104 protein-coding genes, 1 tRNA gene and 4 pseudogenes (1 of these 109 cut by a window edge) are annotated in these 115343 nt (G+C 38.5%); 50 read left to right on the plus strand and 59 right to left on the minus strand.

All coding sequences use genetic code 11. The features are described 5' to 3' along the window. The coding region (locus F777_RS16320) for an FMN-binding glutamate synthase family protein (RefSeq protein WP_201767591.1) at window positions 1-1244 on the minus strand (1244 nt) is incomplete at its 3' end. Between the two features lie 272 nt (window positions 1245-1516). On the opposite strand from F777_RS16320, the gene ric reads away from it, so the two are divergent. The 5 genes from ric to F777_RS0109365 are packed head-to-tail and all read left to right on the plus strand — an operon-like array spanning window position 1517 to window position 5339. Further along, on the plus strand, window positions 1517-2497 hold the full coding sequence (ric, locus tag F777_RS0109345) for an iron-sulfur cluster repair di-iron protein (protein ID WP_026751809.1): 981 nt from the start codon (window positions 1517-1519) through the stop codon (window positions 2495-2497). Continuing rightward, window positions 2491-3291, plus strand: coding sequence for a DUF2249 domain-containing protein (locus tag F777_RS0109350; RefSeq protein WP_026751810.1), 801 nt, complete (start codon window positions 2491-2493; stop codon window positions 3289-3291). The genes ric and F777_RS0109350 overlap by 7 nt, the downstream gene beginning before the upstream one ends. A gap of 4 nt (window positions 3292-3295) precedes the next feature. Continuing rightward, window positions 3296-4600: a hypothetical protein gene (locus F777_RS16325; protein WP_037369326.1), complete on the plus strand. Its 1305-nt coding sequence runs from the start codon at window positions 3296-3298 to the stop codon at window positions 4598-4600. Beyond that, window positions 4581-4907: a metal-sulfur cluster assembly factor gene (locus F777_RS0109360; RefSeq protein ID WP_051408537.1), complete on the plus strand. Its 327-nt coding sequence runs from the start codon at window positions 4581-4583 to the stop codon at window positions 4905-4907. Before F777_RS16325 ends, F777_RS0109360 begins: the two co-directional genes overlap by 20 nt. Beyond that, window positions 4908-5339 carry an RrF2 family transcriptional regulator gene (locus F777_RS0109365; protein WP_026751812.1) on the plus strand — a complete coding sequence of 144 codons (432 nt, stop codon included), beginning with the start codon at window positions 4908-4910 and terminating at the stop codon, window positions 5337-5339. Here the strand turns inward: F777_RS0109365 and F777_RS0109370 are convergent. From F777_RS0109370 to F777_RS0109390, 5 genes are read right to left on the minus strand one after another with little or no spacing between them, the layout of a single operon-like run. Then, on the minus strand, window positions 5328-6851 hold the full coding sequence (locus tag F777_RS0109370; protein ID WP_026751813.1) for a sulfatase family protein: 1524 nt from the start codon (window positions 6849-6851) through the stop codon (window positions 5328-5330). The two genes, F777_RS0109365 and F777_RS0109370, sit on opposite strands and share 12 nt — an antisense overlap. Window positions 6852-6860: 9 nt before the next feature. Further along, window positions 6861-7313 (minus strand): NanQ anomerase/TabA/YiaL family protein, encoded by a 453-nt coding sequence (locus tag F777_RS0109375; RefSeq protein WP_026751814.1) that lies wholly within the window; start codon window positions 7311-7313, stop codon window positions 6861-6863. Between the two features lie 4 nt (window positions 7314-7317). Then, window positions 7318-9246, minus strand: a complete 1929-nt coding sequence (locus tag F777_RS0109380) for a gliding motility-associated C-terminal domain-containing protein (RefSeq protein WP_026751815.1) — start codon at window positions 9244-9246, stop codon at window positions 7318-7320. Window positions 9247-9280: 34 nt separating this feature from the next. Beyond that, on the minus strand, window positions 9281-11398 hold the full coding sequence (locus F777_RS0109385; protein ID WP_235785920.1) for an endonuclease MutS2: 2118 nt from the start codon (window positions 11396-11398) through the stop codon (window positions 9281-9283). A gap of 38 nt (window positions 11399-11436) precedes the next feature. Continuing rightward, complete coding sequence (locus F777_RS0109390; protein ID WP_152530900.1) at window positions 11437-11916, minus strand: hypothetical protein; 480 nt, start codon at window positions 11914-11916, stop codon at window positions 11437-11439. Window positions 11917-12093: 177 nt separating this feature from the next. Between F777_RS0109390 and msrA the strand changes: the two genes are divergently transcribed. From msrA to F777_RS0109405, 3 genes are all read left to right on the plus strand, one after another. Beyond that, window positions 12094-12750 (plus strand): peptide-methionine (S)-S-oxide reductase MsrA, encoded by a 657-nt coding sequence (msrA, locus tag F777_RS0109395; RefSeq protein ID WP_026751818.1) that lies wholly within the window; start codon window positions 12094-12096, stop codon window positions 12748-12750. Window positions 12751-12935: 185 nt separating this feature from the next. Then, entirely contained in the window at window positions 12936-14480 is a 1545-nt protein-coding gene (locus F777_RS16330; RefSeq protein ID WP_255326573.1) for a M1 family metallopeptidase, read from the plus strand. A 5-nt stretch (window positions 14481-14485) separates the two neighbouring features. Then, window positions 14486-15976: a polysaccharide biosynthesis C-terminal domain-containing protein gene (locus F777_RS0109405; protein ID WP_026751819.1), complete on the plus strand. Its 1491-nt coding sequence runs from the start codon at window positions 14486-14488 to the stop codon at window positions 15974-15976. A 27-nt stretch (window positions 15977-16003) separates the two neighbouring features. Here F777_RS0109405 and F777_RS17295 read toward each other — a convergent pair whose 3' ends face one another. Further along, window positions 16004-16702 (minus strand): C40 family peptidase, encoded by a 699-nt coding sequence (locus F777_RS17295; RefSeq protein ID WP_051408539.1) that lies wholly within the window; start codon window positions 16700-16702, stop codon window positions 16004-16006. 94 nt (window positions 16703-16796) lie between these two features. Here F777_RS17295 and dnaE point away from each other — a divergent pair, with 94 nt between their 5' ends. The 4 genes from dnaE to mqnE all read left to right on the plus strand — a co-directional run bounded on the left by dnaE (window position 16797) and on the right by mqnE (window position 23376). Then, window positions 16797-20471: a DNA polymerase III subunit alpha gene (gene dnaE / locus F777_RS0109415; RefSeq protein WP_026751820.1), complete on the plus strand. Its 3675-nt coding sequence runs from the start codon at window positions 16797-16799 to the stop codon at window positions 20469-20471. Between the two features lie 127 nt (window positions 20472-20598). Next, window positions 20599-20916 (plus strand): thioredoxin, encoded by a 318-nt coding sequence (gene trxA / locus F777_RS0109420; protein ID WP_026751821.1) that lies wholly within the window; start codon window positions 20599-20601, stop codon window positions 20914-20916. Window positions 20917-20961: 45 nt separating this feature from the next. Beyond that, window positions 20962-22191, plus strand: a complete 1230-nt coding sequence (locus F777_RS0109425; RefSeq protein WP_026751822.1) for a NupC/NupG family nucleoside CNT transporter — start codon at window positions 20962-20964, stop codon at window positions 22189-22191. Window positions 22192-22221: 30 nt separating this feature from the next. Continuing rightward, entirely contained in the window at window positions 22222-23376 is a 1155-nt protein-coding gene (gene mqnE, locus F777_RS0109430; protein ID WP_026751823.1) for an aminofutalosine synthase MqnE, read from the plus strand. 5 nt (window positions 23377-23381) lie between these two features. Here the strand turns inward: mqnE and F777_RS0109435 are convergent, their stop codons facing one another. The 4 genes and pseudogenes from F777_RS0109435 to F777_RS0109450 all read right to left on the minus strand — a co-directional run. After that, the gene (locus F777_RS0109435; RefSeq protein ID WP_026751824.1) at window positions 23382-23747 is read right to left on the minus strand and encodes a VOC family protein; all 366 of its coding nucleotides are present in this window, start codon (window positions 23745-23747) and stop codon (window positions 23382-23384) included. A gap of 3 nt (window positions 23748-23750) precedes the next feature. Then, window positions 23751-23999 (minus strand): hypothetical protein, encoded by a 249-nt coding sequence (locus F777_RS16340; protein ID WP_051408540.1) that lies wholly within the window; start codon window positions 23997-23999, stop codon window positions 23751-23753. Between the two features lie 38 nt (window positions 24000-24037). Continuing rightward, entirely contained in the window at window positions 24038-25474 is a 1437-nt protein-coding gene (locus tag F777_RS0109445) for an NADP-dependent isocitrate dehydrogenase (protein ID WP_026751825.1), read from the minus strand. Window positions 25475-25574: 100 nt separating this feature from the next. Further along, window positions 25575-26930 (minus strand): annotated as a pseudogene (locus tag F777_RS0109450) (L-serine ammonia-lyase); the annotation flags it as partial. Window positions 26931-27044: 114 nt separating this feature from the next. On the opposite strand from F777_RS0109450, the gene F777_RS0109455 reads away from it, so the two are divergent. Next, entirely contained in the window at window positions 27045-28271 is a 1227-nt protein-coding gene (locus tag F777_RS0109455) for a serine hydrolase (RefSeq protein WP_026751827.1), read from the plus strand. A 23-nt stretch (window positions 28272-28294) separates the two neighbouring features. Beyond that, window positions 28295-29485, plus strand: coding sequence for a pyridoxal phosphate-dependent aminotransferase (locus tag F777_RS0109460; protein WP_026751828.1), 1191 nt, complete (start codon window positions 28295-28297; stop codon window positions 29483-29485). A 60-nt stretch (window positions 29486-29545) separates the two neighbouring features. On the opposite strand, the gene F777_RS0109465 is transcribed toward F777_RS0109460, so the two are convergent. Together F777_RS0109465 and F777_RS0109470 are read right to left on the minus strand one after the other, a co-directional pair. Continuing rightward, a complete protein-coding gene (locus tag F777_RS0109465) occupies window positions 29546-31279 on the minus strand; it encodes a M14 family metallopeptidase (RefSeq protein ID WP_026751829.1) in 1734 nt (577 codons plus the stop codon). Between the two features lie 10 nt (window positions 31280-31289). Beyond that, window positions 31290-32864, minus strand: a complete 1575-nt coding sequence (locus tag F777_RS0109470; protein WP_026751830.1) for a M14 family metallopeptidase — start codon at window positions 32862-32864, stop codon at window positions 31290-31292. 96 nt (window positions 32865-32960) lie between these two features. Here F777_RS0109470 and F777_RS0109475 point away from each other — a divergent pair, with 96 nt between their 5' ends. Then, window positions 32961-33914 (plus strand): class I SAM-dependent methyltransferase, encoded by a 954-nt coding sequence (locus F777_RS0109475; protein WP_037370085.1) that lies wholly within the window; start codon window positions 32961-32963, stop codon window positions 33912-33914. A gap of 28 nt (window positions 33915-33942) precedes the next feature. Here F777_RS0109475 and coaE read toward each other — a convergent pair whose 3' ends face one another. The 3 genes from coaE to nusB form a co-directional block, all read right to left on the minus strand. After that, window positions 33943-34521 (minus strand): dephospho-CoA kinase, encoded by a 579-nt coding sequence (gene coaE, locus F777_RS0109480; RefSeq protein ID WP_026751832.1) that lies wholly within the window; start codon window positions 34519-34521, stop codon window positions 33943-33945. Between the two features lie 75 nt (window positions 34522-34596). After that, window positions 34597-34935: a preprotein translocase subunit YajC gene (gene yajC, locus F777_RS0109485; RefSeq protein ID WP_026751833.1), complete on the minus strand. Its 339-nt coding sequence runs from the start codon at window positions 34933-34935 to the stop codon at window positions 34597-34599. A gap of 36 nt (window positions 34936-34971) precedes the next feature. Further along, window positions 34972-35892 carry a transcription antitermination factor NusB gene (nusB, locus tag F777_RS0109490; RefSeq protein WP_026751834.1) on the minus strand — a complete coding sequence of 307 codons (921 nt, stop codon included), beginning with the start codon at window positions 35890-35892 and terminating at the stop codon, window positions 34972-34974. A 249-nt stretch (window positions 35893-36141) separates the two neighbouring features. On the opposite strand from nusB, the gene groES reads away from it, so the two are divergent. Further along, window positions 36142-36423: a co-chaperone GroES gene (groES, locus tag F777_RS0109495; RefSeq protein ID WP_026751835.1), complete on the plus strand. Its 282-nt coding sequence runs from the start codon at window positions 36142-36144 to the stop codon at window positions 36421-36423. A gap of 33 nt (window positions 36424-36456) precedes the next feature. Beyond that, on the plus strand, window positions 36457-38091 hold the full coding sequence (gene groL, locus F777_RS0109500) for a chaperonin GroEL (RefSeq protein WP_026751836.1): 1635 nt from the start codon (window positions 36457-36459) through the stop codon (window positions 38089-38091). Between the two features lie 45 nt (window positions 38092-38136). On the opposite strand, the gene F777_RS0109505 is transcribed toward groL, so the two are convergent. From F777_RS0109505 to F777_RS0109515, 3 genes are all read right to left on the minus strand, one after another. Continuing rightward, window positions 38137-38781: a response regulator transcription factor gene (locus F777_RS0109505; protein WP_026751837.1), complete on the minus strand. Its 645-nt coding sequence runs from the start codon at window positions 38779-38781 to the stop codon at window positions 38137-38139. 84 nt (window positions 38782-38865) lie between these two features. After that, the gene (locus tag F777_RS0109510; protein ID WP_026751838.1) at window positions 38866-39954 is read right to left on the minus strand and encodes an ATP-binding protein; all 1089 of its coding nucleotides are present in this window, start codon (window positions 39952-39954) and stop codon (window positions 38866-38868) included. Continuing rightward, window positions 39896-40543, minus strand: a complete 648-nt coding sequence (locus tag F777_RS0109515) for a tetratricopeptide repeat protein (RefSeq protein ID WP_026751839.1) — start codon at window positions 40541-40543, stop codon at window positions 39896-39898. The genes F777_RS0109510 and F777_RS0109515 overlap by 59 nt, the downstream gene beginning before the upstream one ends. Before the next feature lie 420 nt (window positions 40544-40963). Here F777_RS0109515 and F777_RS0109520 point away from each other — a divergent pair, with 420 nt between their 5' ends. Then, window positions 40964-41839, plus strand: a complete 876-nt coding sequence (locus F777_RS0109520) for a hypothetical protein (RefSeq protein WP_026751840.1) — start codon at window positions 40964-40966, stop codon at window positions 41837-41839. A 32-nt stretch (window positions 41840-41871) separates the two neighbouring features. Here F777_RS0109520 and F777_RS17300 read toward each other — a convergent pair whose 3' ends face one another. Beyond that, window positions 41872-42609 carry a lysoplasmalogenase gene (locus tag F777_RS17300; RefSeq protein WP_051408541.1) on the minus strand — a complete coding sequence of 246 codons (738 nt, stop codon included), beginning with the start codon at window positions 42607-42609 and terminating at the stop codon, window positions 41872-41874. Between the two features lie 95 nt (window positions 42610-42704). Here F777_RS17300 and F777_RS0109530 point away from each other — a divergent pair, with 95 nt between their 5' ends. The 3 genes from F777_RS0109530 (at window position 42705) to secDF (ending at window position 46659) form a co-directional block, all read left to right on the plus strand. After that, the gene (locus F777_RS0109530) at window positions 42705-43052 is read left to right on the plus strand and encodes a hypothetical protein (RefSeq protein ID WP_037370088.1); all 348 of its coding nucleotides are present in this window, start codon (window positions 42705-42707) and stop codon (window positions 43050-43052) included. 16 nt (window positions 43053-43068) lie between these two features. Then, window positions 43069-43533: an FKBP-type peptidyl-prolyl cis-trans isomerase gene (locus F777_RS16350; RefSeq protein ID WP_051408543.1), complete on the plus strand. Its 465-nt coding sequence runs from the start codon at window positions 43069-43071 to the stop codon at window positions 43531-43533. A gap of 66 nt (window positions 43534-43599) precedes the next feature. Continuing rightward, window positions 43600-46659: a protein translocase subunit SecDF gene (gene secDF / locus F777_RS16355; protein ID WP_037369333.1), complete on the plus strand. Its 3060-nt coding sequence runs from the start codon at window positions 43600-43602 to the stop codon at window positions 46657-46659. A gap of 137 nt (window positions 46660-46796) precedes the next feature. Here secDF and F777_RS0109545 read toward each other — a convergent pair whose 3' ends face one another. Further along, complete coding sequence (locus F777_RS0109545) at window positions 46797-47147, minus strand: HesB/IscA family protein (protein ID WP_026751842.1); 351 nt, start codon at window positions 47145-47147, stop codon at window positions 46797-46799. Between the two features lie 111 nt (window positions 47148-47258). On the opposite strand from F777_RS0109545, the gene F777_RS0109550 reads away from it, so the two are divergent. Then, window positions 47259-47759: a DUF7935 family protein gene (locus F777_RS0109550; protein ID WP_026751843.1), complete on the plus strand. Its 501-nt coding sequence runs from the start codon at window positions 47259-47261 to the stop codon at window positions 47757-47759. A 15-nt stretch (window positions 47760-47774) separates the two neighbouring features. Continuing rightward, window positions 47775-49337, plus strand: a complete 1563-nt coding sequence (locus tag F777_RS0109555; protein WP_026751844.1) for an acyl-CoA mutase large subunit family protein — start codon at window positions 47775-47777, stop codon at window positions 49335-49337. A gap of 16 nt (window positions 49338-49353) precedes the next feature. Here the strand turns inward: F777_RS0109555 and F777_RS18185 are convergent, their stop codons facing one another. Beyond that, the gene (locus tag F777_RS18185) at window positions 49354-49791 is read right to left on the minus strand and encodes a YqaE/Pmp3 family membrane protein (protein ID WP_201767592.1); all 438 of its coding nucleotides are present in this window, start codon (window positions 49789-49791) and stop codon (window positions 49354-49356) included. A gap of 115 nt (window positions 49792-49906) precedes the next feature. On the opposite strand from F777_RS18185, the gene F777_RS0109565 reads away from it, so the two are divergent. Together F777_RS0109565 and F777_RS0109570 are read left to right on the plus strand one after the other, a co-directional pair. Then, window positions 49907-51202 carry an amidohydrolase gene (locus tag F777_RS0109565; RefSeq protein ID WP_037369336.1) on the plus strand — a complete coding sequence of 432 codons (1296 nt, stop codon included), beginning with the start codon at window positions 49907-49909 and terminating at the stop codon, window positions 51200-51202. Window positions 51203-51204: 2 nt separating this feature from the next. Continuing rightward, on the plus strand, window positions 51205-53115 hold the full coding sequence (locus tag F777_RS0109570) for a S9 family peptidase (RefSeq protein WP_026751847.1): 1911 nt from the start codon (window positions 51205-51207) through the stop codon (window positions 53113-53115). Window positions 53116-53161: 46 nt separating this feature from the next. Here the strand turns inward: F777_RS0109570 and F777_RS0109575 are convergent, their stop codons facing one another. From F777_RS0109575 to F777_RS0109600, 6 genes are all read right to left on the minus strand, one after another. Continuing rightward, a complete protein-coding gene (locus F777_RS0109575; RefSeq protein ID WP_026751848.1) occupies window positions 53162-53836 on the minus strand; it encodes a YggS family pyridoxal phosphate-dependent enzyme in 675 nt (224 codons plus the stop codon). 25 nt (window positions 53837-53861) lie between these two features. Further along, window positions 53862-55016 carry an acyl-CoA dehydrogenase gene (locus F777_RS0109580; protein WP_026751849.1) on the minus strand — a complete coding sequence of 385 codons (1155 nt, stop codon included), beginning with the start codon at window positions 55014-55016 and terminating at the stop codon, window positions 53862-53864. 67 nt (window positions 55017-55083) lie between these two features. After that, window positions 55084-56148: a hypothetical protein gene (locus F777_RS0109585; protein ID WP_026751850.1), complete on the minus strand. Its 1065-nt coding sequence runs from the start codon at window positions 56146-56148 to the stop codon at window positions 55084-55086. A gap of 301 nt (window positions 56149-56449) precedes the next feature. Next, the gene (locus tag F777_RS16360) at window positions 56450-56986 is read right to left on the minus strand and encodes an N-acetylmuramoyl-L-alanine amidase (RefSeq protein WP_201767593.1); all 537 of its coding nucleotides are present in this window, start codon (window positions 56984-56986) and stop codon (window positions 56450-56452) included. Between the two features lie 34 nt (window positions 56987-57020). Beyond that, a complete protein-coding gene (locus F777_RS0109595) occupies window positions 57021-57311 on the minus strand; it encodes a hypothetical protein (protein ID WP_152530902.1) in 291 nt (96 codons plus the stop codon). Window positions 57312-57524: 213 nt separating this feature from the next. Then, on the minus strand, window positions 57525-59795 hold the full coding sequence (locus F777_RS0109600) for an aconitate hydratase (protein ID WP_026751852.1): 2271 nt from the start codon (window positions 59793-59795) through the stop codon (window positions 57525-57527). Window positions 59796-59944: 149 nt separating this feature from the next. Here F777_RS0109600 and F777_RS0109605 point away from each other — a divergent pair, with 149 nt between their 5' ends. After that, window positions 59945-60166 carry a PspC domain-containing protein gene (locus F777_RS0109605; protein ID WP_026751853.1) on the plus strand — a complete coding sequence of 74 codons (222 nt, stop codon included), beginning with the start codon at window positions 59945-59947 and terminating at the stop codon, window positions 60164-60166. A gap of 13 nt (window positions 60167-60179) precedes the next feature. On the opposite strand, the gene F777_RS0109610 is transcribed toward F777_RS0109605, so the two are convergent. From F777_RS0109610 to hutH, 5 genes are all read right to left on the minus strand, one after another. After that, window positions 60180-60554 (minus strand): hypothetical protein, encoded by a 375-nt coding sequence (locus F777_RS0109610; protein WP_026751854.1) that lies wholly within the window; start codon window positions 60552-60554, stop codon window positions 60180-60182. 67 nt (window positions 60555-60621) lie between these two features. Beyond that, on the minus strand, window positions 60622-60834 hold the full coding sequence (locus tag F777_RS0109615; RefSeq protein WP_026751855.1) for a hypothetical protein: 213 nt from the start codon (window positions 60832-60834) through the stop codon (window positions 60622-60624). Between the two features lie 71 nt (window positions 60835-60905). Beyond that, window positions 60906-62570: a glutamine--tRNA ligase/YqeY domain fusion protein gene (locus tag F777_RS0109620; RefSeq protein WP_037369342.1), complete on the minus strand. Its 1665-nt coding sequence runs from the start codon at window positions 62568-62570 to the stop codon at window positions 60906-60908. Between the two features lie 17 nt (window positions 62571-62587). Then, window positions 62588-63109, minus strand: coding sequence for a hypothetical protein (locus tag F777_RS0109625; RefSeq protein WP_026751857.1), 522 nt, complete (start codon window positions 63107-63109; stop codon window positions 62588-62590). A 3-nt stretch (window positions 63110-63112) separates the two neighbouring features. Further along, on the minus strand, window positions 63113-64615 hold the full coding sequence (hutH, locus tag F777_RS0109630; RefSeq protein ID WP_037369345.1) for a histidine ammonia-lyase: 1503 nt from the start codon (window positions 64613-64615) through the stop codon (window positions 63113-63115). A gap of 107 nt (window positions 64616-64722) precedes the next feature. Between hutH and F777_RS0109635 the strand changes: the two genes are divergently transcribed. Then, window positions 64723-64796: transfer RNA gene (locus F777_RS0109635), tRNA-Arg, on the plus strand. Between the two features lie 561 nt (window positions 64797-65357). Here the strand turns inward: F777_RS0109635 and F777_RS18190 are convergent. The 17 genes and pseudogenes from F777_RS18190 to F777_RS0109710 all read right to left on the minus strand — a co-directional run bounded on the left by F777_RS18190 (window position 65358) and on the right by F777_RS0109710 (window position 80232). Next, window positions 65358-65495 (minus strand): hypothetical protein, encoded by a 138-nt coding sequence (locus tag F777_RS18190; protein ID WP_201767594.1) that lies wholly within the window; start codon window positions 65493-65495, stop codon window positions 65358-65360. Between the two features lie 37 nt (window positions 65496-65532). Further along, window positions 65533-66306 (minus strand): annotated as a pseudogene (locus F777_RS18600) (recombinase family protein); the annotation flags it as partial. Window positions 66307-66813: 507 nt separating this feature from the next. Beyond that, complete coding sequence (locus F777_RS0109655) at window positions 66814-67095, minus strand: hypothetical protein (protein WP_152530903.1); 282 nt, start codon at window positions 67093-67095, stop codon at window positions 66814-66816. Between the two features lie 294 nt (window positions 67096-67389). Then, window positions 67390-68283, minus strand: a complete 894-nt coding sequence (locus F777_RS0109660; RefSeq protein ID WP_051408404.1) for an IS3 family transposase — start codon at window positions 68281-68283, stop codon at window positions 67390-67392. Beyond that, window positions 68280-68687 (minus strand): transposase, encoded by a 408-nt coding sequence (locus tag F777_RS0109665; protein ID WP_026750796.1) that lies wholly within the window; start codon window positions 68685-68687, stop codon window positions 68280-68282. Before F777_RS0109665 ends, F777_RS0109660 begins: the two co-directional genes overlap by 4 nt. Next, entirely contained in the window at window positions 68653-68967 is a 315-nt protein-coding gene (locus tag F777_RS16365) for a mercuric transporter MerT family protein (RefSeq protein ID WP_026751862.1), read from the minus strand. Before F777_RS16365 ends, F777_RS0109665 begins: the two co-directional genes overlap by 35 nt. Then, the gene (locus tag F777_RS0109675; RefSeq protein ID WP_026751863.1) at window positions 68964-69341 is read right to left on the minus strand and encodes an ArsR/SmtB family transcription factor; all 378 of its coding nucleotides are present in this window, start codon (window positions 69339-69341) and stop codon (window positions 68964-68966) included. Before F777_RS0109675 ends, F777_RS16365 begins: the two co-directional genes overlap by 4 nt. A gap of 72 nt (window positions 69342-69413) precedes the next feature. After that, a complete protein-coding gene (locus F777_RS16370) occupies window positions 69414-71336 on the minus strand; it encodes a heavy metal translocating P-type ATPase (protein WP_081720501.1) in 1923 nt (640 codons plus the stop codon). 10 nt (window positions 71337-71346) lie between these two features. Then, window positions 71347-71961 carry a hypothetical protein gene (locus F777_RS0109685; protein WP_026751864.1) on the minus strand — a complete coding sequence of 205 codons (615 nt, stop codon included), beginning with the start codon at window positions 71959-71961 and terminating at the stop codon, window positions 71347-71349. A 38-nt stretch (window positions 71962-71999) separates the two neighbouring features. After that, window positions 72000-72467: an MgtC/SapB family protein gene (locus F777_RS0109690; protein ID WP_026751865.1), complete on the minus strand. Its 468-nt coding sequence runs from the start codon at window positions 72465-72467 to the stop codon at window positions 72000-72002. A gap of 226 nt (window positions 72468-72693) precedes the next feature. Beyond that, the gene (locus tag F777_RS18200) at window positions 72694-73140 is read right to left on the minus strand and encodes an efflux RND transporter periplasmic adaptor subunit (RefSeq protein WP_201767595.1); all 447 of its coding nucleotides are present in this window, start codon (window positions 73138-73140) and stop codon (window positions 72694-72696) included. Beyond that, window positions 73137-73907: an efflux RND transporter periplasmic adaptor subunit gene (locus tag F777_RS18205; RefSeq protein WP_201767596.1), complete on the minus strand. Its 771-nt coding sequence runs from the start codon at window positions 73905-73907 to the stop codon at window positions 73137-73139. Before F777_RS18205 ends, F777_RS18200 begins: the two co-directional genes overlap by 4 nt. A 26-nt stretch (window positions 73908-73933) precedes the next feature. After that, window positions 73934-75199: a TolC family protein gene (locus F777_RS18380; protein WP_369792000.1), complete on the minus strand. Its 1266-nt coding sequence runs from the start codon at window positions 75197-75199 to the stop codon at window positions 73934-73936. A gap of 78 nt (window positions 75200-75277) precedes the next feature. Next, window positions 75278-78309, minus strand: a pseudogene (locus F777_RS16380) (efflux RND transporter permease subunit); the annotation flags it as partial. A 262-nt stretch (window positions 78310-78571) separates the two neighbouring features. After that, complete coding sequence (locus tag F777_RS18605; protein WP_369792001.1) at window positions 78572-78934, minus strand: DUF6660 family protein; 363 nt, start codon at window positions 78932-78934, stop codon at window positions 78572-78574. 40 nt (window positions 78935-78974) lie between these two features. Next, a complete protein-coding gene (locus tag F777_RS0109705) occupies window positions 78975-79760 on the minus strand; it encodes a hypothetical protein (RefSeq protein ID WP_026751866.1) in 786 nt (261 codons plus the stop codon). Window positions 79761-79860: 100 nt separating this feature from the next. Then, window positions 79861-80232 carry an HAD-IC family P-type ATPase gene (locus tag F777_RS0109710; protein WP_235785923.1) on the minus strand — a complete coding sequence of 124 codons (372 nt, stop codon included), beginning with the start codon at window positions 80230-80232 and terminating at the stop codon, window positions 79861-79863. An 8-nt stretch (window positions 80233-80240) separates the two neighbouring features. On the opposite strand from F777_RS0109710, the gene F777_RS0109715 reads away from it, so the two are divergent. The 10 genes from F777_RS0109715 (at window position 80241) to F777_RS0109755 (ending at window position 88041) form a co-directional block, all read left to right on the plus strand. Further along, on the plus strand, window positions 80241-80708 hold the full coding sequence (locus F777_RS0109715; protein WP_026751868.1) for a hypothetical protein: 468 nt from the start codon (window positions 80241-80243) through the stop codon (window positions 80706-80708). A 10-nt stretch (window positions 80709-80718) separates the two neighbouring features. Beyond that, window positions 80719-81405, plus strand: a complete 687-nt coding sequence (locus tag F777_RS0109720) for a PRTRC system protein B (RefSeq protein ID WP_201767597.1) — start codon at window positions 80719-80721, stop codon at window positions 81403-81405. 17 nt (window positions 81406-81422) lie between these two features. Next, a complete protein-coding gene (locus F777_RS0109725) occupies window positions 81423-82211 on the plus strand; it encodes a PRTRC system ThiF family protein (protein WP_235785924.1) in 789 nt (262 codons plus the stop codon). A 3-nt stretch (window positions 82212-82214) separates the two neighbouring features. Beyond that, on the plus strand, window positions 82215-82412 hold the full coding sequence (locus tag F777_RS0109730) for a hypothetical protein (RefSeq protein ID WP_152530904.1): 198 nt from the start codon (window positions 82215-82217) through the stop codon (window positions 82410-82412). Between the two features lie 263 nt (window positions 82413-82675). Then, a complete protein-coding gene (locus tag F777_RS0109735; protein WP_026751872.1) occupies window positions 82676-83071 on the plus strand; it encodes a plasmid mobilization protein in 396 nt (131 codons plus the stop codon). Further along, window positions 83056-84267: a relaxase/mobilization nuclease domain-containing protein gene (locus tag F777_RS0109740; protein WP_026751873.1), complete on the plus strand. Its 1212-nt coding sequence runs from the start codon at window positions 83056-83058 to the stop codon at window positions 84265-84267. Before F777_RS0109735 ends, F777_RS0109740 begins: the two co-directional genes overlap by 16 nt. A 16-nt stretch (window positions 84268-84283) precedes the next feature. Beyond that, window positions 84284-84895, plus strand: coding sequence for a YWFCY domain-containing protein (locus tag F777_RS18385; RefSeq protein ID WP_235785925.1), 612 nt, complete (start codon window positions 84284-84286; stop codon window positions 84893-84895). A gap of 32 nt (window positions 84896-84927) precedes the next feature. Next, complete coding sequence (locus F777_RS16385) at window positions 84928-86244, plus strand: type IV secretory system conjugative DNA transfer family protein (RefSeq protein ID WP_235785926.1); 1317 nt, start codon at window positions 84928-84930, stop codon at window positions 86242-86244. 375 nt (window positions 86245-86619) lie between these two features. Next, a complete protein-coding gene (ung, locus tag F777_RS0109750) occupies window positions 86620-87294 on the plus strand; it encodes a uracil-DNA glycosylase (RefSeq protein ID WP_026751874.1) in 675 nt (224 codons plus the stop codon). 9 nt (window positions 87295-87303) lie between these two features. Beyond that, complete coding sequence (locus F777_RS0109755) at window positions 87304-88041, plus strand: 1-acyl-sn-glycerol-3-phosphate acyltransferase (RefSeq protein WP_026751875.1); 738 nt, start codon at window positions 87304-87306, stop codon at window positions 88039-88041. A gap of 63 nt (window positions 88042-88104) precedes the next feature. On the opposite strand, the gene F777_RS0109760 is transcribed toward F777_RS0109755, so the two are convergent. Further along, the gene (locus F777_RS0109760; protein ID WP_026751876.1) at window positions 88105-90744 is read right to left on the minus strand and encodes a putative LPS assembly protein LptD; all 2640 of its coding nucleotides are present in this window, start codon (window positions 90742-90744) and stop codon (window positions 88105-88107) included. Between the two features lie 73 nt (window positions 90745-90817). Here F777_RS0109760 and F777_RS16390 point away from each other — a divergent pair, with 73 nt between their 5' ends. The 4 genes from F777_RS16390 to nhaA are packed head-to-tail and all read left to right on the plus strand — an operon-like array spanning window position 90818 to window position 95650. Further along, entirely contained in the window at window positions 90818-91753 is a 936-nt protein-coding gene (locus F777_RS16390) for an N-acetylmuramoyl-L-alanine amidase family protein (RefSeq protein WP_051408544.1), read from the plus strand. A 58-nt stretch (window positions 91754-91811) separates the two neighbouring features. Beyond that, window positions 91812-92819 carry an MlaD family protein gene (locus F777_RS0109770; protein ID WP_026751877.1) on the plus strand — a complete coding sequence of 336 codons (1008 nt, stop codon included), beginning with the start codon at window positions 91812-91814 and terminating at the stop codon, window positions 92817-92819. Beyond that, window positions 92820-94466 carry an OstA-like protein gene (locus F777_RS0109775; protein WP_026751878.1) on the plus strand — a complete coding sequence of 549 codons (1647 nt, stop codon included), beginning with the start codon at window positions 92820-92822 and terminating at the stop codon, window positions 94464-94466. It abuts the gene before it with no gap. Window positions 94467-94471: 5 nt separating this feature from the next. Beyond that, window positions 94472-95650: a Na+/H+ antiporter NhaA gene (nhaA, locus tag F777_RS0109780; protein ID WP_037369351.1), complete on the plus strand. Its 1179-nt coding sequence runs from the start codon at window positions 94472-94474 to the stop codon at window positions 95648-95650. Window positions 95651-95652: 2 nt separating this feature from the next. Here nhaA and F777_RS0109785 read toward each other — a convergent pair whose 3' ends face one another. Beyond that, the gene (locus tag F777_RS0109785; RefSeq protein WP_026751880.1) at window positions 95653-96762 is read right to left on the minus strand and encodes a sensor histidine kinase; all 1110 of its coding nucleotides are present in this window, start codon (window positions 96760-96762) and stop codon (window positions 95653-95655) included. A gap of 11 nt (window positions 96763-96773) precedes the next feature. Further along, complete coding sequence (locus F777_RS16395) at window positions 96774-99875, minus strand: hybrid sensor histidine kinase/response regulator (RefSeq protein ID WP_026751881.1); 3102 nt, start codon at window positions 99873-99875, stop codon at window positions 96774-96776. Between the two features lie 367 nt (window positions 99876-100242). Here F777_RS16395 and F777_RS0109795 point away from each other — a divergent pair, with 367 nt between their 5' ends. Genes F777_RS0109795 through F777_RS18210 form a run of 3 tightly spaced genes read left to right on the plus strand, consistent with a single transcriptional unit; the run spans window position 100243 to window position 103389 of the window. Beyond that, window positions 100243-102042: a BamA/TamA family outer membrane protein gene (locus F777_RS0109795; RefSeq protein WP_026751882.1), complete on the plus strand. Its 1800-nt coding sequence runs from the start codon at window positions 100243-100245 to the stop codon at window positions 102040-102042. A 39-nt stretch (window positions 102043-102081) separates the two neighbouring features. Next, entirely contained in the window at window positions 102082-102591 is a 510-nt protein-coding gene (locus F777_RS0109800; protein WP_026751883.1) for a DUF2911 domain-containing protein, read from the plus strand. A 6-nt stretch (window positions 102592-102597) separates the two neighbouring features. After that, window positions 102598-103389 (plus strand): DUF2452 domain-containing protein, encoded by a 792-nt coding sequence (locus tag F777_RS18210; protein WP_201767598.1) that lies wholly within the window; start codon window positions 102598-102600, stop codon window positions 103387-103389. Window positions 103390-103471: 82 nt separating this feature from the next. Here F777_RS18210 and F777_RS0109810 read toward each other — a convergent pair whose 3' ends face one another. From F777_RS0109810 to F777_RS0109820, 3 genes are read right to left on the minus strand one after another with little or no spacing between them, the layout of a single operon-like run. After that, entirely contained in the window at window positions 103472-104704 is a 1233-nt protein-coding gene (locus F777_RS0109810; RefSeq protein ID WP_026751885.1) for an NADP-dependent isocitrate dehydrogenase, read from the minus strand. 59 nt (window positions 104705-104763) lie between these two features. Continuing rightward, window positions 104764-106647, minus strand: a complete 1884-nt coding sequence (locus F777_RS0109815; protein ID WP_026751886.1) for an Nramp family divalent metal transporter — start codon at window positions 106645-106647, stop codon at window positions 104764-104766. Then, window positions 106634-107308, minus strand: a complete 675-nt coding sequence (locus F777_RS0109820; protein WP_026751887.1) for a metal-dependent transcriptional regulator — start codon at window positions 107306-107308, stop codon at window positions 106634-106636. Before F777_RS0109820 ends, F777_RS0109815 begins: the two co-directional genes overlap by 14 nt. A gap of 101 nt (window positions 107309-107409) precedes the next feature. Between F777_RS0109820 and F777_RS0109825 the strand changes: the two genes are divergently transcribed. The 4 genes from F777_RS0109825 (at window position 107410) to F777_RS0109840 (ending at window position 110741) form a co-directional block, all read left to right on the plus strand. After that, window positions 107410-107730, plus strand: coding sequence for a hypothetical protein (locus F777_RS0109825; RefSeq protein WP_152530905.1), 321 nt, complete (start codon window positions 107410-107412; stop codon window positions 107728-107730). Window positions 107731-107890: 160 nt separating this feature from the next. Beyond that, on the plus strand, window positions 107891-108370 hold the full coding sequence (locus F777_RS0109830; protein WP_026751889.1) for a hypothetical protein: 480 nt from the start codon (window positions 107891-107893) through the stop codon (window positions 108368-108370). A 70-nt stretch (window positions 108371-108440) separates the two neighbouring features. Further along, entirely contained in the window at window positions 108441-110093 is a 1653-nt protein-coding gene (gene glgP / locus F777_RS0109835) for an alpha-glucan family phosphorylase (RefSeq protein ID WP_026751890.1), read from the plus strand. An 81-nt stretch (window positions 110094-110174) separates the two neighbouring features. Next, window positions 110175-110741: a UbiX family flavin prenyltransferase gene (locus F777_RS0109840; RefSeq protein ID WP_026751891.1), complete on the plus strand. Its 567-nt coding sequence runs from the start codon at window positions 110175-110177 to the stop codon at window positions 110739-110741. Between the two features lie 132 nt (window positions 110742-110873). Here the strand turns inward: F777_RS0109840 and F777_RS18610 are convergent, their stop codons facing one another. Together F777_RS18610 and F777_RS16400 are read right to left on the minus strand one after the other, a co-directional pair. Further along, entirely contained in the window at window positions 110874-111155 is a 282-nt protein-coding gene (locus F777_RS18610) for a hypothetical protein (RefSeq protein ID WP_369792002.1), read from the minus strand. A gap of 117 nt (window positions 111156-111272) precedes the next feature. Next, window positions 111273-113422: pseudogene (locus F777_RS16400) on the minus strand (ATP-dependent Clp protease ATP-binding subunit); the annotation flags it as partial. An 87-nt stretch (window positions 113423-113509) separates the two neighbouring features. On the opposite strand from F777_RS16400, the gene F777_RS0109850 reads away from it, so the two are divergent. Next, window positions 113510-113923, plus strand: coding sequence for an STAS domain-containing protein (locus F777_RS0109850; RefSeq protein ID WP_026751892.1), 414 nt, complete (start codon window positions 113510-113512; stop codon window positions 113921-113923). A gap of 11 nt (window positions 113924-113934) precedes the next feature. Beyond that, window positions 113935-114576, plus strand: a complete 642-nt coding sequence (locus F777_RS17305) for a J domain-containing protein (protein WP_051408545.1) — start codon at window positions 113935-113937, stop codon at window positions 114574-114576. Window positions 114577-114675: 99 nt separating this feature from the next. On the opposite strand, the gene F777_RS0109860 is transcribed toward F777_RS17305, so the two are convergent. Further along, window positions 114676-115343, minus strand: the 3' portion of a protein-coding gene (locus F777_RS0109860; RefSeq protein WP_026751893.1) for a DUF4397 domain-containing protein. The gene runs 43 nt beyond the window's last position; the window shows 668 of its 711 coding nt (coding positions 44-711); its start codon lies off the right edge, out of view — the gene reads right to left on this strand; it ends in the stop codon at window positions 114676-114678.

Consider the following 115343-nt stretch of genomic DNA (forward strand, 5'->3'; position numbering starts at 1 on the left):
ATCCCTCTTGCGCTGTAACATATATCTGCCCCAAGGGATATTACTTTTAGTATATCAAACCCCGTGATGATTTTACCGGCTGCAATCAATCTGATATGTTTTTTCAGCCCCATTTTAGTAAGCGTAGTAGAGACAAAACTCAATGCTTCCATTAAAGGCATACCCACATGATCTGTAAACTCCAATGGAGCTGCACCTGTTCCTCCTTCTGCCCCATCAATAGTAATAAAATCCGGGACAATACCTGTTAGTTTCATTTGCTGACAGATATCAATAAATTCCTGTTTGCTACCAATACAAATTTTAAAGCCCACCGGCTTACCTCTCGATAATTGTCTTAATGTTTCCAGAAAATATATCAGCCCTTTTGCGTCTGAAAAAGCAGTGTGCGCCGGCGGTGATACAATGGTAGTATTTACCGGCACATTTCTGATGGAAGCAATTTCAGGGGTGTTTTTTGCAGCAGGTAAAATTCCTCCATGACCGGGTTTGGCTCCCTGAGACAATTTTAATTCTATCATTTTTACTTTTGGGTTGCTGGCATTCTTGCGAAAAAGATCTGCATCAAAATTTCCTACATGATTTCTACATCCGAAATATCCTGTTCCAATTTGCCAGATTAAGTCGCCTCCTATTAAGTGATAAGGACTAATGCCTCCTTCTCCTGTATTATGGGCAAATCCTCCCAATTGCGCTCCAGCATTTAAAGATTCAATGGCAGTTTTGCTTAAGGCACCAAAACTCATTGCTCCAATATTCAAAATACTGGCATTATAGGGTTGGCGGCATTGTTTATTACCAACGAGTACTCTAGGTGATTTATTCTTTATATGAACTGGATAAATAGAGTGTACCATCCATTCATATCCGACTTGAGTAGGATCTGTCTGCATTCCAAATGCTACGGTTTGTTTTACATTCTTGGCTCTCTGATATACAATCGATCTTTGCCTTCTATTAAATGGCTTTCCATCGGCATCGGATTCAAAAAAGTATTGGCGAATCTCCGGACGAATAGATTCAAATATATAGCGCAGGTACCCTAGCAATGGATAGTTGCGAAGAATAGCATGTTTTTTCTGAATTATATTGAAAATAATGATGCCCAATAACGGCATACTAATAATAAGCCACCAATAATAAGTGGGATTTAAATAGGCAGATCTTATGATTAGGGTATTGATAACCAAACTGGTTATTAAAATAGTACCACTAATCGAAATCGATGATTGATTTCGTGACATGGTGTAATAGAAATTGAAGTGGAATAAAATAGTATAAGTATTACCCCGGGTGATACCTACTATTATCAGGCCGGGGTGATCGTACCAAAGGCTTTTGGTCTGGAGATGCTATATGTACATATTATAATCACTTTGCAAAGGTAAGTAACTGTTTTGAATTCCCCCCTCTTTGTCTGTTAAATGTCATTTGTACAACAATAAAGGTATTTAAATACTTTTATTGTTCAAAAACAATACCTTTGAAGTATTCAATCACTTTTAAAACAAATCATATGTATCCAGAAACAGAAAATATTTTAGATGTAACAGTATTGGAACCCAAACAAAAGCATCCAACCATATTTGTCAGGTTTGATATGCTTGAACCGGGGGAACACTTAACCATTCACAATGATCATGATCCTAAACCTTTGTACTATCAGTTATTGGGAGAAAGAGGAAATGTATTTATATGGGAGTATCTAGAAGAAGGCCCTGAATGGTGGAAGGTTAAAATTACCAGAAGAGATGAAGGCGCAACCGAAGAGTCAGTAGGTCAGCTGGCTGCCAATGATATCCGCAAAGCACAGATATTTAAAAAATACGGAATCGACTTTTGTTGTGGAGGGAAAAAATCGGTTAAGGAAGCATGTAAAGCCAAGGGGATTGATGTTACAAAAGTAGAAAAGGAATTACAGGATGCTGATAAGAATAAAGCTGCCAATTTGGGTTCAAGACCTATTGATTTTACTAAATGGAACCTAGATTTTCTGATTGATTATATTGTGAATACACACCATAATTATGTAAAAACCAGTTTGCCAGAAATCATTGGTTTCTCTGAAAAAGTATTCAGGGTTCATGGAAAAAGGCACGAGGAATTGTTTCAGATTAATGAACTTATAAAAGCAATTAATGCTGAATTGACCTCGCATTTATTAAAGGAAGAGAAAGTGCTGTTTCCTTATATAAAGAAACTGGTTTCTCAGCAAAATGAAGAAATACAGCCCTTCTCCGAAAATTTTGGATCGGTGCAAAGTCCTATTGCTATGATGGAGATGGAGCATGAAGAAGTTGGGAATCATTTAGCAACGATTAGATCACTTACCAAAAACTATTTATTACCTGCTGATGCCTGCAATAGTTATGGAATTCTGTACAAATTCCTTGAGGAATTTGAAGAAGATCTGCACATGCATATTCACTTGGAGAATAATATTTTATTTCCCAAAGCATTGGATTTGGAGTCCAAACTAAAACAGGATCAATGCTAATTAATGCCAATACCAGATTGTCTGTTATTTTAAAAGAGAGGCCGGATGCGCTGGAAGCCATTGTTAGTATTTCTCCCAAGTTTCAGAAACTTAGAAATCCAATCTTGAGAAAAATAATGGCTTCCAGGACTACTATACAGATGGCCGCAAGTATTGGGAACTGCAGGGTTGAAGACTTTTATTTGCAATTGTCGGCCTTTGGTTTTCAGTCGGTAAATAATGACAACACAAATGAGCCTGCTGAGTCCAGGCCTTTGTACATGCAATCCATTGGAAACTATGAGATAATTGATTTTGATGTTAGGCCCATACTGGAACAGGGTAATGATCCTCTTAAATCTATAATGAATAAGATAATAGAGATTCAATCTACTCAGGTTCTTAGGATTATCAACAGTTTTAGGCCTACCCCACTGATGCAATTACTATCTGATAAAGGATTTGAATCTTATGCAGAAAGAATAGCGGATGATGTATTTCATATCTATTTTCACCAAGCCGAAAAAGCAAATGCCCCTATATTTAAAGAGTACGAGGAGTCAGTAGAATCGTGGGACAAAGTATGGGATGAGTTTCAAAATAATTTAGTGGAAATTGACGTGAGAAATTTGGAAATGCCAGGCCCGATGGAAGCAATTCTCTCTGCTTTGCAAACACTTGAAAAAGGGAAAGCTTTATATGTATACCATAAACGGGTTCCGCTATATTTATTACCTGAATTGGCTGAAATGAGTTTTAGGGTTTCTATTAATAAGCTCTCTGAATCTGATATACGTTTGTTAATTTATAAATGAATAAATGTCTGTAGTTAATCATACTCCACTTACTAAAACAACTCACTGGAAAGTAGTGATTCCTTTCTATGGTTATGGTGCTATTGCACTTTTGGTAAGTACAGTACTGCTTCTTTTATCTGCGAATAACTTACTGAATCATTATTTTTCCCCCGGTAATCTTGCTATTACACATTTGATGGCACTTGGATGGGGCACTATGATGATTTTAGGAGCGAGTCATCAGTTGATTCCCGTTTTAATTGAATCTGAATTATATAGTATTAAACTGGCAATGGTAACATTTTTGCTTGCAGGGATTGGTATTCCTTTATTGGTAGTTGGATTTTACGAGTTTAATATGGGAGCTCCTGCTAAATGGGGCGGAAGATTGATTGTTCTATCGGTAATAGTTTATCTATATAATTTGTATAAAAGTATTAAGAACAGCCAAAAGGAAAATGTACACGTCCTTTTTTTGTTTACAGCAACCGCCTGGTTGCTGGTTACCTCTGCTTTAGGCCTCATGCTGGTTTATAATTTTTCCTTTCCCTTATTTCAAAAGAATTCGGTTGATTATTTACCCTTGCATGCACATGTTGGAATTGTTGGATGGTTCCTGCTGACCATTATTGGGGTTGGATCAAAGCTGATTCCCATGTTTTTGATTTCAAAATACTTCAATAGCAACCTGCTTTGGCGTATTTATGGGTTAATCAATACCGGACTAATACTGTTTGTTTTACTTTTTTTGTATTCAGAATCCTTGCTCTACTTATTTATTCCCGTTGTATGTATTTTTTCGGGAATTGTGTTGTTTATTATTTATTGTTATAAATCATATAAACAAAGGATAAAGTTGAAAGTAGATGAACCCATGAAAATTTCTTTGGTTGCCATTCTGCTTAATTTATTTCCCGTTTTATTTCTAATTATCATAATAGTTCATGCTACATTTACCAATACCGTTAGTTTTTCAGTAGTAATGGGATACGGATTTGTCATTTTCTTTGGTTGGATTACAGCAATCATTTTTGGAATGACATTTAAAACACTGCCATTTATTGTCTGGAACAAAGTATTTCAATATAAGAATCAAATAACTGTAACAATAAATCCCAAAGACCTGTATAGTAAGTTAATTTACAAATGGATGATATTTTTTTACTGGACGGGTTTTTCAATTTTCTTAATAGGATTATTGATGAATAATGTCTTACTGATTTCTTATGGAGCTGGTTTATTGGTTATAGCTGCGCTGTTTTATGGTTGGAATATTATACGTCTAATTCTTTTTAAAGCACCTCTTGATGAATATAATAACCAATAACAATGCCATGTGTTCCTTCGCAATTGATGTTTTGCGTAGCGTAGAAGATCCTGAAATTGGCTTAAATATTATTGATTTGGGATTGGTTTATCAGATTGATTTTGATGAAGAGAGCAAAAAGATATTTTGTACCATGACGCTCACTACCCAGTTTTGTCCAATGGGGGAATCTATATTGAATACAGTTAAGCTTTCTTTGGAAAAGTTTTTTTCAGACTTTACAGCTGAAGTATATTTAACCTTTGAACCTTCCTGGAATAGTGATCGAATCAGTGAGATGGGTAGAATATTTTTAAATAGAAAATAGATGTTAAGTATTACCTGCAAAACTGCTATCAAAGCCACTATTTATCTGGCTTCAAAATTAGACTCAGAACAAAAAGCAAGTATTAAAGAAATTGCTGAATACATAGATGCCAGTGAGCATACGGTTGGGAAAATGTTGCAGACACTGGTTAAAGAGAATATTATCAAGAGTGCCAAGGGACCATCTGGCGGTTTTTATATTACAGCCAATCAAACCCAGTTGTCAGTTTTGAAAATTGTGCTTGCTATTGATGGTGAAGATCGGTTCAATGAATGTGGGCTTGGCCTGAGCAAATGCTCCTCAACTCACCCCTGCCCTATTCACAATGATTATAAAATAGTCAGGGATGGATTTAAAAAGATTTGTGTTCAGAATAAAATTGCAGATTTATGCGTCCCCTTTAATAAAGGCATCGCATTTTTAATGGGTTGATTCAGTAAATATTTTTTCTGCTTCATTGTCTTCGTATACTTTAATTAATTGCAGCAATTGCTTTTTCAGTTTCTCTGTAATTTTCTCGTATCCTTTCTGCCCATATATATTCTTCATTTCTCTGGGATCTTTCTCTAAATCAAATAATTCCCATCCTTCCACTCTGGTATAAAACCGGATCAATTTATACCTGCCTGTACTAATGCCAAAATGTGGGGAAACAGCGTGTTCGCCATTTTCATAATAATGGTAATACATGGCATCCCTCCCCTTTTTCTGATTCCTGTTTACCAATGGCAAAAAGGATTTTCCCTGCATATCAGTGGGTACTTGAATTTTTGCTGCATCTAAAATGGTAGGTGCAATATCCAGGTTCATGACCAACTGTTCATTGATGCTTCCGGCAGGAATAATCCCCGGATAGCGCATGACCATTGGGGTACGAAAAGATTCCTCATACATGAATCGCTTATCGAACCATCCGTGTTCGCCCATATAAAATCCCTGATCACTCACGTAAATAACGATGGTGTTTTTGGTTAATTGATGATTGTCTAGATAAGCAAGTGTACGACCGATATTTCTGTCTAATGAGGCAGCCGTTGCCAGATAGTCCTGCATGTATCGCTGGTACTTCCATTCCGTTAATGCCTTACCGGTTAAATTTCTTTGTTTCAGGTCGCTGTTTACTGAATCGTAGAATTCCATATACGCTTTCCGCTGAACCGGATTCATCCTTTTTATGGATAACTCCTTTTCTTCTTCTGCTTTGTTTTCAAACATTTTTAAGTCGTATCCCATTCGCATCGTTTTGTCGATGGTCATATCCTGCACCGCAGCAGCAGCCCTTGTTTCATAACTATCGTAAAAATTTTCGGGCAATGGAAATTGGGTTTTGGTGAAAAGTCTTAAATCACGGGTATCGGGCATCCAGGTTCGATGGGTGTTTTTATGTCCGATTACCAGGCAAAATGGTTTTGCCGTATCCCTTTTATTTAACCATTCTTCCGCCACATCTTCTACCACATCTGATGCATAGCCCTCGATTCTTTTTCTTTCACCATTCATCATTATAAAATCAGGATTGTAATAACTACCCTGACCAGGCAAAACCTGCCAAAAACTAAATCCTTCCGGGTTCGACTGCAGATGCCATTTCCCAATCCAAGCGGTTTGGTAACCTACTTTACCTAACTCTTTAATAAAGGAATTCTGTGCTCCATTGAAATTGGCACTTATATTGTCTTTGAATCCATTCTTATGGCTGTATTTGCCGGTTAAAATCACGGCTCTGCTTGGGCCACAAATACTATTCGTAACATATGCTTTGTTAAACCGAACTCCCTCTTTTGCTATACGGTCAATATTGGGGGTTTGCATAAATTTGCCGCCATAGGCACTAATGGTTTGATAAGCATGGTCATCGGAAACGATAATAACAATATTGGGGCGCTGTGCAGCCAACCCAAACTGGTTCATTAAAAGGAAAAGCAGCAGCCAATATTTTTTCATATCAACAAGTTAAACCAGCACTTTAACTACCATTTTCCTGATTATGCCATCCCCAATCATGGGTGCATGCACATCTTCCGGAAAATAAATGGCAAAATGTCCAGCCTTTAAATTAAAAAAGATTTCGGGGGAATCCTCATAAAACAGCACATCTTTTTCCGGACTGTATTCTCCTCTTGGGTTTAAACAGTTGTTGCGTGATTTCCATCCAACTTTCTCCATGCCCTCAAACACTATTTGAATATCTATGTAACGATTATGACATTCGAAATAATCAGTGGATTCCTTTTCACTTACCAATGATTCCTGAATTACGATGGCACGGATATTCTCTCCTTCCCATTGGGTTTCCCCAACAGGCATTTCATCTATCTTGCAAGCTGCAATGAATGCCATCGCTTTCTCAAACCTTGGATGCAGTTTTTGGTATTTTATCATTTGTGCTACTGAATCTACAATCATATAGTTATCTTATTAAGTATAAACTTCCCGATAAAAGGGGTTCACCATTCCCTCTGTTAATAATAAAATAATACACACCGGTTGGAACTTCTTTGCCGTTCAGCTTCCCGTTCCAGCCCCTGAAATAGGGCTTGGTCTGAAATACAACCTGTCCGTATCTGTTAAATACACTAACAGAACCATTGGGATAGGTTTCCAGTCCGGGGATAATCCATTCGTCGTGTATTCCATCTCCATTGGGTGAAAAGGAATTGGGGGGATTGATGCTGGCTAAAACCCTTACCAATGTGGTATCTGATTCTGAAGTACATCCATTCATTCCATAGGCTGTTAAAGTGTATTGCTGGGTACTGAAAGGACTTACCAATGGCGTTAATGAATTCGGAGGCATTAAATTGACCAATGGTTGCCAGGTAAATCCATTGTACTGTCCATCAATTTTACCCAATAAGGCAGTACTGTTTCCCTGCATAATTGTTTTGTCGGGACCCGCATCCACTTGCGGGGGTTTAATAACCTGAACTGGAATGTTAAGGGTATCTGTGCAAGCTTGTACATTTTTTATGATTACCTGATATTGAGTTGTATCAACTGGCTTTACCCAGAGCGAAGATCCACTATGAATGCTTGCTCTGCTATTATTGTACCAATCCTGTGTTGTGCCTCCAATGGCTGTGAGCAAGGTACTGTCACCCAGACAAATAACAGTATTGCCGGTGAAGCTTGCGTTTATGGCATTGAATGCTGTAACCCTAACAGTATCTGTGGATGAACATCCATTGGAAGTGGTAACCTTCACAATATACCTGCCGGTATCCGATCTGTTTACTGCTGCTAATTGAGGATTTTTCTCCGTTGAGCTGAAATTGTTTGGCCCTGTCCAGAGATACGATAAATTGGATCCGGAACCGGAAGCAGCAGCAAAATTCACCGCTCCTCCAAAACATTGGTTAATCACCTGGTTCCCAATTTGGGGAGCCTGTGAATTAATTTGAATGGTAATCGGCAGTGAAGCGGTCTGACAGGAAACAACGCCTGAATAAACAGATTCACTGGCCAACAACCGGTATTGAAAATTCCCGACATTCGTTGGTGTTCTGTTGAAATTGGTTTGATTGGCATTGCTCAGATTGTTCCAGCTGATTCCTGCATTGTTACTGATTTGCCATTGATACACCGGGTTGTTGTATCCCTGTCCTACTTCCATAGAAAGTAACATGGGATTCTGTTCGTTAAAACATACTGTTTTATTAAAAGTATTCACCCCATCAATTTTGGCTGACATGGTTGGGCCACAGGGTCTGAAAGTGATATCATCAATTGCCAGATCATTGCCACATCCGGCACCTGCGTTGCTGGTGATTTTCAATACTACGCTGTTGGTATTTAAAGGAGGCTTGAAAAGGAAACCAAACTGTTTAAAACTTAGAACACTGGTTTCATTGATATTCCCGGTACTATAGGTTTCCAAAACGTTACCATTACTGGTTTCTATTGTAAAAGTTAAATTGGGCTTTGTGCCATTGCCACCGCAGCTGGTAGGTTTTAAAACATTGGCTACCCAGGCGCCAAATTCATAAGTGGTATTACCACATAATCCTGTAATGGTTTCTACATAAAAAACACTGGGGGCATTGGTTGCATTAATGAGCATCATTTTCCCCTCTTCGTCACCCGTATGGTCTCTGGTTATGTCATGCCAGGTATTGGTAAAGCACCCCAATGCAGAACTGACTATGGAATAGTTGCCGTCATTCGGGCAGGAATTAGCAACATAACCCAGGTTGGTGATACCCGGTTGCAGTGGGCCCGTCGGATTGTTTTTATTTCCAAAACTAATATTTACAACAGGATTACCCAGACTGCCTGTACATAATTGTGCAGTAATCTCTGTAACAAAAAACGGAAGAATAATTAAGAATAAATATTTCACTTGCTTGCTTCGGTCTGTAAATTACAGAATCTGCTTAACTATTTTCTGTGGCTTCCTCAATTTTTGCTACTGCAATCAAATCGGTTAAATCAACATTTATTGGAAGTGCGCCTATTTGAACGATTGCTCTTTTTCCCCTTATCTCTTTTACTTCTCCAACCTGATAGTTTTTTTTGAGTTTAACCAAAGAGCCGGGCTCAATTTCTGTGTTTAATTCCCTGTACTTTTTATCTACTTTTTTGGCAAGCTTATTTACTACAATGGTTTCTTTTTGTTTGAAGAGCAGGTTTTGCAGATTTTTAACTACTTCATTTTTGTTCTCCGTTTTTTTCCAATCCAGCACAATTTGTTTGAGCTTGCGCTCCATGTCTTTCAGATACTGTAATCGCTCTTCAGTAATTTTATTCTGGTTCTTTAGTAATTCAACCTGTTGCAGGTGTTTTTCTTTATTCATTACCTGCTCCATTTCTCTTTTCAACTTTTCATTTTCTTTCAGAAGCCTGTGTAGTTCTTTTTTCTCTTTTTCCAATTGTTGCAGATCCTGTTCCGTTCTGTTTAGCAATCTATCCAGCTTAAAATGGTCTTCTTCTACCAGCTTTCTTGCCCTGTTGATTAAATGCTTGGGAAGCCCAATTCTTTCAGCAATTGCAAATGTGTAAGAACTCCCAGGTTTACCTATAATCAATTTATACATTGGTTGCAGGTTCACTTCATCAAATTGCATGGCACCATTCAAAATTCCCTGCGTGTGGTTGGCCATCACTTTCAAATTTAAATAGTGAGTTGTAACCACACCGAATGAATGTTTTCTGCCCAATTCTTCCATAATTACTTCAGCAAAAGCACCTCCTAAATTAGGATCAGATCCGCTTCCCAGTTCATCAATGAAAAACAAGGTTTTCCCATTGGCATTCTCCATGAAATGCTTCATATGCATTAAGTGGCTAGAATAGGTACTTAACTCAAATTGCAAACTTTGTGTATCGCCAATATGAATGTATAATTGTTTAAAAATCCCCATTACAGAATCGGGATGAACAGGCACCAGTAATCCGCTCTGAACCATCAGTTGATTCAGTCCAATGGTTTTCATGGTCACTGTTTTACCACCGGCATTTGGCCCGCTGATTACCAGAATTCGGTTTTTATCATCCAGGTGAATATTAACCGGGATGGTTTTTTTACCGGCTGTCTTATTATACAAGAACAACAATGGATGATAGGCTTCTATTAATTGCACCACTGCTTTATCCAATACGGTAGGCATATGGGCATTCATTTCTATGGCCAGTTTAGCCTTTGCTCTTACAAAATCAAATTCCCCGATAATTTGCAAATACTGCTGCAGCAAAGGAGCATATACCGATAATTGAGCGGTTAAAGCCCTTAATATTTTTTGAACTTCTTTTGCTTCTTCATTTTCCAGTGCAAAAACATCGTTATTAAGCTCAATGGTTTCCTCGGGTTCAATAAATGCTGTTTTGCGGCTATCACTTTCACCGTGTAAAATCCCCTTAACCTGTCTTTTGTATTCAGAGAAAACAGCCACCACTCTTCTGCCATTGCTGAAACTTTCTTCAATATCTGCAGTGTACCCGGCTTTGGCCATTTTCTGGACCATTTTTTCAAACACCCTCCTCAGCTCATTTCGCTTCTTATATAAATTCAACCTGATTTTCTGCAATTCAGGGGATGCATTGTCTAATACAACACCTGACTCATCCAGTACTTCATTGATGGCAATGACAATATTTTTTTCATAATAACTGTCCTGTAACACCATGGTTAAAGCCGGATAAGCCATTCTTCTTTCATTGTCGAACCAACGAAAAATAGTGCCCATACTTTCAGTAAGTCGCTTAATCATCATCCACTGCTCTCCGGTTAAAAGGGCTCCCGGAATGGATAATAGTTTTATATCCTTACTGATATTGGCTGTAAAATCGGCCGGAAAATATTGCTGTTGCTGTATGATTAATTTGTATTCAAAAGCCTGTCTCAGTTCTCTGTCAATAAATTCTTTGCGGGTATGAATCCTAAGATGTGCTGTCTTATTTTTAGAATAGTCTGTATGGCAAAATCCCGACAATGTCTCTTTCACTTTGTCAAATTCCAATTGAGTCAACGCCGATTCCGGGTACAAACGCATCATATTAGCCTTATTGAGAGCGCAAAGTTACATAGCGTCTTTCAATTAATGGGAATAACTCGGAATGGGCTGTTTTTGTTTGGCAGGAAATAAAACGGTAAGGGAATAAAAATAAAAGCAATCTGAAGCAGCAGTTGTGCTCCCAGAATTACATAAGTGGCCATGGTTGCTTCCATCCAGAGCTTATTTTCCGGTAAATCAAAAATGGGAGTACCTCTGTCCGGAGAAGAGGGTTGAATTACCTGGTAGGTAAACATAAGGGCAATCAGTAAAAAAATGGAAAGTGCCACATGCAGAAAGTTAACCAATACATGGCCCTTGTCCTGATCGCGCATGAAACGGTGCATTAAGTAAGGAATCAGAAAAATAGGAATATGGAAAATTAAAATATTGGTGCTCAAAATAAATGGAACCGAAACCCCGAAATAAGGATCAATGCTGAGCGCATCATAGAAGTGATATAGCACAAAAAAGAGCAACAGTGGCATAGCCAGTAGTAGCGACTCTATGCGCAGAGACATATACTTCCAAAATTGGGACTGAAAGCTCATAATAGGTTACGGTATCACAAATTTATCTTAAAATATCATTTTCTACTTATTAAGCGTTTAAATATCCTTGTTTCGTATGTAATGGTGAAGGAATTCAACAAAAATACCAAGCTGTTTGTAGTTATTATCTGTAGATAAATCAACAATATGAAAAAGACCTATTTATTCCTGACCTTTCTTTCTGCCTGGATAGTTGCCTGTGCTTTTACGGAAGATGGAAATCTGGTTACTGAAAATAAGACACCCAAAATGAATAGTATGAATGCAAAATTAGATACAGCCACATTTGGCGAAGGATGTTTCTGGTGTACGGAAGCTTTTTTTCAACGATTAAAGGGAGTAAAAGAAGTCATCAGCGGATACGGCGGAGGTTTTGTTGAAAATCCAACTTATGAGCAGGTCTGTGATAAAAATACCGGACATATTGAATTGGCCAGAATTGTTTTTGACCCTGCTATCATTACCTATGATGAATTATTAGAAGTATTCTGGAAAACCCATGACCCAACCACCTGGGATCAGCAAGGGAACGATATTGGCCCACAATACAGATCGGCCATTTATTATCATAATACAGAACAAAAGGAAAAAGCAGAAAAATATAAAGCAGCTTTGGATAAAAGCGGAGCCTGGGCAAATCCAATTGTTACCATCATTGAGCCTTTCAAAAATTTTTATCCGGCTGAAAACTACCATCAAAATTATTATAACAACAATAAGAATCAGGGATATTGCAGATTTGTCATTGCTCCCAAACTGGAGAAATTCGAAAAGGTATTTAAAGACAAATTGATAAAGCAATAGTCAAAATATATAAAATGCTACTTTTAGCAAATGAAACTCCTTCGTTTGTTATCAGTTAGTTTATCCCTTTTGTTGGCGCTGAAGAGTCAGGCTCAAAAAAACCGTCTGCGGCTTTTTCCAGGGCAGATACGCTCCGGGGTAGTATTACACCAGAACGGTCTTGGTGGAATCTCCTGCATTATGATATCAGGGTGCAACCCGACATAGCTGCACAGACCATTAAGGGCGCGGTAAGCATTCGGTTCAAAGCACTGAAAAAACCACAAAAGATGCAGGTGGATTTGCAGCAACCTTTGAAAATTGACAGTATTGTTTGGCAGAAAGGAAAAAAGGAAAAACTCATTTTCCAACGTTCCGGCAATGTGGCCATGGTAACCATGCCTGCCACTTTAAATGCAGGTATGGAGGGATTGCTAACGGTTTACTATCAAGGTGTACCAAGGGCAGCCGTGAGAGCTCCCTGGGACGGAGGAATCAGCTGGTCAAAAGATGAACTGGGAAATCCGTTTGTGGCCACTTCCTGTCAGGGACTGGGAGCCAGCGTATGGTGGCCTTGTAAGGATCATCAATACGATGAACCGGAACAGGGAGTAACCATTGGTGTAAGAGTTCCTGATACGCTAATGAATGTTTCCAATGGGAAATTAATAGAGACCATCCAGCACAAAGATGCTACTAAAACATGGGTATGGCAGGTTAAATTGCCGATTAACAATTATAGCGTAAGCATGAATATTGGAAAATATGTGCAGTTCAAAGACAGCTATAACGGTGAGGGGGGCAGATTAGATCTTACTTATTTTGTATTGCCACAAAATCTGGCAGGTGCCAAAAAACAATTCGAGCAGGTTAAACCCATGATCAAGTGTTTTGAAAACTGGTTCGGCCCCTATCCTTTTTATGCGGATGGGTTTAAACTGGTTGAGGTACCTTATCTGGGTATGGAACACCAGAGCAATGTAGCATATGGAAATAAATACCAGAATGGCTATTTAGGAAGGGATTTGTCTGGAACTGGCTGGGGGCTTAAATGGGATTTCATTATTATTCACGAAAGCGGACACGAATGGTTTGGTAACAATATCACTTCTGTAGATATTGCTGATATGTGGATACATGAAGGGTTTACCAATTATTCTGAAACCTTATTTACCGAATGCATGGATGGCAAAGAGGCAGGGAATGCTTATAACAAAGGAGCAAGAAGAAATATTAAAAATGATAAACCCATACTGGGTGTTTACAATGTACACAATACAGGTAGTGGTGATATGTATCCCAAAGCATCTGCCATGATTCATTCTATTAGAATGTCTATGAACAATGATGAAAAATTCAGACAATTGTTAAGACATTTAAATAAGCGCTTTTTTCACAAGCAGGTAACCACTGCTATGGTTGAAAAAGAAATGTCTGCGTATGCAGGGTACAATTTAAAAGCTGTTTTCAAACAATATTTAAGTACAACCCAGGTACCCGAATTCCAGTACCAGTTATCTGCTGATGGAAAACATTTAAAATACCGTTACGCTAATGCTATTCCTGACTTTAACTTACAATTACCTATTACAGCAGGGAATGAAACCTTAGTTTTGAAGCCGAAAGTAAACCAATGGCAATCAATTCAACTAACCCAGAAACAGGCTTTAGGTTTAGAGCTGGAGAAATTGGCTGATTATTTTTATATCGTGGTAAACGGACGCAAAGAAGCTCAGATTAAAATGAATTAGGGTAAATGGGAACCATTAGAAAACAAACCATCATTTCCAGCTTTCTGGTATATATAGGGTTCTTTATTGGAGCCATTAATATGTATATCTATACCAAGGATGGTTCCTTTACGCTGGAGCAATTTGCCCTTACCCGTATATTTTTCGACTTTGCACAAAACATGTATGCTTTTGGTGCTTTGGGGGTGATTCCCGTGATTTATAAGTTTTACCCTTATTACAAGGACAACCTGGAGAAGCACAGAATTGACTTGATGACCTGGGGAATGCTGGCAGCTTTCATTGGATTTATACTGGTATTAACTGCAGGATGGTATTTCAGGCCTTTTTTTGAATCTCAGTTCATTGAGAAATCCAAACTCATAGTTGACTACTATTACTGGATGTTTCCCTTTGCTTTGGGAATGTTGTTTTTCTCTGTACTGGAAGGTTTCTGCTGGGCTTTGCAACAAACCGTATTCTCTAATTTTTTAAAGGAAACCGGACTCAGAATCATCACGAGTATTTTCATTGCGCTCTATTATTTCAAGTTGATTTCATTTGAGTCCTTTGTATATTTCTTTGCTTTTTTATACCTGATTATTTTCCTGATTCTACTCAGTTATTTATACTATACCCGTCAGCTACATTTCCCTACAACCATCAGCAGGGTTACCAGAAAATTCTGGAAAAAAATGTTGGGAATGCAGGTGTTAATATACAGTGGAACTGTGATTGCATCCATTGCTGCAACCATTGATAGTTTCATTATTGCCAAGTTTCAGGGTCTGGCTGTGGTTGGTGTTTTCGGGTTGGCTCAATATGCGGCGAATCTGATACAGGTTCCTCAGCGAAGCATACAGGCCATTTCTGCAGGCGTTTTGTCCCGTGCCTGGAAAGACAAGGATATGAATGAAATCAAGCGGATTTACAAACGCTCCTGTATCAATTTATTAATCATGGCCCTGTTTATATTTGGCAATCTTTGGCTGAATGTAGCAGATGGCATGCGGGTGCTGCATATTCAACGGGAATACGAAGCCGGCATTGCTACGATTTTTATTTTAGGTATGGTCAGAATCATTGATGCAGGAACAGGCTTGAATGCAATGGTGATTAATACATCCACTTACTGGCGTTTTGATTTTATCAGTGGTGTAATTTTACTGGCTTTCCGTTTGCCGCTAACCTATTATTTAATTATGCATTACGGAATCATTGGTTCTGCTTTTGCTGAATTGTTTGCGTATAGCTTATATAATTTTATTCGCTTCGAGTTTCTACGCCGTAAATTCCGGATGCAGCCATTTGATCATAAAACCCTATTGGCACTTTTATCTGCAGCCATTTCTTTCGGCATCCCCTTCTTTATTTTCCAGGACAGGGAGGGATGGATTCCCATTTTTTTAAGAAGCATTCTTTTCTCGGGATTATTTATTTTTTCTGTATTTAAATTGGCTTTAACACCAGATGCGGGCCAACTATATCACAATTTTATGAAGCGCTTTGCTAAGTAATAACAGAGCCGAAGTCTAAGTTTTAATTTAACGCATTCTGCCGCCGCCTCTGAATTTGGGATTCCAGTATTTGTCGTTTAAATCGGATATGGTTACACCTTGAGAAGTAGAAGCGTGTAAAAATTTATTGTTCTGCATATAAACTCCAACATGCGAAATCCCTCTGCCACCGGTATTAAAAAAAACCAGGTCGCCTTCCTGTAGTTCATCAATGGGAATAGGTTGCATGATATTGAATTGCTCCTGAGAAGTTCTGGGTAATTGAATATTGTAAATTTCCTTCATGATGACCTGAGTGAAAGCAGAGCAATCAATGCAGTTCATGGTGCTGCCCCCAATGCAATAACGGGTACCCCACCATTTATCCATCAACTCAAGCAAGGGAATATTCGTTAATTCTTCCGCAGGCATATCCATTACAATGGCATATTTTAATTGTAACCAGCTGGCTTTTTCCAACTCGGCTTTGGTTGGTGGATTCCCATTGCCGCTGTTATTGGTTTTATTTTTTGTGGTTGTGGCAGAACTGGAAGTTTTGTGTTTGGTGGTAGTTACAGTACCCAGTGTCACTTCAATTCCATTGATAAATTCCCTTTTTTCTGTTCCGTATACTTTTGTAACCGTTTTTTGAGTTGAATTGTCTTTATTTACGAGGTTTCTTACTGTATTACAGCTACTCATCATCAGCACTGCCACCAATAAATTAATATATAATTTACGCTTCATATGGGCTGCAATTTACTGGGTTTATCCTAATGTGGAAAATTGACACTTTGTAATGGGGTGGCAAAGGCCGAACTTTGTAGACTATTTTCTTTCTATGGCCCAATTTTCACACTTACATGTACATACCCAATATTCCTTACTGGATGGCGCTGCTCCAATAGATGAACTCTACAAAAAAGCCGCTGCCCACCAAATGCCCGCCCTTGCCATAACCGATCATGGCAATATGTTCGGTGCTTTTGATTTTGTAAGCCAGGCCTGGAAAAATACTAAAGTGATTGGAAAGGATGCCAACGGAAAAGACATTACCACACCAGTAGTAAAACCAATTGTAGGCTGTGAGTTTTATGTAGTGAAAGACAGACATATCAAAACATTCACTAAAGAATCAAAAGACAATAGATTTCACCAGGTTTTGCTGGCAAAGAATGCCACAGGATACCAGAATTTGGTGAAGCTTACTTCACTAGGCTATATAGAGGGTATGTACAGCAAGTACCCAAGAATTGATAAAGAACTTATTGAAAAATACCACGAAGGATTAATTGCCACTACCTGTTGTATTGGCGCCTATGTGCCTCAAACCATTTTGCATCAGTCCGAAGAAAATGCAGAAAAGGAATTTAAATGGTGGCTCGATTTATTTGGTGAGGATTATTATATTGAAATTCAGCGACACGATATCAAAGAACAGGAATTGATTAATCAGACCCTGTTAAAATTTGCGAAGAAATACAATGTGCCGGTTATTGCTACCAATGATAGTCACTATGTTGAGAAGGATGATGCCAATGCGCATGATATTTTATTGTGCATTAATACGGGTGAAAAGCAAAGCACTCCAGGGTTTGATGATTTTGTGAATGATGAGGTACAGATAAAAAACCGAAGATTCAAGTTTCCCAACGATCAGTTTTATTTTAAGACACCGGATGAAATGGCTAAGCTGTTTCATGATATTCCGGAATCTTTGGATAATACCAACCAGATTGTTGACAAGGTAGAGGTTTTAAATCTAAAGAAAGACATACTCCTCCCTGCCTTCCCTATTCCCAAAGAGTTTCAAATACATGCAGATGCCAACCTGAACCAGTGGGAGTTGTTGAAACACCTTACGTATGAGGGCGCCAAAATCCGATACAATGAAATTACACCAGAAATACAGGAACGTATCGATTTTGAATTGTTTACCATTAAAACCATGGGATTCGCTGGCTACTTCCTGATTGTTAGTGATTTCATTAAGGCTGGCAGAGACATGGGGGTTTTCATTGGACCCGGTCGTGGTTCAGCTGCCGGATCCGTGGTTGCCTACTGCATTGGCATTACCAATATTGATCCCATTAAATACAATCTGCTTTTTGAGCGTTTCCTGAATCCGGATCGTAAAAGCATGCCCGATATTGATACGGATTTTGATGATGAAGGAAGACAGAAAGTCATTGATTATGTGGTACAGAAATATGGCAAGAGTCAGGTAGCTCAGATTGTTACTTATGGTACCATGGCGGCTAAAATGAGCATCAAAGACGTTGCCCGTGTGCTGGATCTTCCACTTTCAGAAAGTAATTTATTGGCCAAGCTGGTTCCGGATAAGCCTGGCACCGAATTGGGCCGCGTATTGAAAGCCCCAATTACGGTTAAGGAAGGTCCTAAATCACTGGAAGAGAAAGAAGGTTACCAGCAGGAAGACATTGACAATGTAAAGAAGCTTCGTGAAATTTATAATGGATCCGATTTAAGGGCACAGGTCTTAAAGGAAGCCGAAAGACTGGAAGGCTCTGTTAGAAATACAGGTATACATGCTGCAGGTATCATCATTGCCCCCAAAGACCTGACAGATTTGATTCCGGTTGCTACCGCCAAGGATTCGGATTTGTGGGTAACACAGATTGAAGGAAGTATTATTGAAGATGCAGGTGTAATTAAAATGGACTTTCTGGGCTTAAAAACCCTCTCTATTTTGAAGACGGCTCTTGAGTTGATACAATTAAACCATGGCGTAACCATCGACCTTGATAATATTCCACTCGATGATGAAAAGACATTCCAGTTATACCAAAGCGGTCAGACCAATGGGACATTCCAGTTTGAAAGTGTGGGTATGCAAAAATACCTGCGAGAACTGAAGCCGGATAAGTTTGATGATTTAATTGCCATGAACGCCCTGTATCGCCCTGGACCTATTGCCTATATCCCAAATTTCATTGCACGAAAACATGGAAGAGAAGCCATAAGCTATGATATTGAAGAAATGAAGGAATACCTGAGTGATACCTATGGTATTACTGTGTATCAGGAACAGGTAATGTTGCTGAGTCAAAGCCTTGCAGGTTTCTCTAAAGGCGATGCGGATGTGTTGCGTAAAGCCATGGGAAAAAAGCAGAAATCGGTGCTGGATAAAATGAAAGCACAGTTTGTTGAAGGGGCAAAGGCCAAAGGTCATCCTGCAGATAAGCTGGAAAAGATCTGGACCGACTGGGAAGCATTTGCACAATATGCATTCAACAAATCACACTCTACCTGTTATGCATTTGTGGCATATCAAACGGCCTATTTAAAAGCTCACTACCCCGCCGAATATATGTCTGCGGTGTTGAATCACCAGGGCAATATTGAAAAAATCACTTTCTTCATGGAAGAGTGTAAGCGAATGGGCATAAACGTACTAGGACCTGATATAAATGAATCTCTTAAAGGATTTGCGGTGAATGCCAAAGGAGAAATTCGCTTTGGATTGGGTGGATTAAAAGGCGTTGGTGAAATGGCAGTAGAAGCTATTATTGCAGAACGCCAGAAGAACGGTCCTTATCAGGATGTGTATGATTTTGTTCAAAGGGTGCTTCAAAAATCGGTCAATAAAAAGTCACTGGAAAGTCTTGTGTATTCTGGTGCATTTGATTGTTTTCCTGAATTGCACAGAGCGCAATATTTTAAAATGGCCGATGGTGAAAGATTAACCGGGTTGGAAAAAATTGTGAATTACGGTCAGGTACAACAGAGCTTAAGCACGGGGACCTCCAATACTTTATTCGGAGACCTCCCGACTGCGATGCATGTTCCCAAGCCCAAGATAGCTCCCTGCGAGCCCTGGACACTAACGGAGTTGCTGAATTATGAAAAGGAAGTAACGGGCATGTTCATGAGTGGCCACCCCTTAGATCATTTCAGATTTGAATTGAAGCACTATGAAATTACAGGAATTGCCGATTTTAACGAAGCCAGGGACGCGTTAACCGAAGGGGTTAGTCTGAATAAAATGTATCGGGTAGCAGGCTTAGTAACAGATGTACAACACAGGGTTACCAAGACAGGTAAAAACTTTGGTTCTTTTGTGATTGAAGATTATAGTGGTAAAACAGAGTTTACATTATGGAGTGAAGACTATATACGGTTCAAGGATTACTTGGAAAAAGGACAGAATATTCTACTTAACGGAAGTTTCCGAAACCGGTTTAATCAACCCAATGTATTTGAATTCAAAATATCGAGTATGTCATTACTCGAGACGGTAAAACAGGTATTGACCCGATCAGTGGAAATCAATATGCATCCTTCGGCAATTACCCCTGCCATGGTTCAGTTTATTGAGGAAAACCTGCGAAAGTTTCCCGGCAAGAGTACCCTGAAAATCAATATTTTCGAACCCAAGGAAAACCTGAAAATCAGTATGTATACTATTGAAAAGGGCTTTCAGATGAACGAAGAAATGGCAGGATACTTGATGGACAATTTAGATATTGACGTGAAAGTCGGCTTGGTTGGTTAAGTTCCGGACTGACCCATTGTCAGCAGCTGCCAGCCAAAACAACTAAATAACATTGGTGGAAAAGTCAAAGGGGCAGTCAAAAGCCTTTGGATGTAAATTTGATGAATAACGATATAAAATTTAAACTATGGCATTAGAATTAACAGACGCGAATTTTCAGTCGACTGTTTTAGACAGCGATAAATTAACAGTGGTAGACTTTTGGGCAGAATGGTGTGGACCTTGTCGTGCAATTGGACCAGTTATTGAAGAATTGTCTAAGGAATATGAAGGTAAAATCAATGTTGGTAAAGTAAACGTAGACCATAATCCTAATTTGAGTGTGAACTATGGTATTACTTCAATTCCTGCTATTCTTTTTATTAAGGGTGGACAAATTGTAGACAAGCAAATTGGTGCTGTTCCGAAATCTGTTTTAGACAAAAAAATTCAGGCTCATATGTAGTAATCCGTATCTTTCAAACCTAATCTGAATACTAAGTAATTGTATATGGAAAGGTTTCAAGGATTTATAGGGATTATTTTGATCTTGGGTATTGCTTTTTTATTCTCTAATAACAAGCGTAGAATTAACTACAGACTGGTTTTTAGCGGAATTCTGTTACAGATTTTTATTGCTGTAATGGTATTGAAAGTTCCACCGGTTACCCGATTTTTTCAATTATTGGGGCACGGAATGGAAAAGATTGAAAGGTTTGCGCGTGAAGGCGTTGCATTTGTATACAATGGCGTTATGGTTAATGCACCAGATGGTGTAAAAAACTTTAGTCAGGGTGGATTTGTATTTGCCTTCAGCGTTACTGCTACTATTATATTGGTTTGTGTACTGGTAGCCATCTTATATCATTTTGGGGTAATGCAGTTTATTGTATCTGTTATTGCCAAAGCCATGAATTTTATCATGCGCGTAAGCGGAGCCGAAGCACTCAGTAATGTTGCTTCGGCTTTTGTGGGTCAGGTAGAAGCCCAGGTAATGATTAGACCCTACCTGAATACCATGACCAAAAGTGAATTGCTGGCCAGTATGAGTGGAAGTCTGGCCTGTATTGCCGGTGGTATTCTGATTGTATATGCCAATATGGGTGCCAAGGCAGAATACCTGTTGACTGCCAGTTTAATGGCAGCACCCGGAGCCCTGGTGATTTCAAAAATTGTATTTCCAGAAACTGAAGAATCCCAAACCATGGGAAAAGTAAAACTGGAAGTAAAAAGTCCTTACAGTAATATCATCGATGCTATCTCTCATGGGGCAAGTGATGGAATGAAAATAGCTGTGAATGTAATTGCCATGTTGATTGGGTTTATTGCCCTAATCGCATTAATTAATTATTTAATTGGAATGATTGTGCCTGGTGTAACGTTGGATGTAATCTTCAGTAAAATATTTTATCCTATGACCTGGGCAATGGGGGTACCTCAGGTGGATGTGGCCAATGCAGCTTCTTTATTGGGTCAGAAATTAACCATCAATGAATTTGTGGCTTTTAATAATTTAACATCCAAAACCATCCCGATTGTCTCAGAAAAAGGCTTATTAATTGTAAGTATTGCCATTTGTGGTTTTGCCAACTTCAGTAGTGTGGGAATGCAAATTGGCGGAATCGGGGAATTGGCGCCAACCAGAAGAGCTGATTTGGCTAAACTGGGATTAAGGGCTTTATTGTGCGGAACACTTGCCTCCTATCTGTCTGCAACAATTGCGGGCATTCTGATGTTTTAAAGGTGTAATTTTGCACAAAATCTGGGAGAAATGAATACAGCCGCAGTGAAGGTATTGGTTGACGCCGAAAAAGACCAACAGTTACAATCCATCGGATATAAAATATTGAATCAGGAACGCATTTCTTTTGACGAAGGCGTATCCTTATTTGAGAAAGCTTCACTTTCCTACGTGGGCGCTTTAGCCAACTTGGTAAGAGAGAGCAAGCACGGTAACAAAACCTATTTTAACAGGAACTTTCATATTGAGCCAACCAATGTTTGTGTATTCTCCTGCGCTTTTTGTTCTTATTCTAAATTGTATGCGCACAGAGAAGAAGGTTGGGAACTAAGTATTGATCAAATGATGCACATTGTAAAAAGTTACGATGGCAAGCCTGTTACAGAAGTACATATTGTGGGTGGCGTTCATCCTAAAATGAATATGGATTTCTTTCTTGAATTGTTAAGAAGCATCAAAGCGCACAGACCCGATTTACATATCAAGGCTTTCACTCCCGTTGAACTGGATTATATGTTCCGTAAGGCCAAAGTATCTGTTGAAGAAGGAATGCGAATGGCGCATGAAGCAGGTCTGGATTCACTTCCAGGCGGAGGCGCTGAAATTTTTCATCCAGATATTCGTACAAAAATTTGTGCAGATAAAGTGGATGCAGATGGATGGCTGGCGATTCACAAAGCGGCCCATCAGTTAGGTATGCATAGTAATGCCACGCTATTGTACGGTCATATTGAGTCTTACTGGCATCGCATTGATCATATGGATCGTTTGCGCAGGTTGCAGGATGAAACAGGTGGCTTCAACACATTCATTCCTTTGAAGTTTCGCAATAAAGACAATGATATGCAGCATGTAGCTGAAAGTACCATTGTTGAAGACATGAAAATGTACGCGGTTTCAAGATTGTATCTGGACAATTTCTCTCACTTGAAAGCTTATTGGCCAATGCTGGGCAGAAAAAATGCACAGTTGACTTTGTCTTTTGGTGTAAACGATATTGATGGAACGATTGACGATACCACAAAAATCTACTCCATGGCCGGAAGTGAAGAACAAACACCAACCATGAGCACAGCAGATTTGGTTGCCTTAATCAAACAGGTAAAACGTCAGCCGGTTGAACGTGGTACTTTATACAATGAAATCAAGGATTACAGCGAAGCAACTTTAGAGACTTTACATTAGTTTAATTAGTTGTTAAAGCTTCCGAAATGCCAAAGTATCCCTGAAGGATCATGAACAAAGCATTCTGTTCCCCAGTCGAGGGATTTTGGAGCAACAATTTTTACTTGGGGGTATTTTTCCGTCAGACCTAATGATTGAAGGTTTTCCCAAAAGGCTGCAACATTCTCTACTTCAACAAAAACCATTGTATTGTCTACCCAGTCTTTCACATAGGCGTTCTGTAAGTAAAAAGAAATACCCTTAAAGTGAAAAACACTTAAAAGCTCATTAATTCTGTTTTCAGTAAATCCCAATTCCGCATAAAATGCCCGGCTCAAATCAAAATCTTTTGCGCCTATAAATGGTCGGATAGAAATAGGGTTATCATTCATGATTTAACTTTTTTCAATATTACAAACTGCTTCCAGATGGAATGAGCCTTCTTGTTGATGCATTTGTTTTCTGAAGCTAGCCAATTCTTCCTGAAGTCTTTTAATTTTTGTTTCCCTGAATTTAATCTCCTCTTCAGAAGAAAATACACTGATTTTATTCTCGTGAAAAGTGATTTTTATTTGAAGCATTTGTTCAATCAGTGCTGCAGTTTCTGCAGCACTGAATTGGCCTTGTATTAAGTTTATTTGCATACAATTATATGATTTAACGATTTTACTTGAGTTTGAATTTATTGCCCTTGCCCCAATGAAAATGCTTGTTTTCCGTCAAAAGCATAGAGATTCTCTGTTTTGATAATATCTATCCCATTTTCGTTCGCAGCCATTAAAAGGGAAGGTATTGCTGACTTTGACATTTGATTGCCATCAATCGGTTTAAATCTACATCTCCAGTGGTCTGTGCAAAAAGTTTCAGGAAAACCATCCGGCCAAACTTTAATGCCTCTATTGGTTATCATACTAAGTTGAATCTCTTTTTTATAAATGCTTTTTAGTTGTTGTGCAAGCTCATTGGCATCATGACCATTCCAGTGTACAAATACATCCACACCTTCAAGCGTTTTTACAGCGGGCGATCTTCTCTTATATTTGGGCAGGGAAAGCGCTGCATTATTGGCATAATTTACTGGCTGGAAGATAGACGGGGTTTTTCCCAGATTGGCAATTACGGCTGCTGCAAATGCTTTGGTTCCTACTTTTTCTTTACTGATACCCTCTTTATAAATGTCATAAGTATGAATGCCGTCTTCCAGTGTTTTTAACCAGGCATTTTGTACTTTTTCTGCAATGGCGGTTTGGCCAATATGGTTTAGCATCATAATGGCTCCTTGCAATAAACCAGACGGATTGGCTACATCCTGCCCTGCCCTTCTGGGTGCAGATCCATGAATAGCTTCAAACATGGCACATGATTCACCAATATTGGCTGAGCCGGCAAGTCCTACCGATCCGGTTATTTGTGCGGCTACATCACTGAGTACATCACCATATAAATTGGGCATTACAATTACATCAAATGCTTCCGGACTGTCTGCCATTTTTGCTGCACCTATATCAATAATCCAATGTTCATTTTCTATTTCTGGATATTCACTGGCAATTTCGTCAAACACTTTGTGGAACAGACCATCTGTCTGCTTCATGATATTGTCTTTGGTGAAGCAGGTTACTTTTTTGCGATTCTGTTGTTTTGCATATTCAAATGCATAACGGATAATCTTTTCACAGCCTGGTCTGCTAATCAGTTTTAAACACTGAACTACTTCATCTGTTTGCTGGTGTTCAATACCTGCATAAAGGTCTTCCTCATTTTCCCGGATAATAACTATGTCCATTACCGGGTGTTTGGTGCTTATAAAAGGGTGTAAACTTCTGCATGGCCTCACATTCGAATAAAGGCCAAGGAATTTTCTTGTGGTTACATTTAAGCTTTTGTAACCCCCTCCCTGAGGGGTGGTGATAGGTGCTTTCAGGAATATTTTATTTTTGCGGATAATATCCCAGGATTCTGCAGCAATGCCTGCTGAATTACCTGCCAGATATACTTTTTCACCTACTTCAATTTCTTCAATTTGCAGTTCTGCTCCTGCTGCAAGAATGATTGATAATGTGGCATCCATTATTTCAGGACCAATGCCATCGCCCTTTGCTACCGTAATTGTTGTCATAAAATGATTTTACGGAGCAAAATTGGTGAGTTTGTACGAATAGATTTTATTTATCTATTTGATGGTAAGTATAAATAAAATTTATGATTAACTAATGTAACTAACATTCACTCAGACCAAGTGGTACCTGAATGGCCAAACCTCCATCAGCTGTTTCCTTGTATTTGCTGTTCATGTCTAATGCAGTATTCCACATAGTAGCAATTACTTTGTCTAAACTCACCAGTGCAAAATCCGGAGTGCTTTGTAAAGCTAGTTGTGATGCAGTTATGGCTTTAATGGCGCCCATCGTATTGCGTTCTATGCAGGGGATCTGAACCAATCCTCCAATGGGATCACAGGTTAATCCCAGATGATGTTCCATGGCAATTTCAGCGGCCATTAATGCCTGTTGCTGGGTTCCGCCCATACATTCAGTTAAAGCGCCTGCGGCCATTGCAGATGATACCCCAATTTCGGCCTGACAGCCTCCCATGGCCGCTGAAATGGTAGCTCCCTTTTTAAAAATGGATCCAATTTCAGAGGCAGTTAGTAAAAACTGAATGATTTTGTCTTCCTTATTGCCATCACAGAAAGCAATAAAATACAATAATACCGCAGGAATTACTCCTGCTGCGCCATTGGTAGGTGCGGTAACAACTCTGCCAAAAGATGCATTTTCTTCATTTACAGCCAGCGCAAAACAACTTACCCAATCCAGTATATAATTGAAAGCCTGACCCCCATTCTGTATGGCATTTAACCATTCATCAAATGACTGATACGGATGCCCTTTCATTAATTTTTTGTTCAGTTCAAAAGCTCTTCTTCTTACCTGTAATCCACCGGGAAGCTCTCCTTTGGTATGACAACCCCTATAAATACAATCCCGCATAGTATGCCAGATTTGTATTACACCTTTCTTGGTTTCAGCTTCTGTTCTCCAAACGTGTTCATTTTCAAGTACCATTTCATGAATGGACATCCCTGTTTTTCTACACCAGTGCAATATATCGGCTGCATTATTGGTGGGGAAAGGAAGTTCAACCGTTGCTTTACTGGCCCCTGCTTCTTCTCCTTCTTTTACCACAAATCCCCCACCTACAGAGTAATAGGTTTCGCTTATTTCCTTGCCGTCTTCAAATTCAATTAAAAAGGTCAATCCATTTGGATGATAAGGAAGGGATTCGCTTGTAAGAAACAAAAGATTATCTTTATACGAAAATGGAATCCTATAGTTGCCTCCCAGCATCAACTGGTGCTCGGATTTAATTTTTTCAATGGTAAAATGTATGCTGTTCACATCAACAGTTACCGGATCTGCTGCGATAAGTCCCATTAAAACGGCAATATCTGTACCGTGCCCCTTGCCTGTTTTAGCCAGAGAACCATATAACAAAACGGTGATGGATTTTACCGTGTGTAAATTTGATTTTTCATGAATCGTTTCAAGGCAACGTAATGCAGCTCTCCACGGACCTAATGTATGAGAACTGGAAGGGCCAACCCCTATTTTAAACATGTCAAATACTGAAATTGCTTCGTGTGGCATGTTGTAAAGTTAATTATCAAATTTCATTAAGTTTGATAAATGAAGCATCTCTTTTTGTTAATTCTGCTTATTGTTCCGGGGTTAAATACCACTTCGTTTGCGCAAAATTTTGATGCGATTAACCCAATTCCTAGTATTCTACAAAATCACCCTGAATTCTTTAAAAGAATTAATAATAACCCAGATAGCTTTCGGGTTCAGATTGTGTACACACAGATTAACAGAAATAAAGAGAACAAACCCTCTTTTAAAGAATTCAGTTATCGGGTAAATAAGCAGGAATATTTTTATCCGGCCAGCACTGTTAAAATGCCAATTGCCTTTCTGGCGCTTGAAAAAATTAATGAGCTGGCTATTCCGGGTTTAACCATGAATAGCATCATGATCACAGACAGCGCTTCTGAAGCGCAGGATGTTGTTTACAATCAGCCCAATGCCATGGATGGCATACCCACAATTGCCAACTATATCAAGCAGATATTTCTGGTTAGCGACAATGATGCGTTCAACCGGTTGTATGAATTCCTGGGGCCTGATTATATTCAACAAAAACTAAAGTCAAAAGGATATCCAGATGCCATTATCCGTCATCGTCTTCAGGTGAACAAGACTCTGGAGCAGCAACTCAGAACTAACCCGGTTAAATTTTACGATACATCCGGTAATCTTATATATGAACAACCCGCACAGACAAGCAAGGGGCAATTTGCTGCAACACCATTTGAATTGGGTAAGGGTTACATGAAAGGAGGCAAACTGGTTGAATCACCTTTTTCTTTTTTAAACAAGAACAGGGTATATCTGCAAGACCTTCATCATATGCTTCAATCTGTCATTTTTCCGGAACGCACAAAAAAGAAGAATCGTTTCAGACTTACTGAAAAAGACTATGCTTTTGTGAAAAAGTACATGCAGATTTATCCTGGTGAATCTGATTCACCAGCCTACGATACCAGTTATTATTACGATACCTACTGCAAATTTTTATTACAGGGTTCCGAGCGAAAGACCCTTTTTCCACAGGTGAAAATGTATAATAAAGTGGGTGATGCTTACGGTTTTTTATTGGATGTAGCTTATATAGTAGACGAAAAGAATCAGGTTGAATTCATGCTGAGTGCCGTTATTTCCTGTAATACTGATGGCGTTTTCAATGACGACAAATATGAATATGATTCCCTTGGCTTCCCCTTTATGCGTGATCTGGGAATTGCTGTTTACAACCATGAGTTAATGCGAAAAGGGAAATTGCCAATAATTAAGTAAATTGTTGGCTTAAACTTTTATGAATGGAATTGTCTTCTTTATTGAATCGTTTTAGTGAACCAGAAACCTTAAAAATGGCCAAATTAGGCCGCGAGTTACGTGCAAAAGGGATTGATGTAATTGATTTGAGTTTAGGTGAACCCGATTTTGATACACCCCAACATATTAAGGATGCTGCTATAAAAGCCATTAATGATAACTGGAGTCATTATACCCCGGTGCCTGGTTTTTTAGATTTACGGGAAGCAGTCTGTACTAAGCTAAAAAGAGATAATAATCTTTCATACACACCAGAACAGATAGTGGTTTCTACAGGTGCAAAACAAAGTCTGGCCAATGCTATACTTGCACTGGTTGATGAAGACGATGAGGTAATTATTCCCACCCCCTACTGGGTAACTTATTCCGAGTTGGTAAAAATTGCCAGAGGGAAAGTAGTAGAAATCAGAACCAGCGTATCCAATAAATTCAAAGCAACACCTGAAGAAGTGGCAGCTGCCATCACACCGAAAACAAAAGTTTTTATGTTTTCTTCTCCGTGCAATCCTTCCGGCGCAGTGTACAGTAATGAAGAGTTGGCTGCTTTGGTAGCTGTTTTTGAAAAGCATCCACAGATTACGATTCTCTCGGATGAAATTTATGAGTATATCAATTTTGTTGGCAAGCATGAAAGTATTGCACAGTTTGATAGCATCAAAGACCGAGTGGTAGTTATTAATGGATTGAGTAAAGGCTTTGCCATGACGGGATGGAGACTGGGGTATACCGCTTCCGCAACACCTATTGCAAAAGCTTTTGAGAAACTTCAGGGACAGTTTACCAGTGGCACGTCCTCTATTACGCAAAAAGCAGCCGTAGCAGCACTTACCGGGAATTTGCAACCCTCGCTTGATATGACTGCTGAGTTTACCAGACGTAGAACCAAAACACTGGAATTGGTAAATGCAATACCAGGCTTTACCTGTTTTGCACCAGAAGGTGCATTTTATGTTTTTCCTGATGTGAGCTACTATTTTGGTAAATCGAATGGAACAGAAACAATTACAAATGCAGCTGATTTCAGTATGTATTTATTGAATACGGCCCATGTAAGTTCTGTGATGGGCGACGCATTCGGAGAACCCAAATGTGTTCGTTTTTCTTTTGCCAACAGTATGGAAAACATTGAAAAGGCCTGGGGAAGAATTGCAGAAGCACTTAAAAAATTATCTTAAGATTTTGTTTAATAAAAAGGCTGGTAATTTACCAGCCTTTTCTAATTATTAATGAACCATCTATTTCGTTCTGCTTGCTATTCCCCCCTTTTTGCTATCTACTGAAATGGTGTAATTCCCTTTCCCTTCCAATATCCATTTAACTTTTACGGTTCCTAAACCCGGGATATTCTCAACTTCTATGGTAGAAGGATTCATTTTTTGAATCGTAGAAATATTTAAATCTGTATCATTCATAACCATACCTGCCAATACTTTTGCATTGGTATTGATATTAATGTAATCAGGTCGTTCAATTTTATTTTTGATATCCTGACTGCTATGTGTTGGCATAAGTCTTTCATTCGATATGGTTGCTGTAACTTCTATCAAGCCATTGCCTAAATCTTTTTCTTTTATATCTGCAATAGTTAATTTAGGTGTATGATAACTATGATAAATAGTGAATGCCATATTTCTATGTGCATCGCTTTCCAATAAAAATCCTGGATGCGCTCTTCCGAAATTCTTTTTAAATCCGCCTATTTCTACTTTGCCATATTGGGGATGGTCGTATTCTTTCCAATCCACAAAGCCATCTTTAAACAATAAATACCTGTCAAAATTATAAGAGCTATTGTCAAACGGACTTCTGGTACTCTCTTTCATAAACATTAAATATGGAGTCCATAATTCATTGGAATAGGTATAAATCCCTCTGCCGGCATAGAACCAGTCTAGTTCTCCCCCATAGGCAGAATACAAATCTTTATAAACCACCAGGTATTTATATCCCGGCATTAATTCTTCCCCTTTTTTGGCAATTGCATCATAAATAGCTACATCCTGCGAATTATATGTGCCAATATCAGCAGAAGCTCCCGGCCCTCTCAGAATCATTCCACCCGCATTATGATAGGATTGTGCAGCTGCAATATTGGGATGCTTCATCACAAATTCCATAATGGCTCTGTTCTCAGGTATTGAGAAAGGATATTTGTATGCGCCGTTTTGAATATAATTAGGTTGCCATCCCCAGCCCCAGTCTCTATTGGGATCGTATTCAAAAGCGTATCCATCTTCATTTACTTTGCCATCTCCATCATTGTCAATTCCCTCCATGCCCAGTAATTCAAAATCTCCCTGTTCATCTGGTCCGGCAAGTATCATATTTCTGGGATCTTTCGGATCTATTTTATATCTGCCATGAATAGATTTTCTACGCATCATGGTAATATGCCCATCTCCATCTAAATCGTCATACCAATCTTCATTTACCAATCCATCTCCATCATTGTCCACTGGTTTAACCCCGGATCTTGGTGAACTGGAAGTATTGGGTTGATGCATATAACTATCTCTTCCATCCGGGTTTATACTAGGGACTATATAAAAAACTTTATCTGCAAGTAATTCCTGAATGAATTTGGTATCTGCAAAACTTTCCGATAAATACCAGGCTGTATACAAAGCAAATTCTGCTCCTTGTATTTCATTTGAGTGAATATTTCCGTCAATATACATGCCCGGCTTATTTAACTCATTTCCCTTTTTAAAATCTGTAATGGTTAAACACCATAAGTCTCGTCCTGCATATGATTTTCCGAGACTTGTTAATTTTACCAGTTCGGGATAAGCAGCGGCAATTTTTTTGCATAGTGCAGTAATACCGGCATGATCATAATAGCGGTTCCAGGTTGCCTGAACTTTTGGATTCACAGGGGTACCTGCAGCCTTAAAAACCTGATTGGGATCTTGTGCATTTACTGTTGCACATAGTAAAAATGGAATTGTATATAAAAGTATTTTTTTCATTGGAGTTGTTTTATTGTAGTGAAATTGTTTTTTTAGCAACACCAATTGACGGAGCCCCGGCTTCTACTGAAATGTCTCCGTTACCTTTCACAATCCAGCTAAATTTCTGCATTGTATTAGGATCCATGTTGTTGATTAATTCTAATTTTTTACCTCCAATTAACTGTTGCTTATCGTTCAATTGAATGGCAACTTTCAGTCTTTTTACAAAATAATTTCTATCTGCAAATTTACTATGCGTAGGTAAGAGTCCATTATTAATAACTTCAATGGAAATTTTAGTTAATCCATTTCCCAGCTTTTCAGCACTTACTTTTTGAATATTAACCTGTGCTCTAAGTTGTGCCATTTTAATTAGGAAATCTGTGTGCTTTTGTGCAATACTTTCTACTAATTGATAAGGAGGGTTAATCATTACAAATGGATCAATACCTCCTACTTCTACCAATTGCTCCGGATAATCCGGATGCGTAATAGTTTTCCATTCATTAAAATGAGAGAGACCTTGTTGGGCACTCCATCTTAAGTAATTGGCTGTTGGATCTTCAACGCTCAATGCCTTTTCCTTTTTAGATGTATCTGGTTTTGCTTTAGGTGTCCACCATCCGGGAGTACTAAAACTGTATCTGCCGTAATGCTGGTAAGCCCAACTTAAAAAATCGCCTCCTTCTGCATTTGTTTTAGGAGCGTCTTTGGTTCCCGTGATTTTATTGTAAAGATCACTAACAACAGTGGTTGTTTTATCCTCGTTATAACTTAAATTATTTAAACTACTAAAGCATACCACTGTATGCACATTAAATGCATCATAAAGGAAATCCAAAATTGCTCTGGTTTCAATTTCACTGGCTGGAAACTCACCGGCTCCAGGGGCGAAAGTCTTATGTTTATATGTAAGGTTTTTATTAAAATGTATCCCCCCGTTTCCATCTTCATTTAGAGATCCATCCTTGTCGTTATCAATGCCTTCTGAAAAAAGAAGGTATTTTCCTTTTTCACCTTTCGATAAATCTGCTTTAATTAATACCCGTGGATCATCCGGATGAACTTTGTATATTCCCACAGGGCTTTCTACTCTTATTTGAGTGATTTTTCCATTTCCATCTAAATCTTCAAATCCGTCTTCGTTTAATCGACCATCTCTATCATCGTCTGTCTGGCTGCTGTTGCCTAGTTTTTCAACAACTATTTTATCATGATAAGCAGACATTGCATCTGGGCTCATATTGGGAAACAGATAATAAGTATGTGTTGATAGAAGTTGCTGAATACTGTCTTTGTTAATTTGTTTCAGTATTTTTTCTGCAAATTGAATCACTAGTTCAGTTCCAATAAGATGATTGCCTTCTACCCCACCCACAACGGCAATTGCCGGCTTGTTCTCTGTTTTACCAGAGCCCAGGGTCATTACCCAGATATCTTTACCACCTGCTGTTTTGGCAAGTGATTGTAAGTTTACCCATTGTGGATGTGATTTTGCAAGTTGGGTCAAACGATTGTTTTGTTCGGTTAGTGTTGGATATTTTTGAGCATTTGCCTTACCGTAAATACAAAGGCAACTGACAATCCAAAAGAGTTTTTTCATGTGCAATCTTTAGTTACTAAATATAGTGGAATTCACCTTTTTCTTATCATTTTATGTATGAATGGCTTGTACCTTCGTGATTCAATTTTAGGTACGATGGATCCAATTAAAGCCGAGATGTTTGTAAACAGGCTTACAAAGGTTTTTAAACACAAAAGCAAACTAGCTAGAAGGCAGCAGGTTTCCTGTTACCGCGTGTACGATCATGACCTGCCTGAGTTCCCCTTCAGCATTGAATTGTACGAGGATCAGTTGTATATAGCTGAATATTTGCGAAAACATGGAATGGAGGACGAAGAACATGAAACATGGATGCAGGAGTGCAGACAAATGATTGCTACTGTTATTGGAATTCCCGAAGAGCGAATGCATTTTAAGCTTCGGAAAAGGATGAGTCATAAAGACGAACAGTACGAAAAGATTAATGAAGAAAAAGAATACCATACGGTACTGGAAGACGGATTGAAATTTCTGGTTAACCTAAAAGATTATTTAGATACCGGACTTTTTCTGGATCATCGTATTACCCGTAAAATGGTAAGAAACAGTTGCAAAGACAAGCGAGTACTGAACCTTTTTTGTTATACCGGATCCTTTTCAGTGTATGCCGCGGCAGGCGGGGCTTCCAGTGTTACTTCTGTAGATCTCTCTAAAACTTACCTGTCATGGGCAGAAGATAATATGGTAATTAATCTCTTTAAAAATAAGAGTGCTTATCAGTTCGTGCATGCAGATGTAAAACAGTATTTAAAAACATTGCAGCCCAATAGCTTTGATTTGGTCATCATGGATCCACCTACTTTCAGCAATAGTAAACGGATGAAAGATATATTGGATATCCAAAGAGACCATGCAGAATTAATCAATGATGTACTCTATGCTTTATCTCCAGGAGGTCAGTTGTATTTCAGTACCAATTTCGTCCGATTCCAGATAGATCTTGAAGCAATAAACGCTTCCTCTGTTAAAGACATAACCAAAGCTACTACCCCATTTGACTTTGAAGGAAAATTAAAGAGATGGTGTTATTTAATCACTAAGGCTATTTAATTTTTCAAAAGCTTGATTACAAATAAAATTATTGACTCAATTCTTCGTGTATTTTCAGAATTTGGGGGAGTAAAAGCGACTGCTCATCATTCTGGATTACATAGTCGCAAAGTTTCATTTTAAGAGACTGACTAATTTGATGTTGCATTCGCGAAATAACCTCTTCTCTGCTGAGCCCGTCCCTTTGCATCACTCTTTGAATCCTGAGTGCATCTGGTGCATACACGCCAATTATTTTATCCATACCTTCTGCGGAGCCAGCTTCAAAAAACAGGGCTGCTTCTTTTATGACGTATGGAGCCTTTTGTTGTGAGGCCCATATTTTACCCGCTTCAATAGTAGCTGGATGAACAATGGAATTCAGGACTTGTAATTGAAAAGGGTCATTAAAAACTACATTGGCAATAAATGTTCGATTTAATCCGCGCTCATTGTAAGATTCATTCCCAAATGCACTGATTATTTGAGATTTTACTTGATCATTTTCCTGCATGATTTTTTTGGCTAGCGCATCTGCATCCAGTATGGGGATACCGAGATTTGCAAAAATTTTTGCAACCACCGATTTGCCACTTCCAATTCCACCTGTTAATCCTATACTGAGCATAAAAAAGTCCTACAACTGAATTGCAGGACTTAAAATTAAGGTTTAACCTGTATGGGTTCTCCTAATAAGGCATTATTATTTTTTATCTTCTGTAGTTGCTTTGTTAATAGCAGCAGTCCACTCCATGCTCAAGGCAGATTTTTCAATCTTAAGGTAACTCCCTGGAGTAACTTCCAATTGTAAAGTACCGTCTTCGTTGATTTTGTTAACTACTCCGTGAATACCTGCAATGGTTACAATTTTATCACCTTTCTGAAGATTATCAATAAATTTCTTTTGCTCTTTTGCTTTTTTAGCCTGTGGTCTAATCATGAATAACCAAAAAACAAGAATGATGGCACCCATCATAATCAATTGCACTGTACCACCCTGTTTTGGGTCGGCTGCTAAAAGGGGTAACGCGTTTAATAACATAAAATATCTGTTTAAATGATTTGCAAATAAAAGGAATTACTTGAAACTAATTTTCTGGATTTTACCTTCAGCTACTAATTCTTTGTGAATATTATCCAGGATACCGTTCACGAACTGACCACTTTGTGGAGTACTGTATTCTTTGGCCAGATCAATATATTCGTTGATGGTTACTTTGGTTGGAATGGTTTCAAAATACAATAATTCACATAAGCCCATGCGCATTAATACCATGTCTAACTGGGCAATTCTTTCTGCATCCCAGTTTTTCAATTTTGGCTTAATAAGCTCAGCACAGTAATCTTTTTTCTCAATGGCAGTTTTCAGGAGCGTCCTTGCGAATTCCCACTTATCCGGGCTCATGATTTCATTGAACTTTATAGATTTGGGTTTTTGAATAAAAGTTAATACAAGCTGCTCCATCATTTCGGCATCATCATCCCAATTATTAAAATATTCTTCTATGTGAGAGATGAATAAATCATTGGGCAACATCAACTCACTGAATATAATTTTAATAATTTCCCTTTCTTTAGATTTTTCCCTACTTTCCTCGCCAATATAGGCAGTATAAACAGGGTGAGCTGTTAACTGCTGAAAAATCTGTGCAACAAGGGTTTTATCCAACATTTTTTCCGGATGATCCTGCTCCAGACAAATCTGGTAACCCTTGTTTTCAAGCAGGTTCCAGATAAAATCATTACCTGCAATTTTAATGTTTACGTTTAAGTCTTCCTGGCTGGGTAAATTTTTGGAAGCTCTTTTTTGAGCACTTACTTCTGCATATCTGGCAACTTCTGCAATAAAGTAAACCAGGTAAACAAAAAGCTCCCGGCTTTTGTCCATTTGTTTTTCTAATGTCTGTACGGGATTTTTAAACGAATTATTGGCATCCGCGGCTTCCATCATATAGAGCAATTGCATCACTTTAACGCGGATATTTCTTCTACTGATCATTCAATAAGAGCTTTTAAAACGCTGCAAAGCTAAGCTTTTTTGCCTATCCCGCCTGCATAAAAGCAACAAAGTGCAATTTTGGCATATTGGCACTTAATAATCAGACTAATTTTGATGGTTTCTGACAACAATTGGACTGATTTGTAAGAAACTTAGAGCCAGACTGAAAAATTGACTTATTTAAGGAAATGGCATAATTATGGTTTATTCAGATTAAAATTTTAAACAACTAACCAAAATTTATAACGTATGGCTAAGAAAATCAACGTTACTCCTCTGCACGACAGAGTTCTTGTAAAGCCTGCTGCTGCTGAAGAAAAAACAGCTGGTGGAATCATTATCCCTGATACTGCAAAAGAGAAACCACAACGTGGTGTAATTGTTGCTGCCGGAAAAGGTAAAGCGGATGAGCCTATGACCGTAAAAGTAGGTGATACTGTATTGTATGGAAAATACGCTGGTACAGAAGTTCAAATTGAAGGACAGGATTTACTGATCATGAGAGAAAGTGATCTTTTGGCTATTCTTTAATTCTAAACATTCTTAAAAAAACAAATAACAAATATGGCTAAGCAAATTTATTTTGACATCGAGGCTAGAAATAAAATGAAAAAAGGCGTTGACACTTTGGCCAACGCTGTAAAAGTTACTTTAGGACCTAAGGGTCGTAACGTAGTTATCGAGAAGAAATTTGGTGCACCTTCTGTAACAAAAGATGGTGTTTCTGTTGCAAAAGAAATTGAACTGGAAGACGCTATTGAGAACATGGGTGCTCAAATGGTAAAAGAAGTAGCTTCTAAAACTGCGGATATTGCAGGTGATGGTACTACTACCGCTACTGTATTGGCACAGGCTATCATCAGCGAAGGTTTAAAGAACGTAGCTGCTGGTGCGAATCCAATGGATTTAAAGCGTGGTATAGATAAAGCGGTTGCTAAAGTGGTTGATAGCTTAAGAGCCCAGTCTCAGACAGTTGGAAATGATACTAAAAAGATTGAGCAGGTTGCTACTATTTCTGCAAATAGTGACAATGAAATTGGTAAGTTGATTGCAACTGCAATGGCTAAAGTAGGTAAAGAAGGGGTTATTACTGTAGAAGAAGCAAAAGGTACTGATACAACTGTAGACGTTGTAGAAGGTATGCAGTTCGATCGTGGTTATATCTCTCCTTACTTTGTAACCAACAGCGAGAAGATGGAAGCTGAAATGCAGAATCCATACATCCTGATTTACGACAAGAAAATCAGTGCAATGAAGGATATCCTTCATATTTTGGAGAAAGTAGCGCAAACAGGTCGTCCTTTGGTTATTATTGCTGAAGACCTAGAAGGTGAAGCATTGGCTACATTAGTAGTTAACAAATTACGTGGTACCATTAAAGTAGCTGCTGTAAAAGCGCCAGGTTTCGGTGACCGCAGAAAAGAAATGTTAACTGATATTGCTACTTTAACAGCAGGTACTGTAATCAGCGAAGAGCAAGGTTTTAAATTAGAGAACGCAGACTTGACTTATTTAGGTCAGGCGGCTTCTATTACCATTGACAAAGACAACACCATTGTTGTTGGAGGTAAGGGTAAGAAAGCAGACATTGCTGCTAGAGTTAATCAGATTAAAGCACAAATTGAAAATACAACTTCAGATTACGACCGTGAAAAATTACAGGAGCGTTTAGCTAAATTAAGCGGTGGTGTTGCTGTATTATACGTTGGTGCTGCAACTGAAGTTGAAATGAAAGAAAAGAAAGATCGTGTAGACGATGCTTTACATGCAACCAGAGCAGCTGTTGAAGAAGGTATTGTACCTGGTGGTGGTGTTGCTTATATCCGTGCAGTTGAAAGTCTTGAGAAATTAAAAGGTGCCAACGAAGACGAAGCAACTGGTATCCAGATTGTAAAAAGAGCTATTGAAGAACCATTACGCCAGATTGTGGTAAATAGTGGTATCGAAGGTTCTATCGTGGTTCAGAAAATCAAGGAAGGTAAAGCGGACTTTGGATTTAATGCCCGTACAGAAGTTTATGAGAACTTATTTAAGGCTGGTGTAATTGATCCTACTAAAGTATCTCGTGTGGCATTGGAAAATGCTGCTTCAATTGCTGCGATGTTATTAACTACAGAGTGTGTAATTGCTGATAAGCCAAAACCTGAAGCTCCTCATGCGCACGGTGGTGCTCCTGATATGGGCGGCATGGGTTACTAATATTTTGAGTTAAAGCATAAAAAAGTCCCGGTTTCCGGACTTTTTTTATATCCATCGATTGTCAGTAGCCATTTTTACTGCGCTCATTTTGTTGTTGACCTGCATTTTTTTATAAATATTGTCAATATGCTTCCTCACGGTACCTTCACTGATAAAATACATATCTGCAATTTGTTTGTAGACATAGCCATCTTTAACCGCTTTCAGTAATTCCAATTCTCGTTTGGTTAATAAATTAGGAGCCATTTCTTCCGGTGATTTATAGGTCTCTTTTATATGATAAAGTGCTTTTAAGGCAATTCCTGCAGACATAGCTGCTCCCCCTTCCAGGATGTTTTTAATGGATTGTTGAATGATATGGGCCTGCTCGTCTTTTAATAAATAACCGGATGCTCCAGCCAGGATCGCTTTAAAAATCTTTTCGTCGTCGTCAAATGTGGTTATAATAAGAATTCTGGCATCCGGGTACTGATTTTTTATTAAAGTTGTTGTTTTGATTCCGTCCATTAAGGGCATTTCAATATCCATCAGAATTATATCTGTTGGACTACTGGAATATTTATCAATAAAATCTTCTCCATTGGTTGCAACAAATGCCAGCTCAAATTCGGTGAATCCCGCTAACTTGTTCTGTATTAATTTTAATTCGAAAGGATTGTCTTCTGCAATTGAAACGGTAATTTTTTCCATAAGAATGCTCTTGTTTACAAAATACCCTTATTAAATTAAGATTTCCGATACGGATTTATTCGTATTTATTTGATATGGGGCCAATTATAAGGAGAATTTTACCGTTATTATAGTACCCATTCCTGATTCGGATTCAATGATAAACTCCCCCCCTATTTCCTGTATATTCTGCCTCATATTCGCAAGGCCAAATCCATTGCTGACCTTGTTTTGATCAAACCCCTTTCCATTATCCCTGATAACTATAATCAAATGATTATTTTCTGTTTGAATAGATACTTTTACAAAAGAAGTGTTTGAATGTTTAATTGCGTTGTTGGTAGCCTCCTGAATAACCCGGAATAAATTGGTTGCCTGTTTGGAAGTTAATATACTCTCCTCATTCTCAATAATTGTAATACCAAGTTTTACCTCATTGATTTTCAAATAATATTCTCGAAGTTTTACTATCCATTCATCCAGTTTTACCGATGGCTTATTAATCAACCAAACGGTTCTTCTTAATTCAATTATTGTGTCATTTAAAAGACTTTGCAAATTTTTTACCTGTTGATCTTCATTGGGAATGCTTTGAACTGCATTATTGATATAGGTTAAATTGGCACCGATATTATCATGTAAGTCTCTTGAAATTCTAAGCCGGTCGTTCTGTAAAGTATTTTGTGCTTCTAATTTTAACTTCTCCTCTTTCAATCTTCTGGATCTGTAAAAGTAATAAGTAAAAATGCTAACGATAGCCAATAAAGACCCGATTAACAATATGGTAAGTTGTTGTTTTGCATTTTTATTTTCTTGTTGTAATAATTGATTGTCTTTTTCAGCTGTTTCATATTTCACATATAAATCGGCGATATTTTTTTGTGTGTTGCTATTGTAAAGACTGTCTTTTAGGGTAATATGTTCCTGGTAAAGGGCTAATGCTTTTTTGTAATCATTAAGACGGGCATAAATAGCAGATAATCTCCTGTAATTCTCCGATAACAAGTCTTTGTAATTAAAAGATCGGGCAATACTGTCGCTTAAGTTTAAATAAGCAATCGCTTTCTTGAAATCATTTTTTGTTTCATACATCAGGGCTAAGTCTGAACTTTGAATAGCAACTCCGAACTGATTTTTATTTTTCAAATATTTCCAATGAACGGATCCCCAGTTCTTCTGCTTTCTTAAAATCATTTTTATTTAAAGAGGCACTGGCTATATAACTGTAAGAATAGGCCATGCCTAATGAGTCATTGAATTTTACTCTGGTTTTTAGAGATTGTGTATAAAAGTCAATTGCTTTGTCAAAATCATTTTGAAATTCATATACAACGCCCCACTCATTTAATACGGTTGCCAAAGTACTTTCGTCTTTCAGTTCTCTGAATATTTTATCTGCTTTGGCATAGGTTTCAATGGCTTGAGGGAACATTTTTATTTTTCGGTAAAGTTTTGCCTGATCAATAAAAACAAAGCCTAGTTCTCTTTTAAAATTGCCTTTTTGAAGTATTTGAACTGCTTCATTATAGTCTTTTGCAGCCAAGTCATAATTTCCTTTAAAATAATGAGCCTTTCCTCTAATACTGGTAAACACCCCTTTCCAGGACACTGTAGAATTGATATTGGGAAGAATACTGTCACAAAATTCAACGCATTTTGAAAAATTGCTGGTAGATAAACTATCTGCTTTTTTTACCAGAAGTTCCCATGGTTCAGCACCCTTGCTTGAACTACAGATAAATACACCCATCATTAGGAATGCTACTCTAAATAATCCCTTCATACACTGATTTAAAATACTTTTAAGTTCCTGGGGGGGGGCTTAAAATCTTATTGAAAATACGGATTAATTCGTATTGGACAAGGTTGTATTAGGGAGGAATTTTAGGTAAAAATCAACTATGTCAAACTTATTTCTTAACCTGAAAGGAAATAGACTTCTAATAATGGCAGTCATGGCTGTGATTTGCGCTCAGCTTGTATCCTGTAAAAAAGCACTTCAAAATCGGATGCCGAAAATAGTGTTGAATACTGGGAAATTGTTCAGAATTTTCCTCAGGATAAAACCTTTGAAATCAATTCCTTAGCCGGACATAACAGTGAAATTGTTTATGCTACGTCTGGTCATAGGGTAACCAATAACTCTAGTACTTTCAACAATCAGTTTCAGGGAAGTTTTTATTTTAAACAAGCTTCGGGCTGGATGGTAAATCAGGTTAACAATATTGCTCCGGTAATTATTAAAGAATGGAATGGCGCATTGTACGGTATCAGGGAAAAAAGAACCATCCGGACAACTTTACCTGTAGTGGATTGGGAGCACACGTATATTCTCTTTAAATGGGAAAACGGAAATTATATCAATTTGGATACCCTGGAATACACCAATGCCAATCTGATTAATAAAGCTTCTTTGGGCACCCTATCTCTGTGGGTGAATCAGAACAAGTTGCACATGGTATCAATTGCTACCAATGTGGCCATCTGGGAAGTAGTCAACAATCAACTGGTTAAGAAGTCAGAGGAATTACCGGTGCAACCCACTTCGCTGGTGGCAACCGATAACAATGATATCAGTTTTACACAGGTGCGACAGTTAATTATCAGCCCAACCAGAACCCGATACATCATTACCGGATACTATTACAATGGAGCTGCTTTTACTCAGGGGAAAACCTACGAATTTATTGTAGAAGAGGATACGGGATTTTCCAACAAGGAAGCCAGTGTTTATAGGGCTGTAAAAGGAAATGTCTGGGGAATTGGCTTTCAGGGTAATAAACTCAAAAACCTTGACAACAATGCCGTACTTTCCGGATTAAGCACCGGTAGAATATTTCGCTCATCTCCTATCGTGACAAATAATGGGAAATTGTATATCATGTTAGGGACAGAAAAAGCACCGGAGTCCTGTGCAGGATTGGCTGTTTTTGATGGTGCCAATATCAGGGAGATGGAATTTAAACTGCCGCCGGTACTGGATCCCTGTTCAATTCTTAGTGCGGCTACTGAGTACAATGGCAAAACTTATCTCCTCCTGCTAAATAGAGGTCAATATGTGATTGTAAAGAATAAATAACAAGCTGCTTATTGGGTCAAGGGATTGGGTAGTTACGATCTAAGGAGGTAACTACAGAATCCTTTGGCTATTAAATATTGTGCTATACCGTAAGTGGCCATTACCCAAACGCCAAGAAAAGGATCTTTAAAGGCAAAAATATTTACCGCCAGCATCATATCAGAGAGTACAAAAAATGCTGCCCCGGGTGCAAAAAAATATTTACCCCAGTATTCAGTCTCTTTCACAGCCATGGTCATAAAAGCAAAAATTGCCATAGCGGTAATTACAAACATGTATAAGTATACGGGAATCAATAAATCACCCAGGTTGTCCATTATAATATACATAACATCGGTTCCAAGATGAAATACAAATGCACCCAGTAAAAAAGGATACAGCGCATTTTTTCTCCTGAATGGCTGAATCTGGTTAAATAGATAACAATAACTAATATGAGCGGTCATAAAGGAAACCATCCCAGCTATAAAAAGTCCCTGACCTTCAAACATCAGAAACAGATCTCCGGCCCAGGAAGCTGCAAATGCCAGGATAACAATCGATTTATTTATGGGCCTGGTAGATAGCGGATTGCCATTAGGATCGGTCTTTGGTATTAGTGTCTGCTGATGAAACGGGGCTTTAAGGGCGCCGTACAAATATATCAGCAGTAGCGGCATGAGTAAAGGCTTCGTGAATTTGGAGGCCAAATTCCATTCTAACCCTAAAAAAATACAATGAATCATCAATACAAGCAGATAGTATGGCGCGGCAATTTTCCTGAAATTCATTGCATATAATTTTAATACAAAATAGGTAGATTTTCAGTACCAGAAAAGTGGAGAACTTCTACTCAAAATTCCTTGAACCTGCTTACATTCGCGGGATGCAAATGGACGATGAGACATTTTTTGCCTTTTGGCAGGAAAACAGTGAGAAGGAAAAAAGCAGCCGGAAAGCCTTTATGCTGGGCTTGTCTTCCGGGTTTGCTATTGGCGTATTAGTCATTACCGTTATTCTTTCGGGCTGGTATCAGCGGGCTACCATGGAAGCCAACAGCAAAATGAGCGCATTTGTACTTTTTATGGCCATTCTGGGTTTATCCGTTTTTATCGCTTTTGCTTACAGAAAATTTAAATGGGAAATGAATGATCAGCGCTATCAGGAAATAGCAGCTAAAAAAAGAAAAATAAAGAACAATGATGCAGCCAACCAGCAAGGAACTGCGTCTTAAAAGACAAAAAATGAGCATGAGAAGCAAATTGATCGTATTAGGTTTTATGGCTATTTTAGCCATTTCTGCCATTTCCTGTGGTAAAACAGGGGATTCCGGCTGCACACCAGTTCCAGTTGCCAATGAAAAAGCTGCAATGGTTAAGTTCTGCACCGATAATAATATTACTTATACAGAACATCCCAGTGGCCTACTTTATCAGATTATGATACCCGGATCAGGGGCAGCTTTGGATGCTACCTCAATTGTAGATGCCATTTACACAGGTAAATTTTTGAATGGGGTTACTTTTGAAGCAAATGCTACACCCGCCAGATTTGGATTAAATCAGGTAATTGAAGGCTGGAGAATAGGTATTCCTTTGGTCAAGAGAGGGGGCAAAATAAGGCTGATAATTCCATCTGCCTTAGCTTATTCCTGTGTTGGCAAAGGCTCAATTCCCCCTAATACCCCTCTTTACTTTGAGGTTACTGTGAATTAATCTCTCATTCCCCTATCTTTGCCAACCTGAAAAAATCAGGATAAAACTTCGTAAACCGTTACTAATATGCAACTGAAAGGTTTAGTGCGTTTTTTTGCAATTGCACTTACGCTAATTTGTCTTTACCAGTTATCATTCACATGGTTCGTAAAAAGCCATGAGTCTGAGATGGAAAAGAAAGCCACTGAATGGGTTAAAAAGTTCCCAACTCCGGAACAACAATATCCCGGCAACAAAGAATTACAGGCAGCTTATGCTGATTCTTTGGAAGAATTGAAAAAAACAAGATTGTTCCGTTTGCTCGACAGCACCAAAGACACCAAGCTTGCTTTTGGTTTAACTACGTACCGTAGTGCCAAAGAAAAAGAATTAATGCTAGGATTGGATCTTCAGGGTGGTATGAGTGTAACCATGGAAGTAGGTCTGGACGGATTAATCAAGTCTTTGAGCAATTATTCTAAAGATGCCAATTTCAATAAAGCTTTGGATGCAGCTGTTGAAAGAAAAGCCAATAGTGGTGCTGATTTGATTACTTTGTTTTTAGAAGAGTTTAAAAAAGTTAGCCCTGATGGTAAACTGGCTCCACTATTTTCTGCAAAGAGTGCCAATGCTATTAAGATTGAAGATTCCAATGCTAAAGTTGAAAACTATCTGCGCAAGCAAGCAGAAGCGGCTTTCAATAACACATATAGAATTTTAAGAACGAGAATTGATCGTTTCGGGGTTTCATCTAACAATATCAACCCTGATCCTGCCAAAGGAAGAATCAATATTGAATTGGCAGGTGTGAACGATAAGGATCGTGTAAGAAACTACTTACAGTCTACCGCTAACCTTCAGTTTTTTGAAGTGTATACCTGGGAGAATAAAGATGTTCAGGCAGGGATTGTAGCTGCCGACAAAGCAGTTCAGGATTACCTGAACGGAACCACTCTTACTACTCCAAAAACAGATACAGCTGCTGCCGCTACTGTTAAAGCTGACACAGCTAAAACAGCAACCATTTCTTCCCTTGCAGGTAAAGCAACTGCTAAAGTGGACTCTACAGCTTTAAAAGCCAACGAGAATCCAATTTTACGTCTGATGCAGATGACTCAGCCTTATCAGGCGGAGAATGGTCGTCCTGTATTTCCTGCTGCATTAGGATATATTCAGTCTAAAGACACCGGTACTTTGAACGATTACCTTGCTTTGGAATCTGTTAAAACCAAATTCCCTTCCAATCTTGTTTTCATGTATGGTAAGGCGGAATTGGACGATCCAAAAGCCAAAGATATTTTGATGCTTTATGCTATCAAAACACTGGACAACGGTCAGGCAGAATTGGAAGGTGATAGAATTGCCAGCGCTTCTCAGGATTATGATGAGCGTGGAAGAATTGCCATCAAAATGAATATGGACAAAGTGGGTTCCAATATCTGGGCGAAAATGACTACCAGAAATGTGGGTAAACCTCTTGCCATTGTTTTGGATAATTTTGTTTACTCTGCTCCTAATGTAAATGATCCAATTACTACAGGTAATTCACAGATCAGTGGTAACTATACCATTAAAGAAGCACAGGATTTATCTGAAATTCTGGAGAGCGGTAAATTGCCAGCTCCTGCTAAGATTGTTCAGAGCCAGACAGTAGGGCCAACTTTGGGTAGCGAGTCTATCAAAGGTGGTGCATTATCTTTCGGTATCTCTTTCTTAGTGATTTTCGCTTTGATGTTGTTATACTTTAATACGGGTGGATGGGTTGCCAATATCGCTTTGATATTAAACTTACTGTTTACCATTGGAGTTTTAAGCGCATTAGGCTTTACTTTAACCGCACCAGGTATTGCCGGTTTGGTATTAACCATCGGTATGGCTGTGGATACCAACGTAATTATTTTTGAACGTATCAAGGAAGAAATTGCAAAGGGTAAAAACTACTCCGCTGCGGTAAATGAAGGATATAAGCGTTCTTTGGCTCCGGTATTGGATGGTCATATCACCAGCTTATTAACCGCGATTATTTTGGCTTACTTTGGATTAGGACCAGTTCTAGGTTTTGCAACTACACAAATCATCGGTATTCTTTTGTCTTTATTCTGTGGTATCCTGATTTCTCGTTTGATTTCTGACTGGTACACCAACAAAAACAGACATTTTGAATACTTTACCAATATTTCAAAAGTAATTTTCAACCATACCAATTTCAAATTCATTGAATACAGAAAGTATGCTTATGTATTATCTGCAATCATATTTGTTTTAGGAGTTGGTTCATTCTTCAATGGTTTTGATGAAGGGGTTGAATTTGCCGGTGGTAGAAGTTATACGGTGAAATTTGATAAAGCGGTAGATCCTGAAGTAATCAGAGAAGACCTGAAAGCAGTTTTCGGCGAAGCTCCGATTATTAAAACCGTTGACGTTAAAAATCAGGTAAACATTACTACTTCCTTTAAAATTAAAGAAACAGGTAATAATGTGGATGCTGAGGTTGAAAGAACTTTATATGAAGGATTGAAGAAGCATTTACCTGCAGGAACCAGCTTTGATACTTTCGAGAACACATACAAGCAAAGTTCTCAGACAGTATTGCCTACCATTTCTGATGATCTGAAGGCAGGTGCTACCAAGGCAACCTTACTGGCTGTTTTTGTAATCTGTATGTACATCTTCATCCGTTTCCGTGACTGGAGATATTCTCTGGGTTCCATCGTAGCATTGATGCACGACGTATTTGTAACCTTGATTGTATTCAGTTACCTGAAGAATTTCGTTCCATTCCCATTAGAGATTGACCAGCACTTTATTGCTGCTATTCTTACGGTAATTGGTTTCTCAATGAACGATACGGTAATTGTATATGACCGTATCAGAGAAGACAGTGCTTTAATGAAAAATGTAGATAACGGAACTATTATCAACAGAGCTATCAACGAAACATTAAGTCGTACTATCATGACTTCTGTTACTGTATTCCTAACCATCCTGATTCTATTTATCTTCGGTGGTGAAGTAACCAGAGGTTTTGCTTTCGCTATGTTGATTGGTGTTGCTACCGGTGTATACTCATCCGTATTTGTTGCAGCTCCTATCCTTGTAGATTTTGGAGGTGGAAGAGCGCTTGGTTCAAAATCAAAAACCAAATAGTGCTTAAAAGCCTTATCCATAAAAAAGCCCCGAGTAAAACTCGGGGCTTTTTATTTACAATTTTATTAGTTGTTCAATCAAATTTAGGAATTAAATGGGCCTATCAGGTTTAGCTTTTTGCTCCCTCCAAAATTGGATTACACCGCAAATGAAGTTCCGCATCCACAAGTCTTGCTTGCATTGGGGTTGCTGAAAGTAAAACCACGGCTGTTTAATCCTCCCTGCCAGTCTATTTCCATTCCATACAAATACAATCCATGGCTTTTATTCATGATACAGGGGATTCCCTCAATTTCAAACTGATCGTCTTCTTTTTCTTTCTGGTCAAAACCTAAAACATAAGTCATTCCGCTGCATCCACCGCCTTTCACTCCTACTCTTAAAAATTGAGTAGTATCAAAGGCGGGTTCATTCATGAGTCTTTTTATTTCTGTAATAGCACCTTCAGTAAGTGTTACTGGTATTGTGGCATTCATTGTTGTTTCCATACGCTTCGTTTATTTTACAAAATTACCAATTTGTCAGAATCCTGTATAGATTGGATTTACGATACAAGGAATTCCTTGCTCAACCCCTACCTTTGCAGAAAGTTGTGAAGAATGGATAATTCCATGATGATTACCGTTTTATTGGCTTGTTCAGTGGCTGCGATGGCTGGTTACCTGATTTATCTTCAACGTAGACTGGTTATTTATGAAAAGCAGCAATCTGCAAGAAACAATAGTCTGCCACTTCAGGCCTATGAAAGATTGATCTTGTTAACGGACAGAATCGCCCTTCCTAACCTGATCAGCAGAAACTCTGCAGATGCCATTTCCGCGAGAGAATTATGTGCTTTATATACAAAGACTATTAGAGAGGAATTCGATTTTAATGTTACTCAGCAAATGTATATTCAGCCATCATCCTGGAAAGCGGTTAAAAATCTGAAGGAGAAAAATCTTCAGATTATCAATCAGCTTACCCAGCAGTTACCCGAGCAGGCATCGGGTCTGGATTTGCAGAAAGCCATTTTGCAGTATTTAATGGCTAATCCAGCCGCAGCTTTGCATGAATTGGTTGCTGAAGCATTGAGTTATGAAGCAAAACAAGTCTTATAATTTTAATATTGATCTATGACAGATAATAAGAAGACAGACAGTGGTATTAACATTAAAACTGTTTATACTGCCGAAGATAGCAAGCATCTTTCAGGATTAAATAATCAACCAGGTCAATTCCCCTACACACGTGGTGTTCAGCCAGATATGTACAGGGGAAAGCTTTGGACCATGCGTCAATATGCCGGTTTCTCCACTGCAGAAGAAAGTAATAAACGTTATCATTACTTATTGAGCCAGGGTGTAATGGGATTAAGTGTGGCTTTTGATTTACCCACGCAAATTGGATACGACAGCGATCATCCACTGGCAGAGGGTGAAGTTGGAAAAGTAGGGGTTGCTATTGATAGTCTTGCCGATATGGAATTGTTATTCAAGGGCATTGAACTAGAGAAAGTAAGTACTTCTATGACCATTAATGCCACTGGCTTTATTCTGTTGGCGATGTATGTTGCTTTGGCAAAGAAGCAGGGAGCCGATTTAACAAAAGTGGCAGGCACTATTCAGAATGATATTTTAAAAGAATATGCTGCACGGGGTACTTATATCTATCCGCCCAAACCTTCTATGCGAATCATCACCGATATTTTTGAATGGTGCAGCAAGTCTGTTCCTAAATGGAATACCATTTCAATTTCGGGTTATCATATTCGTGAAGCAGGCAGTACAGCGGTGCAGGAGATTGCATTTACCTTAAGCAATGGGAAAGCTTATGTGCAGGCTGCACTTGCCAAGGGACTGGATATAAATGTTTTTGGGAAAAGACTGTCTTTTTTCTTTAATGCACACAATAACCTTTTTGAAGAAGTAGCTAAGTTCAGGGCTGCCAGAAGAATGTGGGCAACTATTATGAAAGACCTGGGGGCAACGGATAAAAAAGCCATGATGCTTCGCTTTCATACTCAGACAGGTGGTGCTACTTTAACGGCACAACAGCCATTAAATAATATCAGCAGGGTAACCATTCAAACCCTTGCAGCTGTATTGGGGGGTACTCAAAGTTTACATACCAATGGATACGATGAAGCTTTGAGCTTGCCTACTGAGGAAGCGGCCAGAATAGCTTTAAGAACACAGCAAATAGTAGCTTTTGAAAGTGGCGCTCCCGAAACGGTGGATCCACTGGCGGGTAGTTATTTTGTGGAGTCCCTTACCCATGAAGTAGAACAGAAAGCCTGGGAGCTCATGAACAAAATAGATGCATTGGGAGGCAGTGTAAGTGCTATAGAGGAAGGATTTATGCAGGATGAAATAGCCAGAAGTGCTTTTGAATACCAAAGGAATATTGAAAGTGGAGAGAAAATTATTGTTGGGGTTAATAAGTTTACGGTTGATGTGGAAAGTCCGGTTCCTGGATTCAAAATTGATGATTCCATACGCCAATTACAATCTTCCAGGATTGCAGAACTTAAAGCGAAAAGAGATACAGAAATTGTAAATCAATGCCTGCAAAATATTAAGCAAGCTGCAGAAGGAACCCAAAATATTATGCCATTTGTATTGGAGGCTGTTGAAGCCTATTGTACACTTGGCGAAATAGCTGATGTACTTCGCCAAGTGTATGGGGAACACAGATAAAATCTGTGTTATTCATTTACAATACGGTAATCAATGCAAATATCACTCCTGGTAGCCAAAACAAAAGGGTAAGTAATACACTTATCCAGAAAGTACTGTTGGTTGCACCCTGGTGCAAATAAACAGCAAGTGGGGGCAACAAAATGGCCAGTATTGCCAATAATACTTTGTCATTTGAACCTGTTGCATTAGCCGCATTGGCTTTATACTCCTTCAGGTATTTTTTTACTTCCTTTACTCTTGCCTTCCTCTCAACCCGGGATAAGCTTTTAAAATTTGACATGGCATCCGTTACCACAGCATCATCCCAGTTAGGTTGAGTACCTGAAATTTCGGCAGCCATATTTTTATTGGTCTCTTTGTTACTATTATTACTGATTTCCACGCTTGAAGCATGAATGGAAGAAAAAGAAAAGGAAGCTAAACAAAGGGTGCCTAACAGAATTTTTTTCATAAGAATAAGTTTCAGCAAAAATACAGTTTTGGAACTTTTCGTGCTTAATTAGTTATACAGTTCAGTTTTATTCCTCGTGGTGTTAGCGTATCTTCATTAGCTAATCGTTAACTGTATGAAAAAAATATGGGTAATTGCCCTGCTTATCTGCGGTACTGCATCCGCACAAAAATCCAATCTCCCGCTTGAGTCTCTTTTTACTGAAGTGAATCCGAAAGTGGTTGAATGGAGAAGGTATTTTCATGAATATCCCGAATTGGGTAACCGTGAGTTCAATACTAGTAAAAAGGTAGAAGAAACACTAAATCGGTTAGGTATCAGCACAAGAAAGGTAGCTAAGACAGGTATAGTTGGTGTATTAAAGGGAGGTAAACCCGGGCCAGTGGTTGCTTTAAGAGCAGATATGGATGGATTACCTGTGGAAGAAAGAAATGGACTTCCCTTTGCTTCCAAAGCCAAAGGTGAGTACAATGGTGCAACGGTTCCAGTTATGCATGCCTGTGGACACGATTCACATATTGCCATGTTACTGGGCGCAGCCGAAGTATTGAGTAAGATAAGAAGCGATATCAGTGGTACGGTGGTATTTCTTTTCCAACCTGCCGAAGAAGGACCACCCGGAGATGAAGAAGGTGGCGCTGCACTAATGATTAAGGAAGGTGCAATGGACAATCCAAAAGTGGATGCAGTATTTGGTATTCATATCAACTCCAAATATGATTTAGGAAAAATTTATTATAAGCCCGGTGCAACCATGGCATCATCTGATTGGTTTACCATTAAAGTAAAAGGAAAGCAAAGTCATGGAGCCTATCCATGGAATTCAATTGATCCCATAGTTGTCAGTGCAGAAATTGTACAGGCACTGCAAACCATTGTCAGCAGGAATATTGATATTACACAAGCCCCGGTAGTAGTTTCGGTGGGTAGAATTCAATCCGGTGTTAGGGCGAATATTATTCCGGAAGAAGCCATGATGGAAGGAACCATCCGTACTTTGGACGGTCAGGTTCAAAAAACGGTACATGAAAAAATAAAACTGATTGCACAGAAAATTGCTGAAGCAAATGGAACTACAGCAGAAGTAATGATTGATACCAAGACCTTGGTTACCTACAGTGATCCTGCATTGGTTACTCAGAGTTTATCTTCTCTTCAGAAAGCAGCTGGAGGTTCAGACAATGTGCAACTAACCAATTGGGTAACTGGTGCAGAAGACTTCTCTTATTTCGGAACCAAAGCCCCCTCCTTTTTCTTTTTCCTGGGGGCCAGAGACCCTAAGTTTTCTTCAGTAGCATCAGCCCCAGATCATCATACTCCCGGATTCATGATAAGTGATTCACGTCTGGATGTTGGCGTAAAAGCATTTGTGCATCTTGTTTTGGATTATGCCAAAACAGCAAAAAAATAAATATGCGAAAAATTTTCATAGGGCTTCTAGCTTTGGCGTTTCATCAATTGCCTGCCCAGGAAATACTAACCCCTGAGAAACTATGGCAGATTCAACGGGTCTCTCCCGTAGGTATCAGTAAGGATAAAAATTTTATTGTTTACACAGTTGCCACTCCGGATGTAACCAATAATAAAATGAATCGCAAACGATACAAGATTCCTTTATCGGGTGGAAGTCCCGTTGAATTGGCCGCCAATGAAAATATTACCAGCAATGACCGGATCTCTCCGGATGGCAAACATATTTTGTATAGCGATGAAGTAAAAATTGACAAAATAGAGGGTAAAGAGTTGTATCCTGATTTGCCCAAATCGGATGCTCAGATTTATACCTCATTGAATTACCGTCACTGGGATACCTGGGAAGATGGCAAATACAGCCATGTTTTTTTTGCGCCCTACCAGAATGGTAAATCAAGTGAGGGAAAAGATATTATGCCTAACGAGCCTTATGATGCACCCACCAAACCTTTTGGCGGGGATGAAGACTTTGTCTGGCATCCGGACGGCAAGCGTATTGTTTATGTGGCAAAGAAAAAGAAGGGAACAGCATATGCGGTTAGCACCAATACAGACCTTTATGAGTACAATATTGAAACAGGTGTCACGCAGAATTTAACTGCATTCAATAAGGGATACGATGTATCGCCGCAGTTTAATGAAGCAGGAACCCTTGCATGGATGCAAATGAAGAGAGATGGATTTGAGGCAGACAAACAGGATCTGGTAGTTCTAGTAAACGGGAAATTCCCGGTAAATCTTACTGCTCACAGGGATGATATTCATGTGGAGGGATTTAAATGGAGCGAAGATGGCAAGTTCTTGTTTTTCTGGGCACCCGTTAACGGTACACTTCAATTGTTTCAGGTAAATAATACTGGATTAACCAAAATGCTTCCCGTAATTCAACAATTGACCAGTGGTGATTTTGACATTACCGGTATTGTAGCACAAGCAGAAAATACATTGGTGGTTTCCAGAACGGATATGAACACTGCTGCTGAATTATTTACGCTGAATTTGAAAGACAAATCAATGAAGCAGTTGACGCATGTGAATGATGTGTTTTATCAAACCATTGCAAAATGTAAAACAGAAAGAAGATGGGTGCCAACAACGGATGGTAAAAAAATGCTGGTTTGGGTGATTTATCCACCCAACTTTAATCCTGCTAATAAATATCCTACCCTTTTGTATTGTCAGGGTGGGCCACAAAGTCCATTAACACAGTTTTATTCTTTCCGGTGGAATTTTCAATTGATGGCTTCTCAGGGATACATTGTTGTAGCGCCCAACAGAAGGGGTATGCCAGGTCATGGAACAAAATGGAATGAAGACATCAGTAAGGATCATGGCGGACAGGCTATGAAGGATTATTTGTCGGCTATTGATGCAATCAGTAAAGAATCTTATGTTGATAAAGACAGACTGGGGTGTGTAGGAGCAAGCTATGGCGGTTACTCTGTATTTATGTTGGCTGGTATACATAACAATCGATTTAAGACCTTTATTTCACATGATGGTATTTTTGATACCAGAAGTATGTACGGAACAACAGAAGAATTGTGGTTTGTGAATTTTGATTATGGCGGTGCTTATTGGGAAAATAATCCTGCTACCCAAAAAACCTATGGGGTGCAAAATCCAATCAATCATGTTTCCAAATGGAATACACCTATTATGATTGTTCAGGGGGGAATGGATTTTAGGGTTCCTATAGAACAGGGATTACAGGCATTTCAGGCCGCACAGCTACGTGGTATTAAAAGCAAATTACTTTATTTGCCAGGTGAGAATCACTGGGTTTCCACTGCTCAGAATGGGCTTGTTTGGCAACGTGAATTCTTCAAATGGTTGAAGGAAACTTTGTAAACTACTTTCAGTAATATAAAAAGGCGAATCATTCGATTCGCCTTTTTTATTTAGTATAATTTCTGGCCCCAAACAGCATACTGCCAATTCTAACCATAGTACTCCCCTCTTTAATGGCAATGGTATAATCTCCGCTCATGCCCATGGATAAAATTGGATTGGCCCCTGAATGTTCCTTAATCATGGATTGATATTTCTGTAATAACTGACTCAGATAGCGGAACTCATTTTGAATCACTCCGGAGTCTTCTGTAAAAGAAGCCATGCCCATGAATCCATGAATTTGAATATTCGGTAAAGATGATATTGTATCTAAAATTTCAACAAGTTCCCCTTCATCTAAACCGAATTTTGTTTCTTCTTTAGCAATATAAATTTGTAATAAACAAGGAATTACTCTATTGCATTTTGCTGCTTGCTTGTTAATCTCCCTTAGTAGTTTTAAACTATCCACCCCATGAATCAAATGAACAAAAGGGGCTATGTATTTTACCTTGTTCGATTGCAAATGACCAATAAAATGCCACCGGATATCCTTGGGCAAAGCACCTGCTTTATCTACCAATTCCTGCACATAATTTTCACCAAAATCCCTTTGTCCTAATTCATAAAGGGCTAAAATATCTTCGTTGGGTTTGGTTTTGCTCACAGCCACCAATGTAGTGTCTGTGAGCAAAAATTGATCAATAATTTCTTTGTATGCAACTGTGTTTACTGACATTGATACATCATTATTAATCACCCGATTATTTTAAAATACTTCTGCTGATTACAATTCTTTGTACTTCGCTGGTTCCTTCGTAAATCTGTGTGATTTTGGCGTCACGCATTAAACGTTCAACATGGTACTCTTTTACAAAACCATACCCTCCATGAATCTGAACAGCTTCGGTGGTAACCCACATAGCGGCTTCACTGGCATACACTTTAGCCATAGAAGAACTCAATGTATAATCTATTCCATTGTCTTTTTCCCAGGCTGCTTTTAAGCAAAGCAAACGTGCTGCTTCAATTCTGGTAGCCATATCAGCCAATTTAAACTGGATTGCTTGATGGTGCATAATTTCTTTACCAAAAGCTTTTCTTTGCTTACTATAAGCCAAAGCCAACTCATAAGCTCCGCTGGCAATACCCAATGCCTGGGATGCAATACCGATTCGACCGCCGGCTAATGTTTTCATGGCAAATTTAAATCCAAATCCATCTTCGCCTATGCGGTTTTCCTTAGGCACTTTTACATCGTTGAACAGAATGGTATGGGTATCACTACCTCTGATACCTAATTTATTTTCCTTGGCAGCAACAGTAACACCAGGCCAGTTTTTCTCAACTATAAATGCATTGATTCCTTTGCTTCCCTTAGCAGGGTCTGTTTGAGCAATTACCAGGTAAACGGAAGCCGTAGAACCATTGGTAATCCAGTTCTTGGTTCCATTCAGTAAATAATGGTCTCCCTTGTCTTCAGCAGTTGTTTGCTGACTGGTTGCATCACTACCAGCTTCAGGCTCACTCAGCAAAAACGCACCAATATAAAGCGAATCATCTTTTCTTCCCTGTGCCAAAGGCGTTAAATATTTTTTCTTCTGCTCCTCATTTCCAAATGTTTCCAATCCCCAGCACACTAAACTGTTGTTCACACTCATGCTCACACTAGTACTAGCGTCTACCTTACTAATTTCTTCCATAGCAAGCACGTAACTTAATGTATCCATTCCTGCACCACCGTATTCAGGACTTACCATCATACCCATAAAGCCTAATTCCGCTAATTTCATTACTTGTTCGTAAGGGTATTTCTGGTGTTCGTCTCTCTCAATAACACCTGGTTTACATTCATTCTGGGCAAAGTCTCTTGCCGCTTTCTGTATCATCAAATGTTCTTCGCTCAACTGGAATTGCATGGTTTTAAATTTTATGCCGCAAAAATAAGCTAACAAGCGTTAGGTTGTACTTTGTTGTTGAAAAAAATTACTTCTTGTTTTTTTTGGTAAACAAGTTATTGCTGCAGGAAAACAGGCCTTCCTTATTTTTAGTGTCCAGATTGAGATACTTGCCACTCAATACACTCTGTCCCATATAAGCAGGGTTATCTCCCCTTCCTAAAGGCCAGGGCCCCACGGTATCTTGAATTTCAATTGCAGCAATCTGCGCAAGGGTTAATGCAAAATCAGAGCAATTATAATGGCTAAGGTGATATTGATTAGAAATATTATGGTCAATATATTCCAATATCTGTTCAAACTGGGCCTTGCTTACCATTTTACCGAGTAGTTGATCCCAATCATGAAAAGAATCATCTTTAATGACTGATTTTGCTTTGGGCGCAATTGGATTTACCGGTATTAGAAGTCCAGATTCTGGATAAAATCCAAATGTTTTATTAACGGCTGATTGGTCTTCATTGTATTTGATTAAACTAATAAAGGAATGTCCTACTTCACCTAAACCGGTATTGGTCTTTTTTTGTCCGGCAATGGGTTGTTTAATCAAAATTAGTAGAGCATAATGGCTGGCTACCTTATTGTCTAAAAAAGCATCCACAATACTGAATGGATCAATGGGTTCAGATTCAATTTCTTCAGAAGGTTTAAGTGTCCGTTGGTTAATATGTGCCTGAATCATTATTTCCAGAATCTCATCACTAATAATACTTTCAGCCTCTGCTCTGGCATAGTTGACCTGGTAACTGAATTGAGAAATAAATCTTTTACCCCGCTTTTTATAATTATAGGTGGCTTCAATTTCCCCTGCTTTGTGAAAACAAGACATGGACCCTGTAAAATTGTTGTACCGAGCCAGAACAATAGCTATATTATTATACAAGTGCGACAATAAGGTATCACTCTCTGTTGTGTTTTTTAACTGTAATCCTTTATGTAAAGCAATTAATGCTTTTTGAGATTGTCCTGAAGCTATGTAGCGGTCGCTTTCTTCCAGCGCCCGGATAATTTCAATATTCGGTAGTAGTTGCGCATTTAACCCCTCTGTAAAAAACAATAAACTCCAACCCAGCAATATCAGTAATCGCCGCATAACTTATGATGATTTACATGTTAAAAATATTTTTTATGAAGGTTGAACAAAATCTCTCTGCCAATTGGGGTCATACCTTTGGTGGTGTCTTGTAAAAAATGTCTTTTAAAAGCCACGATTGCTGCACTGGTATCTTTTATATCATATCCTACAATTCTCAGGCCAGTTATATGATCAAAACTAGCAGGGACTGAATCTCTTTTCTCATCATACCAGTATCCGAACCCTTTTTCAGCCAGCAACTTCCAGGGAAATCTCCAGTTAGGATCATTCTTACGGGTAGGTGCAATGTCTCCGTGTCCTATAAAATTGGCGGTTGGTATTGCGTAGTCTTTTTTAGTTTACCAAGTACAACCAATAAACTGTTGATTTGTGCTTCTTCAAAATATTCAAATCCATTGTTGTCCAGTTCAATCCCAATAGATGCAGAGTTCATGTCTAACTGATTTCCCCATCTGCTCACACCTGCGTGCTGACCTCTGAAATAATCATTTAGCATCTGGTACACTTTGCCATCACTGCCAATTACATAATGCGCACTCACCGCTGTTCTGGGCAGCGTGAAGGTTTTTAAGGTTTGTTCTGTGGAATGCTGTGCGGTATGATGAATAATTACATAACTGGGTTTCCTAATCCCAAAATTGGTGGTTCCCACCCAATAAGGCGACGGAGGAATGGTATCAGATAAAAGGCTGGCTGGAGGGATGGCACCAATTTTACCGAGATAGTTTTTAACCTGTTTTTTATATACTTTATTAGTGGATCGGTAAGGATGTGAATTACAGGCAAATCCTATAATGGCTAGTAAAGCAGTTAAAAAATAAATTCCTTTTTTCATAATCTGGATTATTTAACTAAGTTATTCATTCGCATTAATCGTATTTGGTTTTTTTCTCCGGTTGATAGGCAAGTTGCTCCTTTAAAGATCCAGCACTGGGATTATTGGTAATAGAAACTGCTACCTGAAACAATACTATCAGGGCTACAATAGATCCGATTAATTCTTCCCAAAGTATCCAGTATCCCCAGAACCGATACACTTTTGCTTTAGTTGGATGTGCCGATTCAAAAATCACGGTAACTTTTTGCCCTGGCTGATAAGCAATCAATGGATAATGAGCTTCAACGCGATATTGATGAATTCCGATGGAATAAAATGCCATGGGAATGTTTTTCCCACTGGCAGAGTCCTGAACCAATTGAATGGTTGCCGGAGATTTTTCTCCGTCAAAAAAATCTGGCTGTCTTGTCCAGAGAATATAAGAACCAAAAATGATCAGGTATAATATGATTAATGATCGGGTCAGAACACAAAATAATAATTGAATAAAAAAGTCCCACTGAAACTCAGTGGGACTCGGGTATTTTTTCCGGAATTAGTTGCCGGCTACTTGTTTGCGAATAATATTCAACGCGCCACCTGCTTTGAACCACTCAATTTGCTGTGCGTTGTAAGTATGATTCACAACAATTGAATCCACTGATCCGTCCTTGTGTTGTAAAACAACTGTCAATGACTTACCTGGAGCAAATTCGGTAAGACCCTCAATGCTGATGGTATCATCTTCCTGAATTTTATCGTAATCGGCTTTATCATTGAAGGTTAAAGCCAGCATACCTTGCTTCTTCAGGTTGGTTTCGTGAATACGGGCAAAGGATTTAACTAAGATGGCACGAACGCCTAAATGGCGTGGCTCCATTGCTGCATGTTCTCTGGAACTACCTTCTCCATAGTTTTCATCACCTACCACTATAGAGCCAATTCCTGCTGCTTTATAAGCTCTTTGTGTAGCAGGAACAGGGCCATATTCACCAGTCAATTGATTCTTTACATTGTCTGTTTTTTCATTAAAGAAGTTCACAGCACCAATCAACATATTATTGGAAATATTGTCTAAGTGTCCACGGAATTTTAACCATGGACCTGCCATAGAAATATGGTCGGTCGTACATTTACCTTTCGCCTTAATCAACAGTTTTAATCCCTTTAGATCCGTTCCTTCCCATGCTGCAAATGGATCAAGCAATTGTAAACGTTTGCTGGTAGGGTCTACCTGTACATTTACCTTGCTTCCATCTTCTGCAGGTGCCTGATATCCGGCATCTTCAACTGCAAATCCCTTGGCAGGTAATTCCATGCCAGTGGGTTCATCCAGTTTTACCTGCTCACCCTTATCGTTGGTTAAAGTATCGGTGATTGGGTTGAAAGTTAAGTCACCCGCAATGGCTAAAGCAGTTACCAATTCAGGGCTCGCAACAAAGGCAAGGGTGTTAGGGTTACCATCCGCACGCTTGGCAAAGTTTCTGTTGAAGCTGTGTACAATGGTATTGCGTTCTTGCTTCTCAGCACCCATTCTGTCCCACATTCCAATACAAGGACCACAGGCATTGGCAAATACGGTAGCGCCAATTTTATCAAATACTTCAAGGAAGCCATCACGTTCAATGGTATAACGTACCTGCTCACTTCCTGGCGTAATAGTGTATTGTGCTTTGGGCGTTAAACCTTTTTCAGCTACCTGCTTGGCAAGACTTACTGCTCTGCTAATGTCTTCGTAAGAACTATTGGTACAGCTACCAATTAAACCCACTTCCACTTTCGTAGGCCAGCCATTGGCTGCTGCCATTTCTTTCATCTTGGAAATAGGCGTTGCCAAATCCGGAGTGAAAGGCCCGTTTAAATGGGGTTCTAATTCGCTTAAATTGATTTCAATAACCTGATCAAAATACTTTTCTGGTTCTGCATAAACTTCAGGGTCAGCATTCAAATAAGCTTTTACGCCATCCGCCATTTGCGCCACTTCTTCTCTTCCGGTCGCTTTCAAGTAACGGCTTATGCTTTCATCGTATCCGAATGTTGAAGTAGTGGCACCAATTTCGGCTCCCATATTACAAATGGTACCTTTGCCGGTACAGCTCATGGCTGCAGCACCTTCACCAAAATATTCCACAATAGCACCCGTTCCACCTTTTACGGTTAAGATACCGGCTACTTTTAAAATAACGTCTTTGGGAGCAGTCCAACCGCTTAATTTACCGGTAAGTTTAATGCCGATTAGTTTAGGCCATTTCAATTCCCATGGCAATCCTGCCATTACATCACAGGCATCTGCGCCACCCACACCTACAGCAACCATGCCTAATCCACCGGCATTTACTGTATGTGAGTCGGTTCCAATCATCATACCACCTGGGAATGCATAGTTTTCCAATACAACCTGATGAATAATACCCGCTCCTGGTTTCCAAAAGCCAATTCCATATTTGTTAGACACAGAAGCCAGGAAATCATATACTTCCTTACTTTCTGCATTTGCTACTTCAAGGTCTTTTTTGGCTTCGTTTCTAGCAGTGATTAAGTGGTCACAATGCACCGTAGAAGGTACGGCAGCTTTTGGACGTCCGGCCTGCATGAATTGCAACAAAGCCATCTGTGCGGTTGCATCCTGCATTGCCACACGATCAGGGGCAAAATCTACATAACTTTTACCCCTTTCAAAATTACTCAGTTGCTGATCTGCATGTAAATGGGCAAAAAGAATTTTTTCGGACAAGGTAAGTGGTCTGCCTAAGGTTTTTCTTGCATTATCTACTTTGGCAGGCATTTCTGCGTACACTTTTTTGATCATGTCTATGTCAAAAGCCATAAAGTGATGTTTTTTATGAGATGAATCTATTTCTAAGCCTCGCAAATTTACATCATTTCAGCTGTAGGCTATCAAAGGAATGCGAATAAATTTGCAAGGAAATGATAATTTTGTACGTAATTTCAATTATGGTAAAAAAATGGATTACAATGGATAAAATCAGAGAATTCCTGGAACTGCAGGCTTTTGGAGTTTGTTCTTCTATAGGTGAAAAGCTGGGCATTGCATCCACCAGAATCAGAATGTGGTTTATTTATATCTCCTTTCTGACGATGGGCTCCCCTATTATTTTGTACATGATTCTAGCATTCTGGAAAAACATCAAAAACTATGTTTTTGCAGCTAAGCGAAATCCTTTGAAATACTATTAGTGTTATTTGCCTTTTATTTCAGCAAATAGTTTATACCAAAACTCAGATTGTTTAGCGGTGCATTAAAGAACCCTGCACTGAAATTTACACCACTGGTTTTTGAGAGGACACCCGTATTGTCTTTTGTTGAACTGTATGAGTAATTTATATCCGCAAAACTAGTGTTGGGTTGTAAATTAACCACCAATCTTTCAGTTATTTGATAGCTAAGAACCGGAGCAATACCCAGGTTCATTCCATAAGAATTGGTTCTTAATGGGTTGGACACCAATTTCTGGGTATTGGTTTGAATGTTGAAACCGCCTCCGAAACTTAGTCCTATAAAGAGTTTTTTGGCAAGTTCTTTAAAGCGGACTTGCCGATATCCTACATTAAACCCATTACCCACATTTGATACTTCTTGATTGTTGTTGAGATTTTTGAAGTTACTGTAATTATACCCCAGACTAAAAAAGTTAAAATATTCTTTTTGTTAAAACGGCCATAGCCAAAACCAAGACCCAAAAAAGATTGTTCTGTTGATTGGTAAAATTGGGTTGGCTTTTGCTTGAATTTGGGCTTAATATAATTGAGCCATTAACTAATTGCTGATTTACAGAACCAAATTGCGCTTTTAATAACCCACTACATAAAGAGAGGGAGAGCGTTAGCAGCAGAGTTTTTTTCATATTGATTTTTAATCAAAAATGAATATTCCCCCTGAAACTATTGCACTCTGAAATGTTAATTTAAGTGGTAATTACCCTTTCTTTACTTCTTTAGCCCAGGCATCTTTCAGCGTAACCGTTCTGTTAAAGACCAGTTTGGCTGGATTGCTGTCAGGATCCTGTACAAAATACCCCTTACGCAAAAACTGGAAAGCCTGACCTGAAGGGTCATTTGCCAATGCTGGTTCAGCATAAGCACCTGAAATGATTTGCAAAGAATCCGGGTTGATATGGTCTTTGAAATCGCCTTCAGCATTAGCCACATCTTCCACTTTAAACAAGCGGTCGTATAATCTAACTTCCGCCTGGATGGCATGTGCTGCGCTAACCCAATGCAGGGTTCCTTTTACGTGTATGCCAGAACTGTCTGATCCACTTTTACTCTCTGGTATATATGTGCAATGAAGCGCCATTATATTTCCCTGATCATCTTTAATAACCTCCTCGCATTTGATAATATAGGCACTTTTTAGTCGAACCATCTGACCGGGTGCCAGTCTGAAATATTTCTTTGGTGGATTTTCCATGAAATCTTCGCGCTCAATCCATAATTCTTTACTGAACGGAACTGTTCTTACGCCACCATTGGGATTTTCCGGGTTGTTTTCACTGGTTAATGCTTCAGACGCCTGAGTATAGTTGGTAATGATTACTTTAATGGGATCAAAAACCACCATTCTTCTTAATGCAGTTTTGTTGAGTTCTTCCCTGACACAAAACTCCAGCAAACCCACATCAATCAGGTTGTCTCTTTTAGCAACTCCTATTCTGTCACAGAACTCACGAATGGCTGCTGCAGGATATCCTCTTCTTCTCATCCCGCTGATGGTACTCATGCGCGGGTCGTCCCAGCCATGTACTATTTTTTCATTTACCAGTTGCAATAATTTTCTCTTGCTCATGACCGTATAAGTCATGTTTAAACGCGCAAATTCATATTGTTTGGAAGGGAATGTATTTAAATTTTCAATACACCAATCATACAAAGGACGATGCGGAACAAATTCCAATGTGCAAATGGAATGTGTTATTTTTTCAATGGAATCACTTTGTCCATGTGCAAAATCGTACATGGGGTAAATGCACCATTTGTCTCCGGTTCTGTGATGCTTTGCATGTTTAATTCTATAAATAATAGGATCTCTGAGCAACATATTGGGAGATTCCATGTCAATTTTCGCTCTCAATACTTTTGCTCCATCCGGAAATTCTCCGGCTTTCATGGCTTCGAACAAAGTCCTGTTTTCAGCGGGTGTTCTTTCAGCATATATATTTCTGATTCCCGGTGTTGTAGGTGTACCTTTTTGCGCAGCAATTTCTTCACTCGTACTATCGTCTACATAAGCAAGTCCTTTATCAATCAGCTGCAATGCCATTGCATAGAGTTGATCAAAATAGTCGGAAGCATATAGTTCAAGCGCCCAGTTAAATCCTAGCCACTTTACATCATTCTTTATGCTCTCCACATATTCTGTATCTTCTGTAACGGGATTGGTATCGTCGAATCTTAAATTGGTGCTACCACCATATTTAAGTGCAAGACCAAAATTTAGTACAATGCTCTTCGCATGTCCAATATGCAGGTATCCGTTTGGCTCTGGCGGGAAACGGGTAGTAATTGATTGGTGTTTTCCGCTGGCTAAATCCGCTTCAATAATTTCTTCAATAAAATTCAAACTCTTCTCTTCGCTGCTCATTCCGTATTTTTTCTTAATTATTTTCCTATTTCAACACTATCGAAAAAAGCCTGCGCATCAGCTGCTTTGGCTTCCTTGTTACTGGAGTAATACAATACCTGATGTAAAACAGGCCCCATAAAGAAAATATAACCAAAAGCTTTTTTCCCTTTTAAGTTCTCATCTGAGGAGTTCGCTCCGTCAATTTCAATATAAAGACTGTTCTTGTCCTTGAATTTGGTGATCATGTCTTTATTGATATTTGCCCCAGCCATCTGACTGGACATGCCTGCTTTTAGTTGTTCCCAAAATCCATCACCCATCATTTCAATGGGATCTCCCATTAAACCCATGGCACTTAAATCAAATACCAAAGCACCGTAAGATTTTGTGCTGTCCTTATCTGTTGCAAAAAAAATGGTAGCACCATTGGCTGATCTTTCTGCCGGTTTTGTAGGGAATACAACGGTTACTTTTTCAGATAATTTTTGAGGAACATTTTGTCCGTTCGCTATTTGCACAGAAGCAAAAGCGATGAATGCAAGTATCAATTTTTTCATAATCTAGAGTTTCCCGGTTTCGTAACGGGCGATAAAATTAATTGAATTTACCATGTCTGTATGCAAAATTCTGTCTGCATCATTAAAAGGCACTATTTCTCTGAACTCTTTCATTATAGATTCTAGTATCGGAGAACTGCTGGAGGGTCTTCTGAAATCCAGGGCCTGTGCTGCTGTCATTAATTCTATGCCCAATACTTTTTCTACATTTTGAAGCAAACGGAAGCATTTGGTTGCTGCATTTGCCCCCATACTTACATGGTCTTCCTGATTATTAGAACTGGAAATACTATCAATCGACGACGGGGTACACAGTTGCTTATTCTCGCTTACAATGCCAGCCGCAGTGTATTGGGGAATCATAAACCCTGAGTTCAATCCTGCATTCTTCACTAAAAACAGTGGCAGGTTCCGCTGCCCAGAAATCAACTGATAGGTTCTTCTTTCTGAAATGCTGGCAATTTCACTCATGGCGATACATAGATAATCCAGATTGATAGCCAGGGGCTGTCCATGAAAATTCCCCCCGCTTAAAATTAGGTCGAGATCGGGAAATACGTTTGGATTGTCTGTAACCGAATTCACTTCTTGCATAAATACGGCAAGAATATGTTTGAATGCATCTTTACTAGCCCCGTGTACTTGCGGAATACAACGGAATGAATAAGGATCTTGAACCTGAGATTTGGTTTGCTGCGATATCGTGCTTCCTACTAAGTATTTTCTAATTTGCTGCGCAGTTTTTATTTGACCCTGATGGCCTCTAATCGCATGAATGGCTTCGTGAAAGGGTTCCATAACGCAATCAAATGCATCTATGGACAGTGCTGCAATCAGGTCGGCCATTTTCAATAAATGCTCAGCTTTTTTTAAGCAATACAAGCCATAGGCGTTCATGAACTGGGTTCCATTAATCAGTGCCAGTCCTTCTTTGCTTTGCAAGTGAATCGGCTCCCAGTTCATCAATCCAAGAGCTTCCGTTGCAGGCATTCTACTCCCTTTGAAATTCACTTCACCCAATCCCAGTAAAGGCAGACTCATATGGCTCAAGGGTGCCAGGTCTCCTGAAGCCCCTAATGAGCCCTGTGTATAAATTACCGGAAAAATCTGCTGGTTGTACATATCCATCAAACGAATAACTGTATTGATATGTACCCCGCTGTATCCATAGCTCAACTGTTTTATTTTGAGCATCATCATCAGTTTCACAATGGGTTCTGGAACCTCCTCGCCCAACCCGCAAGCGTGTGATACAATCAGGTTGTATTGAAGCTGTTCTATCTGATCGTTATTGATTTGTACATTCTGCAGGTATCCAAAACCGGTGTTGACCCCGTAATATTTTGATCCGGAGTCCTTCATTTTTTCATTTACAAAGTTTCTGCAGGCCAGAATTTTTTCATGAGCGTCAAAAGTGATAGAAACCTGCTGATCAAAGTCTAATAAGTGTTTTATTTGCTGGAAATTCAGTGGTTTGCTGTCTAAAGGAAGATAATTATAGCTCATGAAGTCAATCGTTTGCTGCAAAGTAAACAGATTTAGAATTTATCTGCCCAATTTGAAATGCAGTTTGATTTAGTAAAAAAAATCCTTTATTTTGCACCTCCAAAACTGGTTCGGTAGCTCAGCTGGATAGAGCAACTGCCTTCTAAGCAGTAGGTCATTGGTTCGAATCCAATCCGAATCACCCAAGTGGATAAATCGATTTTCTTATCGTTTTGTCCACTTTTTTTTTGCCCAAAACCCTCTCCTATATTGAATATTAGCTGAACAGCTTCGTTCACTTTTGTGGTTCGAAAATCCGAACCTTCAAAAACCAATTTTTCAGGGAATATCGAACCAATGGCTTTTCTCCTGTCCGAAACAGTTCCATTCTCAAAAATCTCATTCAAATTAGACAGGTTATGAATCGCTTTTCGTATTTGATCACTGATATTAATCCGTTTCTTGGAAAGCTCAAAAATTTCAGCTTCCAGTCGTTCTATTTCAGTTTCACACCCTTTCCTTACTTCGTGGTAATCTGTCTTATCAATTTCGTCAAGAATAAATTTGCCTCTCGCTTTATTTATCTGATCCTGTAGTTCAGAAACACGGGTATTCAATTTTTGGATCTCAATATTATTTGAAGATGAATTTTTCTTAAACAAGTCATTGACAACTTCAGCATAGATGTCTGCCATTCCAGGTTTAGGAATGAACTTTTTTAATTCAGAACTGAACTTTTCATTTACGTCCAGTGCCTTAAATCTTATTCCGCATTTACTATTACAATGGTAGTAATGGCTATAAGATGATCTGCCTTTTGAGGAACTGGCAGTAAGACTTTTTCTGCAACAGGGGCACTCCAAATATCCACGCAGGAAAAACCTCTCAGGAGTTTCTCCACTGGTTTTTCGAACCCGCTTGCCCCCATTTAATCTATCCTGAACATCAATAAAAAGTTTCTCAGAAATAATTGGATCATGATTACCCTTCACGATACAATCCGGCTCATCCTTGTAGCCCCTTAGAAAAATCTTACCATAATAGACCGGGTTCCGCAATACGTTCCAGAAATGATTCTTACCGCAGCTCAGCCCCTTTTCTTTTGCTAACCTATATACCTCTTCAATATGGAGCTGACGGTTTACAATCGTTTCAAATGCCCATTTAATGATTTCTGCTTTTGGAGGATCAACCGCAATGTATTTTTTCCCTTCAGGTGTGGTTCTGTTGATGTATCCAATAGGTGCCCCATTCATATACCTACCCTCTTTTACCGCCCTTCGCATACCGTTACGAACATTTATTGCACGTCTGTCATTTTCTACTTCGGGTGATGTTAGGTAAATGCCCAACATGATTTTGTTTTCAGGAATATCAAGGTCTAAAGGTTGTTCAATAGCACAGGGTTCAACGCCTAATTTGCGAAGTAGATTAATCATCTGGAAAGCATCCGCTGCATTTCTGCTGAACCGACCCCATTTGGTAAATAAAATCTGTTGGACTTGACCATGTTTTGATCGGTAAGATTCCAATATTTTTTTCCACGCTGGTCTCAGAAATGTCTTGGCAGAAAAATCCTCGTAAATAACGTTGCGGATCTGGATATTCTTGTAAGCGCAATACTTACGTAATCTTTCTTCCTGATCTCTTTGGGAATACCCTTTTTCTGCTTGCTCATCCGTGCTCACCCGGATGTATAAATCTGCCTTCATTTTCTACGATTTGATGTAAAGAAATGGAGGCCAAATTGGCAAGGAATGATAGAATTATCTCCGCCTCGGATAAGGTAACAAAATTACCATTTTTAGCTAAAATTTCCATAACCTTTTCAGGGGTCATGTAGATAAAGTTTCCCATAAAATTCACTTTTCATACTCACAAAAAAACCGGCAAAAAATCACCGGTTTTTATTTCCAGAAAAACTCAAAAGAAAGTCTATACCAAGCGCCTGAACTCTAACCAACTTTCACCCTTCGCTCTTTTTGGCAGGTAGTTGATATAGCGAAAAGCGTGGAGATCATGCATACATTTATCATAGGTCTGTCGGGCGTTTATCTTAGCGAGATACATCAATCTTGTTCTGTCAACGGGTATTCCAATGGGGCACCCCTGGATCTGCCATTCATTCACTAACGCAAGGTATAGGCTGATATGGGCAACAGTAATCCGCGTATCCTCAGAAACTACCGAGAAAAAGTCCTGCAGTTTGAAATCCGCATTCATGAATTGTTTGTATTTAGACGACGGTTATGGCGAAGCCGTTTCTTTAGCAGATGACCACCCTGTCTCCCGCTATTGCTTTTCAATAACAGTTTTCTATCAGCGTTCATCCTTCGCTCCAGCCACCGGCTTTGCAAAAAACGCATGGCATCCCCAAAATTGATGGGTGACTGTTGGTCGATCAGGTAAAACCGCTGATTGATTTCAAACTGTGTTTTCAGGTAGCCAAGATTGGGAACCATTTCCTCCAGAGATGTTCCTGACCAATGCTTATATCGCACCAATCCATCCTTATCAAAATTGATGGCTGTCTCGTCCTAAAAAAACCTTACACATTTAAAAATTAATCCGGATATTACTTTACATGTGTTTTTCTTAATCCTGGATTTTGTTTACAATCAAAGATAGTCATTTTATATCCTTGTATATTTTGATCTATTTATTAGCCTTAAAACGTTGGAAGAAACGTAAACAAGCTCTGCTGAGGGGCATCTTGTCAGGGATATTCCAACCAAATGAACACGATAATCGGCAAAATATTTTGCCGATTATTTTTAGTGTACTTCTGCTATGTCTTAAAAAACCTGTTTCTTTTTCCTGGGATAACTCTTCCAGCTTTTATTAATATCACCTGTCATTTGATGTGCTGACCGTGGTGTGAGATAGCCTAAACTTAAATGAGGTCGTTTAGAATTATATACCTCAATGTTAGAAGTTAAAACCTTGACAGCCTCTTTATGATTTTGATAAACTCGTTTGGGATAAAATTCGTTTTTCAGAATACCATTCATTCTTTCAGCCAGAGCATTTTCATACGGGCTACCACTCTGTGTCATACTAATTTCAATATGGTTTAGTTTCAATACATCTACATATGCCGCCGAGCAATATTGGATTCCTCTGTCAGAATGGTGTATCAATTTACAGCCCTTGCTTCTGTTATTGATTGCCATTTCTAAGGCCTTTAAGCAACCAACAGCTTCCAGCGTTGGGTATAAACAGTATCCTACTATCAATCTTGAATATGCGTCCGTTATTAAGCTCAAATAACTAAACCCATTAATGGTTCTTATATAGGTAATATCACACACCCAAAGCTGTTCTGATGCATTTAAATTAAGCCCTGTCGTTAAATCCGGATACTTCTTTAACCAATGAAATGAATCAGTAGTTTTTATCATCCTGCGTCTCTTTCGGACAAGCAGACCATGGTGTCTCAGTAGATTAAATAGCTGATCTCTTCCCATTTTTATCCCATGATCCTGCAGTGGCCCTGCCAAATAATGAACCAATTTCCGGGTTCCAATCATTGGCATAATCAACCTGGCCTCCCGGACCAAACAGAGAACTATCATTTGAGCAATCGTGATATTTTGTTCTTGCTTTTGAGCATCATAAAATGCTTGCCTTGTCACACCAAACAGTGCACAAATACTCTCCAGTGATGCTTTTGGATTTCTTTGCCTTATTCTTTTGACTGTTTGGTACCAGACTTTTTTCTAATCTTAATTTTGAGGTCGTCCTCAGCAACTTGGATCATAGTTTGAAGGGTAAGGACCTTTAACTCAGATTTTTCAAGTGCACCAGTTAGCTCCTTAATCTTTTTGGACAATGCCAAGTGTTGTTGATTTTCATTCATAGTTGATAATAAATCTAATGAATGATTTTGGGATAAATCCTTTGTGGATTGCTTTAAAATAAATAGCCTTAGGGTGTTCCTATTGACTCCATATTTACGGCATGCCGTTTTCTTTGGCATTCCCCTTTCCTGAATTTCTCGGACAATTTCTAACATTTCCTCTTCGCTTCTCCGCCTATATGGTTGGCTACTGGGGAAACTAGGCTTTGACTTTTTTTGAACCTTTTCTGTCATGCTGAATAGTTTTTTGACAAGCTATTTCAGGACTAGACAGGATTTTCCACATAAAGCTTTTCTCAGCTGGTTTTAATTTAAAATACCATGCAAATGCTAATACAACAATGGATAAACTTACTAAATACGGCCTTGCCGGTTCTATCCATGAAAAGTTAGCGACAATACTGCTGCTACCGGCAAGTAATGCAATAACAGGTGTGATACAACAAAGTGAAGCAGCAATAGCAGCAAAAACACCTGCCCCCGTAAATGTGCCTGCTGATTTTGTACTTATCATACCGTTTTCAGTTTTTGAGTTTGTACATTAATATGTTTAAAAAAAAGTTTTAAAATCTTTAGATTTTCCTGTGCAAGGGAATAATAAATTGTTTGCCCTTGCTTCCGGGTTTCAACAATATTTCCATCCTTCAGTTTTCGCAGATGTTGTGATACTGCCGGAATACTAATTCCTAAAATATCAGAAAGATCACAAGGACACAATTCCTTTTCTTCTTCCAATAAATAAACAATCTTGAGCCTTACTTCGTTACCTGCCAAGGCTAATATGTTAGACAAGCTTGCAAAAGACTCTTGTGCAGTTCTTAACTTGTTTTTGCAACTCTTTATTTGCTCATGATCGGCAAAGAGCCTGATACAAGTATTATTGTCCATTCATCAAAGATAGCAAGAATCATTATTTAAGCAAATGCTTAAAGAATGAAATACATCTTATAACATTTTTTTTTAAACCTTTATTCTTTGAATCCTAACCGCATTCAATATCGCTAATAAAGCAACACCTACGTCCGCAATTACTGCTTCCCATAGAGTAGCTACACCGCCTGCGCCCAAAATCAATACAAACACTTTTACTGCCATAGCTAAAATGATGTTTTGCCACACAATGCTCCGGGTTATCTTTCCGATTTTAATAGCTGAAACTATTCTCTGCGGCTGATCGTTTTGAATGACTACATCTGCCGTTTCAATTGTGGCATCGCTCCCTAACCCTCCCATTGCTATTCCAGCATCCGCCAATGCAACTACAGGTGCATCATTAACACCATCACCAACAAAAGCGATGTGTCGCCCTTCATCTTTTAGCCTCTGTACTTTCTCAACCTTACCCTCTGGTAGTAAATCACCATAAGCCTCATCTATACCAATCTTCCTTGCAACCTCATCTACTACAGATTGTTTATCGCCTGAAAGCATTACCGTTTTAATATTAAAGCTGTGCATGTCTTTGACAGCCTGGGCAGCATCGTCTTTTATTTCATCAGCAATAGTTATAAAACCTGCATATTGATTATTTATTGCAACAACAACAATTGTGTCAACAATGGTTTCTATTTCTGTTGGGTAGGATATGTTGTATTTCTTCAATAGTTTTGCATTACCTGCAAGCAAGTCCCTTCCACCTACTTTTCCTTTTAAGCCATAGCCTGCGATTTCTTCTACTGCATCTGCATTGATACCATTGACAGTTTCACCAGCATATTCCGTTACAGCTTTGGCTATAGGATGAGTTGAATTCTTTTCCACCGCAGCCGTAAGCTTTACCAACTCCTTTTCATCTATGTTGACCGAGACGACTTGTTGTACTTTAAAAACTCCTTTTGTCAATGTGCCGGTCTTATCCATAACCACAGCATTAACCTTTGTCATTACATCAAGAAAGTTTCCTCCCTTAAATAAAATACCATTACGTGAGGCAAGACCTATGCCACCAAAATATCCTAATGGAATGGATACCACCAATGCACATGGACAACTGATTACTAAGAATACCAGTGCTCGGTAAAACCATGTTTGAAAATTATAATCTTCTACAAAAAAGTAAGGGACAAAACAAACTACAATAGCAAGAAAGAAAACGATTGGTGTGTAGATTTTGGCGAACCTGGAAATAAATAGTTGTGTCTGTGATTTTCTTGCAGTAGCATCTTGAACCATTTCTAAAATCTTACTCAGTTTACTATTTTTAAACAGCGCTTTCACTTTGATTTCTGCTACTGTATGCAGATTAATCATTCCCGCAAGAATAGTTTCTCCCTTATATTTTGCATCTGGTTTACTTTCCCCTGTTAACGCTGCTGTATTAAATGAAGCATTTTCTGAAATCAATTCACCATCTAATGCTACTTTTTCACCTGGTTTTACCAAGATGGTTTCGTTTAACTCAACAATAGAAGGGTCAACAACAAGAAGCGTACCATTTCTTGAAACTGTTACTTCATCAGGTCTTACGTCAAGCAGGGCTTTAATACTTCTTTTGGCATTATTTACAGCCGCATCCTGGAACCATTCGCCGATTTGGTAAAAAACCATCACAGCCACGCCTTCTTCATATTCTCCAATCACAAATGCACCGATAGTGGCAACACTCATCAACACAAATTCATTGAAAATATCTCCCCGCTTTGATTTTCTGAAGGCAAGGTCCAATACTTTACGACCTGCCAATAAATAAGCTCCCAGGTTTATGGCCAATGAGGGAATCTTAGAGAACTCCATTTTGAAGCCATATTCCAGTACAAGCAGAATGATTAATATTACTAATGCCAATAATAGATCCCAATGATTTTTCCAACCCGATTCGTTTTCATCCTTCGCGGATCCATGGCCATGTGCAGCAATTTTTGTTTCATCATGTTTATGTGTCATACTATCTTATTTAGTGTAAAAAAAATGTAACAATACCTACTATAATTAAAACTATACCTGTAATTCGTTTTTCATTATGCTCAATAAATTGTGAATTCATCATTTGAACTCCTTTAAATGCAAGTATTACAAGAGTGATAATCCCGGTGATGCTGATTACTGCATATACTAAGGCGATCAATAAGATACCATTCAAGCCATAAGCACCAGCTGTCAGAAAAAGACTTTCTACTTCCAGGCAAGGAGATAAAAACATAGTGGTCGCAAAAATCAACACCCATTTAGTTTTTGACTTTTTGTAGTGCGGCACGTCATTATTTGCAGTATGATGATGCGGCAGATTAACTGTAAAATATATCAAACCGAATATGATCAATAATACTGGAGCAATTACATGCACATATCCTTCAAAGTGATACGCCAGCTTTGAGCCCACCATTCCCAAAGCTATCCCAAGAATAACAGTACCCATCACATGCGCAGAGGCAGAAATAGATGCCACCAGTATCAATTCATACTTTTCCCATTTCTCCGACCTTGCAATAGCAACCAATGGCAACCAGTGATTGGGAATAAGAGCATGAGTAATCCCTAATAATATGGTACCTGTTATTATACTATACATGTTACAATACTCCTAATATACAATTTTATTTTAACCAATTAATCAGTGTTGTGTTTTTCGTTATGCCTGTTTATCATTTTATTTTTCCATTTTACATACCATTTCTGTTGATGCAGTGAAAGCAATAAATATAAGGTAACTGTTCCAACAATAGCAATGATAAACATACTGAGGCCTACTGCCACACCAACTGCGGCAGTACACCAAACCGTGGCTGCTGTTGTAAGTCCATGAGATGTTCCGGCACTGTCGTTCCGATAAATAATACCAGCTCCAAGAAAGCCTACACCTGTAACAATATTGGCTATTACCCGGGAGATAGCAGCAGCATCACCTACAAGATGAGCCGCAACAGCAGTAAATAAAGTAGCTCCGATACAAACAGCGGCATAGGTTTTTATACCGGCATTGCGAGCGTGTTTCTCTCTATCAAAGCCAATAAAAGTACCCAACAGAAACGAAACGATGAGTTTCCCAACAATTATTAATTCGAATCGAACATCCATTTTTTCAATATTTACATAACATAATAGGTTTTTGGATCTTCTTCAGCCGGCAGATTTCTAACACCTATCATCTGTTTTTAATTAATATCCATGGTAGCGGATAAACTTATTACTGGGATATCCATCGGTGTATTTTTAAAATGTTTGGGTAGAGGGGCCCTGCCGCTCAAGGTTTCCCATTTTCATAAATGAGGCAAACAAAGCAGGGCTCCGACCCATCCAATTTTTATTCTTCTTCCTCTACATTGTTCATCTTCGACAATAAATCATAAGCTCCGTTAATCACCACGCTAATTTTCCTGTTAAACCCTCCTGGTAAAATCACTTCGGTATAACCATTTTCTGAAACGCCAGTCGTCACTTCAATTCTTTTAAACAGAATATGCTTTTCTGTAGCGACTTCATTTTTCCCATCGGCAGGTTTCTTTTCACTATTCTTTTCATTTGCTACTATAAAAATGTAAGATTTTCCTGCTGCTTGAACGATAGCTTTATCAGGCAGCGCAGTAGTGGTAGCAATACCTGTTTCTACAATTCCCTTTAAATACATCCCTGGCAACAGGTTATTATCTTCCTGAGACAGATGTCCATGAACCCTAACCGTCCTTTCAGCGCTGATCTCACGACCAATTAAATGCACATCTGCAAACCGCTCCTTTGTTTCATTATTCAATAAAAACGAATTTTCTGACCAATCTTTAATTTCGGAACATCCTTTTCAAAAATGATCAGTTCTGCATGAAGGTGACGGGTATCTACAATTTCAAATAGTTCCTGGTTAGCGTTTACAAACTTCCCGATATTCACCAATACTTTAGTAACATAGCCCGATATAGGTGCATAAATATTTGCCCTGCCTGAAATGTTTTCCGGGTTGATTTTCTCAGGATTGATATTGATAAGCCCCAGTTTTGCTTTTAATCCCTGTACTCTTGCCGTCATACTGTTATACTCGCTGCTGGCTTTTTGCAAGGTTTTTTTTGCATTTACATTTTCTTTTGCCAACTCTTGTTGTCTTTCCAATTCTTCTTTCAGGTAAATCAACTGACTTTTATAATCCAGATAATCCTGCTGAAGCTGGATAAACTCAGGATTCTCGAGTACGGCGATAACTTCACCTTTTACCACGGGCTTCCCCTGCAGTAAATCGGTATTTTTTAATGTGCCTCCATAGGGAGAAGAAACGGTTAATAGCTGTTGCGGAGGAACATCCAGTACTCCTGTTGCCTTGATAACGCTGCTGAGTTTTTTTTCTTCTACAACACCATACTGAATGTCGACTGTTTTAAACTGGTCTTCCGACAAGCCCACAATATCTGCTTCTTCAGTTTTCGTTACTTCAATCGGGGCTGCTTCTGTATTTCCTTTGGAAGAACAGGATGAAAGCCATATAGTAGCCGCTGTAAGTATAATAAGTGAATTCAAAAATTTCTGTTTCATATTAATTTTATTTTACCCCGTTCTGATTAATTGATGCCACCGATAAATTCGATAGCAATGACGGTTTGATTATATTGATTTAAAAGTTTGGTATATCCCTGTTTTACAACAACGGCATTATTGAGTGATTGTGTCAATTCATAATAACCGATTTCGCCGGCAGTAAAAGCTCTTTGTGCCTGCGTAATGATGAGATTGGCCTGCGGCAAAGCTGTATTTCGGTAATAGTTTATTTGAACTTTTTGTTTTTGCAATTCTCCAAACAGTGTTGTTAATTCACCTTGCAGGGTGAATTGATAATTGGTCAGTTCTGCTTCACGGCGCACCCGGTTTACTTCTGCTGCTTTTACTTTTTCTTTTTGCGCCCTGGCAAATATGGGAATACTGATACCTAAATTAACTCCTTGAAAACGATTGCCAACACCATAATATTTATCAACTCCATTCACAGTTTGATATCCTACTAAAGACTGGTTAAAATAGCCTACTGAGAAATCTGGTCTTAATCTTGACTGCTCAACAGCTTTCTCTTTGTTTGCAATATCAATCTGCTGTTTAATAAATGCAAGTGTGGGGTTTGCTGCAATGGCAGCGGTATCAAAATTGACCTGTATCCGCTTTTCAACAAGTAATGTGTCGGCAATTGACGTAACAGAAGAATCTGCAGTGAACACTTTCAGACGATTTAATTCAATCCGGTAATCTTCTTCTGCACTTCGCAATTGCGCTTTTGTCTCATTTACCTTGCTTTCAGCATTATAATTTTCTAATGCATTTGTTTCTCCTGTTTTGTATCGCAATGCCGAAGATTTCAGTATATTTTCGTAAATGGATAGTAGCTCTTTCAGCAACCTTATTTCCTCCATCCAAAAGATTAACTGGTAATACGATATTTTTGTGTTCGCTGCAAGTTCAGTTTGATAAATTCTCAATTGCAGTTCACTACTTTTGATATTTGATTCAGATAGCTTTATGAGACTTTTAAAGTACCCTGGATTCAGTATGCCCTGATTAATGCTGAAATTATTATCATAGGCAATGCGACTATTGTACTGCCCAAACGTTACACCGAAATTTGTTTTGCCATAATCTTTTACTGTCTTTTTCAACTGCTGCTGGTAACTTATATCCAGCGTTCCTACTTTAACCAAAGGATTATTCTTCATAGCTGATGCAACAGCATCACTAAGATTGATAACTATTTTTGGCTGTTGTGCATTTGCAGCAAATGATGAGGTTAAAAACAGGATGAGTAATGAAGCCACCCCTTTCACCACATCAGACTTCATCATTTTTGGTTTTATCTTCTCAAACCATGTATATAATACTGGTAAAACCACCAACGTAAGAAATGTGGCCGTAATCAATCCTCCGATTACAACCGTTGCTAACGGCTTTTGCACTTCTGCTCCGGAACCTGTTGACAATGCCATTGGCAAAAAGCCTAATGAAGCAACCGTCGCAGTCATTAATACCGGTCGCAACCTTATAGAAGTTCCCTTTAAGATGATTGCATTTATATCTGTCATACCTTCCTTTTTAACCGGTTAAATTCACTGATTAATACAATACCATTTAATACCGCCACACCGAATAGCGCAATAAAACCAACACCAGCCGAAATACTAAATGGCATTCCCCTTAACCATAAGGCGAATACACCGCCAATAGCACTCATCGGTATAGCTGTAAATATGAGTAAGGAATATTTAATTGAACCAAAGGTGAAATAGAGCAATAAAAGTATCAGCGCTAATGCGACAGGTACCGCCACTGATAATCGTTTATTGGCCTCTTCAAGATTTTTAAACTGCCCGCCATAAGTAATAAAATATCCAGGAGGCATTTTTACCTGTTTCTCAATTTTTTCCTGGATTTCTTTTACAACTGATGAAATGTCCCGGCCTCTTGTATTAAAGCCAACAATGATTCTTCGCTTGGCATCTTCACGTTGAATCTGGTTAGGACCTAACTGCATATTGACATCGGCTACCTGCTCCAATGGAACTTGGTTGCCATCAGGTGCAGCAATAAATAATCCTTTAACATCATCAATACTCTGGCGGCCTGTTTTTTCTAGCCTTACCACCATATCAAAACGTTTCTCGCCTTCATAAACAATACCTGCGGCTTCACCTGCAAAAGCAGCGCTGATGGTACGGTTTATATCTTCTACATTTAAACCAAATTGCGCAATCTTATCACGGTTTAGTTTAACCATAATTTGCGGCAGACCAGTCACCTGTTCTACATATAAATCTTCTGCACCTTTTACTGTGGGTACAATCACACCGATTTTTTTTGCCAGATCTGCCAGTACATCAAGGTCTTCCCCAAATATCTTAATCCCCACATCCTGTCGAACACCTGAAATCAATTCATTAAACCGAAGTTGTATAGGCTGCGACAACCCATAGGAAACACCGGGAATTTTCTCCAGCTCTTTCTGCATCATTTCAGCCAACTCTTCTCTGTTATGTGCACTGGTCCATTCCTTTTTATCTTTTAAAAGGATGGTAATATCACATGCTTCTATGGGCATAGGGTCGGTAGGTATTTCAGAGGCACCAATCTTTCCAATCACTTCTTTTACTTCAGGAAATTTTTTCATCAGTAAATCCGAAGCCTGCGTTATTTTATCAATTGTCTGGCTTAACGAACTACCTGTCAGCAACCTTGTTTCTACTGCGAAATCTCCTTCTTCTAAAGTGGGAATAAATTCACCTCCTAATGTTTTGAAAATAATGAGGCTGATTATAAATACACCAACAGCAATACTCACTACCAGTAATTTCATCTTAAGTGCCCCACGTATTAATGGGGTGTAAAGCCGCTGGAAAAACTTCATCATTTTATCGGAGAAGTTTTCCCTGTGGCTAATTTTTTTACTGAGAATTAAGGCGCTCATCATAGGTACATACGTAAGCGACAGTAAGAATGCCCCAAGAATGGCAAAAGATACAGTTTGCGCCATCGGGCCAAACATTTTTCCTTCGATACCTACGAGTGCCAGAATAGGTAAATAAACGATCAATATAATTATTTCACCAAAAGCAGCACTATTTCTAATTTTCGAAGCCGACTCAAATACTTCTGTATCCATTTCTGCCTGTGTTAGCCTTGTATTTTGCTTTCGCAAGCCGAGGTGGTGCATGGTTGCTTCTACAATAATTACGGCCCCATCCACTATCAATCCAAAGTCGATAGCACCCAAACTCATCAGGTTACCAGAAACCCCGAATATATTCATCAGGGCTATAGCAAAGAGCATGGCTAGCGGAATAACAGAAGCCACAATCAAACCCGAACGAATATTGCCCAGAAATATAACTAAAACAAAAATTACGATCAATGCTCCTTCCATCAGGTTGGTCTTTACCGTATTTATAGCCCGGCCAACAAGGGAACTTCTGTCAAGAAAGGGCTCTATTACTACACCTTCAGGAAGGCTTTTTTGTATCTGAACTATCTTTTCCTTAACGCTGCCTATTACTTCACTTGAGTTTGCTCCTTTAAGCATCATTACAATGCCCCCAACTACCTGTCCTTCTGTATTACGGGTAAGGGCGCCATATTGGGTGGCATGGCCTAACTGTACGGTGGCTATATCTCTAACCAAAACCGGTGCGCCACCGGAAGTTCTTGTAACAACAATTTTTTCTATATCAGAAATTGTTTTAATAAATCCTTCACTGCGGATAAAATAAGCATTGGGTTTTTTATCTATATATGCACCGCCAGTATTCTGGTTATTTTTTTCAAGAGCATTAAATACATCCGCTATCGACAAATTATAACTGCGAAGTTTATCTGTATTCAATGCAATTTCATATTGCTTTAAAAGACCGCCAAAACTGCTTACATCAGCAATACCGGGTGTCCCAAGCAACTGACGACGGACTATCCAGTCCTGAATCGTTCGAAGCGACATGGCGTCATATTTATTTTCATACCCTTTTTTAGCATGTAAAACATATTGATAAATTTCACCTAATCCCGTAGAAATAGGAGCCATCTCAGGATTGCCGATGTTATTGGGTATTTGGTTGCGGGCTTCTATCAACCGCTCACCTACTTGTTGACGAGCCCAATATATGTTAGCATCATCATGAAATACAACAGTAACTACGGATAATCCAAATCTGGATATGGAACGGATTTCCTGCACTTCCGGAATGGTGGCCATAGTTTGTTCCACCGGGAATGAAATAAGTTGTTCTACTTCCTGTGCCGCCAATGATGGACTCAACGTAATTATCTGTACCTGATTATTTGTAATATCAGGAACGGCATCAATCGGCAATTTATTGGCCGAATAAACACCCCATATTATTAATGCGAGTGTAAAAAGGCCAATGACCAATTTATTTTTAATGGAAAATTGAATGATTCTATTAAGCATATTTCTATTTAATGTTTTGAAACAAGACGATAATACTTAATTATAATTCCGACTATCGCCATCAGCATTATAATGCCAAGCACTATCAATGTACCAGTTCTTATAACACTCATCCACAAGGGCTTTACAGGGTCTTTGATCCTGCTGTAAACTGGTTTACTGCGGGTAATTGACCTTTTTTTATTAGTCATAACCACATTGTAAACGAAATGATAAAAATGTAGAAACCAGCGCATGATAACTGCACTGAAATAAGAGAAAATTAAGCAGTTAGTTTGGGAGGCTGCCAGATAGAATAGGAAACTTCTGAATTAAAATTTTCATCATCAAGGGGGTCCTTTTCAGATCGAAAAATAATTTTTACGAACTGTACCTTACTCAGAGGATGATAAAAGGCTGTAGCTGCACAGCATGAACAGGTGCAAAAAGGCGTGCACGCTTCTTTCGAATGATTATGTGCCTGGTGATTGGCGGAAGCTGAAATTTTTGATTCTGATTTTGCATTGCATTCCGTGCTGTCGCTACACGCAAGGCATGACAGGTAGAGCAGGGAAAAGCCTAAAAAGAAAATAAAAATTTCATTGAAGCAAAAATAGCAGGATATATTGCAATTTTCAGTAGAAATAGACTCCTAAAATGGCAATATGGTTGCAAAAGATGGAAGATCAGGCTATTTTTTCCGATTTCGCAACCCGTTTTCTGCCCCATTTTGAACTGACAAAGAATAATGCAAACCCACTTATCACAGTGATCAATCCAAAAATGGAAAATATTCGAAGCAGCCAGTTACCGATATGATCCCTACTTTCATAATCCATCGTGTGCATCATCCACAGAAAATCAAATATTCTCCATTTATTATTCCTGAATTTTTGAATAGTTCCTAATTCACTGGCAACGTAAACAGTCGTTTTTGATGGATGTTCAAAGGTAATGGCATAGGCAGGCAGAGGGCTTTCCCGATATTCATGATGACCACTTGTGCCAGTTAAGTATTCAACTGATTTTACTTCGGGTTCTCCATTAAATCTCATTTTAGCTACATTAACCGCTTCTTCTTTTGTCAATGGTCCACGAATCCGACCTGTTTCTGCATCGGCAAGATGATTCATTACCTGCGTCCCATGTTCATCATTAGTTTCATTCTGAATGGTACTTATACAACGAACCTGGTAAAAAGGCTTGCCCAAAATTTCAATCAATTGAATGGAGACAACTGAATCAATACGATGAATCATTTTTATTGTATCCAGCGCTACTGTAGGACTGACCAGAGAAATATCAGAAGAGAGAAGCGTTGCATTTTTCTTTTGAATGTCACCATGCACTTCATCCATATTGCTCCAACTGAAATATAGGCCACCAATTGTCCATAATAAAAACTGAATGCCTAAAATAACACCGAGCCAGCGGTGTATTTTTCGTATGTAGTAGTGTTTACTTTTTGCCATAAACAATATAGGTTGTTGATTTATTTTATTTTTAAAAGACTTGCATTAATAGCCACCACAACCGTACTCACACTCATTAAAACGGCACCAGCAGCAGGGCTTAACAGGATTCCCTGTAGAGTACCCCCGCCGCCAATGGCAAGGCTACTATATTATAACCCGTAGCCCAAATCAAATTTTGAATCATTTTTCTATAAGTGGCCTTGCCAAACCGAATTAATGAAACAACGTCTTGCGGATTGCTATTGACCAATACAATCCCAGCTGTTTCCGCTGCAATATCAGAACCAGATCCAACCGCAATACCGATATTAGCCTGTGCTAAGGCAGGGGCATCATTGATACCGTCTCCTGTCATCGCAACAAACTCTCCTTCTTCCTGTAATTCCTTAATTTTTTCTAGTTTCTGATGTGGTAACACCTCAGCAAAGAAAAAATTCATACCTAATTTACGGGCAACTGTTTCAGCCACTCTTCTCAATGTATAAAAAGATCAGCATTCTTGAAAAAGCGGTACTTGATCCTTGGCATTTGGCTGTATTTAAAAAAAGGCTGAATGCATTTAAACCCCTTGGTAATACGGAAAGAAGATTAAAGGTGGTTGCCCGGAAATTTTATTCGCTTTACCAAGAGTTTCCAAACAGAAGTTTTCACGAAAATATTCATTGTGAACACCTGAAAGAAGGTGAAGGTGAACGAGGATATCCTGATCATTATTTTAGCTTTTTCTGGGACGACCATTGCTGGATCCACGACCACCTGATGGAATACGTGAACTGTGATTTGCAGGAACTCTTAGAATTTGAAGTACCGGTATCAGTACAATATTTTGACAGGAAGCAAACTTCGGTTACGCACGCATTTCCATTTGAGAACAAATTGCTCACCCTGATGGACGAACTCTGCGCCGTCTTATATCGTTTTAATTATGAAAAACATCACGACTGATTTTACAAACATGCACCATCCTTACAAGGGACTGGTAGTTTACCGATCGGTAGAAGAAGCACCGGATTATTATGTGGAAGCCTATGACTTCAACGATGCTGGGAAGATGGTCAACCCACATCCACTGTCCTTGCAAGAAAGCCAGCAACTGGCGGCCACCTTACAGACTTCCTCAGAATTATCGGATAGTTACCTGCAATGCCGTGAGTTAATGCCAGCTAAACTCTTGTACACGCGTCAGGGTTCCAACGCATTTGCAATCTGGTACACGCCTGCCATAACGCATTTTTTAGCATTTACACCGGACTTAAAAATACCGGATGGCAAATACCCGGTACCTCCGATGTTATGGAAAGCATCCCGTACCAGTGTAACTGTGTTTGCACTTGCGAAAAATGAAACGCCGACCTTGAAAACTACGCTTTTTAAGGCTCCATTTTTCAATGTACATGACGATGGTAATGTCTGTATGGGAACGGTGGATATCGATATTGACCGACATACCCACTTGGAAGCATTTATGAGCAAATGGGAAGAGTATTTTTTCAATTCCAGGTTCTCCCATGTTCTGGGTGGTAAAAGCCCGGTAAAAGGTAACATCATTCAGCTCTGGCAATCCCTGAAAGATTCGCGCAGGAAATTTCCTGTTAGTTGTCTTCTAAAACATTCAATCACCCTTAAAAAACTGATCGCATGATTACTCAAAAACCTGTCGTGCATTTTACGGACAACTACCTGCTGAACCCCACTAATCCAGTAACGGTAAATCTTATTGGCGCGGGTGGAACCGGAAGCCAGGTATTGACCGCACTAGCGCGGATGAGTCATTCACTGATCGCACTTGGTCACCCCGGTTTATTCGTACGGTTATTCGATGATGATGTAGTAACAAAAGCCAACCTCGGCAGGCAGCTATTTTCTAAGGCTGAATTGGGGATGCACAAGTCCGCAGCTTTGATTGCGAGAGTCAACCGGTTCTTTGGGAGCAACTGGAAAAGTGTAGCCTCCAAATATGATTGGCTACCCAATCCGAAAGAGGAATTGTTTGCCAACATCACCATTTCCTGTGTCGATACAGTGAAGGCAAGGTTTACAATTGCCACTGTATTATCTAAACTGGAAAGGCAGAACAACGGCCCATATAAGCTCATTTACTGGATGGATTTTGGCAATGCGCAACAGACAGGTCAGGTTATTTTTTCTACTGTATATCCGGTAAAGCAACCCGCTTCACAGATGTACGAAACAGTAGGCTCTTTGCCTACTGTAACCAAACTTTACCGCAGACAATTGAAGGACGTGCAAGAAGATGATCAGCCCAGTTGTTCGATGAGCGAAGCACTTACCAAGCAGGATCTGTTTATCAACACCTCTATAAGTGCTTTGGGTTCATCTCTTCTGTGGAATTTATTCAGGGAAGGAATGACATTTTACCGTGGCTTTTTTTTGAATTTAAAACAGTTCTCTTCTAACCCAATTCCCATCACTACCTCCAAAACCTAAACCATGCAAACCCTATTATTCATGACCATGGAAGTCGATCCGAATGACCCGCCACAAGATGGGCCATTTTATGTCATAGAATGGTTCCACGAACCGCAATTTGTTGTGGATGAAAAGGGTAATATAAAGTCCTTTGTTACCTACCTTGAAGCAATCGCAGAAGCAAGAGATTGCCAGAATGGCTATTTGCTTGCTTTTTAGATGCTATAAGTTGTATTTAGCTTCGCAATCGCCGATCTTTATTTATACTCACTTGCCTAATATAAAGGCAAGCTACGCAGGACATTTCTGCCCTTTCTAATTTTACATAGTAATTCCGACAGACCCTGAAAAAAGGTCGCTGGGTGTTTCCGCATGGTAGCCGACTTATCGCCGGCTGCAAGATGTACAAACGTAATACGTTTGGGATCATTTGACACTCACTCGGAACTCGTTCGTGTTGTGATTGACTGAAAACAAAAGTGATGGACAAGGAAAAACGAATGATTCGAAACAAGATCATTACACTTCGTATCAATGAAGATGAGTTTTCAACCCTGGTCAAAAACCGCCAAAAGACCACTGAGAAAACCAACAGTAATTACCTACGCAAACTTGCCCTTCACAAAGCCGTAACTATCAAGACCAGAAACACATCAATGGATGAGCTTTCCGCAGAGTTGATCCTGCTGCGAAAAGAAATCAATCACATTGGCAACAACTTTAACCAGGCTGTTCACAAGCTACACACGCTGGATAAAATCCCTGAATTCCGCGTATGGGTTACTGTTTATGATAAGACAAGACAGGATGTCCAGGCTGTCACAGAGAAGCTATGTAATCAAATTCAAAAATGGTCAGACCAATGGTTGCAAGGATAACATTCCCGGCTTCAATTAGTGAAACACTGAATTACAATGAACACAAAGTTCAAAAAGGGGTAGCCATGTGCATTGCAGAAAACAACTTTTTATTGCCGATCACAGCCATGAATTTTTACCACAAACTCGATTGGTTCAATCAAAGGAATAAATTGAATGAACGTGCCACTACAAAAACAATGCATGTGTCTCTGAATTTTTCGCCATCTGAAAATTTTCTAGTCGATAAGTTAAATTCAATCGCACAGGATTATATGGAACGAATCGGATTTGGCGACCAACCCTATCTCGTTTACCAGCATAAAGATGCGGGGCATCCTCACCTCCATATTGTCGCAACAACGATCCGGGGAGATGGTACACGGATCAATACCCACAACATAGGCCGGAATCAATCGGAAATGGCGCGCAAACTGGTAGAGGAAAAACATGGACTCATAAAGGCGGGGACAACGTCAAATGAACTGGCCTTAGCTTCTCGCATTCAAAATAGGTTAGAATATGGCAAATCAGAAACCAAACGAAGTATTGCCAATGTGCTGAAGCAGACCATCAATCTTTATAATTATGTTTCGCTGGCGCAGTTCAACGCGATATTGTCCGCGTTCGGTGTAAAAGCAGATCGTGGCAAGGAAGAGAGCTTTACGCACCGAAAAAATGGCCTTCTATACCGGATGATCGATAAAGAAGGTCAAGCCATCGGAATACCCATAAAAGCCAGCTCCATTGCAGGCAAACCAACCCTCGCCTATCTGGAGAATCGTTTTACCCTCAATAAAACCAATCGGGATGTTTTAAAACTGCAGCTCAAAAACAGCCTTGACCATTGCCTGATGCAGAGACCTACATCCCTTGACAAAATGACCCAATTCCTAAGCGACCAACCCATCCAAACAGTTCTGCGACAAAATGCAGAAGGAAGAATTTATGGTATCACATTTGTCGACCATAAAAACAGAAGCGTTTTCAATGGATCAGAATTAGGCAAAGAATACAGTATAGCAGGATTGGCCAAAAAACTGAAAACAGCAAAACAAAAAGTCATAAAGTTGATCCATGCTGAACAAAAAAATGCAGAGAAAAACGCGCAACAAATCGAAGGCCTGGTCAATGACCTACTTCAGACGGAACCTGGAACTCAGCATATACCCTTCCACCTAAAGAAAAAGAAACGAAAAAAACAAAGAGGCATATAAGTAAATCTATTGAGCAATGGGAACAGGTGAGAATGAACAGGGTTTGCGAAAAATAGTGGACTTAAGCAGGTGGCTTTCCGTTGGCCTTTTGCTGCTACATTTTTACTATAGTTGTTATGCTGCCTTTGCAGATTATGGTCTGCGTTCTTCTTTATCAGACCGCATGTTACAGTCCATCGCTAAAACAGGGGTGTTCGAAAGTACCCTGAAAATCAAGTCTCTTATTTTAGTTCTCTTAATCATTTCCTTTCTGGGAGCAAAAGGTAAAAAAGACCAGGAGTACAAATTAAGTGCAGTGATCAGTTGGATCATCTGTGGAATACTATTATTCTTTCTCAGCAGCTTTCTTCTTGCATCAGATTTGAATATGGCTACTACTGCCTCCTCTTACATCCTTGCCTGTAGTACGGGATTTGGATTACTGGTTTTTACTGGTGCCCGGTTGAGCCGCTTGATCTTTGACAATTTAAAGCAGGATATTTTCAATGAAGAAAATGAAACATTCCCGCAGGAAGAAGTTCCGCATGTCAATGAATACTCGATCAACTTCGCTGCACAATACCGGTTAAAAATAAAGTTCGTAAATCCACGATATCCTTCCCCAATCTTTTCCGTGGACTTTTGGTAACAGGCAGTCCGGGTGCAGGTAAATCATGGTTTGTGATCCTTCCCATGATTCGCCAGTTGATCTCGAAAGGCTACACCATGTTCATTTACGACTTTAAATATGATGACTTGTCAAAAGCTGCCTATAATTGGTTGTTACAAAACACCTCCGCGTATAAAACGCCGCCTGCATTCTATGCCATCAATTTTGACAACCTCGCCTGCTCGCACAGATGCAATCCGCTGGACCCAGATTCCATGTTTGACATCACCGATGCCACTGAATCAGCCAGAACAATCTTACTGGGTCTTAATACCCAGTGGATTAAAAAACAGGGAGATTTCTTTGTAGAGTCTCCGATCAACTTCGTAACAGCCATTATCTGGTTTTTAAGAAAGTATGAAGACGGGGTATACTGTACCCTACCCCATGTGATTGAACTGATGCAGGTAGAATATGATACATTGTTCCCGGTTCTAAATTCAGAACCGGAAATTGAAGTATTTGTAAACCCTTTTATTACGGCATTCCAAAACGATGCAATGGAACAATTAGAAGGACAGGTAGCTTCCGCCAAAATCGGAATGGCCAGACTGGCATCCCCCCAACTTTATTGGGTACTTTCAGGTAACGACTTCACACTCGACATCAATTCGCCCTGGCAACCAAAAATTGTCTGTGTGGGCAACAACCCCGACAAGCGTTCCATATATGGGGCCGTCCTCTCCCTCTACGCCTCCCGCCTGATTAAGATCGTAAACAGAAAGGATAAGCTCAAAAGTGCCTTGGTTTTTGACGAGTTCCCAACCATCTTTTTCAACGATATTGATGGGCATATCGCAACTGCCAGAAGCAACAAAGTAGCCACCATACTTGCCGCTCAGGATTTTTCACAGCTAAAAAAGGATTATGGAAAGAATCAGGCAGATGTAATCACGAATATTTGCGGAAATATTATTTCGGGTCAGGTAACAGGAGAAACCGCCCGATTGCTATCAGAAAGGTTCGGTAAGATTGTACAGTTGCGACAGAGTATGAGTATCAATAGTAATGATACCAGTATTAGCAAATCTTGGCAGATGGACAATGCCGTACCCGCCTCAAAAATTGCCGCTCTCTCCTCCGGGGAATTTGTTGGCATGGTGGCGGATAATCCTGATGATAAGATTAAGCTAAAAATGTTTCACGCAGAAATCCTGCAGGATACCGAGTCAATAAACAGGGAGATGAGAGACTTCAAGGAAATCCCACCTGTTTATAGTATTTCACAACAGGATATTCTGGATAATTTCTACCAGATCAAACTTGATATCAGGCGATTAATTGAAAATGTTGTTGCGAAACTTGAAAATGAGTCTAAAACTGGTTAAAACATAGCCGGGAGTAGATACTTTGGAGATACATTTTCCTTGTCAAACCCCCCTCCGGTTGGTAAGGGGGTATTGCCAAGTAAAATACAAGGATTAGACACAGTTCTAGTCTGCCTATAATTGTATCCTGTTTATCTTGGCGCAGCACCCAAAGCTGCTCACTAAAAGAGAAAATGAGGATTGCTCTTGTAAATCAAACACCTTTTCTGTTCTGTATCGCACATAAAATGGGATCATTTTCGGGCCGAGTCTTGTCATGTTGCGTACAGATACCAGCTAAAAGCATAATATCTGAAACAAATTGGTTCGAAAATTCCCAACCTCTGGTCACGAAAGCCCCTCGGTTTCTGTGGGGCTTTTTTATTATATTGCCCTATGAATGTTCAAATGGAAGAAGGCTGGAAAGAATTGCTCTCCAAAGAGTTTGAAAAACCATTCTTTCAGAAGTTAGCGCTTCATTTACGAACCGAGAAAGCCACCAAAGCGGTTATTTATCCTCCGGGGCCTCTTATTTTCAATGCATTTAACAGCACTCCCTTTCAATCGCTTAAAGTGGTTATTCTTGGGCAGGATCCCTATCATGGGCCAGGACAGGCACATGGATTGAGCTTTTCTGTACCTGATGGAATAAAACCACCGCCTTCTTTGGTGAATATCTACAAAGAACTACAGCAGGATATCGGAATGCCCATGCCAACAACTGGGAATCTTAGTTCCTGGGCAAAACAAGGGGTTTTGCTCTTAAATGCTGTTTTAACAGTAAGGGCCAATGAACCGGCCAGCCATGCAAAAATTGGCTGGATGGATTTCACAGATGCGGTGATTCGTAAAATTTCAGCCGAGAAACAGGGCGTGGTTTTTTTGCTCTGGGGTAAATTTGCACAGGAAAAGCAAGCATTGATAGATGAAACAAAAAACTATGTATTGAAAGCGGCACACCCCTCTCCTTTTAGTGCAGATAAAGGTTTCTTTGGATGTAAACATTTTAGTAAGACCAATGAATTGCTGGTACAGCAGGGACTGGATCCCATTGACTGGCGATTGCCTTAATATGATACCATGAGAATACTTAAATCGATATATGGAAGAATCTGGGCCTTTTGGGGGCTAACAACTTTTGTGGTTACCTTTCTAATCATTATCATACCATCCCTGCTAACGGCTTTAATTCCTGACCCCAAAGGCATGGGCTATTTCATTAAACTGGCTAAGCTTTGGATGAATACCTGGTTGTTTTTAATTGGATGTCCTGTTACAGTAAGAGGTAAACATTATTTTAAAAAAGGACAGCCTTATATTGTAACCTGCAATCACAATTCGCTGCTGGATATACCTTTATCATCCCCTTTTATTCCCGGCCCTAATCAAACTATCGCCAAAAAAGAATTTACCCAAATACCCATATTTGGATGGTACTATGAACGTGGTTCTGTAATAGTTGATCGAAAAAGCGATGCTAGCAGAAGAAAAAGCTACGAACTAATGAAAGCTGCACTGAAGAAGGGATTCCATATGTGTATTTATCCGGAAGGAACCCGCAACAGAACTCAGGAACCGCTGAAACGCTTCTATGATGGAGCTTTTAAATTGGCAGCTGAATCCGGCTACCCTATAATCCCTGCTGTAATATTAAATACGAAAAAAGCATTACCGGCAAACCGTTTCTTTTATCTGATGCCTCATAAACTTGGTTTACATTTTCTGCAGCCCATAGAGGTTGCCAATCGTTCTGCAGAAGAGCTAAAAGAAGAGACCTTTAATACGATGGCAGCCTATTATGTGAAGCACCAGGATTAAAATTGAGAATCATTAACCTAACACAAAACCATTTATAAAATTTATTCTAAGTTGTTTGTTTCATTACAAACTTGAAAAAGTGCGGCTTCTGTTGATTCTTAAATCTCTTAGAATGCCTGATTTAGGACTAACCGTAATATTGAATGATCTAAAAAGCCCAACAGGCGTAACGTTAATGGAAAGTTGCCAGCAGTGCATTTCACGGGTGATAAAAGCACTCAACTGCTGAAGATTCCCTCGGGTAATATCATAGAAGCCTGTAGCACCCACTTTCCATTTATCTGTTAGACTGAAGTCACCATTAAAGTTGAATGTTGAAAAAGTTTGTGTTATAAACCCACTATAGTCTGGTTTAAGCACCCTAGTAAAGTTAAAAGAGTAAGCAATGGATAAATTCCAGGGAATATTAAAGTCTGTAAACTCTGCAGGATTGGCGCGCGCAAATTGTAACTGACGTTGTTGCTCATCCGGTGTCATAAAAGGATCAATGGGTAAATCTTTTTTCTCGTCTTTACCATCTTTTGATTTGCTTCTGAAAGAAGTAGAAACGGCAATATTACCACTGGTAATTCTACCGAATTTAAATTTGGATGGATCCCATAATATGCGTTTTTGTCTGAATCCCCTGTTGTCTACATCGTAAGGATCCAGATTGGCGCTGGCGGTTATATTTACTTTTTCAAATAAGGTACTTCTGGCATAAAAATTAAAATTGCCCAGCTGAAAACTATCGGCTAGTAAATTGTAATTAGAATTAAATCCGAATCCATCAATCAATTTTACTTTCTTGCCTGCTTTATCGGAACTGTCCTGTTTGTTTTTGGTTTTCATTTCCAATAGGTTGTCAATTCCAAATCCAATACCACCAAATGAACCTTCTCCAAATGCACCCAATATTCCTCCATCAAACTGAGATACCCTGATGGTTCTGTTACTGGTGTCAACTTTTAAATTGTAATAGTATTTAGCATTCATATCAGGCTGATAATTAATTGACAAAGTAGGCCTGATTTCGTGTCTGATGGCAATAATATTACTGGTTGGTTTGAATTTATAGGTACCAAAAATCCTTGTATTGGCTGCCAATCCAAAACTCATTTGCCTGGCCGCATAAAATCCTCTTTGAATAACAGTATCAACCTTATTAGTGGTATTGTTCCAGGATCTGAAATTACGCTGACCATACCATCTTTCTGAATAAGAAACACTTGGTGCAATGGTAATGGGCCCCAGGGAAGGTAAAGAGAGTGTAATAGGAATACTATGCTGGGCACCATATTGCAAAGTGTCGAGTATTCTTCTTAAACTAAATGCGGTATCATAAAAAGAAATCTGGTTTTGAAAGTTCCCACTGTAACCAATACCAATTTTTTCATACCATTTGCCTGCACCTACCTGATCTTTTTTCTGGAAGGGATAGAAAGTAACTACGTTAAAATTGACCGTTGGCAGATTCATATTTACCAAACGGAGATTATTATTCTGGTTATGATTCAAGTTTACAGATAGGTTGTATTTTCCTTTCCAGTCCTTACTATAACTGATAGAGGAACTTAATTGGTTTTGGAAGTTTACAAATGGATTATTTAGTATGGTTCTATTAAAACGGCTACTACCAAAATTCACGTTAGCAGAAAAACTAGTTCCTGGTCTGGCCCTGGAATCTCTACTATGAGACCAATTAATCATGAAAGAACGGGTAGTATTGAATTCGTCTTTGCTTAAAGTGCTTCTGTTTAGTGTTTTGGTATTCTGAATAGTAATATTCAGATTCCCCGTATAAGCATAACGCTTAATGTACTTCGAATTAATATTTAAGTTCCAGCCTCCAAATGAGTATAAATTAGAACGTAAAGTGACATCCATTTTCTCGCTCAATACAAAATAATAACCCAGCCCTTCCAGTCCTAACCCAAAATCAGGACTGCCCGTAAATGCAGGCGGTAATAATCCCCCATGCCTTCCCTTATTCAAAGGAAATATTCCAAATGGGATTCCTAATGGCATGGGAACCCCTTCGAACTCAGGAAAAGAAGGACCTGCTATTCCCATTTTATTATTGATGATTTTCATTTTACTGGTTCTGAAATTGTAGTGAGGTACATCCAGATTACAGGTAGTAAAACGGGCTCTTTTAGCGTATACTTCGGTAGTGCTGATTTTTTTTAAGTCTATTGCGTTTACATAAATTTCCCCTTCCTGAAAAAAAGTATTTTTAGTTAAGCCCTTGCCCGATTTCATATTGTAGAAAATGGTATCACTGATCGATTTCATTTCTCCCTGAATGAATTGAGGCTTACTTGCTGGGTTGCCGGTAGAATCCTTGGACCCATATGCCTGCACCATTTGACTTCGCTGGTCGTATTTGATGGTTGCTGCATCTAATTTCAGGTCGGTATAATCCACTTTTGCCTTCCCGTATAAAAAGAACTCCCTTGTAGAAATCACCAGAACTCCAGAATCTTCTGCGTTGTATTTAATAGGGGCATCAATAGAATCTTTGGAAATTTTTAACGTATCAGTTTTAATCTTAATGCTGTCTGCTGGATTTTTCTTAGATGCAGTATCCTTAAGGGTTTGAGTGCTTCCCTTCAAATCAGTCTGTGCAACTATTTCAGAGGGTAAATGAAGGAATATCCCTAAAAAAAGGAACAGAACAATAGCCAGCCTCGATTTTACGTTAATTTTACTACTTCTGTTCATGGTGCTGATGACAAAATTAAGGTCTAAAACTGTGTAAATAGAATTTTAAGTCTGATTCCTTAATGAAAATGATATGATTAAGAGATATATTGCTGCTTGGCTCTGCTTACCTTTTTCTTTTATTCTGTTCGCTTCGTTTACAGATAAAAACCCAGGGACTCAGCAAAAACAACCCCTTAGAAGAATTGTAATTGATGCAGGGCACGGAGGTTCCGATGTAGGTGCCAAGGGTAGATATTCAACAGAGAAAGATTTATGTCTTGCCATTTCTTTGAAATTGGAGAAAATGATGCGTCAGGAAATTCCAGACGTAGATATTTTCATGACCAGAACTACTGATGTTTACGACGATGTTGTAAGAAAGGCTGAAATTGCCAATCAGGCAAAGGGTGATTTGTTCCTATGTATACACGTAAACAGTGCCAGACCCATAAAGCAAACAGAATTTGTTGGTTATAAAACCGTAACTGCATACAAAGGCAAGGGCAAAAAGAAAAAGAAATATACCAAGCAGGTGAAGGATTACAGAACCTGGTATATTCCCAACCCAGCTAAAGGAACGGAAACTTTTATCTACAATGTAAACAAGACGAGCGGTAGAATGAAGGCACTCAGCCAAGGTGATGATTTAGCCATGGACAGCGCAACTGAACAAGAAAGGAAACTATTTGAACAAAACGATCCTGCTAAAATGATGCTTTTAAGCATGAAAACGCAAACTTATTTCCAACGCAGTGCCGATTTGGCGCTCACTATTGAAGATGAGTTTAAAAAAGTGGGGCGTATCAGCCGGGAAGCTAAGCAGCGAAATGAGGGTATTTTTGTGCTACATGCGGTAAATATGCCTGCTGTACTAGTTGAAACTGGGTTTATTTCCAACCCTGAAGAAGAAGACTATTTAAACAGTGAAGAAGGCCAAAAAGAAATATGTGAAGTCATCATTAAAGCTGTAAAACGATATAAGTTTTCCCTTGAAAAGCAATTGACAACTTCTACTGGTAACAGGTAATATACAATTAACGGTTGAAGAACCGTAAATTTGTACTAGCCATAAATTATTCTTTTCAATGACGGTATCAAATGAAACCAAGGTTGGAGCACTAACAGCAGTAGCAATTACCTTGCTTATACTAAGCTTTAATTTTCTAAAAGGGAAAACCCTGCTGAAAACAGGCAATTATATATATGCAGTCTATTCAGAAACCAAGGGGATTAAAATCTCTAACCCAGTTTATGTGAAAGGATTTCAGGTAGGTGCTGTAGCTGATATAGAAAATGCAGATCCCAATATTGCTTCCATCATTGTATCCATTAAATTAACCGACCATTATAATATACCCGTTAATTCAGTAGCGGTAATTCGCGAGAATCCGCTTGGGACTCCTAGTATTGATATTCAATTGGGCGATCAAAAAACCTATTTGCAGCAAGGAGATACATTACAAACGGCTGAAGCAAAAGGCATGTTAAGTGGAATCATGGATAAAGTAACGCCAGTTACAGTTCAATTAGAAAAAACGATTCAGACCCTGGATGAGGTATTGAAAAATATCAATACGATTTTTGATCCTAAGACAAAGAATAACATTCAGTCGGTTATCTCCAATGTAAATAAAACAACGGAAAGCTTAGTGGTTTCTTCTGCTTCCTTGCAGCAAATGTTGAATCAACAAACAGGCAGCATTGCTTTGAGTATTAATAACGTGAATAAGTTCACTAAAAATTTGTCTGATAACAATGAAAAAATTTCACAGACTTTAGGAAATGTTGCCAAAGCCTCAGATAATTTAGCCAAAGCAGATCTGGCAGGTTCAATCAATCAATTAAAAGTTGCAGTAGCCAATCTGAATTCAGTAGTAGAGAAAATCAATTCCGATCAGGGTAGTATGGGTAAATTATTGAATGATCCCAGTTTATATAATAACCTGAATAATACCATTAAAAGTGCCAATATTTTGGTGGATGATTTAAGGATGCATCCCAAACGTTATGTGAATATTTCGGTATTTGGGAAAAAGGATAAATCAGGTCCTTTAATGCAACCATTGGCAGATACTCTTAAAGGAAATCAGTAAATGAGAAGCTGGCTAATTCTTCTGGCAAGCATTACTTGTTTGAGCGGCAATCTTTTGGCGCAAAGACTTCCCTCCGACTCACTTGCCCCTGAGGGAAAAAAAATTGATATTTTATCAGCCTTGAAATATAACTATCAGAAATTAGATTCCTTGAATGAGATTGTTTCACTTGTTGGGAAAGTTATTGTGAAGCAAGATAAAGTACTTTTTTATGCCGACAGTGCAGTGTTAAACAGGCAATTAAATATATTGGAAGCATTTGGTAATGTGCATATTAATGATGCTGATAGTATTCATACTTATGCTCAATATTTAAAATACCTGGGCAAAGAAAAAAAAGCCTATTTGCAAAAAAAAGTAAGATTAACAGATGGTGAAGGAACACTTACTACAGAAGAACTGGAATATGATGCTACTGTAAAAATTGGCACTTACTTAAAAGGGGGTAAATTGGTGAATAAGAAATCTACGCTAACCAGTACCGAAGGATATTATTACGGGGATACCAAAGATGTGATTTTTAAGAAGAAAGTGGTAATGATTGATCCTGACAATAAAATTAATTCGGATACGCTTCAATACAATACCAGTACTGAAATTGCAACTTTCACCTCTCCTACGATCGTCTATAATGTAAAAGATAAACGAACCATAAAAACCAGAGAAGGTTTTTATGATATGAAAAATAAAAAAGCAGAACTCTACAAGAGATCTGTTATTGATGATAGTAGTGCCATTTTTACAGCAGATGATATGGCTTTTGATGATTCAACTGGCTTGGGTGAATTTAGGGGTAATGCAGTGTATAAAAGCAAGGATACTGCTCAAGGTTTCGATATGATTGCCAATAATATCCGAACCAATAAAAAGACAAATTCAATGGTAGCTACCCAAAAACCGTTGTTGCTGATTAAACAAGGAGCAGATACTATTTATATTGCAGCAGATACACTTTATTCAGCAAAGCTTTCTGATCTTACCAAGAAACGAATTGTTCCTCAGGTTCGGGATGCTTTTTGGTTAGATTCAATTTCAAAACAGACTAAGCTTATTCCCAAAGACGAAGAAGACAGTGCTGATAAATTCTTTGAAGCCTATTATAATGTAAAAATATTTTCGGATTCCCTTCAGGCCACTGGAGATAGTCTATTCTATTCATTAAAGGATAGTGTATTCCGATTGTTCAAGAAACCAATTGTTTGGGCGCAGGAAAATCAGATTACCGGAGACACTATTTATCTGTTTATCAAAAACAAGAAACCAGAGCGATTGTATGTTTTTGAGAATAGTATGGCAATCAATAAAGTAGACAGTGCTGATTATTATAACCAATTAAGAGGTACTACTATCAATGCTAATTTTGTGGATGGAAAAATTAATGAAATGAGGGCAAAAGGGAATGCAGAGAATGTATATTATGCATTGGACGAAGAAAAGAATTTCATAGGGGTAAATAAATCTTCTGCAGATATAATAGATGTTTTTTTTGAAGATAGTAAACCTCAAAAAGTTGTTTTTCTAAGAAATCTGGAGGGAACTACTTATCCAATGCGCGGTACCAATCATGAGGAATTAAAAATCAGAGGATTTAAATGGAATGAAAACCTAAGACCGAAATCTAAATTTGACTTGCTTATTTTTAAATAAAATGTATGGCTGCCAGAAAAATTGTTAGGAAAGTAATTATTGAACCTTTAAAAGTATTTATTCACGATAGCCGATCTATTGGTATTAGTTTATTAGTGGCTACCCTACTTTCGTTAGTTCTTTCCAATATACCTGTAATTTCAGAAGCATATACCCGATTCTTTCAACTAAGTATTGACGGTACTCAAGCACATGCTTTTGAGTGGGGATTCTTGCATTTGCCCAATTCAATAATAGTAGTCATCAATGATTTGTTGATGGCGGCGTTTTTCTTTTTGGCAGGAATGGAGATCAAGAGAGAGCTGGTAAGCGGAGAGTTAGCTTCTTTTAAGCAGTCTATATTACCCGTTGCAGCAGCCATTGGTGGAATGATTGTTCCTGCAATCATTTACACGCAATTCGCAAGGGGAACAAACTATACAAGTGGATGGGCCATTCCAATGGCCACAGATATTGCTTTTACACTTGGAATTGCTTCCTTGCTGGGTAATCGTGTCCCGGTTGCATTAAAAGTATTTATAACTGCACTGGCCATCATTGATGATTTGGGTGCAATTGTGGTAATTGCTCTTTTTTATGGCAGTCAATTAAAACTTTTTTACCTGTTGCTGAGTGCACTCATCATGTTGGTTTTATTATCCCTTCAGAAAAATAAGGTTAAACTAGGCTGGTATACCTGGGTACTGGGAATTGCCTTATGGTATACAATGTTTAATTCTGGTATACACGCAACTGTTGCGGGCGTATTATTTGCCTTTACCATTCCTGTAAGCAAGCTGCCGGAATTGGAGATTAAATTTCATACGCCAGTATATTTTATTATAATGCCTCTTTTTGCACTTGCCAATACAGCAATCATATTTCCTGAATCTGGGATTGGAGCACTTAACAATGCTTTTTCAGCAGGAATAATGGCTGGTTTATTCATCGGAAAGCCTTTGGGAATCTGTCTGGCTTCTTATTGGATGATAAAAAGAAAATGGGCTCAATTGCCCAATCAGACCAATTGGCATCAGATGATTGGTGCAGGTATTTTAGCTGGGATTGGATTTACCATGAGTATATTTATCTCAATGCTTGCTTTTTCTGAAACAGCTACACAGGATATTGCCAAATTAGCCGTTCTGGTAACTTCTGTATTTTCGATGATAGTTGGTTATGCATGGATAGCGATGAGAAAATAATATTATTTTCTCCACTCAAAATAAAAAGTGCTTCCTGTTTCAGGACTACTCTCCAGTTTTATTTTACCCCCTTGTTCCTCTACTAACATTTTCAATAAATTCAATCCGATACCTGTACTAGATTCTCCGCTTGCTTTGTTATCTGTGGTTTCAAACAGTTTGAAAATTCTATTCTGATCCTGACGTGAAATCCCTTGTCCATTGTCTTTCACATAAAATATATAAAACTCGGAATTGGTACTATGTAGACCAATGCTTATTTCTGGATTAGGGTTGTTATTGTATTTAATAGCATTGGATAGCAAATTTTGAAATACCTGTTGCAATTTTATCTTACGGGTTCGGAACTTTGGCAAATTTTCATCGATATGAAGTTGGGTATTGGGTTTTAAAGAAAGCATTTTAACAATATCATTTACCAAATCGTAAGCATTCACTTCTTCAACTACTTGTTCATTTAGACTTTTTCTGGAATAATCTAAAATGGATTCAATCATCCCTGTTAATCTAGAGGCTGAACTGTAAATTATTGAAGTATTTTCCAATAATTCAGGTTCGTTTTTAACAATATCTTCCTTCTGCATCATATCTGCCAGCATGGCAATTGTTGCTACAGGAGATTTTAAATCGTGAGAAACAATAAAAACGAATCGTTCTAGCTGCTTGTTTACCAGTTCTGTTTCCAGTAAACTCTGTTTTAAACGCTGCTGTGCAAAATAGAGTCTCTCAAATACTTTTACTTTAGCCCGGGTAATATTAATATCCAATGGTTTTTGTAAATAATCAACAGCACCCTCTTCAAACCCCTTCAAAACAAATTTCTCTTCTTTACTGATAGCGGTAACAAATATAATGGAGAGGTGCTGGGTTTTCTTATTTAACTGAAGCATTCTGGCAACTTCAAATCCATCCATTTCGGGCATCTGAACATCTAACATTACCAATCCAATATTCTCATACTTTAAAGCCAATTTCAAGGCTTCATTTCCTGAACTGGCCTTTATAAATGATCTCCCAGGTTGAGCTAAAATCTCTTCTAGAGCAATTAGATTCTCAGGCCTGTCGTCTACCAGTAAGATTAAAAAGTTATCAGTATTTATTACTTGACTCATTATTGTTTCCTTTATTTAGATACCCATATTTTAATCATGGATATCAGCTTTTGAATATCAACTGGTTTAGTAATATAATCAGATGCCCCAGAAGAAATACACTTCTCCCTGTCTCCTTCCATTGCTTTTGCAGTTAAGGCAATGATTGGCAATTCTTTTAGTTGTAATTCATTTCTTATTCTCTTCATTGCTTCATAGCCATCCATTTCAGGCATCATAATATCCATCAAAACCAAATTAGTGTCTGTATGTTTTTTTAGCATTTCTAAGGACTCTTTACCATCTGCAGCAGAAATAATTTCTGCATGTTCTGATTCAATTGCAGTGCTTAAAGCATACACATTTCTCATGTCATCGTCTACAATTAGAATTTTGAATCCCTTTAAGTCCTTTAAATCAGAAATCATATTAGCTGTTTGCACATTTGCTTTCTCATATCTTTTTATTTGATACAAAAAGGAATCCAATTCTGTAATGAGATTATCATTTACAGATAAATCATTGCGGATGATAGCTTCAGCAAAAGGCTTCAGTAAATCCTCCTCAGATGCAGGTATATCATTGTCAATCAACAATATAAAAGGTATTTTTTTATTTTGTAATTCACTTCTCCACTCCTGTAATGCTTCAATTCCTTTTTTTACTTGATTGCCTAAATCAACAATTATACAGTCGATATGCTTTTTCTCGGTAATTGCAACAGCGTCATCAATACTGCTTGCGTTAAAGAAATTGACTGACTTTAATTTTTGTTGAAATATAGAATCAATTTTTTTGTCTTTAAAGTATTCAGGAGAAACTAATAAAACGTTTTTGAAATTTTGTTTTATAAAGGCGCTTATTTTATTGAAAGCTAGATTTAGACCTTCTAAGTTGATAGGTTTTTTAACATAGGCAAGTGCTCCACCCGAATTAAAACGATTGTCATCAAATGCTGAAATAATATGTACGGGTATATGTTTGGTCTCAGGATCATCTTTCAGAATTTTTAGCAGTGACCAGCCATCTAGTATGGGTAATTGAACATCTAGTATAATTGCATTCGGCCTATATTTTCTAGAATAGTATAAACCCTCATCCCCACTTAAAGCCACAATAGTTTTAAACTTTTTATTCCTCGCGAAATCCCTTACGATGGTTGCGAAATTTTCATCATCTTCTATTATCAATATTACTTCGTCGTTATCTATCAGTTGATTTCTGTCGTCTGACACTTTGTTTTGTTCCTGAATATCATTCAATTCTGGAGCAGCTATGGTTTTTAATTCCTCTATAAATTGACTTTGAACTCCAGAAGCTTCAACGGGAACAATCACAGTAAATTCACTTCCCTTGCCTTCCGTGCTGTTAACCATAATTTCTCCTCCTAGTAGCCTGGTCAATTCCTTACTAATAGAGAGACCTAATCCGGTTCCACCATATTTTCGACTTGTTGAGCCATCTGCCTGCTGAAAAGCGTCAAATATCAGTTTTTGTTTTTCAGCTGAAATGCCAATTCCTGAATCTTTTACCTGTATACTGATTCTTTTGCCATCAGGATGTTCTAGTGCATTAAATTGTACGATTACTTTTCCATTTTCCGGGGTAAACTTAAATGCATTGGATAACAGATTCTTTATTATCTGTTCAAGTCTTAAGACATCTGTTTTTATAGTATGCGGCAAATAAGGATTTTTGTTAATAACAAATTCAATATTCTTTTGTGAAGCAACTACAGAAAATAATTGATGCAAGTCCTTGATAATGCTATCAATACTGGTTTCTTCAATGTTAAGATCAACTTTCCCAGCTTCAATTTTAGAAAGGTCAAGAATATCGTTAATCAATTTTAATAAATCAGAACCAGATCGGTGAATAATAGTGGCGTATTCAATTTGCTTTTCTGTAAGATTACGAGGATTATTATCTGCTAGTAATTTAGCCAGTATTAAAACACTATTTAAAGGAGTTCTAAGTTCGTGTGACATATTAGCCAGAAATTCAGACTTGTATTTACTGGTTTCCTGTAACTCATGAGCCTGTCTGCTGAGTTCATTATTTGTCTGTCTTAATTCTTCTTGTTGTTTAACAAGGCTGTCTTTGTGCTCCTGAACCTCTGCTAATAAATGATTAATTTTTGCCCTAGCCTGTTCTGCCTGTATGGCAGATGCAACATTGTGTGCAATATTCTCTAGTAAGTTTTTCTGATGTGCAGAGAATTTTCCAAAAATTCCTAATTCAATTAATCCTTTTAATTCATTATCCAACCAAAGGGGCATACATAATATTTCACCTTTGCCAGTCATATCACCCAGGGCTGTTTCCACATGCCAATAATCACCAGGTACATCAGAAATGCTTACTGCTTCTCTTTGCAATGCTGCATTACCAATTATTCCCTCTCCTATCTTGAATCCAATTTTTGCATCTGATGAGATAGCAACCCCAGCTGTCATTTCCAGATAATCAGACTTTTCATTTTTAATATAAATAACACCTGCAGGAACTTCTAAATAACCAACAACAGATCTGATGACATTGGTTGATAAAGTAAGTAAAGAATTGGATTTTTGAATATGGTCATTGATGTAGCTTACTCCCTCAAGTAATTTATTTTTTTCGGTAGCTAACTGGTTAATATCTTCCATTTTGGCAACCGTTTCTTTAAGTCTTCTCTCCGATCTGAATCTGCTTTTTAAAGTGGCTACTACCGCATTAACCAGTATTAATACAATTACAATCAAAAGAATTACACCACCAACGATTATTTTGGTAGAAACAGCGAATGATGCTTTTATACTATTTTCTGTTGCATCTAGTTCAAATATTAATGACCTTTTTATCTGATCAATTAATAGCAAAACTTTTTGTACTGCTGCTTCCTCTGTATTTGCAATCTCCTGTAAAGTATTTCTGGATTGACCAGAAAGAATTTTTCCTTTGTTGCCCCAATATAAATTCAATGCTGTCAATGCTGTATCCAGTGAATTAACCTTGTTATTCAGGTTGATATTATCGGGCAATCCCAAATGAAGTTTTACCAAAATGGGCTTAATGGCAGATGCAGTTAGTTCGTAATTGGTGATATCTCCTTCATTACCGCCTATCCAGTAATTAAAACGAGCAGATCGCATCTGAGAAATATTGTACTGCAGGTCTTGAACATCGCTGATTGATTTTTTAATTTTATTAAATGCGTTGTTTTTTCTACCTGATTATTGAGTGTATCAATAGAAAAATATCCAACTAGCAAAACCAGAAAGATTGAAATCCCTAATCCAGAATATAATTTAAATGGAATATTGCTTTTCATTTAATAAATTCATTTATGTACTCTAAATTTAAAATTAAATAAGCGTTACTGACGAATTATTTGTACTTATTTGTAATTTGTAGTAATACCACTACAAGAAACAGTTTGATTATTCTATTGATGAACTAATGGATGGGTAGCGAATGTTAAAAAAAGGATATATATCACTTGTTTCATGCTTGTTTTGTATGTGCAATATCATCTATGCACAAGAAAAAAATAAGCAGTCTGAGGATAGTATTACGGCTACCCGAAAATTATTTAACAGAGTAGTACAATCCATATCTGTGAATAATTCAATTCCTGTAAAAGGTATACCTACGCAGGAGGCAACTAAAAATACTCTTGACTTTGAACCGTACGAAGGGAAGTTTATCCGATATGTTTATGTAAACAAACTTGGATTTAACAAGCTACTCTCTGATACTTCTATTTCTCGGAATAACTTTTTAGATAAGTTGGGAAATTCATTACATACAAGTACTCGTTATTCCGTTGTCCGAAAAAATTTGTTCTTTAAAGCAGGAGAAAGAGTAGATCCTGATTTGTTTTCTGATAATATAAGGTACCTACGTGACTTAAGTATTATTCAGGATGCAAGTATTGTTATTATGCCAATTCAAAATAATCCTGATGAAGTTGATGTAATGGTCTTAGTAAAAGATGTATTTCCAATTGGGGGCAGTGTACCAGAGTTCAATACTAACTTATTGGATGTTGAATTAAATAATGACAATGTTTTTGGGTCTGGTAACAGAATGCGTATTCGACAATTTTTTGACACAAGAAGACGCCCTAGTTATGGATATGGCTTTGAATATCTTGCAAGAAATATTGGTGGAAGTTTTCTAAATATCTCGGCCGGATTTCAGTCGGAAAGACCTGCCTTTAATTCGGGAAGAAGAGAAGAAAATGCGTATTTCATAAGAGGAGACTTGCCTTTGGTGAGCCCCTATCATCCTTATACAGGTGGCTTTGAACTATCTGTTAATAATACAAGCAATACTTATACGCCTGCTAATATTTATGAGCAGCAGCTAAAATACGGCTATTATAATGCAGATGTATGGCTTGGCTATAGTTTGGGAGCAAAGGAAAGGATGCTGGATAATTTAGGTATAAGAAAAAGAAGTATTCTTTCTGGCAGAATTATTCACAGGTATTTTACAGAACGACCTGACACGCTGAAATTGATTTACGATAGCCGCTACAATGATATTACGGGAGTATTGTTTTCCTATACCCTATTTGAGAGGGATTTCTATCATACCAATTTTATTTATGGATTTGGAAGAAATGAAGATTTGCCTGAAGGGTTCAGTTTAACTTTCACCGGAGGCTTGGCAGACAGACAAGATATATCCAGAATGTATTTTGGCGCTGAATATCAGCGGAGTTATTTCAACTCAAAAAAAGCGTTTTTGAATTATACCATTAAAGCCGGAGGGTATATTAATCAGCAAAAGCCTGAGGACCTGTCTGCTCTCACTAGCATGGAATTGATTACTCCCTTAAAACAATTGAAAGGTAAAAATTGGTTTATGAGGCACTTTATCAGTGGGAGCATAACTGTACAGAAATTTATCCGGTTAAATGATCCATTAAGGGTATCCAGTATTTTTGGTATTCCCCGAATAAGAAATACCCGTATAGATGGTACTGCAAGAATTACAGTTAATGCAGAAACTGTATTTTATAATACGTATAAACTTGCTGGTTTTAATTTTGCCCCATTCGTATTTTCCAATCTATCTCTTTTAAAACTTTCTGCTTCAGACCCTGAAAACGGAGTATTGTACAGTGCCTTCGGTGGCGGCGTAAGAACTCGAAATGAAAACCTTGTATTTGGCACCATTGAATTAAAAGCCTATTTTTTCCCCAAGGTTGTTGAATCAATGAGTCCTTGGAATATTAGTCTTTCAACAAATCTGAGATTCCGCTATCAAACTACACTAATTCAAAAACCTGACTTTGTTGTTGTAAATTAAAATGAACCATTTATATTAAATTCTGTTAAACAATCTATTATGAAAAAATTATTATTTGCTGCGAGTCTTGCACTAATTAGTGCTTTTGGTTATGCCCAAAACAATCCTAAGCCAAGTCCGGCCACAGAATTGAAAGCTACCCTAAATAATGGAACAGAAATTTCCATTAAATATGGTCAGCCCTCTTTAAAAGGGAGAACTCCTGGAAAAGATGTAGAACCAATGTTAAACAAAATATGGCGTGCAGGTGCTAATGATGCAACCGTATTTGAGACTTCAAAAGATGTTAAAATCAATGGTAAAATGTTGCCTGCTGGAAAATATTCACTTTTTATTTTACAAAATGAAAGCAGCGCAACGGTGATTTTTAATAAGGTTTGGAAACAATGGGGTGCGTTTCAATATAAAGAGACGGAAGACGCTTTGCGCGTTGATGCAAAACTGACTAATAATGCTGAAACCTCAGATAAACTAATCTACACAATTGAAAAAAACGGCATGGTACAAATTCTTTGGGGCAACCTGAACTTTGGTTTTACTGTTGAATAAGGCATCATGGTACAAGCATATAATTTTCTGTCCAGCTGGCAATTATTCCCCGAAAAATGTAATTTCCAAAAAGGTATTGCACCCAAGAGCGGAAACTATAAAATCGAGAGTCTTGATAATGGTCAGGCATTAAGCTTCAGTATAAACTGGGTAAGCCTGGATAATGAAGCATTCTATACTCAGTACAAAGTTGTACCCAACGATGCTATGCAAAAACTGGAGGACAATGAACTTGCTGATGAAATAAAAGCGGATATTGTTAATTCTTCTACTTTAATGGTTGTTTTTTACAAAAACAGCTTGTCTGTTTTAGAGGTTACGCATGAAATTCTACCCAACGGTTATATGCGTATTACGCAGGCAGGAACCGATGAGAATGGGAAGCAATACAAAAACCTGGAAGTGTATCATAAGCAACTCAGTGTACTTCCCTATTCGTCTTCTGTAGCTGGGGTTGCCATCCGGCCTACCAAGGAAGGGGTTATTAAACATAAGGCATTGAGTGCTATGGAAGACCAGACCAATATGCAATTAGACCAAATAAGGCAGCAGATTGAATTACTGGCAAGGCAAGCACAGGAGATAAGAAAACGCAAGGAACTCAGTATGATGATTTACGAAGCCAAACTTAATTTTAAACCACAAATTGGTCAGGTATATCACTTATATGAAAAAAAGGATAGTACACATATATTATCTTTAGTAGCGCCTCAGGAATGGGGAGCTAGCGGACCATTTAAGCAATTTGTATCTTCCGTAAAATTATTAGCCGATCATACCTGGGTGGAAGTTTCTTAGGAACAACAATCAATTTGTAAATGTTGCATAAAAAAATCCCGGTAAGAATTAGAACTACCGGGATTTTTAGTTTTATAAAGAATTAATTTGCTAAACGCTTGCTTAATTCAGCATCAATTGCGTCTAAGAATTCTTCTGTATACAAATAATGTTCACCATGATTTACCTTATTACCGTAAATACATACCGCTAGGTCTTTGGTCATTTTTCCGGATTCAACTACATCCACACATACTTTTTCAAGCGTTTGGCAGAAGTTAATTAAATTCTGATTGCTATCTAGCTTACCTCTGAATTCCAAACCACGAGTCCATGCAAAAATAGATGCGATTGGATTGGTTGAAGTGCGATTTCCTTTTTGGTGTTCTCTGTAATGTCTGGTAACGGTTCCGTGGGCTGCTTCTGCTTCCATTACTTTTCCATCAGGAGTAACTAGTGTAGAAGTCATTAAGCCTAAAGAGCCAAATCCCTGAGCAACCGTATCACTTTGAACGTCTCCGTCGTAGTTTTTACATGCCCAAACAAAATTGCCGTTCCATTTTAAAGCAGAAGCAACCATATCATCAATTAAACGATGTTCATAGGTAATGCCGGCTTCAGTGAATGATTGTTTGAACTCATTTTGATAAATCTCTTCAAAAATATCCTTGAAGCGACCGTCGTATTTCTTTAAAATAGTATTCTTTGTAGATAAATACAAAGGCCATTTCTTAATTAAAGCCTGATTAAAACAAGCGCGCGCAAACCCTTTGATACTCTCATCGGTATTGTACATAGCTAAAGCCACGCCATCACCTTTGAAATTATACACTTCAAACTCCTGAACAGTTCCGTCCTCTCCTTCAAATTTTACAGTTAGTTTTCCTTTGCCTTTTGTAACAAAATCAGTAGCACGATACTGGTCTCCAAATGCATGACGGCCAATACAAATAGGGGCTGTCCAGTTAGGTACCAATCTGGGTACGTTTGAACAAACGATGGGTTCTCTGAAAACGGTACCATCCAGAATATTTCGGATAGTTCCGTTAGGGCTCTTCCACATTTGTTTCAGATTGAATTCTTTTACACGTTGTTCGTCTGGTGTAATGGTAGCGCATTTAATTCCAACGCCATATTGCTTAATTGCATTTGCCGCATCAATAGTAACCTGATCATTGGTTTCATCGCGGTATTCCATACCTAAGTCGTAGTACTTAATATCTAAATCTAGATAGGGTAAAATCAATTTGTCTTTAATGAACTTCCAAATAATTCTTGTCATTTCATCTCCATCCAATTCTACTACCGGATTGGCAACTTTAATTTTTTGGGCCATAGTTTCTATTTTTTGATGTATTCAGTCGGCAAATATATTATTTATTGGGGAATCCGGTTTTAAGAAACATTCACAATTAGAACAGGAATGGTCAGTTTATGCCTTACGTCCTCAATAGTCTCTCCAAATATATAGTCTTTTAATCCGCTATGCCTATGAGCTCCCATAACCAGCATATCTGAACCCAATTCTTCCACTAGTCGAACAATCTCAGTTACCCTACGGGTATATCCTACATGTCCGCTAGCATTCAGCCCTTTGGATCTTAGCTGGTCAACATAATTCTGTAATCTTTCCTTGTCCTTTCTGGTTTCAGCGTCGTCACTTGAGTCTTTGGAATATCTTGCAGACACACTTTCAACAATATGAATCAGCTGGTACGATACAATCTCGTTGCCTTGAGACAAGGCGTGGGCAATGAGTTTTTCATCTGCATTGGTAAAGTCAAGGGCAATGGCAATTTTTTGGATTTTCTTTACTTCCAGATTATCCAATTGCATGGCATCTCCGTACAAAGTATCTTTGGCCAGTCTTCGTTTTTTTGAAGCGATTGGATAGAATGTCATCATTAAAAACAACCAGATAAACCCAAGAATGGCCAATATTACCCCCATTTTTACCCATAAGGAAACACCACTGTGAAATAAGGCGGCTACTTCCTCTACTACCAGATTCACATTAAGGAATACCAGAATTAAGGCTACCAGCCATGCAAGGAACTGGGTCTTTTTTCCAATAACGAATGCCCCCATTGTGGATTTGTCACTCACAAAATGGATTAATGGAATAACGGCAAACCCGAGTTGAATACTTAAAATTACTTGGCTGAAAATGAGCAGATCATCCACTTTTTCGTCTCCGTAAATCATAATAACCAATAATGCAGGAACAATGGCAATTAGTCTTGTCAATAATCTACGAAGCCAGGGATTGATTCTTAAATGTAAATATCCTTCCATTACAATCTGACCTGCCATGGTTCCGGTAACGGTTGAACTTTGACCAGCAGCAATTAAAGCAACGGCAAACAAAATTGGTGCCACGGAAGATCCTAAAAGTGGTTCCAATAAATGATGGGCTTCCTGAATTTTAGCAACCTCTGTGTTACCCGTCTTGTAAAACACAGTGGCTGCAAGCACCAGGATGGCTGTATTCACCAAAAAAGCGGCATTGAGGGCAATGGTACTGTCAATCAGGTTATATTTCAGTGCGGTTTTAATCCCTTTTTTATCCGGATTAATTTTTCGGGTTTGAACAAGTGCTGAATGCAAGTATAAATTATGTGGCATTACCGTTGCTCCAATAATTCCTACGGCAATATATAATGCGCCATCGTGCAACATACCCGGTACCAATCCTCCTACCACATCTCCTACAGCTGGTTTGGCAATCAATATCTGTACAAGAAAGGATGCTCCAATTATAGCCACCAACGCAATGATAAATGCTTCCAGTTTTCTGATTCCCCAACGCTGAAGAAATAAAAAAAGAAAGGTATCTAAAACTGTTATAATAGTACCCCACAAAATGGGTAAACCTGTGAGCAAATGAATACCAATTGCCATACCCAACACTTCAGCCAAATCACAGGCTGCAATAGCCAATTCAGCCAGCACATACAGGCAGAAATTTACAAAGGGTGGATAGGTCTCCCTGTTGGCCTGTGCCAGGTCTCTTCTTCTTACAATACCCAATCTTGCGCTTAAACTTTGAAGCAATAAAGCCATCAGATTACTCATCAATAGAACCCAAATCAGCTGATACCCAAATTTTGCCCCGCCTTGTAAATCAGTAGCCCAGTTACCGGGATCCATATATCCTACACTTACCAGATAAGCTGGACCTATATAGGCAAGTATCCGCTTCCATCCTTTTCTAGGCACAGTAGTATCTACGGTTTCATGAACTTCGCTTAGCGATTGATCTGCTTTACTTACTATCATGCAATATTTTTTTTACATAAATCTGTTCAGCCAGCTGGGAACTAATATGAACCCTTTCTTTATCATTCACATTTATTTCAAAAGAGTTATCAAAGGCAAAATTTTGCATCACTTTTAATTTCGCTCCAATGGTTATTTTTTTGTGTTCCAGCAATGAAAGAATATCAGGTGACTGACTACCAACTGCACTAACTTCTCCAGCAATTTGTAAGGGAAATTGGTTCAGATTCAGCTGAGACTGATAAGGCATTTTACCTGAAGCATCCGGGATAGGATCTCCATGTGGATCAAAAGCAGGATTACCCAAAAAATCATCCAGATGATCTATGAGTTGCTGACTTTGAATATGCTCCAACTGCTCGGCTATTTCGTGTACTTCATCCCAGTTAAAATGTAAAATATTTACTAGAAAAGTTTCCCATAGCCTGTGTTTTCGTATAACCATGATGGCAAGTTTTCTGCCCTCATTATTTAGTTTAAACCCTTTGTATTTTTCATACACCAATAACTTTTTTGTCTTCAGTTTCTTAAGCATATCTGTAACTGAAGCAGCGGATGTTTGTAAAACGGCAGCAACTTCATTGGTGCTAACCATCCCGTCTTTCACCTGAAGTTGAAATATAGCTTTGATATAATTTTCCTCAGAAGAAGATAAGGTCATGCCTAAAATAAATTTTAGACAAATCTAAAATTTATTTCCTTTTCTTTCAAACATTCTTTCGCAAGCCCTAAATCACTTATTTTTATGAAAATATACTCAGAATGAAGTGGCGTAATCTGTTGTTCATCCTCTTTTGCATTTGTTTGCTGGGCTCCTGTTCCGATTCACCCATTGATTTATCCGGAAAAACAAATGTGGATGAAAAGGATTTTCTGAGTGTGTTTAAACCCCTTTCCTTGCCTTATAACGTTTCAGATACCAATCTGGATAAAAATGCAGATACGCTAACCATTGCCAAAGAAGTTTTTTTACAGTTCTATCCTGATACGGCTTTGAGTAATATAATGGGTAAAACCAAAATTTATACCCTTTCTCCTGTAGGCATTATTGAAAAAGAAAGGAAAATTATTTGCTATTTGTAATTAAAGAGAACAAAAAAAGAAAAGGCTTGCAGTAATAGTTACAGACAATAAAAATAAATTTCTGGGGAGTAAAGAGTTATTAAATAACACAGAAGAGTCAGGATATCACCGATCACTCAATATCAATAAAGAACCTACTTTTTTAATCAGCAGAGAAAAAATGGGTGATAACAATGAATTGTTATTTTCCAGAGCTGGCTGGGTTTACAATGATGCAGGATTCTTTATGGTGGTTATTAATGATTCAAATGAAGATCCTGCAAAAACTGCTGTTATCAATCCCTTGGATACCTTGCCTAAATTAAATAAACTGAGTGGGGATTATATAAAAGACAAGAACAACTATGTATCGGTAAGAGACGGTAAAGACGAAAATCATTATCTCTTCTTTATTTTATTTGAGAAATCAAACGGCGCCTGCAAAGGTGAATTGAAGGGAGAATTTAAATTAGCTAAACCCATGGAAGGACTTTATTCAAAGAACGGAGATCCATGTTTAATTGATTTTATTTTTTCCTCCAATCAACTAAGAATTAAAGAACAGGGAAGCTGCGGTAATCATCGGGGTATTAAATGTTATTTTGATGACCGTTATACCAGAAAAAAAGATCCCAAAAAGAAAAAACTAAATAAACGTTAGTTAGTGTAAAATTTACATTATCGTTTTTTAGCCTTATATTGCCTATCAATTTTTAACCAAACAAGCAGCAATGAACTTTAGAAGTTATCATGTACCTTATCAAATTAATGAGCAATACGCTAAGAAAGCTGCGTATTTCTCTATGGAGTTTGCCATACATCAACCTTTAAAAATATATAGCGGTGGATTAGGCTATCTGGCTGGTTCACATTTAAGAAGCGCATACGAATTGCGTCAGAACATGATTGGAGTGGGTATCCTATGGAAATACGGCTATTATGATCAGGCCAGAAACCAGGATCAGACCCTACAGGTTACATTCATGGAAAAGATTTATAGTTTTCTGGAAGATACAGGAATCAAGTTTCAGATTCTGATTCATGAACATCCAGTTTGGGTGAAAGCTTATTATTTAAATCCGGAGACATTTAACAGTGCTCCCCTGTTTTTATTAAGTACAGATTTACCAGAGAACGATTATGTATCTCAAACCATAACACACAGATTGTATGATGCCAATGTGGCCACCAAAGTTGCGCAATTTATATTATTGGGTGTGGGTGGAGCAAAACTGATAGATGAGCTGGGTTTCAACCCTGACGTGTATCACCTCAACGAAGCACATGGTATTTCTTCTGCTTTCTACCTTTTGAATAAATTCAAAAGCGTTGAGAAAGTAAAAGAACACTTGGTATTTACTACCCATACACCAGAAGAAGCCGGCAATGAAAAGCACGATTTATATCTATGCCACAAAATGAGTTATTTCTGTGGACTAAGTATTGATGAAGTAAGAAAGTTAACAGGTACCCATGACGATCAATTTAACCATTCTCTGGCTGCATTACGTTTCGCCAGAAAAGCAAATGGGGTTTCTGCTTTGCATGGTGTAGTAAGTCGTGAAATGTGGAAGAACTATGAAGGCATCTGTCCTATTACTTCTATTACGAATGCACAAAACTGGCGTTATTGGGCCGATAAACAAATGTATCGTGCTATGGAAGAAGGGAATGATGAAGTATATGATGATCGTAAATCTTTCCTGAAAAAACGTGCATTTGAAATTGTGGCAGATCAGACTGGAAAGGTATTTGACCCTAAGGTACTAACCATTGTATGGGCCAGAAGATTTGCAGGCTACAAGCGTGCAGATATGCTTACCTACGATATGGCACGTTTTGAGAAAATGCTGAACAATACAAAGCATCCGGTACAAATTATCTGGGCGGGTAAACCTTATCCCGTTGATTATCCGGCTATTTCTCAATTCAATAATCTAGTGCATTTGAGTAAGAACTACAAGAATGTTGCAGTGGTTATTGGATACGAACTGGCGCTCAGTAAGCGTTTGAAACAAGCAGCAGATGTTTGGTTGAACAATCCAAGAGTTCCCAGAGAAGCTTCCGGAACCAGTGGTATGACAGCAGCCATGAATGGAGCTGTTAACTTTTCAACAGATGATGGATGGATACCGGAATTTGTAAACCATGGTAATAATGGTTTTGTGGTTCCTAAAGCTGATTATGCAAACATGACCACACATGATCAGGATGAATACGATTTGAATAAAGCATATGAAATTCTGGAGCAGCAGATTATCCCTTTGTATTATGAAGATCATGATACCTGGAGACAAATTATGAAGAATGGTATGCGCGATGTGAGATTCCAGTTCGACAGTAACAGAATGGCGCACGAATACTATGAAATCATGTATAAATAAATAGAATTGCTCTTTTTTAGATGCCCTCCTAAACAGGAGGGTATTTTTTTAACCTTTCCTGAGAAGTATTGTTAAATGTATATGAAGCATAAAATTGTCATTGCCATTACCGGTGCCAGTGGATCCATTTATGCCAAAGGTATTTTGGATAAGTTGTCAGCCAATCCGGACCAATATGAAGCTGTAGGTATTGTTATGAGTAAAAATGCTCAGGATGTATGGGAAACCGAAATTGGAGACAAATCCTATGCCGAATATCCTTTTACTTTTTATGGAAAGCATGACTTCTATGCCCCTTTTGCATCCGGTTCTGCGCAATTCAATACCATGATTGTTGTTCCCTGTAGTATGGGTACCATGGGTAGAATTGCTGCTGGCATCAGCGACGATTTAATTACGCGTGCTGCAGATGTTATCCTAAAAGAAAGAAGAAAATTAATTCTGGTTGCTAGAGAAACCCCATATAACCTGATTCATATTAAAAATATGGAAACCATTACCCTTGCGGGGGGGATAATCTGTCCGGCGACTCCTTCTTTTTATAGTAAGCCGCAAACCATTGAAGAAGTGGCCGCAACTGTGGTAGACAGGGTGCTCGATTTGGCGGGCCTTAACATAAAGAGTTATCGTTGGGGCAACTCCAGATAATTATTTTTTGTATGACTGCCTTGCTTTTCATAATCAAGAATCACTACTAAAATTTTTAAATAAAAAAGCCCGACACTATTTCGTATCGGGCTATTTATTTATTAGAACTGGTAAGATCAGCTTGTAGAATTTCTATGAGTTCGTATTGGCTTCTTCAGGTTGACGCGATTTAAATGTAAATTCCAGCAAAGCAGTTTCTGAATTAAAATCAGCTACCAATACATCCCCTTGTTTAATTGACATTTTCATGATTTCTTCTGCCAATGGATCTTCTAGGTACTTTTGAATAGCTCTGTGTAGTGGTCTTGCACCAAACTGAACATCATATCCTTTATCCGCAATAAATTCTTTAGCAGCCGTAGTCAATTCTAGTTCAAATCCCAAATTCTGAAGACGTTTAGATACACTCTTCATCAGGATATCAATGATGTTGAATATATTTTCTTTGGTTAAAGAATTAAATACTACTACATCATCAATTCTGTTCAGGAATTCAGGAGAGAAGGTTTTCTTCAAAGCCTTTTCAATTACAGCCTTACTGTTTTCTTCCGCATTTTGGATTCTGGTAGCCGTTGCAAATCCTACACCATCTCCAAATTCTTTCAACTGACGTACACCAATATTGGAAGTCATAATGATGAGTGTATTCTTAAAATCTACCTTTCTACCTAAACCATCTGTCAATTGCCCGTCGTCTAAAACCTGTAAAAGAATATTATAGATATCCGGATGCGCTTTTTCAATTTCATCTAATAAAATAACAGAATAAGGTTTTCTCTGACTTTTTCGGTTAACTGACCTCCTTCTTCGTACCCTACGTATCCGGGAGGCGCTCCAATTAATCGGCTAACCGTAAACTTTTCCATGTATTCACTCATATCGATTCTGATAAGTGACTCTTCAGAATCAAACATATATCGAGCCAGAGAGCGTGCCAATTCAGTTTTACCAACTCCTGTTGGGCCAAGGAATATAAATGTACCGATTGGTTTTTTAGGGTCTTTTAAGCCCACTCTGTTACGCTGGATAGCACGAACTACTTTTTGAATGGCTTCGTCCTGGCCAATAACCATGCCTCGCATATCATCGTTCATGCGTCGCAATTTCTCGGTTTCTGCCTCCACCATTCGTTTAACAGGGATGCCCGTCATCATAGAAATCACTTCGGCAATATGCTCCTCCGTAATTGGATAGCGTTTATTCTTGCTTTCTTCCTCCCATTGTAATTTTGCCCTTTCTAATTCCTCGCCCAGCTTTTTCTCTGTATCTCTTAAAGAAGCAGCTTCTTCAAATCGCTGACTTTTTACTACTTTATTTTTTTCCAGCTTAACTTCTTCAATTTTCTTTTCCAGAGCCACAATAGTCTCTGGTACATTGATATTCTTCAAGTGAACCCTTGCCCCTACTTCATCCATTACATCAATAGCTTTATCGGGCAATAAGCGATCTGTCATGTATCGGTCACTTAGTTTAACACAAGCATCTATGGCATCATCACCATAGTATACATTATGAAATTCTTCGTATTTAGATTTTATGTTGTTGAGAATCTGAATGGTTTCGTCTACACTAGGTGGCTCAATCAGGACTTTCTGGAAACGCCTGTCCAATGCACCATCTTTTTCAATGTACATTCTGTATTCATCTAATGTAGAAGCGCCAATGCATTGCAATTCTCCTCTTGCTAAAGCGGGTTTAAAGATATTGGAAGCGTCCAGTGAACCACTGGCACCACCCGCCCCAACAATGGTATGAATTTCATCAATGAAAAGAATCACATCTCTGTTTTTTTCCAGTTCATTCATGATAGCTTTCATTCTTTCTTCAAACTGACCGCGATACTTGGTACCAGCAACCAATGCTGCCAGATCCAGAGAAATAACTCTTTTATCGAATAATACCCTGCTCACTTTTCGCTGTACAATTCTTAAGGCCAATCCTTCAACGATAGCCGTTTTACCCACCCCAGGTTCCCCTATAAGAATGGGGTTGTTTTTCTTACGACGACTCAAAATCTGACTAACTCTTTCTATTTCAGCCTCACGCCCAACAATGGGGTCCAGGTTACCAGCTTCTGCCAGTTTGGTAATATCTCTTCCGAAATTGTCTAAAACTGGTGTTTTACTCTTTGCTCCGCCAACAGCCGGTTTGCCTGACTTTGAAGGCTGAAAACCACTCTTTTTTTCTTCATCGTATTCATCATCTCCATCTTCCGGAAATTCACTTCTGGGGGATGGATTAGAACTGCCGACCATACCCAGTTCGTTGCGGAATATATCGTAGTCTATTTCGAATTGATTCAGAATTTGCGTTGCAATATTTTCCTTGTTTTTGAGAATACTAAGCATTAGATGCTCTGTTTCCACCAAAGGACTTTTCAATGCTTTGGCTTCCAAAACAGTTACCCTGATTACTTTCTCGGCCTGTTTGGTAAGGGGCAGACTATTAATATTGGCAATATTTTTACCCGTTTTATCCTTAACTGCCAATTCAACTTCTTTTCGAAGTTCATATAGATCAACATTCAGTTGTTTCAATACTTTAATGGCTGTATTATCTCCGTCCCTGATTAATCCCAGTAACAAATGTTCGGTTCCAATAAAGTCATTTCCTAATCTGAGCGCCTCTTCCCTACTGAAAGAAATGATCTCTTTTACCTGTGCTGAAAAATTATTATCCATATCTTATTTGGATTTATACAATTATAACGAATATTTTTGAGTGAAGTTGTGCAGGATTTGTACACAGAATGTTAATATGCCGCATATATGCTAAATGTCAAAATTGATACCAAGGAAAAATTCACGGTGTTAAACCCTGAAACAGACCATATTACTGCAAATATGTCAGAAACCCTGCTTGAGCATTGCAGAAATAGGTTGAATAATCTTCCAAAAAACCTGATACTAGATTTATCAGGAGTTAAAAAGATGGATGCTGAAGTGGCAGACGCCCTTACTGAAATACAACAGGTATTCTATGAAAAAAATGCTTCATTTGTGGTTTGTAATATAGAAGATACACTGGAAGAGATGCTTGACCAGCAAGGGGTTCTGGAAGTCTGGAATATTACTCCTACTGAATCTGAAGCATGGGATATTGTTCAGATGGAAGAAATTGAAAGAGAATTATTGGACAGTGATGATATCAGTTTTGAAAATCATCCTGAGGAGCCTGCATAAACCAACATGGAATGTCAGAACCCAATTGGTATGCCATATTAGGAATACAAAGTAATGCATCAGCCGCTGAGATTAAAACGGCATTTCGCAAGCTTGCGCATCAGTATCATCCAGACAAGCACCAGAATCCCATGTATGCTGAACAATTTAAACAGATTAAAAAAGCCTATGAAATATTAGGCAATGCTTCAAGAAAGTTACAATACGACCGCAGTGTTTCACTTCAGAAAAATCATGCTTTTGTAGCACCAGCCTTATTACAGGTCTCTGAAATCATGCATTATTTTTTGGCTTTTGAGAGAGAAATGAAACTAGCAGATATTCGATTTCTCAATTACGACAGAATCAAATGGAAATTCAATTATGCATTCGGCATGCCGCATGTACTCTTAGCTATCCAAAATGCTACTAAAGAAGTCCAGGATGATATTTTAGTTAGACAGCTTTATTGTTTGTCCTTTCTACCTTATCGTGATTATGTGCCGTGTTTACAAATATTAAAACAGTGCTTTACCAATCAGGATCAAATAAAAAAGATAGAATTAGCAACGAAGGAAAAAAAACGGGAAGCCCAATGGAATCGATTACAAATTCCGTTGGTTGCATTCATTAGTCTACTCCTCTGTTTGGGTATATATTGGCTGGTAAAATAAAAAGTCCCGGCTTTTTTAAGCAACCGGGACCATTTATTTCTTTGATGAGAAGCTAGATACTTCTAATAAAAATTATCTAGCTACCTACTTACCATTATTCTAGTTATTTGCTACCAGTGTTGAGGAAACCGTATTAGCTGGTAACCAAGGCGAAGGGGTTACTGAACCACGAACCACTATGGTATAAATTTTACCGTCTACTGCTGTCATGGTTTGTGTTCTGATGAGCGCATTCGTTGTGGCATTTCTAATTTGAATGCTGTAGGCCGTTCCCAATAATGTTGCATTCAAAGCAACAAAACTGGAAGCACCTCTGTAGCTAACAGCTGAACCATACAATGGTGTCGTAGCTGTTCCTATAAATGCATTTACCGCAGGGGCATCTCCACTGGCATGAATAATTCTTAAATGCGCTTTACCGGCAGCTGGAGTAGTTAAATTATCCTGAAACCAAAGCAACTCTGCATTCTGCAATTTATTGGCAGCAATCAATGTGTATCTGGCGGGTTGATCGCGCAGATCTGAAACACTGAATTTACCAGCAGAAAATAAAGTAGTTAATCCCGCCATACGAACAGTAACGTCCTTATTGCCTGGTGTGGTACTGTTATAAATGGTATTCGAACCAAATGCGATGGGCAGAATATTCTGCTTTAAATCGCCCACAAAGAAGTCTAAGCCAGCTGCAACATCCGGTGCTGCATTAATAAACATGTATTGAGCGTATCCTGGATTAACAGGATCTTTTGCGCAACCAGAAAAAAACA

Origin of the sequence: Sediminibacterium sp. C3 (genome assembly GCF_000508085.1) — a bacterium.
In the GTDB taxonomy this organism is placed as follows: Bacteria; Bacteroidota; Bacteroidia; order Chitinophagales; family Chitinophagaceae; genus Sediminibacterium.

Coding starts and splice junctions, on each gene's coding strand:
- F777_RS0109455 (WP_026751827.1), top strand. CDS start 27,045: ATGAAGCATCTCTTTTTGTTAATTCTGCTTATTGTTCCGGGGTTAAAT.
- F777_RS0109605 (WP_026751853.1), top strand. CDS start 59,945: ATGGATAAAATCAGAGAATTCCTGGAACTGCAGGCTTTTGGAGTTTGT.
- F777_RS0109505 (WP_026751837.1), bottom strand. CDS start 38,781: ATGGAAAAAATTACCGTTTCAATTGCAGAAGACAATCCTTTCGAATTA.
- msrA (WP_026751818.1), top strand. CDS start 12,094: ATGAAAAAGACCTATTTATTCCTGACCTTTCTTTCTGCCTGGATAGTT.
- F777_RS18205 (WP_201767596.1), bottom strand. CDS start 73,907: ATGAAACAGAAATTTTTGAATTCACTTATTATACTTACAGCGGCTACT.
- F777_RS0109580 (WP_026751849.1), bottom strand. CDS start 55,016: ATGCAATTCCAGTTGAGCGAAGAACATTTGATGATACAGAAAGCGGCA.
- F777_RS0109470 (WP_026751830.1), bottom strand. CDS start 32,864: ATGAAAAAACTCTTTTGGATTGTCAGTTGCCTTTGTATTTACGGTAAG.
- dnaE (WP_026751820.1), top strand. CDS start 16,797: ATGGCCCAATTTTCACACTTACATGTACATACCCAATATTCCTTACTG.
- ric (WP_026751809.1), top strand. CDS start 1,517: ATGTATCCAGAAACAGAAAATATTTTAGATGTAACAGTATTGGAACCC.
- F777_RS0109730 (WP_152530904.1), top strand. CDS start 82,215: ATGCAAACCCTATTATTCATGACCATGGAAGTCGATCCGAATGACCCG.
- F777_RS0109825 (WP_152530905.1), top strand. CDS start 107,410: ATGAAGTGGCGTAATCTGTTGTTCATCCTCTTTTGCATTTGTTTGCTG.
- F777_RS0109405 (WP_026751819.1), top strand. CDS start 14,486: ATGGGAACCATTAGAAAACAAACCATCATTTCCAGCTTTCTGGTATAT.
- F777_RS0109620 (WP_037369342.1), bottom strand. CDS start 62,570: ATGAGCAGCGAAGAGAAGAGTTTGAATTTTATTGAAGAAATTATTGAA.
- F777_RS0109585 (WP_026751850.1), bottom strand. CDS start 56,148: ATGCGGCGATTACTGATATTGCTGGGTTGGAGTTTATTGTTTTTTACA.
- F777_RS17300 (WP_051408541.1), bottom strand. CDS start 42,609: ATGAATTTCAGGAAAATTGCCGCGCCATACTATCTGCTTGTATTGATG.
- F777_RS0109575 (WP_026751848.1), bottom strand. CDS start 53,836: ATGTCAGTAAACACAGTTGCATACAAAGAAATTATTGATCAATTTTTG.
- F777_RS16390 (WP_051408544.1), top strand. CDS start 90,818: ATGATTAAGAGATATATTGCTGCTTGGCTCTGCTTACCTTTTTCTTTT.
- F777_RS0109675 (WP_026751863.1), bottom strand. CDS start 69,341: ATGGACAATAATACTTGTATCAGGCTCTTTGCCGATCATGAGCAAATA.
- F777_RS0109545 (WP_026751842.1), bottom strand. CDS start 47,147: ATGGAAACAACAATGAATGCCACAATACCAGTAACACTTACTGAAGGT.
- F777_RS0109465 (WP_026751829.1), bottom strand. CDS start 31,279: ATGAAAAAAATACTTTTATATACAATTCCATTTTTACTATGTGCAACA.
- F777_RS18610 (WP_369792002.1), bottom strand. CDS start 111,155: ATGAAGAGTGTATCTAAACGTCTTCAGAATTTGGGATTTGAACTAGAA.
- F777_RS18380 (WP_369792000.1), bottom strand. CDS start 75,199: ATGATGAAGTCTGATGTGGTGAAAGGGGTGGCTTCATTACTCATCCTG.
- F777_RS0109715 (WP_026751868.1), top strand. CDS start 80,241: ATGTATAAAAAGATCAGCATTCTTGAAAAAGCGGTACTTGATCCTTGG.
- F777_RS0109350 (WP_026751810.1), top strand. CDS start 2,491: ATGCTAATTAATGCCAATACCAGATTGTCTGTTATTTTAAAAGAGAGG.
- F777_RS0109685 (WP_026751864.1), bottom strand. CDS start 71,961: ATGTATAGTATAATAACAGGTACCATATTATTAGGGATTACTCATGCT.
- F777_RS0109515 (WP_026751839.1), bottom strand. CDS start 40,543: ATGAAGGGATTATTTAGAGTAGCATTCCTAATGATGGGTGTATTTATC.
- F777_RS0109755 (WP_026751875.1), top strand. CDS start 87,304: ATGAGAATACTTAAATCGATATATGGAAGAATCTGGGCCTTTTGGGGG.
- F777_RS16350 (WP_051408543.1), top strand. CDS start 43,069: ATGAGAAGCAAATTGATCGTATTAGGTTTTATGGCTATTTTAGCCATT.
- F777_RS0109720 (WP_201767597.1), top strand. CDS start 80,719: ATGCACCATCCTTACAAGGGACTGGTAGTTTACCGATCGGTAGAAGAA.
- ung (WP_026751874.1), top strand. CDS start 86,620: ATGAATGTTCAAATGGAAGAAGGCTGGAAAGAATTGCTCTCCAAAGAG.
- F777_RS0109815 (WP_026751886.1), bottom strand. CDS start 106,647: ATGATAGTAAGTAAAGCAGATCAATCGCTAAGCGAAGTTCATGAAACC.
- F777_RS0109595 (WP_152530902.1), bottom strand. CDS start 57,311: ATGGCATTTTATTCCATCGGAATTCATCAATATCGCGTTGAAGCTCAT.
- F777_RS0109370 (WP_026751813.1), bottom strand. CDS start 6,851: ATGAAAAAATATTGGCTGCTGCTTTTCCTTTTAATGAACCAGTTTGGG.
- F777_RS0109705 (WP_026751866.1), bottom strand. CDS start 79,760: ATGGCAAAAAGTAAACACTACTACATACGAAAAATACACCGCTGGCTC.
- F777_RS18210 (WP_201767598.1), top strand. CDS start 102,598: ATGGTACAAGCATATAATTTTCTGTCCAGCTGGCAATTATTCCCCGAA.
- F777_RS0109615 (WP_026751855.1), bottom strand. CDS start 60,834: ATGAAAAAAACTCTGCTGCTAACGCTCTCCCTCTCTTTATGTAGTGGG.
- glgP (WP_026751890.1), top strand. CDS start 108,441: ATGAACTTTAGAAGTTATCATGTACCTTATCAAATTAATGAGCAATAC.
- F777_RS0109665 (WP_026750796.1), bottom strand. CDS start 68,687: ATGACAGAAAAGGTTCAAAAAAAGTCAAAGCCTAGTTTCCCCAGTAGC.
- F777_RS0109810 (WP_026751885.1), bottom strand. CDS start 104,704: ATGGCCCAAAAAATTAAAGTTGCCAATCCGGTAGTAGAATTGGATGGA.
- F777_RS0109600 (WP_026751852.1), bottom strand. CDS start 59,795: ATGGCTTTTGACATAGACATGATCAAAAAAGTGTACGCAGAAATGCCT.
- F777_RS0109435 (WP_026751824.1), bottom strand. CDS start 23,747: ATGAATGATAACCCTATTTCTATCCGACCATTTATAGGCGCAAAAGAT.
- F777_RS0109785 (WP_026751880.1), bottom strand. CDS start 96,762: ATGAGTCAAGTAATAAATACTGATAACTTTTTAATCTTACTGGTAGAC.
- F777_RS0109820 (WP_026751887.1), bottom strand. CDS start 107,308: ATGACCTTATCTTCTTCTGAGGAAAATTATATCAAAGCTATATTTCAA.
- F777_RS16325 (WP_037369326.1), top strand. CDS start 3,296: ATGTCTGTAGTTAATCATACTCCACTTACTAAAACAACTCACTGGAAA.
- F777_RS0109565 (WP_037369336.1), top strand. CDS start 49,907: ATGAAAAAAATATGGGTAATTGCCCTGCTTATCTGCGGTACTGCATCC.
- F777_RS0109795 (WP_026751882.1), top strand. CDS start 100,243: ATGTGCAATATCATCTATGCACAAGAAAAAAATAAGCAGTCTGAGGAT.
- F777_RS0109735 (WP_026751872.1), top strand. CDS start 82,676: ATGGACAAGGAAAAACGAATGATTCGAAACAAGATCATTACACTTCGT.
- groL (WP_026751836.1), top strand. CDS start 36,457: ATGGCTAAGCAAATTTATTTTGACATCGAGGCTAGAAATAAAATGAAA.
- F777_RS0109550 (WP_026751843.1), top strand. CDS start 47,259: ATGGATAATTCCATGATGATTACCGTTTTATTGGCTTGTTCAGTGGCT.
- F777_RS0109850 (WP_026751892.1), top strand. CDS start 113,510: ATGCTAAATGTCAAAATTGATACCAAGGAAAAATTCACGGTGTTAAAC.
- groES (WP_026751835.1), top strand. CDS start 36,142: ATGGCTAAGAAAATCAACGTTACTCCTCTGCACGACAGAGTTCTTGTA.
- F777_RS16395 (WP_026751881.1), bottom strand. CDS start 99,875: ATGCGATCTGCTCGTTTTAATTACTGGATAGGCGGTAATGAAGGAGAT.
- nusB (WP_026751834.1), bottom strand. CDS start 35,892: ATGATCAGTAGAAGAAATATCCGCGTTAAAGTGATGCAATTGCTCTAT.
- F777_RS18185 (WP_201767592.1), bottom strand. CDS start 49,791: ATGAAAAAAATTCTGTTAGGCACCCTTTGTTTAGCTTCCTTTTCTTTT.
- F777_RS0109775 (WP_026751878.1), top strand. CDS start 92,820: ATGAGAAGCTGGCTAATTCTTCTGGCAAGCATTACTTGTTTGAGCGGC.
- F777_RS0109520 (WP_026751840.1), top strand. CDS start 40,964: ATGGTAAATCAGGTTAACAATATTGCTCCGGTAATTATTAAAGAATGG.
- F777_RS0109510 (WP_026751838.1), bottom strand. CDS start 39,954: ATGATTTTAAGAAAGCAGAAGAACTGGGGATCCGTTCATTGGAAATAT.
- F777_RS0109385 (WP_235785920.1), bottom strand. CDS start 11,398: ATGATGCGTTTGTACCCGGAATCGGCGTTGACTCAATTGGAATTTGAC.
- F777_RS18385 (WP_235785925.1), top strand. CDS start 84,284: ATGGGAACAGGTGAGAATGAACAGGGTTTGCGAAAAATAGTGGACTTA.
- F777_RS0109425 (WP_026751822.1), top strand. CDS start 20,962: ATGGAAAGGTTTCAAGGATTTATAGGGATTATTTTGATCTTGGGTATT.
- F777_RS0109625 (WP_026751857.1), bottom strand. CDS start 63,109: ATGAAAAAATTGATACTTGCATTCATCGCTTTTGCTTCTGTGCAAATA.
- secDF (WP_037369333.1), top strand. CDS start 43,600: ATGCAACTGAAAGGTTTAGTGCGTTTTTTTGCAATTGCACTTACGCTA.
- F777_RS0109840 (WP_026751891.1), top strand. CDS start 110,175: ATGAAGCATAAAATTGTCATTGCCATTACCGGTGCCAGTGGATCCATT.
- F777_RS0109760 (WP_026751876.1), bottom strand. CDS start 90,744: ATGAACAGAAGTAGTAAAATTAACGTAAAATCGAGGCTGGCTATTGTT.
- F777_RS17305 (WP_051408545.1), top strand. CDS start 113,935: ATGTCAGAACCCAATTGGTATGCCATATTAGGAATACAAAGTAATGCA.
- mqnE (WP_026751823.1), top strand. CDS start 22,222: ATGAATACAGCCGCAGTGAAGGTATTGGTTGACGCCGAAAAAGACCAA.
- F777_RS0109445 (WP_026751825.1), bottom strand. CDS start 25,474: ATGACAACAATTACGGTAGCAAAGGGCGATGGCATTGGTCCTGAAATA.
- F777_RS0109570 (WP_026751847.1), top strand. CDS start 51,205: ATGCGAAAAATTTTCATAGGGCTTCTAGCTTTGGCGTTTCATCAATTG.
- nhaA (WP_037369351.1), top strand. CDS start 94,472: ATGGCTGCCAGAAAAATTGTTAGGAAAGTAATTATTGAACCTTTAAAA.
- F777_RS0109740 (WP_026751873.1), top strand. CDS start 83,056: ATGGTTGCAAGGATAACATTCCCGGCTTCAATTAGTGAAACACTGAAT.
- F777_RS0109375 (WP_026751814.1), bottom strand. CDS start 7,313: ATGATTGTAGATTCAGTAGCACAAATGATAAAATACCAAAAACTGCAT.
- F777_RS16360 (WP_201767593.1), bottom strand. CDS start 56,986: ATGAAAAAAGGAATTTATTTTTTAACTGCTTTACTAGCCATTATAGGA.
- yajC (WP_026751833.1), bottom strand. CDS start 34,935: ATGTTATTAAACGCGTTACCCCTTTTAGCAGCCGACCCAAAACAGGGT.
- trxA (WP_026751821.1), top strand. CDS start 20,599: ATGGCATTAGAATTAACAGACGCGAATTTTCAGTCGACTGTTTTAGAC.
- F777_RS0109390 (WP_152530900.1), bottom strand. CDS start 11,916: ATGTCTCTGCGCATAGAGTCGCTACTACTGGCTATGCCACTGTTGCTC.
- F777_RS16365 (WP_026751862.1), bottom strand. CDS start 68,967: ATGATAAGTACAAAATCAGCAGGCACATTTACGGGGGCAGGTGTTTTT.
- F777_RS0109365 (WP_026751812.1), top strand. CDS start 4,908: ATGTTAAGTATTACCTGCAAAACTGCTATCAAAGCCACTATTTATCTG.
- F777_RS17295 (WP_051408539.1), bottom strand. CDS start 16,702: ATGAAGCGTAAATTATATATTAATTTATTGGTGGCAGTGCTGATGATG.
- F777_RS16340 (WP_051408540.1), bottom strand. CDS start 23,999: ATGCAAATAAACTTAATACAAGGCCAATTCAGTGCTGCAGAAACTGCA.
- F777_RS0109690 (WP_026751865.1), bottom strand. CDS start 72,467: ATGGATGTTCGATTCGAATTAATAATTGTTGGGAAACTCATCGTTTCG.
- F777_RS0109360 (WP_051408537.1), top strand. CDS start 4,581: ATGAATATAATAACCAATAACAATGCCATGTGTTCCTTCGCAATTGAT.
- F777_RS0109830 (WP_026751889.1), top strand. CDS start 107,891: ATGGGTGATAACAATGAATTGTTATTTTCCAGAGCTGGCTGGGTTTAC.
- F777_RS0109475 (WP_037370085.1), top strand. CDS start 32,961: ATGGATCCAATTAAAGCCGAGATGTTTGTAAACAGGCTTACAAAGGTT.
- hutH (WP_037369345.1), bottom strand. CDS start 64,615: ATGAGCTATAATTATCTTCCTTTAGACAGCAAACCACTGAATTTCCAG.
- F777_RS0109460 (WP_026751828.1), top strand. CDS start 28,295: ATGGAATTGTCTTCTTTATTGAATCGTTTTAGTGAACCAGAAACCTTA.
- coaE (WP_026751832.1), bottom strand. CDS start 34,521: ATGCTCAGTATAGGATTAACAGGTGGAATTGGAAGTGGCAAATCGGTG.
- F777_RS0109800 (WP_026751883.1), top strand. CDS start 102,082: ATGAAAAAATTATTATTTGCTGCGAGTCTTGCACTAATTAGTGCTTTT.
- F777_RS16370 (WP_081720501.1), bottom strand. CDS start 71,336: ATGACACATAAACATGATGAAACAAAAATTGCTGCACATGGCCATGGA.
- F777_RS0109555 (WP_026751844.1), top strand. CDS start 47,775: ATGACAGATAATAAGAAGACAGACAGTGGTATTAACATTAAAACTGTT.
- F777_RS0109530 (WP_037370088.1), top strand. CDS start 42,705: ATGCAAATGGACGATGAGACATTTTTTGCCTTTTGGCAGGAAAACAGT.
- F777_RS0109770 (WP_026751877.1), top strand. CDS start 91,812: ATGACGGTATCAAATGAAACCAAGGTTGGAGCACTAACAGCAGTAGCA.